We start from the raw sequence: 113481 nt of genomic DNA, 5'->3' as shown, positions 1-113481 counted from the left end.
CATCGAGGCGGATGCCGTGATCGCGGCGGCCGGTGCTTGGTCGCCGCAGCTGCTGGAACCGCTCGGCGTCCAGGTGCGGGTCGTGCCGCAGCGCGGGCAGATCACGCACCTGCGGTTGCCGGGCGTGGAGACGGCGAACTGGCCGGTCGTGCTGCCGCGCTCGCGGCACTACCTCCTGGCTTTCGACGACTCGCGCGTGGTGGTCGGCGCGACGCGCGAGGACGACGCGGGCTTCGACCACCGGGTGACCGCCGCTGGTCTGGCGGAGGTGCTCGGCGAAGCGCTGTCGGTGGCTCCGGGCCTGGCCGGTGCCACGCACGTGGAGACCCGCATCGGATTCCGCCCGATGGGTCCCGACATCCGCCCCCTGCTCGGCGCGGTCCCGCAGGTCCCCGGGCTGGTGGTGGCCAACGGGCTGGGTGCCTCGGGGCTGACGATGGGCCCGTACGCCGGTGCGGTCGCGGCCCGGTTGGCCCGCCAGGCCGACCCGGGCATCGACCTGGCTCCCTACGACCCGCTGCGCTGACGCCGCGCCGGGGCGGCCCCTGCCGCCCCGCCACACCCACCGGTGCCAGCGCGGAGGTGCCCCGTGGAGGTGCTGCTCGTCGAGCAGGTTGCCGTGGTCGGCCTCCTCCGTCCCGGGTTCCGTGAGTTCCACTGAAGTCGAGTGTGTGACTTCCGTTGGCAACGCGCGGTTCCAGGCTGGGAAGACGTCCAGTGTGGAGCGTCGTTCGTCGTCCTGGTCGAGTGGGGGTCAGTGCGGGCCGGTGGCGCCGTACTCGTGGTCACCTCGGATCAGCTCGCCGGTGGTGAAGCGGTGGCTGGTGAAGGCGGTGAGGGCGGGGCGCTTCGGGGCGCCGGTGAGGATCCAGCGGGCGAGTTCCGCGCCGATCGCCGGGGCCTTGCCGAACCCGGCGCCGCTCCAGCCCGCCGCCAGGTGCAGGCCCGGCAGCTCCGAGGGCCCGAGGACCGGACGGCCGTCCGGGGTGATGTCCAGCGCGCAGGTGCGTCCCAGCCGGTACGGGGCCTGGGCCATCGCCGGGATCCGGCGGCCGAGCCGGGCCAGGCCTTCGGCCGCGAAGTCCGCATCGGGCTCGCCGAAGTCGCCATCCGGGGTGTCCAGCCACTCGCGCTCCGGCGCGTGGCGGCCGACCAGCGTGCAGCGGTCCGCCGTCGGGCGCAGGTAGATGTCGTTGGCCACGTCGGTCATCGTCAGGTGGGTCGGCAGGTCGTAGGGCCGCTCGTAGAGCATCACCTGGATGCGCGCGGGCCGGATCGGCAGTTCGAGCCCCGCGGTCGCGGCCAGCCGCGGTGTCCAGGCGCCGGTCGCGAGCACGACGACGTCGGCCCGCCGCACCCCGTCCTCGGTGCGGACCCCCGCGACCCGTCCGGATTCCACCAGCAGCTCCGGCACCCGCACCCGCTCGAACCGCGCACCGCAGCGCTGCGCGGCCTGCTGGAGGCTGAGGGTGGTGGCCGCGGGATCCGCGTAGCCGCTGCGCTCCTCGTAGGACACCACGCTGATCGCCTCGGTCGAGACGGCGGGCTCCAACTCGCCCAGCTGCTCCGGGGTCAGCAGCTCGTCGGGCATCCCGCGTGCCCGCAGCATGGCGACGTTGGCCCGGACCGCTTCGGCGTCGGCCGCATCGGCGAGGTAGGCGAACCCGGTCCGCGTGAAGCCGCAGGCCCCACCGATCCGCGTCGCCCACGGCTCGAAGTACTCGGTCAGGCTCTCCCAGGCCAGGTCGGCTTCCACCGCGGTCGCGTGGTGGTCGCGGATGATCGCCCCGGAACGGGGGGTCTGCCCGCCGAACCCCCGCTCCGGGTCCAGCAGCACCACGTCCGCGCCGCTCTCGGCGAGGTGGAAGGCGGTGCTGGAACCCACCACACCGGCACCGACGACGATGACATCAACCATTGCGCGTCCCTTCGGCATCCGCTCCGGGCAAGCTGGCCCGCAGCTCCTGCGTGGCATAACCGCTGCCCACCGCCCAGTAGTAGGCGACCAGGCCGAGCGCCGCGGCGACGGCGCTGTCCCACGGGAACGGCAGCACTGGCGTTGCCGAGGGGCCGTAGGCGCCGTAGTAGGAGACCAGGTACAGCACCACGGTCAGCGCCACAGCCCAGTTCGCGGCCCGGATCTCGCGACGCCCCTCCGGCGTGCTGATCCACCACAGCAGCGCGGTGAACCCGAGGACCTCCGCGGTGGACAGCAGCCAGAACCCGGGGAACGGCAGGCTGTCCGCGCCGAGCGGGCCGATCACCTGGGTGGCGATCCAGACCACGCCGAACACCCCGCCGAGCCACCCCGCGGCAACCAGCGGCACCCGGCCCTGGCGCGGCCCCTGGTAGAGCGCGTAGATCGGCAGCGCCACCAGCACGGTGGCCACCACGCCCTGCAGCACCTCGTAGCCGGACCAGTACAGGATCATGCTGGCCGCGAGGAACCCCAACGGGGACAGCAGCACCGACCCGCGCAGGAAGAACGGCCGCGGCGCACCGGGGGCGATCCGCCGCATCACCCGCAGCTGCGGTGCCGCCGCGAGGTAGGTGATCACCGCCGTGGAGGAGGTGTAGCCGATCAGCTCGTACCAGCCGGGGAAGGGCAGGAAGAACGCGCACCCGGCGACCAGGCAGGCGACCATGCCCAGCCACGGCACCCGGGTCCGCTCGCCGATCCGGGCGAACGCCTTGGGCATGCTGCCGTGCAGCGCCATGCCGTAGAGGGTGCGGGCGGTGTCGCCCAGGTAGATCCAACCGGTTCCGGCCGGCGAGATCGCCGCGTCGACCAGCAGGAACACGCCGAACGCGCCGAGTAGCGCGAGGCCGGTGGACTCCAGCGCCGAGTAGAGCGGCTGGTCGGCCCAGCGGCTGCCCTCCAGCCCGGACCAGTCACCCGGCGCGACGCCCAGCGAACCCCAGTCCAGGGCGCCGATGAAGGCCACCTGCAGCAGCACGAAGATGATCGCGCAGATGGCCACCGAGCCGACCGTGGCGATGAAGATGTCGCGCTGCGGGTTGCGCGACTCGCCGCCGAAGTTGACCCCCTCGCGGAAGCCCTGGAAGGCGAACACGATCCCGGAGACGGCGATCGCGTTGAGCACCGCACCCCAGCCCTGCGGCGCGAAACCGCCCTGCCCGGTGAAGTTCGACCCGTTGAACACGGTGAACAGCAGCACGAACGTCAGCACCGGGACGATCAGCTTCCACCAGCTCACCCACTGGTTGAACCTGCCGAAGAAGCGGACCCCGAAGACGTTGACGCAGAAGAACAGCAGCATCACCACCACCGACACGACGCGACCGGTCCCGGTGAGCGTGGAACCGCCGTCGCCCTGCGTGGTGAGCTCGACCCCGGTCCAGCTGGCCACGTAGCCCGCGGCGTACTGCACGACCGCCAGCGCCTCGATGGCGACCGTGGTGACCCCGCCCAGCAGCATCGACCAGCCCAGCAGGAACCCGAGGTAGCCGCCGTGCGTCAGGTAGGGGTACCGCGCGACGCCGCCGCTGCGCGGCAGCATCGAACCGGTCTCGGCGTAGTTCAGCGCCAGGAACGAGATCAGGACCGCGGCGAGCAGCCACGACACGATCACCGCCGGTCCGGCGACGGCACCGGCGGACAGCACCGCGAACAGCCACCCGGACCCGATGATGGAGCCGATCGAGATGAACAGCAGTTGCTGCACGGACAGGTCGCGCCGGAGCTTCGCGTCGTTGTGCTCGAAATCGTGGACCTCGGCCATGCGCACCCCCGAACTGGTCGCTCCCGGCGCCCCGTGGAAACGCCGGGCGTCGAGCAGTATGCGTCCCCGGATGCGGTGCTTGAACCCCCTTGCCGCAGCGGTTTCCCGCCCTGAGCGAAAGCCGTCCTGGTGGTCCACCCCCGGACTTTTCGGGCAGGAAACGAGTTTTCGGGCGGTTGTTGCGGCCACCTGGCGGGTGAGGCCGCGCTTGGTGGTCCACTCTGGACGGAAGGGGTGAGTTGGGCCGCGCAGCGAAGCGGTGCCCGCCTGCCTGGGCAGGTGGGCACCGCGAGCGCCTCGGGGATCAGGCGGTGAGGGTCTGCTGCAGGGCGGCGAGCCCGTCGGCGTAGATGCCGTGGAACAGAGCGACCACCTCCTCGTCGCCCGCCCCGTCGGGGGTGAAGGTGCCGGACCACTCCACGCGGCTCCGCGAGACCGACACCGCGTGCACTGTGATGGTGGAGCGGTAGCCGGTGACCGGGAACGGGGCCTGCACGATGGAGTAGGTGTAACTGCGCGCGTCGTTGTCGAAGGCTTCGAGGCGTTCGACGATGACGCCGCCCTCCGCGTTGGTCAGGCTGCGGACGCGCCCTCCCTCGCTGAGCTCGCTGGTGGAGATGTAGGGCAACCAGTCGGGCAGCGAGTTGAAGCCGCCGATGAGCTGCCAGACGCGGTCCGCGGGTGCTGGGATGTCGGTGGTCGTGGTCGTGGAAGCCATGGTCGTCCACCTGTGGGTCGGTCAGGCGTTGCGGACCGGGGCGTCCGGCGCGATGAGGCCTTCCGCGCGCAGGTCGGACCAGAAGTCCGCCGGGACGGTTTCGCCGAGCGCGGCGACGTCCTCGGTGATGCGGCTCGGCCGCGTGGCACCGGGGATGACCGCCGCGACGGCGGGGTGGGCGAGGGAGAACTGCAGCGCCGCCGCCTTGGTGCTCACGCCGTGCTGCGCGGCGAGCGCCTTGATGCGCTCCACCTTCTCGACGATCGCCGCGGGGGCCTGCTGGTACTCGAAGTGCTGGCCGCCCGCGAGGATCCCGGAGCTGTACGGGCCGCCGACGACGAGGTCGACGCCCTGGGCCTCGGCGGCGGGCAGCAGGCGCTGCAGGGCGCGCTCGTGGTCCAGCAGCGTGTAGCGACCGGCGAGCAGGAACCCGTCCGGCTTCGGCTCGTCGAGGTCGAGGGTCATCTCCAGCGGCTCGACCTTGTTCACGCCGAGGCCCCAACCCTTGATGACGCCTTCGTCGCGCAGCCGCTGCAGAACGCGGAAGACGCCGGTGCGGGCGGATTCGTAGGCGGCGACCCACTCGTCGCCGTAGAAGTCCTGCGCGACGTCGTGCACCCACACGAAGCGTCGCGGACCGGGGTTGGCCAGTGGATGAGGTACATGTCCACGTGGTCGAGCCCGAGCCGCTCCAGGCTGCGGTCGAAGGCCGCGAGCGTCGCGTCGTGGCCCTGGTCGTCGTTCCACAGCTTGGTGGTGACGAACAGCTCGTCGCGGGCGATGCCGGATTCGGCGATGGCGCGGCCGACCCCGGCCTCGTTGCCGTAGATCGCGGCGGTGTCGATGGAGCGGTAACCGGCCTGCAGCGCGGCGGTGACCGCGGCCGTCGTCTCCGCGTCCGGCACCTGGAAGACGCCGAAGCCGAGCTGGAGGATTTCGACTCCGTTGTTGAGGGTGGTGGTGGGAACCATTGCGGTGTGACTCCTCTTCGGATGTGCGGGGTGTCCGATCAGCGCTGGGCCGCGACTGGCTCGGCGATCTCGGTGGTGGTGCGGGGAGCGGCTGCGTGGCTGCGGCGGTCGAGGAAGGCCGCGAGGAACGACAGCAGCAGGGCGGTCGCGGCGAGGATGGCGCCGACCCAGTTGGGGGCGGTGTAGCCGAAGCCCGCCGCGATCACGACTCCGCCCAGCCAGGCGGCGAGGGCGTTGCCGAGGTTGAAGGCGCCGATGTTGGCGGCTGAGGCCAGGGTCGGGGCGGTGGCGGCCTGGTCGAGGATCCACTTCTGCAGCGGCGGCACGGTGGCGAAGCCCAGGGCGCCGATGAGGGGCAGCGTGATCGCGGCCAGGACCTGGCTGTGCGCGGTGGCGGTGAACAGCAGCAGGGCGCCGGACAGGGCGGCGAGCGTGACGAACAGCATGGGCATCAGCGCCTTGTCGGCGAACTTGCCGCCCAGCAGGTTGCCCAGGAACATGCCGATGCCGAACAGCACGAGCAGCCAGGTCACCCCGCCCTCGGAGTAGCCGGCGACGTCGGTCATCATCGGCGCGATGTAGGTGATGGCCGCGAACACGCCGCCGTAGCCCAGGACGGTCATCGCCATCGCCAGCCACACCTGCACGTTGCGGAACGCGGCGAACTCGGTGCGGATCCGCGCGGCCTCGGGCTTGCCCTGCTCCGGGACGAGCGCGGCGACGCCGAGGAAGCCGACCACGCCGAGCAGCGCGACGATGCCGAAGGTGATCCGCCAGCCGAAGGCCTGCCCGACGTAGGTGCCGCCGGGCACGCCGATGATGTTGGCGACGGTCAGGCCCATGAACATCAGCGAGATGGCCGAGGCCTTCTTGGCCGGTGCCACCAGGCTGGCGGCGACCACCGACCCGATGCCGAAGAACGCGCCGTGCGCGAAGGAGGCGACGACCCGGCCGAGGAGCATCGCGCCGAAGGTCGGGGCCGCGGCGGACAGCGCGTTGCCCACGATGAAGACGCCCATCAGGAACAGCAGCATCTTCTTGCGGGACACCTTGGTGCCCAGGACGGTGAGGATCGGTGCGCCGATGAGGACGCCGAGCGCGTAGCCGGACACCAGCCACCCGGCGGCCGGGATGCTGACGCCGAACTCGCCGGCGACCTGCGGGAGCACCCCCATGATCACGAACTCGGTGGTGCCGATGCCGAAGGCCCCGATGGCCAGGGCCAGGAGCGCGAGGGGCATGTCGAGGCCTTTCCGGTAGGAATGCGTCTGTGACTTACAGGCGTCGACAATAGTTGCACACGCGGCATAACGACAAGAGGGCGTATTGTGATGTACAAGATAGTTGCACACGCACTCTATGAGTGCGAGTCGATACCATCGGTGCGGTAGGTCGACCGGTAGGAGGAGCTCGTGGGAATCGCCGACGATGCCGTCGAGGTGCGCGCCCACGGCTGGCGCACGCTCGCCGCGCTGCACGGGGCACTCGACACGGCGCTGGAGAAGGCCCTCCAGGCGGAGCACGGGCTCTCGGTCGTCGAGTACGCGGTGCTCGACGCGCTCGGCCGCCAGGACGGTTGGCACATGCGCATGCAGCAGTTGGCCCGGGCCACCGCGCTGAGCAGCAGTGCGACGACGCGACTGGTGAACCGGCTCGAGGACCGCGACCTGCTGACGCGCGTGCTCTGCCGCGAGGATCGTCGGGGGATCTACACGGAGTTGACGGGGTTGGGGCGCACCCTGCTGGAGAATGCACGACCCACGCACGACGCGGCGCTGGAAGCGGCGCTCGCCGAGGCGGCGCGGACGCCGGAGCTGGCGCCGCTCGTCGAGGCGCTGAACGGGCTGACCCGGACCCCGGTCCGGCCTGGCTGAGACGGTGCCTGCGGTCGGACCGGGTGTCGACGGAGCGCGAGTTCCACGGGATTCAGGGCCTGGGTTCGATGGGATTCGCCTCCGACCTGGCGGTCAGGGCAGGATCGAGTCGACGTAACCGCCGTCGACGCGCACCGCTCCGCCGGTCGTGGCCGAGGCGAGCGGGGAGGCGAGGTAGACGACCATGTTGGCGATCTCCTCGGGTTCGATGAGCCGCTGCAGGAGCGACTGCGGCCGGTTGGCGCGCATGAACTCGCGCTGCGCCTCCTCCCAGGGCAGCGAGCGGTCGACGAGCTGGTAGACGAAGTCCTCCACCCCTCCGGTGTGGGTCGGACCGGCGATGACCGAGTTGACCGTGACCCCGGTCCCGGCGGCGGCCTTCGCGAAGCCGCGGGAGGCGGCGAGCAGCGCGGTCTTGCTCGTGCCGTAGTGGATCATCTCCTCCGGGATGACCACGGCGGAGTCGCTGGCGATGTTGAGCACCCGCCCCCAGCCCCGCTCGATCATCCCGGGCAGCAGCAGGCGGCTCAGCCGCACCGCGGCGAGGACGTTGACCTCGAAGTAGCGCCGCCAGTCGTCGTCGCTGAGCTCCAGCGCCGGGGTGGCGCCGAAGATCCCGAGGTTGTTGACCAGGACGTCGACCTCACCAGCGAGCTCCACGACCCGGTTCGCGCCGTCCTCGGTGGTCACGTCGGCCGCCACCGCGCGGACCATCGCGTCCGGGACCTCCTGGCGGATCTCGTCGACGGCGCCGGTGGCGGTCCGCTCGGAGCGGCCGTTGACGACGACTTCGGCGCCGGCGGTGGCCAGGCCGCGCGCGATGGCCAGGCCGATTCCCGCCGAGGACGCGGTGACCAGGGCTGTCTTCCCGCTGAGGTCGATGCGCATGCTCCGCCTCTCCGCTCCGGGGTCGCTTCCCCGGCGGATTCTCCCGCATCAGACCGGCGCGGTCGCGGCGAAGTCGCGCAGGAGGGCGCCAGTGATGTCCGGGGCCTCGAACATGGGGGTGTGGCCGATGCCGTCGAGGATCTCGACCCGGGCGCGGGGGACCCGCCGGTAGTCCTGCGCGGAGGCGGGCTGCCACCGCCGGTCCTGGGCGCCGAAGACCACCAGCGTCGGCAGGTCGAGGGCGGCGAGCCGGTCGGGGAGGGGGCGTTCGGCGAGGAAGGCGTCGACCGCCTCGTCGGTCGCGGTGAGGCTGCGGTAGGTCATCCCGCGGACGTCGCTGACGAGCCGCTCGGGGATCGCCACCTCGCGGGTGAACGCGGTGCTCAGCGCGCTGCGGAGCATGCCGTCGGTGCGCAGCCGCCAGAGCAGTTCGCCCACCACCGGGGTGGTCATCAGGTTGGCGGCGGTGCTCTCGCCGAGGAACGCGTCCGCGCGCGGACCAGCGTCGACCAGGGCGACCGCGGCGACCAGGTCGCGGCGCCGCTCGGCCAGCGAGGTGGCGACGGCGCCGCCGGTGGAGTGCCCGACGACGGTGGCGCGGCGCACCCCGAGCCGGTCGAGCACCGCGCCCACCCGGTCCGCTTGCTCGGCGATGCCGTAACCGGTGGTCGGCTTCGCCGAGCTGCCGTGCCCGAGCAGGTCCACCCGAACCACGTGCAGGTCCTGGAGCGCTGGCAGCACCGGTTCCCACCACGCCGTCGAACCGGCCAGGCCGTGCAGCAGGACCACGGCGGGGGTGTCCGGTGGACCGCTGGTGGCGACGTGGACGTCGCCTCCGGGCAGGCGCACGACCTGCCCTCCGGTGGCCCCGGTCGTCTCCCCGCGCACCGCCGCGGTGTTCCACGTCAGCAGGGCGGCGAGTCCTCCGGCGGTCAGCACCGCGATCCAGCGTCGGCGGGTCGTCCTGTTCACCGTTCCTCCGTTCGTCGTCGGGTGGCCACCACCTTCCGGCTCCGGGCCGCAGAGGTCTTGGAGGAATGTCCGCGCCTGGTGCGCGCGGCTCGCTACAGTCGACGCGTGCGGACGGCAGATCCCACCGCTGACTGGGAGGTCTCGCGCCCACCGCGGGTCGCGCTGCCCGGGGTCGACATGGCTGGGTTCCGGATCCGCGGGCCGGTCGGGGTCCGGGCCATCCCTCACCCGGCCGTCACCGTGGCCGTCGAGTTCGGCGACCGCGCGTTCGACATCCACCGCGGGACCAGCAGTGAGCGTGCGGAGAGCTTGGCCGCTGGGCTCGGCTTCGACGCCTTCCGGGTGCGCGCCGAGGGCATCGCTTGCGTGCAGGTCCGGCTGTCCCCGCTCGTCGCGCCTCCCGTGCTCGGACTCCCGCTGTCGGAGTTGCGGAGGGACGTCGTCGCTCTCGACGACCTGTGGGGTCGGGAGGTGCTGCGCCTGCGGGAGCGGTTGAACTCGGCCCGGACCTGGCGCGAGCGCTTCGCGCTGGTCGGTGCGGAGCTGACCGCGCGGTTCCAGGCGGGGCAGGGCGTCGATCCCGAGGTGGCTTGGGCGTGGCAGCAGGTCGTCGCCAGCCGCGGCCGGGTCCGGGTGCGCGAGCTCGCGGACCGGGCCGGGTGGAGCAGGCAGCGCCTGTGGTCGCGGTTCGGGGCGCAGCTCGGCCTGACCCCGAAGCGCGCCGCCATGCTGGTCCGCTTCGACGACGCCGTCCACCGGCTGGTCCGCGGGCACGGCCCCGCGCAGGTGGCGGCGGACAGCGGCTACGCCGACCAGTCCCACCTGCACCACGACGTCCGCGCGTTCACCGGCACCACCCCGTCCGCCGCGGCGGGCGAACCGTGGCTGGCCGTCGACGACACCGCCTGGCCGACGCGCGGCTGAGCGCGGGGTGGTGCGGGAGGGGTGGCGGCGCATAGGGTGGATTGCGCACAAGTGCTCGATATAGTCTGCAAACAATCAGCTTGCGACAAATATGCGCATGCGCGCGGCCGTGCGGGAAGGTGGCTCATGGACGTCAGGACAGGTGTGCTCGGGTGCGGGCTGCGGGTGGGCATCGCCGATCACGCCCACCAACCCGGTGCGGGATCGCGGATCGTCGCGGTGTGCGACCCGGATCCTGAGCGCGCCGCGGCCGCCGCGCAGCGCTACGACGGGGACGTCCGGTGCACGAGCACGCTCGACGAGTTGCTGGCGACCGGGCTGGACGCGGTGTTCGTGGTCAGCCCCGACCACCTCCACGAGGAGCACGCGATCCGCTGCCTGGAGGCCGGGGTCGCCGTCTACCTGGAGAAGCCGCTGGCGATCAGCACGGCGGGCTGCGACCGCGTACTCGCCGCCGCGCAGCGCACCGGCAGCAAGCTCTACGTCGGGCACAACATGCGGCACATGCCGGTGATCCGCACCATGCGGGACCTCATCACCTCGGGCGCGATCGGCGAGGTCAAGTCGATCTGGTGCCGCCACTTCGTCGGGCACGGCGGCGACTTCTACTTCAAGGACTGGCACGCCGACCGGAGCAGGAGCACCGGCCTGCTGCTGCAGAAGGGCGCGCACGACATCGACGTCCTGCACTGGCTGGCCGACGGCTACACCAGGCGCGTCAACGCGATGGGCGCCCTGACCGTCTACGGCGACATCACCGACCGCAACGCCCAGGAGACCTACAAGACAGGCCACGACTGGGCCGAGTACGAGCGGAACTGGCCGCCGCTGAGCCAGACCGGTCTCAACCCGGTGGTCGACGTCGAGGACCTGAACCTGGTCAACCTGCAGCTGGACAACGGCGTGCTGGCCAGCTACCAGCAGTGCCACTACACGCCGGACTACTGGCGCAACTACACCGTCATCGGCACCGAGGGCCGGCTGGAGAACTTCGGCGACGGCGAGGGCGCGGTGGTCAAGGTGTGGAACCGCAGGCACCGCGGCTACGCGCCGGAGGCCGACCGGGTGGTGGAGGTCGAGCGCGCCAGCGGCGGGCACGGTGGCGCCGACCCGCGCATCGTGGCCGAGTTCCTGGAGTTCGTGAGCGCCGGGGTGCCGACCGTCACCTCGCCGATCGCGGCCCGGGAAGCGGTCGCCACCGGCTGCGCGGCGACGGAATCCCTGCGCAACGGCGGAGCACCGGTCGAGGTGGCCGCGCCGGAGGCCGCGCTGCTCGACTACTTCGAGAACTCCAGCCGCTCCTGAGCCGGTGCTGCGCCCGCCCGACCGGCGGGCGCAGCGCTCCCGGTCACACCAGGTCGTCGGTGTCGACACCGAGGCCGGTCAGCAGGGCGGCGGCCAGGCCCTCGGGTTCGGCCAGCAGCTCGGCGAGCAGGACGTCGGTGCTCGCGGGAACGCCGTTCTCCTCGGCCCGCCACCGGGCTTTGGTCAGCACCTTCACCAGCGCACCGTCTTCGGGGAATTCTCCTGCGCGCGGGAGTTCTCCGGCCGCCGGGGCCAGGTCGAGCGCGGCGCTGGCCGCCGCGTGCAGCGTGACTCCGCGGGACCGGAGGAGTTCGGCGGCGTTGCTGCTCCCGGCCAGTTCCGGTGAGAGCCGTTCCCCGGCGGCGGTGAGCTGCTCGTCGAGCGCGAGAACGGCGAGCAGCAGGTGCGCGGTCGTCACCTCGCCGTGCCCGAGCCGGATCGCCTGACGGCGGGCTTCCAGCCGGAGCCCCATGAACACCGGTGCGCCGTTGCCGAAGAGCTTGGCGACCAAGCGCATGGACAGCTGACCGCGCCGTCCGGTGAGCAGCCCCATCTTGCGGAGCGTTCGCGCGGTGTCGGTGCGGGGCGGCTCGCCGGGTTCCCGCGCGCTGGGGTGCACCCGCAGCCGGGCGAGGACGTCGCTGCGGTCCACCCGGCGTTCGCGAAGTGCCTCGTGCGCCCGGTTCTGGGGCGTGTGCAGCAGCCCCATCAGCAAGTGCGCGGTGTTGGCCCGCGGAGTTCCGTGCTCGTCGGCGTAGAGCAGCGCTTGCCGGAGAGCCGCGCGCAACGCACCTGTCGGCGGCGGCACGTCGAAGTCCTTCCGCCGCGCCGCCCATTCCGCTTCGCGCAGCAGGCCGGTCACCGCGAGGTCGTGCACTGGTTCGGCATCGTCGTCGTGCACCCAGTGATCGCCGATGCCCTTGGCCCGGATCACGCCCATCATCGATCCGCTGGCGCGCACCGTGGGAGCGAGGACCTTGCCGGCGGCTGAATCGCCGTCGAGCACCGCGGAGAGCACGTGCTCGGTTCCCACCGCGGGCTGCTCCCGCCGGATGGCTCCGCGGAAGGCCTCGGTCAGCGCTTCGGCGACCTCGCGGGAGACCTCGGTGCACGGCAGCGTCGTTCGGGACATGTCATTCCTCCTGGTCGTCTTCGGGTCAGCGGGTCCTGGCGGCCAGGCCGCGGCGGCGGGAGCGCCGGTCGATCCACCAGGCGTAGAGCAGCGTCGTGGTGGCGATGGGCAGGACGTCCCAGAGCGTGTAGCCGCCGCCGCTCTGGTCGAGGTCCGGGATGCCCTGGGTGGCTTCGAGCACGATGAGGACGACGTTGTTCACCACGTGCAGCGCGATCGAGGCCTCCAGCCCGCCGGTGCGGATGGTCAGCCAGCACATCGCCATCGCGAACAGGAACATCTCGCCGAGCACCCAGGGTTCGGTGTAGTCGTGCAGTCCGGCGAACACCACCGAGCTCAGTACGACGCCCGGCCACGGGGTCCGCGTCCACGACGCGAGGGTCTGCACGAGCCAGCCGCGGCACAGGTACTCCTCCGCGGCGGCCTGGAACGGCACCAGCGCCAGCGCCACCACCAGCACCGTCAGGAAGGTGGGCCAGCCCGGCCACGCCGCGGCATCCCACGGCGCGCCGCGGACGAGATCGACGCCGATCGCCAGCCCGATGCCCAGCAGCGCCCAGCCCAGGCACTCCAGCAGCCACCGCAGGCGCAGCCTGCCGGCCACGCTGGACACCGTGCCCAGCCGCCGCCTGCCCGCCCACCTGGTGGTGAGGGCGATGGCGGGCAGCAGGATCGCGATGGAGGCGAATCCTAAGCCGAATTCCCAGAGCGGGTCTGCGAAGTCCTGGTCCGGGCCGATCTCGGCGCCGAACGCCACCGCGAGCCCGAACACGGCGCCGAAGAGCAGCAGCGAGAACGCGATCGCCAGCACCGGCAGCAGCACCAGCTCCGCCAGCGGCCGCCACCACCGGTGCGCGGTGGTGCGCCCGAGCAGGTGGTGCGGGACGCCGTCCTCCGGCGCGGAGTTCCGGGCGGTGGCCGGTTCGCTCAACAAGTCGATCACCCTCCCGACGTGGTCGTCACATCAGAAGGTAGGGATCGATCACCTGCCGAACACGTGCCGATCGGCCACGACCCGATGGCCGATCGGCCACGAAATCCCGGCCGACCGGCCCCGGCGACGCGAGGAAGCCGAGGCCAACCGCTCGGTCGCCTCTGCGGAGGCTCGCGCTGCGACGCCCAGTGGCGGGCGGGGTGGCGACTTCGAGCTCGCAAGGCCCGAGCAGGGCACCCGATCAGCGCGCCTGCACCGGTTCCCCTCGGTGTCAGTCTTCGAGCTCACCGTAGATCGCCGTCGCCCAGTGCATGCCGCGCGACATGTGCGCGAGGTAGCGGGCGTCGCGCACGGTGAGGGTGAACTCGACGTACGGGTACCCGTCGAGGGTTTCGGGCGCCGCGAAATCATCGTCGGCGTCCCAGAAGGGCGGCATGTTGTGCGGTTCTCCCACTTCGAAGGACTCGATGATCTCGTAGCCCCGGTCGAGGAACGCTTCACCGTCGCGCTCGCCCTGGACGTACCACTCCCGGTTGCTCATCCACCTCATGCGGAACTGCATCCCGTACTTCTCCGCGATGCGCCTGCTCGCCTGCTCGTAGGCGTCCGGGCCTTCGGCGTCGGCTGCTGAGAGCATCGCGCCGTCCTCCGGCTCGATGCGGATCTCGGCTCCCTCGTCGAGTGCCTGGAGTTCTTCGAAGACCTCCTTCATCTCGTGCTCGGTCGCGATCGCGGCCGCCCGCTCGCGCGGCATCGGCAGCCGGTCGTTCCCGAGGTGGTGACCGGTGAAGAAGTACCCGTGCTTCATCCGGTGCCATGCGTCCACGATGATCCGCAGCGGGAAGTCGAGTTCTTCCGGGAAGAACCCCGCGTCGGGGTTGATCATGTGCACCCGGCCGCGCAGTGCGGCGCCGGACTTCTCGTCGATGGAGATCCGGTAGAGATCGGTCACGCTGCTGAACTCCGTCCTGGTCGCTGGGAAGTCAGCTCCTGGGACGCACGAGATCCCGGCCCGGTTGCGTCGATTCCGCGCGGCTGGCAGATCGAGTCTCCACGGCGATGCCGGCCGAGGGCGACCTGGTCGGTTCGGACGGTGTTTCCGGTTCTAGGATTGCCGGGTGATCCGCGTGCTCATTGCCGATGACGAGAACCTCATGCGAGCGGGCATCCGGCTCATCCTCGCCAACGCGCCGGACGTGGAGGTGGTGGCCGAGGTCGGGGACGGCGGCGCCGCTGTCCAGGCGTGCCGGGAGCAGGTCGTCGACGTGGCGCTGCTGGACATCCAGATGCCGGGCCGCGACGGGCTCGGTGCGGTCGAGGACATCGCTCGCGAATCCCCGCACACCAACGTCGTCATGCTCACCGCCTTCGGCGAGGACGGTCACGTGGCGCGGGCGTTGCGCGCCGGGGCCAAGGGATTCCTGCTGAAGGACACCGGGCCGAGCGAGCTGATCCGGGCCGTGCGGCTGGCGGCCGAGGGCGAATCCATCCTCGCCCCGCAGATCACCCGCAGGCTCATCGAGCGCCACCTGCGCTCGGGCACCGATCGCACCTCGGCGGCGCGGCGCAAGACCGACCAGCTCTCCGACGCCGAGCGCGACGTGCTGCGCCTGGTCGGTTCCGGGCTGTCGAACGCCGAGATCGCGCGCGAGCTCTACATCAGCGCGGGCACGGTGAAGGCCCACCTGAGCCGCGTGCTCACCAAGCTGGATTGCGCGAACCGGGTTCAGGCCGCGATCCTGGCCCACGACGCCGGTCTGCTCGCCGACCGGCCGTGATCAGCTGATCGCCAGCGCGACGACCAGCACCGCCAGCCCGATGATGACCGGCAGGACCGCCAGTAGGCCGAGGCAACCGGCCCCGAGCACGCGGGGCCAGGTGAGCGCCTCCGCGGCCAGCGGCTCCGGTGGCAGCTGATCGGGCAGGGCCGAAGGCTCAGCTCGGTCGGTGCCCGCGGGTCGGGTGGGAATCGCCGCCGCGACGAGGAAACCGCCTTCGGGAGTCGGTCCGCTGTGGAAGCTCCCGCCGAGCAGCGTGATCCGCTCGTCGAGCCCCACGAGCCCGCTCCGGGTGCCGGGAAGCCGCCGTCCACCGGCCTGCGCAGGCCCGTTGACCACGCGGACGTGCACCCGATCACTTTCCACGCCGATCTCCACGCCGGTGCGCGCGGACGAGGCGTGCTTGTGGACGTTGGTCAGGCCCTCGCGCACCACGCGGTGCACCGCGCGGCGGGTGCGCGGGTCCGCGCTGTCGAGATCCGCACCGGTCCACCGCAGGTCGACGTCGATGCCCGCGGCCCTGGACTCCGCGACGAGCTCTTCGACGTCGGGCCGGGGCCCGATCCGGTCGTCGGGGCCGAGATCGGACTCCTCGGCGCCACGCAGGACGCCCAGGATCTCGCGGAGCTCGGTCAGCGCGCTGCTGGCCGTGGTGCGCAGGAGTTCGGCCTGACCGCTCAGCTCGGGTGCGTGCTTGGCGGCGCTGAGTTCGAGCGCCCCGGCGTGGACCGAGATCAGGCTCAGCCGGTGCCCGAGCATGTCGTGCATCTCGCCGGCGATGTGCCCGCGTTCCTCCACCCGGGCCTTGGCCGAGGTGAGCAGCTGCGCCCGCTCCAGGTACTCGTTGCGCTCCTGGAGCAGGCGGACCCGCGGGCGGCGGTGTCCCAGGAGCGCCCCGACCGCGGCGGGCAGCACCAGCAGCAGCACTGCGCTCACCGCCCAAGCAGCGACCGCACCACCGAACCCGGCGGTGCCCAGTTCGGACGCGAGCATGAGCGGGAAGGTCGCGATGGCGGTGGCCAGCACGGCGAACCACAGGCGACGCGGCGGTGCGATGTGCCGGGCGGCGGCGAAGATGATGACGGGGACGACCGAAGCCGCCCAGAGGTTGGGCCCGGCCAGGACTGGCGCGGTGGCCACCAGCGTCGCGACCGGCCACCTCCGGCAGGCCGGGACCAGCAACGCGGTCCAGCACGCGATCGCGATCGTCCAACCGGGGAGACCAGGCAGCTCCAGCACCGCCGGAGCCGGGAAGAGGCCGAGGACCAGCACGAGCAGGGCGAGGACCGCTTCGCGGACGAGCAGCCGTCGAGGCGTCGTCCGAAACTGGTCCACGACAGCCGAAACCGCGCTGCTCAACCGTTCGGTGAGCGGGGAAGACGCGACCAACTACCTCACCTCTGGCCTGTTCGGGCGGTCGGCGGTGAGTGTAGACGCCGCGAGGTCCGGTGCTGATCACCCGCGGACCCCGGCCCCGGGGCGCGCCGCCTCACTGGTCGGTCTTCCGCGTGGCCCTGCTCCGGGAGATGGCCTTGATGAGCGGCGGCAGGTACGTCGTCGCCAGCTCGTCCGGGGCCAGCTGGTCCGGCTCGACGAGGCTCTGCGCCAGGGAACCTTCGTGCAGGGCGGTGACGAACCGGGCCAGCGAGTCCAGGTCGGCGGTGGTCCGTCGGCCCAGCCGGTCGAACAGGGTGCCCAGCAGCCGCACGATCTCCGCGCGCAGGCGGCGGTCGTGCTCGGCCAGGGCGCGTGCCGTCTCCGGGTTGCGGATGGCGTGCAGGGTGAACTCCATCGACAGCAGGTACCAGCGCCGCTCGCTGTCGTCGACGGCGCTGGTGCGCGCGATCAGCGTGCTCAGCGGGTCCGGCGCGTCCCGCACCTCCTCGATGGCCCGGGCGAGCCGGTCGACGACCCGTTGGGCGTGCAGCTCGAACAGGCCGAAGAACAGGTCTTCCTTGGTGCGGTAGTGGTAGTAGAACGCCCCGCGGGTGAGGTCGGCCCGGTCGCAGATCTCCTCGATGGAGGCGCCGTAGAAGCCCCGGTCGGCGAACGTCTCGAACGCCGCCGCGAGCAGGCGCTCGGTGGTCTTCGGGCGACGTTTGGTCTGTCCCTTCGGCAACGCGATCCCTCCGCGGGCATTGACAGCGTGACGTGACGCGCTTCACCATACAGCGTCGTATGACATACACCTTTGTATGAAACGCGGCTGCTGGCCCCGCTGCGTCCCCGTCCCGCTGATCCCCCGAGGAGACCTCTGATGGAGACGACCACCGCCGACGTGCACGCCGGGCTCGGCCCGACCCCGCCCGGGTTCCGGGCCGTGCACCCGCCGACCTTCGACTCGGTCGCGGAGGAGCGGTTGCACCGCAAGCAGGAGCTGGCCGCCGCCTTCCGGCTGTTCGGCGAGCTCGGCTTCTCGGAAGGGGTGGCCGGGCACATCACCGCACGCGACCCGGAGCACCCCCAGTGGTTCTGGGTCAACCCCTTCGGCATGAACTTCAGCCAGATCAAAGTCTCCGACCTGGTCCTGGTCGACCACGACGGCAACGTGGTGGAGGGCGAGCGCCCGGTGAACCGCGCGGCGTTCTGCATCCACTCCGAAGTGCACAAGGCCCGTCCGGACGCGGTCGCCGCCGCGCACGCGCACTCCGTGCACGGCAAGGCTTTCGCCACCCTGCGGCGCCACCTGGCACCGCTCACCCAGGACGCCTGCGCGTTCTTCGAGGACCACGGCCTGTACGAGGACTTCCGCGGCGTGGTCAACGACACCGAGGAGGGACGGCGGATCGGCGTCGCGCTCGGCGGGCACAAGGCGGTCGTGCTGGCCAACCACGGGCTGCTGACCGTCGGCCAGACCGTGGCCGAGGCCGCCTGGTGGTTCATCACCATGGAACGGTCCTGCCAGGCGCAGCTGCTGGCCATGGCCGCCGGGCACCCGCACGAGATCGACCGCGAGACCGCGCTGCAGGTGCGCGAGCAGATCGGCAGCCCGCTGTCCGGGTGGTTCCAGTTCCGGCCGATGTGGGATCGGATCACCGAGGAACAACCGGACCTGTTCGACTGAGCGGCGCGGGGGAGGACGACATGAGGTCCGCTTCCGTCCCCGAGCCCGCCCGGCCCGCGACCCCGGACGACTCCTTGCTCAGCAAGGGTGTCGCGCTGGCCCGGCGGCGACTGATCCCGGTGCTGGTCCTGATGTACGTCTTCTCGTACCTGGACCGGCTGAACCTGAGCTACGCCGAACCCTCGATCTCGCGCACGCTGGAGCTGAGCGCGACGGTCTTCGGCGCGGCGGCAGGGGCGTTCTTCCTCGGCTACGCGGTTTTGGAAGTGCCGAGCAACCTCATCCTCTACCGCCTCGGCGCGCGCAAGTGGCTCGCGCGGATCATGATCACCTGGGGTGCGGTGAGCATGCTCTCCGCGCTGGCCTGGGACGCCGCCTCGCTGATCGTCTTCCGCGTGCTGCTCGGCATCGCCGAGGCGGGCTTCATCCCCGGCGTGCTGTTCCTGCTCATGCAGTGGTTCCCGGCGCGGGAACGGGGACGCGCCACCGCGCTGCTGTTCGCCGGGCCGCTGATCGCTGGCGTCGTGGGCGGACCGCTGGCCGGACTCCTGCTCGGGCTCGACGGCGTCGCCGGGTTGCACGGCTGGCAGTGGCTCTTCCTCGTGGAAGGGCTGCCCGCTGTCCTCATCGGACTGTGGGTCGCGCGGTGGCTGCCCAACCACCCGGGCGAGGCCGGGTGGCTCGACGCCAAGACCGCGCAGGCCATGCAGGACGCCATCGCGGCCGAAGCGGCGAGCACCCGGAGCCGGGAGCAGCTCTCCCTCGGCAAGGCGTTGCGGGACCGGCGCGTCCTGCTGCTGGCTGGGATCTACCTGTGCTACCACCTCGTGACCAACGGGGTGACCTTCTGGCTGGCGGCGGTCGTCGGCCAGCTCGGCGAGCTCAGCACGACGGCGTTCAGCACGCTGATGACGATCCCGATCCTGGTGGCCGCGATCGGCCTGGTGGTCTTCGGCCGCTACGCGGGGCGCACCTCGAACAGCCGTGGCCTGCTGCTCGTCGGCCTGCTCATCGGCATCGCCGGGCTCACCGCCGCGGCGGTGCTGCCGCCCTGGCTCAGCCTGGTCGCGGTCGCGGTGGCCTCCTTCGGCTCCAGCGGTCTGCTGCCGGTCTTCTGGGAACTGCCCGCGCGGCTGCTCACCGGGCGGGCAGCGGCTGGCGGGATCGCACTGATCAACAGCATCGGGCAGCTCGGTGGCCTGGTCGGCCCGACGCTGGTCGGCGCCATCAAGGAGAGCAGCGGCTCGCTCGACCAGGCATACCTGCTGCTGGCCGGGGTCCTGGTCGTCGCCGCGCTGCTGACGCTGCTGGTGCGGTTCCCCCGCGACCAGGCCGAGACCTCGCCCTCGCCCTCAACCGAAGTGGAAGCGGAGACCCCATGACCGACCTGTTCGCTGGTCTGGACGACCGGCTCCCGGCCCTGCACGAGCTGTACCGGGACCTGCACGCCCATCCCGAGCTGTCGTTCCAGGAGGTGCGCACGGCCGGGATCGTCGCCTCCCGGCTGCGCGGCCAGGGCTGGGAGGTCACCGAAGGGGTCGGCGGCACCGGCGTGGTCGGCGTGCTGAGCTCCGGAGACGGGCCGGTGGTGCTGCTGCGGGCCGACATGGACGGCCTCCCGGTGCTGGAGGAGACCGGCCTGCCCTACGCCTCCACCCGGACCGCGGTCGACGCGGCGGGCAACGAGGTTCCGGTGATGCACGCGTGCGGCCACGACGTGCACGTCACGTGCCTGCTGGGGGCCACCGCTCAGCTCGCCCGGAACCGGGACGCCTGGCAGGGCACGGTGGTGGCGGTCTTCCAACCCGCGGAGGAGATCGGGGGCGCCCCGGCGGTGGTCCAGGACGGGTTCGCCGAGCGGTTCCCACGCGCCGACGTGTGCCTGGGCCAGCACGTCAGCCCGATCCCGGCGGGCGCGGTCGGAACCCGGCCCGGACCGGTGATGGCCGCGGCCGACACCCTGCGCGTCCGGCTGTTCGGTCGGGGAGGGCACGGTTCCCGGCCGGAATCGACCGTGGACCCGGTGGTGCTCGCGGCGGCGGTCGTGACGCGGCTGCAGTCGGTGGTGGCCCGGGAGGTCGCGGCCGGCAGCTTGGCCGTGGTGACGGTGGGCGCGATCCACGCCGGGACCAAGGCGAACATCATCCCCTCCACCGCCGAGCTGCACATCAGCGTGCGCAGCGAGACCGCGGCGATCCGCGAGCAGTTGCTCGCGGGCGTGCGGCGGATCGTCCACGGCGAGGCGGTCGCCGCCGGAGCCGACCGGGAGCCCGAGGTGGTGGTCACCGAGACCTTCCCGGTGACCGCCAACGACCCGGCGGCGACCGCGACCGTGCTCGGTGCCTTCACCGATACCTTCGGCGCCGGGCCGGTGTTCACCCTGCCGCAGCCGGTCACGGGCAGCGAGGACTTCGCCGCCTTCGGTGCCGCCCTCGGCGCGCCGTCGGTGTACTGGCTCTTCGGCGGCCTCGACCACGCCGCGTTCGACGGCCTCGACCAGGCGGCGCTGCTGGAGAACGGCGTCCCATCGCACATCCCGAGCAACCACTCACCGCTGTTCGCCCCGGCCCCGGACCCGACCATCGAGCTGGGGGTGCGCTACCTGCTCACCGCGGCCGCGCCGTGGCTGGCAGTCCGAAGTGGACGTGCTGGTGACGGGCGGGAGGACTGAAGCCGTGCCCGCAGCAGAGCTGATCTTCACCGGCGGCCCGGTGCTCACCATGGACGAGGCGGCCCCGGACGCCGAAGCCCTCGCCGTCCGGGACGGCGTGATCACCGCCGTGGGGCGGGCCGCGGACGTGCTGGCGCTGCACGGGTCCGGCACCGAGGTCGTCGACCTCGCCGGGCAGGCGCTGCTGCCCGGCTTCGTCGAGGCCCACGGGCACCCCTCGACGATGGCCCTGACCCTCGCCCCGCCCGCGATCGACGTTCGCCCGTTCACCGTGCCCACCGGGGCCGAGGTCCGCGAGCGGATCAGCGCGGCCGTGGCCGCCGCCCCGGGCAGGCCGGTGGGGGCTTACGGCATCGACCTGCTGCTGCAACGGGACCTGCCCGTTCCCACCCGCCAGTGGCTCGACGAGCTGTGCCCCGGTGCTCCGCTCGTGGTGATCTCCAACAGCGGCCACGCCGCCTACGGCAACACCGCAGCCCTGCGCGCGGCGGGGATCACGGCCGCTGCGGCCGACCCGCCGGGCGCCCGGTTCGTCCGCGACGCCGCCGGAGAACCGACCGGCGAGGTCCAGGAGACGGCCGCCCTCCTGGCCCTGCTCAGTGCGCTCGGGGACTTCCGCGACGACGCGCAGGTTTCCGCGGCGATGGACTGGGCGTTCGCCGAGCACGCCCGGGTGGGGATCACCACGGCGACCGACATGGCAACGGATCCGCAGCACGTCCCGGCGTTGCGCGCCGCCGCGGAACGCCCTGGTGCCGGACTGCGGATCCGCTCCTACCTCATCGGCACCCCCGAGCTGGCCGCGGAGCCGGGGCGGCGCTTCCCAGGCCACGCGCCCGCGGGCGAGCTGTTCGGCATCTCCGGCATGAAGCTGTGGGCCGACGGAACCCCGTGGCAGGGCAGCGTCGCCACCAGCTTCCCGTTCCTGGACAACGACGCGACCCTGCGCATCGGCATGGACCACTGCGCGCACGGCCCGATGAACTACGCCCCGGAGCAACTCGCCGACCTGGTCACCGCCTTCGCGGCGCAGGGCTTCCCACTCGCCTGCCACGTGCACGGGGACGTCACCACCGAAGCCGTCCTCGACGCCTACGCCCAGGCCGGGGCCGCCGATCCGGCGCTGCTGCGGGCGATGCGGCCGCGGTTGGAGCACTGCGGAGCCGTCACCGCGGACCAGTACCGCCGGGCCGCCGACCTGGGCGCCACCGTCAGCCTCTTCGTGGACCACATCCGCTGGTGGGGTGATGTTCTGGCCGACGACCTCTTCGGCCCCGAGGTCGCCGACAGGTGGATGTCCGCGCGGTCGGCCTGGGACGCGGGGCACCGGGTGTCCCTGCACAACGACGGTGTCTGCTCGCCCACCGACCCGCTGTCCAGCGTGGCCACCGCGATCACCCGCCGATCGCAACCCAGCGGTCGCGTTCGCGGGGCGTCCCAGCGCCTCACCACCGACGAAGCCCTGCGCGCGGTGACGGTCAACCCCGCGTGGCAGCTGCACATGGAGGACGAGATCGGCATGCTCCGCGAGGGGATGCGCGCCGACCTCGTGGTCCTCACCCGCGACCCGCGCTCGGCACCTGCCGAGGACTTCCGCGACGCGGTGGCGGTGTCGGCCACCTACCTCGGCGGGCAGCGGACCTGGCCGCGCTGAACCTCCCCCGGCGTCTGGTCGGAGGCGCCGCGACGCACCAGAAAGGCCTTGCCATGAGCCAGCCGTTCGGTTCCTACCAGAACGAGATCTACCTCGACGGCCTCTCCGGGGTGGTGCCCCGGTTCCCACTGCTCCACAGCGAGCTGGAGGCCAAGGCGCAGGCGGCGATGCCGCCCTCGGTGTGGTCATACGTCGCCGGGGGTGCTGGCGACGAGCACACGCAGCGGGCCAACACCGCGGCCTTCCAGCGCTGGGGCCTCATCCCCCGGATGCTCGTCGGAGCTGCGGAGCGCGACCTCTCCGTCGACGTGTGCGGAATGGCTTTGCCGAGCCCGTTGTTCATGGTTCCGGTCGGCGTCCTCGGCATCTGCACCCAGGACGGGCACGGGGACCTCGCCGCCGCGCGCGCCGCCGCGCGCACGGGGGTCCCGATGGTCGCCTCGACGCTGTCCGCCGATCCGATGGAGGAGGTGGCAGCGGAATTCGGTGCCACGCCGGGGATCTTTCAGCTGTACACGCCCACTGACCGGGAGCTGGCCGAGAGCCTCGTGCACCGAGCCGAGCGCGCCGGTTTCCAGGCCATCGTGGTCACCCTCGACACCTGGATCACCGGGTGGCGTCCGCGGGACCTGGCGACGGGCAACTTCCCGCAGCTGCGCGGGCACTGCCTGGCCAACTACACCAGCGACCCGGTCTTCCGCGCGCGCCTGGGCCGCGCGCCGGAGGAAGACCCGCGAGCGGCGACCCTGCTCTGGGCGCAGCTCTTCGGCAACCCGCTGACGTGGGACGACCTGCCGTGGTTGCGGTCGCTCACCGAGCTCCCGCTGATCCTGAAGGGGCTTTGCCACCCCGAGGACGTGCGGCGCGCCAAGGACCTGGGCGTGGACGGCATCTACTGCTCCACGCACGGAGGTCGCCAGGCCAACGGTGGCTTGCCCGCGCTCGACGCCCTGCCCGGGGTCGTCGAAGCTGCGGACGGGCTCCCGGTGCTCTTCGACTCCGGCGTCCGCAGCGGCGCCGACGTCATCAAGGCCATCGCACTGGGCGCCACCGCCGTCGGAGTCGGACGCCCCCTGGCCCACGGACTCGCGCTCGGTGGTGTCGACGGAGCCGTTCACGTCCTGCGCTCCCTGCTGGCCGAAGCCGACCTCATCATGGCCGTCGACGGCTACCCGACCCTCGCGGACCTCACGCCGGACGCGCTCCAGCGCGTCACGTGACGACGACCCCGGCCACCTCGACTGCCGATCGCCCGACCTCTGGAGGGGACATGCCCAACGTCACTGGACCACTGTGGGAACACGCTGCCGCGAGACCGGATGCCGTGGCGGTCAAGGCCGGGGCGGAGGTGTGGAGCTATGCGCGGCTCCGCGACGCTTGCGCCGCCTTCGGCGGGGAGCTGCGGGCGCACGGCGTGCGAGCGGGGGACCGGGTGCTGCTGGTGGCGCCCACCGTCCCCGAGTTCGTGGTCGCCTACTTCGGAGCCCAGTCGATCGGCGCCGTGGTCATCACGATGAACACGATGGCCACCGCGTTCGAGATCGACTACGTCGCCGAGGACTCCGGCGCGCGCCTGCTGGTCGTCTGGCACGAAGTGCGGCAGTCCGCGCAACGCGTAGCCGACGAGCGCGGACTGCACCTGCGGGTGCTGGAACCGGGAGCTGCGGCGGGGGAGGGTGCACCGGTGCGGAGCCCGGTGGACCGGGACCGCCAGAGCACGGCGGTCCTGCTCTACACCTCCGGGACCACCGGCCGCCCCAAGGGTGTTGAGCTCACCGTGGCCAACATCCTCGACACCGCGCGGATTTTGGTCGACCACCTGCAGCTCACCGCCGACGACCGCTGCGGCACGGGCCTGCCGCTGTTCCACGTGTTCGGCCAGGCCTCCTGCCTCAACGCGGCACTGGCGGCCGGGTGCTCGATCTCGCTGCTCTCGCCCTTCGAACCGTTGGCCATGCTGGAGATGATCCGGCGCGACCGGCTCACCCTGGTCGCCGGGGTGCCGACGATGTGGAACGCGATGCTGCACGTCGCCGGCGACTTCGGCCCGGACGACTTCGCCGACCTGCGGATGGCCTCCTCCGGCGGCGCGTCCCTGCCCGGTGAGGTGCTCAAGGCGTTCTCCGAGCGGTTCGGCTGCACCATCCTCGAGGGCTACGGGCTGACCGAGTCCACCGCCGCCGCGACGTGCAACTCCCCGGAGCAGCAGCGCGTCGGATCGGTGGGCAAGCCGCTGCCCGCCACCGAGATCGAGGTCCGCGCCCCCGAGGGGGCGGTGCTCCCGGCTGGGGAGGTGGGGGAGGTCCACCTCCGCGGGCCGAGCGTGATGAAGGGGTACTGGAACCGCCCCGAGGCCACGGCCGCCGACCTGGTGGACGGGTGGTTGCGGACCGGTGACCTCGGTCGGCTCGACGAGGACGGCTTCCTGCACGTCGTCGACCGCGCCAAGGACCTCATCATCCGCGGCGGTTACAACGTCTACCCGCGCGAGGTCGAGGAGGTGCTTCACCAGCACCCGGACATCGTCGAGGTCGCCGTCGTCGGCGTGCCCCACGAGCAGTACGGCGAGGAGGTCGCCGCAGTCATCGCCACCCGTCCCGGTGCGGAGATCGCGCCGGAGGAACTCCGCGCGTGGGCGAAGGAGAAGCTGTCCGCGTACAAGGTCCCGCACCTGGTCCGCTTCGTCGACGCGCTGCCCAAGGGCCCCACCGGCAAGGTCCAGAAACGCGCCCTGGACTGGGAAACGCTGACCAGCCGATCGGCCCCGTGAAGCGGTGCCGTCCGGAGGGCGCGGCACGCCGCGCCCTCCGGCGGTCAGGACCGCGCCGCGGTGGGGTCCGCGTGGGCGACCTCCGGGGCGAAGTGGCAGTGCAAGACGTGGCCGCCACCCAGGTCGTGCCCGGCGGGGACGGTGGTCGCGCAGTCCGGGCGGGCCATCCAGCAGCGGGTGTGGAACGGGCAGCCGGGCGGTGGGGAGATCGGCGACGGCGGGTCCCCTTCGAGCACGATGCGCTCCGGTTCCGGTTCGTCGTCGAAGCCCGGGCGCGGGATCGCGGAGAGCAGTGCCCGGGTGTACGGGTGCGCGGGGTGGTCGTACACCGCTGCGCAGTCGCCCTCCTCGACCACGCGACCCAGGTACATGGTGGCGATCCGGTCGCAGAAGTGCCGCACCACGTCGAGGTCGTGCGCGATGAACACCACGGTCAGCGACAGCTCGCGCTGCAGCTCGGCGAGCAGGTTGAGCACCTGCGCGCGCACCGAGACGTCGAGCGCGGAGACCGGTTCGTCGCAGATCAGCACCTCCGGGTTCAGCGCGATGCCGCGGGCGATGCCGATGCGCTGGCGTTGGCCGCCGGAGAACTCGTGCGGGTACCGGTCCAGGTGGTCCGGCCGCAGCCCGACCTGTTCCAGCAGCTGCTCCAACCGCGGGCGCAACCCCGCCTCCGGCACCGCGTCGCGGTGGATGCGGAACGGCTCGGCGAGGATGGAACCGACGGTCTTGCGCGGGTTGAGCGAGGCGTAGGGGTCCTGGAAGACCATCTGGATGTTGCGCCGCATCCGGGTGCGCTCGGCGCCCTTCGCGCCGTGGACGTCGATGCCGCGGTAGCGGACCTGCCCGCTGGTGGGCTTCTCCAGCGCGGTGAGCAGCCGGGTCAGCGTGGACTTGCCGCACCCGGACTCGCCGACGATGCCCAGCGCTTCGCCCTTGCGCAGCCGCAGGCTCACGCCGTCGACGGCCTTGACGGTGTCGGTCGCCAGGCCGAACCGCCCGCCGCCGCGCTTGCGGTAGTGCTTGGTGACGTCCTGCACCTCGAGGATCTGCTCGGTCACGACGAGACCTCCGCCCAGTAGTGGCACCGGGTCTGCCTGCCGTCGTCCAGCAGCAGCAGTTCCGGCTCGACCGATTCGCACTGCTCGCGCGCGATGCCGCAGCGCGGGTGGAACGCGCAGCCCGCGGGCCGCTCGGCGAGGCTCGGCGGCAACCCGCCGATCGCGGGCAGCGGACCGCCGCGGTGCGAGCGCCGCGGGATGGAGGCGACCAACCCCTGGCTGTAGGGGTGCACCGGCGCGGTGAACAGCTCGCGGATCGGCCCGTGCTCAACGACCCGCCCGGAGTACATCACCAGCGCGCGGTCGGCCATCCGGGACGCCACGCCGAGGTCGTGGGTGATCAGCACCAGCGCCAGCCCGCGCTCGGCCTGCTGCTCGGCGAGCAGGTCCAGGACCTGGGCCTGCACGGTGACGTCCAGCGCGGTGGTCGGCTCATCAGCGATCACCACGTCCGGGTCCAGGGCCAGCGCCATCGCGATGAGGATCCGCTGGCGCATCCCGCCGGAGAACTGGTGCGGGTAGTCCCCGGCGCGGCTGGCCGCCGCCGGGATCCGCACCCGGTCCATCATCTCCACCGCGCGCTGCCAGGCCTGCCGCCGCGTCGCGCCGCGGTGCAGCCGGTACAGCTCGCCGATCTGCTTGGCCACCGGCTGCACCGGGTTCAACGCGGTGAGCGCGTCCTGGAAGATCAGCGACACCCGCGAGCCGGTCACCGCTCGACGCTGCCGGTCGGACAGCGCGAGCAGGTCCTGGCCGTCGAGTGCGACGGTGCCGCCGACGACCTCGGCCGGTGGGGTGTCGAGGATCCCCATGATTGCCTGCGCGGTGACGCTCTTGCCGGAGCCGGATTCGCCGAGCACCGCGAGGGTTTCGCCCGCGGCCACGGAGAAGCTGACGTCCTGGACGGCGTGCAACCGGCCGGCGGGGGTGTGGAAGTCGACGCTGAGGCCGCGCACGTCGAGGACCGCGCGCCGGTCGGCCGGGGCGTTCATGATCGCTTTCCCTTCGGGTCGAGGCTCTCCCGCAGGCTGTCGCCGAGGACGACGAACGCCAGCACGGCGCCGGTCAGGAACAGGGCGGGGTAGAGCAGCAGGTGCGGGCTGGCCTGCCACTGGGCCTGGGCGGTGGACAGCTGCAGACCCCACGAGATCGCGGGCGGCTGGAGTCCGATGCCGAGGAAGGTCAGCGCCGCCTCGGCGGCGATGATGCCGCCGATCTCCAGTGTTTTCAGCACGATCAGCGAGGTCAGCGCGTTCGGCGCGATGTGCGTGCCGATGATGCGCAGGTGGCTGCCGCCGAGCACGCGCGCGGCCTGCACGTACTCCAGGTTGCGGATCTCGAGCACCGAGCCGCGCATGTAGCGCATGCCGCCGGGCCAGCTGAAGACGATCAGCACCAGGCTCACCGTCCAGACCGTGCGCTCCTCGAAGAGGTTGAGCACCACGATCGCGGCGATGATCATCGGCAGCCCGAACACCACGTCGGCGATGCGCGAGACCACGCCGTCGACGACGCCGCCGAAGTAGCCGGCCAGCGCGCCGAGGACCGCGGCGATCGCGAAGGTCGCGACCGTGACGATCAGGCCGATCGCGATAGACGGGCGGGCGCCGTGCACCACGTTGGCGAAGTAGTCGCAGCCCTGCATGTCGAAGCCGAACGGGTGGCCCGGCGCCGGGCCCGCGCCGCTGAGCCGCAGCTCGCAGTGCATCGGGTCGGCGGAGGTGAACAGGCTCGGCCACACCGCCATCAGCACGTAACCGGCGGCGATCAGCGCCGCCACCAAGAACAGCGGTGCGCGCAGCGGTTTCGGCAGCCGCCCGATGAGGGTGAACCGCCTGCGGGGCGCGGCGGGGGCGGGGGAGAGATCGGTTCGGTCAGCCATTGCGCACCCTCGGGTCGATGATTCCGTAGCTGATGTCCACCAGCAGGTTGACCAGCAGGTAGATCAGGATGATGAAGGTCGCCACGCCGACCACGATGGTGCCCTGCTGGGTCTGCACCGCCTGCACCAGCAGGCCGCCGATGCCGGGCAGGTTGAACACGCTCTCGACGATCACGGCACCGCCGAGCATCGCCGCCAGGCTGAGCCCGAGGTAGGTGACCACCGGGATCATCGAGTTGCGCAGCGCGTGCCCCCACACCACGCGGCCGGGCGAGGCGCCCTTGGCCCGCGCGGTCCGGATGAACTCCGAGCCCAACGTGTCGACCAGGCTCGACCTGGTCAGCCGCGCGAGCGGGGCAGCGGCCTCCAGCGCCACCACCAGCGCCGGGAGCAGGAAGCTCTGCGGCCACCCCTCGGCGATCCCGGCGATCGGGAACAACTCCAGCTCCAGCCCGAAGACCAGCTGGGCGAGGAAGGCGATGACGAACCCCGGCAGCGCCACGAACAGCACGGTGAAGGCCAGGGCCAGGTGGTCGCCGGCGCGGCCGCGGTGCAGCGCGCCGAAGATGCCGACCGCGAGGCCGATCAGCAGCTTGAGCACCCATGCGGTCAGCGCGAGCTGCAGCGTCGTCGGCCACCGCTCGGCGATCATGTCCAGCACCGGCCGGTCGAAGAAGTCGGTGCCGAAGTCGCCCCGCAGCAGCCCGCCCATGTACAGCAGGTACTGGGTGATCAGTGGTTCGTCCAGGTGGTACCGCTCGCGCAGCGCCTCCACGGTGGAGGGTGCCAGCGGGCGGTCCCCGGCCAGCGCGGCGATCGGGTCCCCGGGCATCGCGTACACCAGCGCGAAGATCAGGAACGTCACGCCGAACAGCACCGGCAGCATCGCCGCGACGCGGCGGACGAGGTATCCGAGCATGGTCGCGGCCTCACTCCTCGCGGCCGGGGCCGCACTCGAACGCGGTCAGGTAGTACTGGAGGTCGCCGCCGAGCGTGCCCGGCGTGGCGCACGTGGTGTGCGCGGCGTAGATGGCCGGGTAGTACAGCGGGATCCCGGGCATGTCGTCGAGGATCAGGTCCTCGGCGCGCTGCCAGTACCGGGCGGCCTCGAGCTCGTCGCCGCTGCCCAGCGCCTTGGCGATCAGCGCGGTGGCCTCCGGGTTGTCGTACTGCGTGTACTCGTTGCCGTCGCCGCCCTCGCGGAACATGCCCAGGTACTGGTCGGGGCTGGGGTAGATGTCGCCCCACAGGCTCAGCGCGGGACCGGTCAGGGTGCCGCTGTTCTGCGCCTGCGTGAGCTGCGCGGGCAGCACCGGCCGCAGCTTGACCTCGGCGCCCAGCTCCTGCCGCAGCGCGTTGGCGATGGCCAGCGCGATCTGGGACATCTCGGTGCCGCCGCCACCGCCGGTGTTGGAGTACCAGATGACCACCGGTTCGGTGAACCCACCGGCCTCGGCGACGAGCTGGCGCGCCCGGTCCGGGTCGTACCGGCAGTCCGCGCAGGCGTTGGCCCGGTAGGCGGGGCCGGTCGCTTCGACGATCAGGGAGCGCGCTGGGGTCGCCGAGCCGCGCAGCAGGGCACCGGCCATGGCGTCGCGGTCGATCGACAGCGAGATGGCCTTGCGCAGCCGCGGATCGCGCAGCGACTCGATGTACTCGGGGATCAGCATCTGGGTGATCTGCCGCTGCTGCGGGATCGCGAACAGCCCTTCGTCACCGAGCTGGTTGCGGGCGTCGTCGAGCAGCCCGCCGGGCAGGTTGCGCAGCACGTCGAGCAGCCCGCCGGGCAGGTTGCGCAGCACGTCGAGCTGCCCGGCCTGCACGTCGCGGTAGGCGGTGTCCTGCGACTGGTAGATCTTGAAGTGGATCTCCTCGGCCGCGCCCGGCGGCACCTCGCCCTGGTAGTCGTGCCAGCGCTTGATCACGATCCGCTCGTTGCGGTCCCAGCGGACGAACTGGTACGGGCCGTTGCCGATCGGGGCCTGGGAGTAGGCGGTCGGATCGGCCAGGCCCTCGGCCGGGATCGGGCACGCGCTGTAGGAGGCGATGATCTTCGGGAAGTCGTAGTCGGGCTGGTGGAGCGTGACGCGCAGGGTGAGGTCGTCGACCACCTCCAGCCCGCGCAGGGTCGTGGCCGTCGGCGGGTCCTCGTTGAGCTCGGCGTAGCCGTCGATGACGCTGAAGGTGGAGCTCGCCTTGTAGGCGTTGGGCCCGTAGGCGACGGCGTTCCAGGTGTCGGCGTAGGTCCGCGCGGTGATCGGCTCGCCGTTGTGGAACGTCCGGCCGGGTCGGAGCTTGATCGTCCACACCTGGCCGTCGGTGGTGTCGACGCGCTCGGCACCGCGCATCCGGATGTCGCCCGCGTCGGCGATGCCCAGCCCGGTCAGCGGCTCGCACAGTCCCATGTAGACCTGGCTGCCCGAGTTCTGCTGCGAGTTCAGCTCGTCCGGGTCCGGGTACTGCGCGACCCGCAGCACCCGCCCGGCGTCGGTGTCGTGCGCACCGCACCCCGCCAGCAGCACCAGGCACATCCCGGCAGCGAGCACCAGCCGCCTCCGGAGCTTCTGCGCCATCTGTCGTTCTCCCTCGATCCAACATTGCGCATGTGTGCTCGTTAATCGCTTTTATCGAGCAACTTCATGCAAGTTGGCTCATTATTAACGCGCCGCGTGGCGCCTGTCACTACCTCGCCGCGCATTGGTCGGACGAAGATGCCGGCCCGTGACTTCGCGTGCATGTCGTGTCACTCACGGCTTTTCCCTGGTGGTGGGATCGCGGTGACGCGGCGGGCGAGATGAAGATCGCGTGATCGATGTTGATTGGAGTGAACCTTGTTGAATCACTTTCGTGCATCTACGCTGAGGTCCCGTGGCGGCCGCGGCGGTCGCCACGCGGAGAACGACGGGTCTGGGAGGACTTGATGGCGTCTGGCGGATACCTCGTGGACGGCGAGATCGACAGCCAGCCGGAGTGCTGGTCGCGCGCATCGGAGCTGGCCCGGGAGGTGGCCGGGGTGCTGCCCGCCCGCGGCGAGCGGGTCGCCGTGGCCGGGTGCGGCACGTCGTGGTTCATGGCCATGGCCTACGCGGCCCTGCGGGAGGCTGCCGGGCACGGCGAGACGGACGCCTTCCCCGCCTCCGAGGTGCCGACCGGCCGGTCCTACGACCGCGTGCTGGTGATCACCCGCTCCGGCACCACCACCGAGGTCGTCGAACTCCTCCGGCAGTTGCGCGGAACCGCGCCCGCGGTGGCGATCACCGCGGTTCCGGACGCGCCCATCGCGGAGGTCTGCGACGAGCTGGTCGCCCTGGAGTTCGCCGACGAGCAGTCCGTGGTGCAGACCCGGTTCGCGACGACCGCGCTGGCGCTGCTGCGCGTCTCGCTCGGGGAGGACCTGACCGGGGCGGTCGCGGACGCCCGCGCGGTGCTGGAGGCCGACCTCGGTGCGCTACCGGCGGCCGAGCAGATCACCTTCCTGGGCAGCGGCTGGACGGTCGGCCTGGCCCACGAGGCGGCGCTGAAGGTGCGGGAAGCCGCTGGCCTGTGGTCCGAGGCCTACCCGGCCATGGAGTACCGGCACGGCCCGATCAGCATCGCCGAACCAGGCCGCGCCACCTGGATGTTCGGTGAGCCGCCGACCGGGTTGGCCGACGAGGTGGCGGCGGCCGGGGCGGACTTCCTCGCCAGCGGGCAGCGCGACCCGATGGCGCACCTGGTGCTGGCGCAGCGGGTCGCGGTGGCCGCGGCGGTGCAGCGCGAGCTGGACCCGGACCGCCCGCGCAACCTGACCCGGTCGATCATCCTGGACCAGGTGTGACCGAGTGCCTGCCCGGTCCCGTGGTCGGTGTCGACGTCGGCGGGACCGGGACGAAGGCGGTCCTGGTGGACACCTTCGGCGCGGTGCTGGCGCACCGTCGCAGCGCTACACCGCTGCGGGCGCCGGACACCGCCCAGCGGGTGTTGGACCTGACGTGCTCGCTGGTCGATGAGCTCGCCGTGCACGCCGCGCCGGTCGCCGTCGGTCTCGTGGTGCCCGGGATCGTCGACGAATCCCGTGGTACCGCGGTGTTCTCGGCGAACCTGGGGTGGTCGGACGTGCCGTTCGCCGCGCTCCTCGGGGCGCGGCTCGGGCTGCCGGTCGCCTTCGGGCACGACGTCCGGGCCGGGGCGCTGGCCGAACACCGCTCCGGCGCGGCGCGGGGAGCGGCGGAGGCGGTGTTCCTGCCGGTTGGCACGGGTGTTTCGGCGGCGCACGTGCACGGCGGCGGGGTGCACTCCGGCGGCGGGTACGCGGGCGAGGTCGGGCAGGTGCTCGTCGAGGTCCGCGGTCAGCGGGTCCGCCTGGAGGCCGTCGCCTCCGCGGCTGCGATCAGCCAGCGCTACCGGGAGTGGACCGGGAACCCGGTCTCGGGAGCGGCGGAGGTCGCGAGGCTCGTCGAGGACGGGGACCCGGCCGCCACCGAGGTCTGGGACGACGCCGTCGATGCGCTCGGGCAGGCGTTGATCTGGCTCACCGCGGTGCTGGCGCCGGAGGTCGTCGTAGTCGGCGGTGGTCTGTCGCAGGCCGGACCGCTGCTGTTCGGCCCGCTCGCGCGCCGGTTGGCCGCGGACTGGACCCTCGCGAGCGCGCCGCGGGTCGTGCCTGCCGCGCTCGGTGATCGCGCGGGCAGCCTGGGGGCGGCGCTGCTCGCCGCCGACCTGCTGGAAAACGCGAATTCGGTCATCAACCGCACGGAAGAGAGGTAGTGGTCATGCCCCTGGTCGGCACGGGCAGCGTTGTCGAAGCCGCCGTCCGCGAGAGCCTCGGGGTCGGGGCGTTCAACGTCATCGGCCTCGAGCACGCGGACGCCCTGGTGGCCGGAGCCGAGCGCGCTGGCGCTCCGGTGGTGCTGCAGATCAGCGAGAACTGCGCGCGCTACCACGGTGCGCTGGAACCGATCGCGTGCGCGACGTTGGCCCGCGCCCGCAAGGCCGAGGTGCCGGTGGCCGTGCACCTGGACCACGCCGAGTCCGAAGATCTGGTGGACGAGGCGATCGAGCTCGGGTTCGGCTCGGTGATGTTCGACGCGTCCAAGCAGGACTACGAGGAGAACGTGGCCCGCACCCGGGCCGTCGCGGCCCGCTGCCACGACGCCGGGCTGTGGGTCGAAGCCGAACTCGGGGAGGTCGGCGGCAAGGACGGAGTCCACGCCCCGGGCGCGCGCACCGATCCGGGCGAGGCCGTCGAGTTCGTGGCCGCCACCGGGGTGGACGCGCTGGCGGTGGCGGTCGGCACCTCGCACGCGATGCTGACGCGCGATGCCGCGCTCGACTTCGACCTGATCCGGCGGTTGGACGACGCGCTCGACGTCCCGCTGGTGCTGCACGGCTCCTCCGGTGTGTCCGATGTGGACCTGGGTGACGCGATCCGCAGCGGCATGACGAAGATCAACATCTCCACGCACCTGAACAAGGCGTTCACCGAGCCGGTGCGGGAAGCCCTGGCGGGCAACCCGGAGCTGGTCGACCCGCGCAAGTACCTCAGCGCCGGGAAGCAGGCCCTCGCGGCGGAGACCGCCCGGCTGCTCGGAGTGCTGCGGCCGTGATCATCACCGTCACCCCGAACCCGGCGCTGGACGTCAGTTACCGGGTCGCGCACCTCGAACCCGGGACCTCGCACCGCGTCCGCAGCGTCCACGAGCGGGCCGGGGGCAAGGGCCTCAACGTCAGCCGGGTGTTGCACGACCAGGGCCTGCGCACGCTCGTGACCGCGCCGGTCGGCGGCACCCGCGGCGACGCGGTCCGCGACGACCTGGCCGCGGCGGGGATCGAGCACCTCCTGCTGCCGGTGCCCGGCCCGACCCGCCGGACCGTCGCGGTGATCGCCGAGGCGGACCTGGTGGGCGAGGCGACGTTGTTCAACGAACCCGGCAGCCACCTGACGGCAGCGGACTGGCAGCGGTTCCGGGACCTCGTCGGCACCCGGTTGCCCGAGGCCTCGGTGCTGGTGTGCTCGGGGAGCCTGCCCCCGGGGTGCACTGTGGACAGCTGCGCGGAACTGGTTCGCGACGCCCACGTCCGGTCGGTGCCCGTCATCGTCGACGCCACCGGCCCAGCGCTGCTCGCCGCCGCGGCAGCCGGGGCGGACGTGGTCAAGCCCAACGCCGCGGAACTGCGCGAGACAACAGGGCAGGAAGACCCGGTCGCCGGAGCTCGGCAGCTGCGCGACCGCGGCGCGGCGGCGGTGGTGGTCTCCCTCGGTCCGGATGGTGTGCTCGCCTTTACCGAACAAGGGCTCTGGCGGGCGAAACCGCCGTACGCGGTCAGCGGCAACCCGACGGGCGCTGGTGACGCGGCGGTGGCAGCCCTCGCCGCAGGCATCTCGCGCCGCCAACCCTGGCCCGAGCGGCTGCGCACGGCCGTCGCGTGGTCCGCGGCCGCGGCTGCGGCGCCGGTCGCGGGAACACTCGACCACCACGTGCTCCGCGACATCGCCGACCGCATCGCGGTGGAACCGCTGGCCAGCTGACGTCGGGAGGGAACACTGATGGACCGGCACGCGCGACTGTCCGCCCTGCTCGACCTGCTCGGGAGACGCGGCAAGGTCACCGTGGAGGAGCTCGCCACCGAGCTCGGCGCTTCCACGGCCACGGTGCGCCGCGACCTCGACCACCTCGCCGAGCAGCAGCTGCTGACCCGCACCCGTGGTGGTGCCGTCGCGCAGAACATCGCCTACGACCTGCCGCTGCGCTACAAGGCCGCCCGCAACGCCCACGAGAAGGGGCGCATCGCCCGGGCCGCCGCGGCGATGGTCGCGCCCGGCGCGGTGGTCGGTATCAACGGCGGCACGACGACTACCGAGATCGCGCGCAGCCTGGTGGCCCGCGCCGACCTCGCCGACTCCGGTGACCGCGCCTCGCTGACCATCGTCACCAACGCCCTGAACATCGCCAACGAGCTCGTGGTGCGGCCGCAGGTGAAGATCGTGGTGACCGGCGGCGTGGCGCGGCCGCAGTCCTTCGAGCTCACCGGGCCGCTCGGCACCCACCTGCTGGCGGAGATCACCCTCGACGTGGTGTTCCTCGGCGTGGATGCCGTCGATCCGACCCGCGGCGCCTTCGCGCACAACGAAGGCGAGGCGTGCACCAACCGCCTCATGACCGAACGCGCCGACCGCGTGGTGGTCGTCTCCGACAGCTCCAAGCTCGGCCGCACCGCCTTCGCCCACATCTGCCCGACGACCTCGATCGACATGCTGCTGACCGACTCCGGCGCCGCCGCCGAGGTGGTGGCGCGCTTCGACGCCGGAGGCGTCCCGGTCAGAGCGGTGTGACCGCAGCTCAGGCGAGCAGCGCGCGGGCGTCGGCCCACATCCGCTCGACGATCTCGCCCGCCGGAGCTGTCGTGGCCAGCGCCGCGCCTTGGCCCGCCCAGTAGTTGACCCGGTCGACCCCCGGCGCACCGCCCTTGCGCCACTGGCCCACCAGCCGCCGTTGCACCGGGTAGGGCGCGGGTGCTGGAGCACCGTCGTTCGCCCAGGCCGTGACGAACGGGGTGGGCACCGCGCGTCCGAGGCGGCCGCTGTACGCGCGGGTGGGGACCGTGCGCTCCGGCGGCAGGCCGTCCAGCGCGGCGGACCAGTCGGCGTTGATGCCAGCTTCGGGGGAGCGCAGTAGCGCGGTGCCCACCTGGACCGCGCTCGCGCCGAGTGCCAGCGCCGCGGCCACCCCGCGGCCGTCAGCGATGCCGCCGGCCGCGATCACCGGCACCCGCAGGTGGTCCACCAGGTGCGGGAGCAGGGCGAACAGGCCGACATTGGTCTGCTCGGCGGTCTGCGGGTCGAAGCTGCCGCGGTGCCCACCGGCCTCCATCCCCTGGGCGACGACCGCGTCCGCACCGGCTTCCTGGGCGGACAGGGCGTCGGCGAGGGTGGTCGCGCAGGCGAACCACGCGATGCCCGCCCGGTGCAGGCGTTCGACGTAGTCGGGGGCGAACAGGCCCATGATGGAGGAGATCACCGCCGGTCGGGCGGCCAGCATGGCCTCGCACTGCTCGGCGAAGACCGGGCTCGGCGCGCCCGCCTCACCTGGCGTGCCGAAACCGGCCAGGAACCGCTCCGCGGCCTGCTGCCGCTCCGGCGCGTCGACCGGTTCGTCCGGGATCCAGGTGTTGAGCTGGCACGGGCCGCTCGTCCCGGCGCGGAACCGCGCCACCCAGCTGGCGATGCGGTCGGGCTGGTCCAGCACCACGCCGTTGGCGCCCATCCCACCGGCCTCGGCCACCGCGATCGCCAGCTCGGGCGGGCAGGCACCGGCCATGGGTGCCTCCAGGATCGGCACGCGCAGGCCGAACCTCGCGCAGAAGTCCTCAACCCGTTGCTGCGTCCGCTGTCCGGCCACCACTGCTCTCCTCATCCGTCGTCCCGAGTGCCCAGTGCAAGGAGGACGCTAGGCTGCGTGGGACATCGTGTCCAACGATGAGTGGCGAACGCAGCCATCGCCGCTCGCGAAACCATGAGGTCAGGGGCGAGTCGGGTGGAGTTGTCGGACCTGCGGATCTTCCTCGCCGTGGCGCGCACCGGCGGGATCACGCGCGCGGCGGCGGACCTGCACACCGTGCAGTCCAGCATCAGCGCGCGGATCGCCGGGCTGGAGCGGGAACTCGGCGCGACCCTGCTGCGCAGGCACGCGCGAGGGGTCGCGCTGACCGCGGCGGGGGAGCAACTCCTCGGCTACGCCCGGCAGATCACCTCGCTCGCCGACGAGGCCAGCCGCGTCGTGCGCGACGAGGCGCCCCGCGGCCCGCTGCGGATCGGCGCGATGGAGACCACGGCGGGGTTCCGGTTGCCGCCCGTGCTGGAGTCCTACACCGCGGCCTGGCCGGAGGTGGACCTGTCGGTGCTGACCGGGCCCACCGAATCGCTGGTGGCGCTGGTCGAGGACCACTCCCTGGACGGAGCGCTGGTCGCTGGTCCGGTCGACGAGCGGAGCCTGCACGAGGAGGAGGTCGGCACCGAGGAGCTGGCGGTCGTCACCGCCTCGCGGCACCGCGACCTCGACGACGCGATGCGCGGGCCCACCGGCGCCCGCCTGCTCGTGTTCCGCGCGGGGTGCGCCTACCGGCGCAACCTGGAAGCGGTCGTCCGGGCGCGCGGTGCGGAGCCGAAGGTGCTCGACTACGGCAGCGTCGAAGGCATCCTCGGGTGCGTCGCCGCCGGGCTCGGGATCACGATGCTGCCCCGGGAATTGGTCGAGCGGTCGGCGTTGCGCCCCCGGCTGCGCCTGCACCGGCCCCCGCCTGCGGAGGCGACGGCGACGACGGTGTTCGTGCGCCACCGCGACGCGCACGTCACCACGGCGCTGACCGAGTTCCACCGGCACCTCCGCGGAACGTGGGGCGGTGCGGCGGGGTTCCCGCGGGCCGCGTCATGACGGCGCGGTGTGCGCCGTCGAGCCGCGGATGACAAGTTCGCTGGGGAACTGCTGCTTGCGCGGTGGTAGCGAGCGGTCAGCCACGCGCTCCAGCAGCAGGTGCGCGGCCGCGCGGGCCATCTCCGCGATCGGTTGACGGACCGTGGTGATGTCGTAGGAGTCCCACGCGGTCATCGCGATGTCGTCGTAGCCGACCACCCACACGTCCTCGGGGACGCGGCGCCCTGCGGACACCGCGCCGTCAACCGCGCCGAGCGCGGTCAGGTCGTTGGCGCAGAAGACCGCGGTGGGCGGGTCGTCGCGGGTGAGGAGCTCGCGCATCGCCGCGCGGGCCAGGTCGTGGGCGAACCCGCCCTGGGCGGTGAGCTCGGCGGCCAGCGGTCGGCCGAGCTCGGCCAGCCGCTCGCGGAACCCGCGCTCGCGATGCCGGGCGGTGCTGGTCAGCTCCGGTCCCCGCAGGAAGCCGATCCGGGTGTGCCCGGTGGCGACCAGGTAGTCGGCCACCGCCCGGCCCCCGGCGAGGTTGTCGGTGGTGACCTGGTCGCACTCCAGCGAGTCCAGGCCGCGGTGCAGCAGCACGATCGGATCGCCCCGCCGCAGCGAGTCGGCGAGCTGCTCGGACGCCTCGGTGACGGTGGTGAAGATCAGCCCGTCCACCGTGCCCTCGTCCAGCGCGCGCAGGGCGCTGGTGTCACCGGGGTCCGGGGCGTTCCAGAGCACCATGCGCTGCCCCGCCTCGTCCAGCGCCCGGCCGACCGCTTCCAGCAGCTGCGGGTAGAAGGGGTTGGTGATGTCGGCGACCACGACGCCGACGGTCGAGGTGCGCCGGGTCCGCATGGTCCGCGCCGCGGCGTGCGGCCGGTACCCGACCTGCTCCATCGCGGCCAGCACGCGCTGCCGGGTCGCGGCGGCGACCTTGTCGCTGCCCTGCAGGACCCGGGAGACCGTCATCTGCGAAACACCGGCCAGCTGCGCCACGTCCCGGCTGGTGACCACCGAGCACCTCCGAGGTCTGCATCGAGGAAGTTAAGAGTGCGGGTTTACGTAAACACCCTAGCCGCCTACGGTGCGATGTGTACGTAAACATCCGAAGGGATCACGCCATGGTTCGCGCCCTCAAGGCCCCGGCCACCACCTCGGCGGCCACCACGACCTCGCTGCCCGACGTGCAGGAGAAGGTCGCGGCGATCATCGCCGACATCCGCACCCGCGGTGACCAGGCGGTGCGCGAGTACTCGGGCAGGTTCGACGGCTGGCAGCCCGAGTCGTTCCGGCTCTCGGCCGAGCAGATCGAGCAGATCGTCGCCCGCGTGCCCCAGCAGGTACTCGCCGACATCGAGTTCGTCCAGCGGCAGGTCCGCGGCTTCGCCGAGCGCCAGCTGGCGTCGATGCAGGAGTTCGAGGTGGAGACCCTGCCCGGTGTCCACCTGGGGCAGAAGCACATCCCGGTCTCGGCCGCGGGCGCCTACGTGCCGGGCGGGCGCTACCCGCTGCTGGCCTCGGCGCACATGACGATCCTGACCGCCAAGACCGCCGGGGTGCCGCGGGTGGTGGCCTGCACCCCGCCGATCCGCGGCGAGGTCCCGGACGCCACCGTGGCGGCCATGCACCTGGCCGGTGCCGACGAGATCTACCTGCTCGGCGGCGTGCAGGCGGTGGTGAGCATGGCGCTGGGCACCGAGACCATCGCACCGGTGGACATGCTGGCCGGTCCGGGCAACGCCTTCGTCGCGGAGGCCAAGCGCCAGCTGTTCGGCGAGATCGGCATCGACCTGTTCGCCGGTCCCACCGAGGTGCTGGTGGTCGCCGACGCGGCCGCCGACCCGTTCGTGGTGGCAGTGGACCTGCTGAGCCAGGCCGAGCACGGACCGGATTCCCCGGCGGTGCTGATCACCACCTCGGAGGAGCTCGGGCGCTCGGTCATCGAGCACGTCGACCGGCTGCTGCCGGAGATGCCCACCCGCGACAACGCCGAACCAGCCTGGCGCGACAACGGCGAGGTGCACGTGGTCGAGGACCTCGACGCGGCCTACGCGCTGGCCGACACCTACGCCAGCGAGCACGTCCAGGTCCTCACCGCGCAGCCCCGCGAAGCGCTGGCGAAGATGCGAAACTACGGCGCGCTGTTCCTCGGCGAGGGCACCTGCGTGTCCTACGGGGACAAGGTCATCGGCACCAACCACGTGCTGCCCACCCGGGGCGCGGCCCGCTACACCGGTGGGCTCTGGGTCGGCAAGTACCTCAAGACCGTGACGTACCAGGAGGTCACCGACCCGGCGGCCAGCGCGGAGCTCGGCGAGGTGTGCGGCCGGGCGGCCCGCGTGGAGCTGTTCGAGGGGCACGCCCGCTCCGGTGACGTTCGGGCCGCCAAGTTCGGCGGTGCGCAGCTGTCCTGGTCCCCCGACGAGTTCGCCCGATCCTGACCAGCCGCACCGAAAGGCGCACCGTCATGTCCTCCAACGCAATGACGCGTGCCGGGGCCCCCTCGGCGTCGAGAACGCTGACGTCGAGCACCATCGGCAGCGTCATCGAGTGGTACGACTTCACCATCTACGGCACCGCCGCGGCGCTGATCTTCAACCAGCTGTTCTTCAGCGGCATCAGCCCCGCGGCGGGCACGTTGGCGGCGTTCGGGACCTTCGCGGCCGGGTTCATCGCCCGCCCGGTCGGTGGTTTCGTGGCCGGGCACCACGGCGACCGGATCGGCCGCAAGGCGACGCTGGTGATGACCCTGGCGCTGATGGGCGGGGCCACCACGCTCATCGGGCTGCTGCCCACCTACCAGCAGATCGGCATCGCCGCACCCGCGCTGCTGGTGCTGCTGCGGCTGGTGCAGGGCTTCGCCGTCGGCGGGGAGTGGGGCGGTGCGGTGCTGATGGCCGTCGAGCACGCGCCCGACGGCAAGCGCGGCCACTACGGCGCCTGGCCGCAGACCGGCGTGTCGGCCGGGCTGCTGCTGGGCACCGGGGTGTTCAGCGTCGTCTCGCTGCTGCCGGAACCGCAGCTGCTCAGCTGGGGCTGGCGGATCCCGTTCCTGGTGAGCATCCTGCTCGCGCTGGTCGGGTTGTACATCCGGTTCCGGATCACCGAGTCGGAGTCCTTCGCGGCCGCGGTGGAGTCCGGTGGTCCGTCGCGCCGCCCGCTGGTCGAGGTGCTGCGCACCCACCCGAAGCAGATCCTGATCGCGATCGGGGTCCGCTTCGCCGAGGGCGGGAACTACTACGTGTTCACCGTCTTCATCCTCAGCTACCTCACCCAGCAGCTGGACCTGCCGCGCCAGGCCGGGCTGACCGGGGTGATGCTGGCGGCCGCGCTGAACATCGCCGCGCTGCCGCTGTGGGGTTCGCTGTCGGACCGCCTCGGCCGCCGACCGGTGTTCATCGGCGGTGCGCTGTTCATGGCCGCCTACGCCTGGCCGTTCTTCTGGCTGGTGGACACCCGGTCGCCGGTGCTCATCGCGCTGGCCCTGGCCATCGCGCTCGCGGTACCGCACGGTGCAGTGTTCGCGCCCATCGCGGCGTTCTACACCGAGCTGTTCGAACCGCACGTGCGCTACAGCGGCCTGTCCATCGGCTACCAGATCGGCAGCGTGCTGCTGGGTGGTTTCACCCCGCTGCTGGCGACGTCACTGATCCTGTGGTCCGACGGGGCGTCGTGGAGCGTGGCGGCGCTGGTCGCGGCTGGGGCACTCATCGCAGCGGCGGCGATGTTCGCCGCACCGGAGACGTTCCGGCGCAGCCTGCACGCGACCCGGAGGCCTGCGGAAGATCCCGTCGACGCGTGATCCGGGGAGCCGTCCGCCCGCTGGGCGGGCGGCTCCGCTGCGTCAGGGATTCGCCGGCGTGGTCCGGGATTCGTGGCGCAGCGGGGAGGACCAAGCCGCGACCACCCCGAGCAGGAGGGCGAGGACTCCGGTGGCGATGCCGACCTGGGGGCTGGCTCCGGACATCGTGACCGCTCCGGCCAGGGCCGCCCCGGTCGGCATCCCGATGCCCCAGGACACCATGCGGCAGGTCGTGTTGATCCTGCTCTGGAGGTCGTCGGGGGTGATCCGCTGGCGGTGGGTGATCGCGTTGATGACCACGGTGGAGTGGGCCGTTCCCCAGGCGGTGGCGGAGAGGGCGGCGGCGATCCAGTGCGTGCTGAGCAGCACGGCGCAGCCGCACAGCAGGGAAGTGGGCAGCGCGCCGAGGGCGAGGCGGGCCCCGCCGTAGCGGTTGTTCAGGCGCGGGACCAGGCGGGACGCCAGGAGGCCGCCGATTCCCCAGCCGCTGAACAGCACCGCGATGCGCCAGTCGCCGGACGGCGCGACGCCGAGGACCCGGTCGGCCCAGGGCACGAGCATGGCCACGTAGGCGCCGCTGGCCACCGAGTGGGTCGTCCCCACGAGGGTCAGGACGCGGACCGTGCGGTGGCGGGCCAGGAAGGCCAGGCCGGTCCTGATGTCGGTGCGGATCGAGGTGGCGGCCCGGCGCTCGGCGGTGTCCTTCGCCGTCGACAGTGGACGGACGATCGAGCGCACCAGCAGGCCGGAGGCCAGCGCGGTGGTGGCGTTGACCGCGATCAGCGGGGCGGGTGCGGCGATCGCGACGAGCAGGCCGGTCAGCGGGGGGATGAGCAGTTCGGCGAGCGTGGTCGCCGCGTAGACCTGGGAGTAGGCGGTGGTCAGGCGCTGCTTGCCGACGAGGGTGGGCAGGGCGCCGAAGTTGGCCGCGTCGAAGACCACGAACAGGGTCTGCACGCCGAAGCCGACGACGAGCACGTGCGGCGCGGTGAGCACGCCGAGCGCCCACGCCGCCGGGATGGTGGCGAGCAGGGCAGCGCTGGTGAAGTCGGCGACCAGCATGAGGCGGCGGCGGTCGGCGCGGTCGGCCACCGCGCCCGCGACCAGGCCGAACAGCAGGTAGGGCAGCGCTTCGGCGACCGCGATCGCCGAGGTCCACGCGGGTGAGCCGGTCAGCTGGTAGACGAGCACGGGCAGCGCCACCGTCGCGACGAGGCTGCCCGTCACGGATGTCGCCCGCGCGGCCAGGTAGCGCCGGAAGTCCTGGTCGGTGTCGGCCTCGTCGACCGCGGTGTTGAGCATGTGAGTCCTCCTCGTCGCAGTGTAAATGGTAATCATTTTCGATAGCGCAAGACCCTCGCCCGGTGGGATGCGTCACGGGGGACCGGTCGATCAACGTATTGAAAATGATTGTCAATTCTTGTTCACTGTGCCGTGTCGATCGGGAGGAGGTGAACGAGATGGACGACGTCTTCCAGCGCGTGGAGGTCGAGCGGGAGCTCCCGCACAACTCGGCCAGTCACAGCAACGCCCTCGTCGAGAACCCCTTCGGGGACGACGAGTGATCGCTGGCCGGTGCCGGTGCCCGAGGGCCCCGGCACCGGCCCCTTCCCGGAAAGGCAGGACCGATGCCACAGCGCGACACCGCGCCACCCCGCCTCCGGCCCGGCTGCTCGGTGTTCACCATCGAAGGCCGCGGAACCGCGCTGCGGGACACCGACGGGCTGATGTTCGACATCGCGCTGCCCGAGGAGGCCATCCGCGGCGCCCTGACCGGTGCGGACGGCGCAGGACCCGAGGTCCTGGCGGCATTCCGCAATGCCGGGCACCTCGGTGCGCGCGCGACGTGGCCGGAGGACCGGGCGCGTGTCGTCGTCCTCGCCGACGAGAGCGCGCAGCTGTGCGCTGCGTTGCACGCGGCGGGGGCGGAACCTGTTGCCGCACCAGCGGATTCGACCGCACCGGACATCTTGGAACGCCGCCCGGCTGCGGTGTGCGCGTGGTCCGACGGGCCTGCTCCGCGCTCGTGGTTGGAGCTCGATGCGCTCGTCGACCACGGCGTGGCGTGGCAGCGGGCGAGCCGCGAAGGGCGGCACGTGCTCGTCGAACCGGTGGCCGGGGACGTGCGGCATTCCGACGTCGTCGCTCGCCGACTGGCCGCCGCGGGCTCGGGCCACCACCACCTCGCGGAGTTCTGGGCGCAGCACGGCGCCGGACGAGCACTGCACGGTGACGAAGGCGCCGACGCGGCGGACCTCGCACTCGTCGTGGCGCTGCTGGTGGCCGACCTACGCGCGTGGGCACTCGGTTCGCGCGCGGGCGAAAGCGCCTTCGCCGAACCACTGCCGCCCAGCAGGCGACTGCGCGTCGTCGGCCTCGACACCGGCGCGATCAGCGACCACCCGGTCCTGCCGGTCCCCGCCAGCGCGCCGTGACCAGCGAGCACGTCGTCACCGCGGACGGGTGCGCGCTGGCCGTGACCGCGGTGGTTGCCGACGGGCCGGGACCGGTCGTCCTCCTGCGCACGCCCTACGGGCGGCACCGCCTGCTCGCCGAGGCACGGGGTTGGGCGGCGCGCGGTTTCACCTGCGTGGTCGGTGACGTGCGCGGACGTTTCGGGTCGACCGGGGAGTTCCGGCCGTACGCGCACGAAGAGGTCGACGGCGCGGTGCTGGCCGACTGGATCGCGGAGCGGTTCGGCGGCCCGCTGCTCGTCGCGGGCGCGTCGTACGGCGCGCACTGCGCGGTGGCAACCGCCCTCGCCCGGCCGGAAACCGTGCGCGGAGTGCTGGTCAGCGTGCCCGCACTGGGGCTGGGTGAGACGGCGCGGGAACCCGGCGGCGCCGCGCGGCTCGCGTGTCGGCTGGGGTGGTGGACCGAGCACGGCGGCACCGCGCAACCACGGGAACCACGCGAGTACGACCTGTCCGGGCTTCCCGTCGCCGCGCTCATCGAACGGGCACTGGGCGCGACACCGCAGGGCTGGGACGAGCTCTGGTCGGCACCCCGCCGTGATGAGCGGTTGTGGGGCCGGGTCCGCGAGCTGCGCATGCCGTTGCTGGCCGTCGGCGGCCTGCGCGACCCGTTCGCCTCGCACACCGTCGACCTCGCCGAAACCTGGGGCGGCCCGGCAAGACTGGTCCTCGGCCCGTGGGGTCACGACCTGGACGCGAGTGACCCCGGAGCGGCTCTCGGCGGCAAGCGCATCGGTTCCCTCTACGTGCAGTGGGCGAATGCGGTCCTCGGCGGTGGAATTCGCGGGGACGCTGGCGTGATCGCCGTCGACCCGCACGGCAGCTGGCGGCGCTTGACCCCCAGCCGCACCCGGTTCCCTGGATTGGTTTCGGACGCTGCCTTCCTCGCCGACCCGGCCAAACCGTTCCGCTCGGACATCGGGTTCGGCGAGTGCGAGGACCGCGCGCTGGTGCGCACCGACCCGCTCGACGCAGGGGAGGTCGCAGGTCAGGTGACCGTGACGCTCGACGTCGAGGCTGACGCCGTCGACGCGGACTGGGTCGTGCGCCTGGCCCTGGACACCGGCGATCGCATCGTGCCGCTGGCGCACGCGATCCGCCGCTGCCCGCACGAACCGGCACGGCGCCGGGAGGTCGCGATCACGACACCGCCCATCGGCGCGCGGGTTCCCGCAGGCGCGCGCCTGGTCGTCGAGGTCGCCGGGCACCACTGGCCCGCGCACGCCCGGAACCCGCACACCGGGGTCGACCCGGTCCTCGCGACGGAACTGCTGACCAGCGCGCGCCACGTGCACGCCGCGCACCTCGACGTGCCGTGGCAACCGCCCGGGGCCGACGCGGTCCCGCCCTCCGACCTGATCCACCCGCCCGACCAGGAGGTCACCCGATGCCCGCCACTCCGACGATGCCGGTGGAGTCGTTGATCGACCCCGTCACCGGGATCGTGCGCCGACTCGTCGACGTCGCTCCGGTGGACGGTGCCCCGCCCCGCTACACGGGCGTCACCGCCGAAGTCGCCGACGCGCGCCGACTCGGCGCGTGGCCCGCCGACCGCGTCAGCCTCGGCACCACCTTCGGATCTCCCGGAGGCGCCCGCACTGCCGCGCTCGGCGAGGCGGTGGAGCGCTACTGCGGCAATCGCGTCGCGCCGGACCTCCGGTCGGCGACCGCGGCAGAACTGCGCGGGGAGCGGATGTTCGGGCCCGATGACCTGCCGTTCTTCGCGCCGTGGCAGTACGCCGCGCCGCGCTGGCCGTACCAGCGGTTCACCGACGACCTGGCGGTGAAGTGGGTGCGGGGCACCGAGGACGGCGAGCCGTGCTGGCTCCCGGCGTCGTGGGTGCACCTGAACTACCACAGCGGCGAGCGGCGCCAGGAGCCCCGCCTGCACCACCTCAACTACGCGGGCATCGCGACCGGCACCGACGAGCAGGACGCGTTCCGGCGCGGGCTGCTGGAGCTGCTCGAACGCGACGCGCTGGAACTGTGGTGGCACCTGGGCGGTCCCACGCGCGGCATCGCCATCGACTCGGTGCCCGGCCTGGCGGGCGAGCTGGCGGGCTCGCGGTTGGAGGTGCACCTGGTCGAGCTGCCGACGGAGCACCCCGTGGCCTGCGTGGCGGCCGTGGTGGTGGACCCGGTGACCGGGATCGTCGGCGGCGGTGGCGCGGCCCGGTTCGACCCCGCGGAGGCGTGCACCAAGGCGGTGCTGGAAGCCGTGCACACGTGGGTGTTCACGCTCGGGCTGGTCGACCCCGGTGGCTGGGTGTTCGATGCGATCCGGGCGGGCATCCTTGCCGAGGGCCTCTACCTGCCGTTCCGGGAGGACCGGCGCTACCTGGACGACTGCGGCACCCACTTCGGCCGGGTCCGGGACCTGGGAGCGCAGGTCCAGGTGTGGCTCGACGAGCGCGTGCAGGAGCGGCTGCTGCCCCGGTTCACCCGGCCCGGCGAGGTCATCGGGGCGGACGAACTGCCGCTCGGCGATGTGGAGTCGTTGCGGGCGAGCCTGCGCGAGGCGGGGTGCCGGATCGCACACGCCGACCTGACGACCGCCGACGTGGCGCACACGCCGCTGCGGGTCGTGCGGGTGTGCGCAACCGGATTGGTGCCGAACGCGCCCGCGGCGTTCCGGTACTGGGGGCTGCCGAGGTGGCGCGAGGTCGTGGCGGAGCGCGGTTGGGCTCCGGGCGCCGACCCGCTCAGCGGTCCGGCCGGTCTCGTCGTCGAACCCCCGCCTTTCCTGTGAGCGTCCGGAAATCGCTGCACCAGGCGTGGCATGGGGAGCCGCCTGGGGAGACCGATCACGCCCTGCGGCCAGCGGAGTGCCGCAGCTGGCCGGGCCCGGAGTTCGTCCTGGGCCGGTGGCCGCGCGGCGGGCTCGGGGCGCTGCTGGACCTAGCGTTGGCCTCGTCGCCGCGGCGCGCCGGGGGAGTGCGGCTGCGCCGCGTGCCTTCGGCGGGCGGGCGGTACCCGGTCGAGGCCCACGTGGTGCACCGCGGTACTGCCTGGCGGTACGACCCGGTGCGCCACTCCCTGGTCGCGCCCACCACGTCCGCGCTGTCCACATCGGACTTACGGGTGGTGCTGTCGGTGAACCCGTACCGGACGTGGTGGCGGTACGGGCCGCGGTCGCTGCCGGTGCTGCTGCTCGACCTCGGGCACGCGGTGGGCGCCCTGCTGGCCGCAGCCGCAGCGCTCGACCACCCGGCGCGCGCCACGACAGGACTGGGCGCGGATGTGCTGGCGGAGTGGGCGGGACTTCCTCGCGCTGGAGCCGCTTGGCCAGGATGCGCACCAGAGTTCCCGCTGGCCGTGGTGGAGATCGACGCGGCCCTCCCGGTTCCGCTGGCGACTCCGGACGAGCACGCGCCAGAACCGGATTTCGCCGCCGCTCCGGGCAAGTCCTGGAACCAGCTCATCGCGGCGTTGACCGAGCTGGGGACCGGGACCCGGGAGCGGGTTTGGCAGTGGGGCGCGCCCGCACCGGCAGTGCCCGACCTGCTGGCGCGGACGACCGCGCCGTGGGAGGCCGTCACGTCGGGCAGCGCTGGACCAGCGGAGCTGCTGAGAGCAGCAGCGCCGCTGTCGGTCGGGCAGGTCGCGATGCTGCGGCCCGCGCGCAGCGAGCTGGTCGCCGACCTCGCGCCCCGCTCGTGCGGGCAACCGCAACTCGCGAGGGCCGGTGCGCTGCTGCTGGCCACTGGAACGGTCGACCCCGACCCCGCGACGGCGTTCGACGAACACCTCGGAGCGGGCTTGGCGGTGCACGCGGCGTGGCTGGCCGCCACCGAGCTGGGGCTGGCGGCACGACCGGTCGGCTGCTGGATCGACACGGTCCTGCGCGCCGCGGCGGGCCCGGCCCGGTTGCTCCACGCGCTCGCGGTCGGCGGCGCCTGAACGACTTCCGGAGCAGAGGACGGAGAACAGCATGATCATCCCAGGCTTGGCGTCGGTGACCTTCCGGCAGCTCGACCCGGCACAGGTGGTGTCGGTGGCGGTCGACTGCGGGCTGGAAGTGGTGGAGTGGGGCGGGGACGTGCACGTGCCCGTCGGTGCCACCGGCACTGCGCGCACCGTTGCCGCGCTGTGCGCCGACCACGGCATCGGGATCGGCAGCTACGGCTCGTACCACAAGGCCGGTCGCACCCCGAAATCCGAATTCGACGAGGTCGTGCGCACGGCCGTCGCGCTGGGCGCACCGCGGGTCCGGGTGTGGGCGGGCGTGGTCGGTTCCGCGGAGGCGGACGTCGACGAACGCGCCCGCGTGGTGGCTGACCTGCGGCGGTGCGCGGACGCCTGCGAGGCGGCCGGAATGCGGCTCACCGTCGAGCACCACGTGCAATCGCTGACCGACGACATCGACTCGACGCTCCGCCTGCGCGAGGAGGTCGGCCACGACGCGCTGGTCCCGCACTGGCAACCGCGCGAGCTCCCGGTGGCGGCCGGGTGCGTGCGGGAAGTGCGCGCGCTGCTGCCGGACCTGACCTCGGTGCACGCGTTCTCCTGGGGCGCGGACGGGTTCACCGAGCGGCTCGCGCTGGCTGACCGGCTCGACCTCTGGGACGCGGTCCTGCGGGAGCTCGCCGCCGATGGCGAGCGGCGCGAGGTGCTCCTGGAGTTCGTGCCCGGCGACAGCGTCGAGGCGTGCCGTCGTGACGCGGCGGTGCTGCGCGAGCGCATCGCGGCCGTGGACAACTGAACATGAAAATGGTTATCGTAATGGCACTCACGACTCGTTCCAGGAGGTCGCCAGTGCGCGCTGAGCGCAGCACCGCCCGAACGCTCCCCGCAGTTCTGCTGGCCGCAGCCCTCGGCCTCGCCGGTTGCTCGACCGCCCCCGAAGAGCAGTCCGCCGACGCCGCTCCCGCACCGGCCCCGGTGATCGAGCGCACCGCCCAGCCGCTGGAAGCGTCGCTGACCATCACCGACCCGCACGGTCACCAGCTCAGCCTGCCGAAACCGCCAGAACGGATCGTGTGCCTGAGCGGGTTGTGCGACGACATGCTCGTCGAACTCGGCATGGCACCCGCTGGCACCAGCAGCCCGGACCTCCTCGCACATCCCGCGCTGATGGGGCAGCGGGGCAGCGCAGTCCCCGTCGTGCAGGGCAGTTTCGGCTCCGAGGACGTCGAGAGCATCGCGGCGCTCGAGCCCGACCTCGTGATCGGCCTGGCCGGGGTGCACGACGCGCTGCGCCCGGCGATCGAGGGCTTCGCGCCGCTGTGGCTCACCGAGCCGGTCAACTGGCAGGAATCGGTCGCCTACCTGCGCAACCTCGGATCGCTGACCGGGCGCACCGAGCAGGCCGTGGCCGCCGAGGCGGCCTTCCGCGGAAAGCTCGCCGACGCCGTGCGCGCCACCCGCGAGAGCGGGCAGGCGAACCGCGAAGTGGTGCTGATGTACGGCAGCGCCGAGTCGATCGGCGTGGACACCAGCGACTCCCTCAAGGGCGACCTGCTCGCCCAGCTCTACACCTACCCCTTCCCGGCCAAGGGCACCGACGCCGAGACCGCCAGCAACTACAGCGTCGAGGAACTGCTGGCCGAGCAACCGGACGTCGTGCTGGCGTACTCGCTGCTGTTCTCGCCCGAGGACCGCACGCTCAGCGCGCAGCTCGCCGACAACCCGGTGTGGCAGCAGATCCCGGCGGTGCAGGAGCAGCAGGTGCACGAGGTGCACGCCGAGCTGTTCGGGTCCGGGCGCGGCACCCGGAGCCTGGCCGCGATCATCGACGAGACCGAGAAGCTGGTGCCCGCGTCCCGATGAGCGAACCTTCCCGGCGCGGCGACCGGCTCCTCGCGGTGGCCGTGGGTGTCCTCGCCGTGGTGCTGGTCGCCGCGTCGCTGATGCTCGGTGAGCCGTTCGTGGGGGTGAACCGGCTCCCGCACGCCCTGACCGCGGACGGCGGGGTGGAGCACACCGTGGTGGTGCTGCTGCGCGCACCGCGCCTCCTCCTGGCCGTGTTCGCCGGGGCGCTGCTCGGCATCGCCGGTCTGCTCCTGCAGGAGTCCCTGCGAAACCCGTTGGCAGTGCCGGAGTTGCTCGGCGTGTCAAGCGGAGCGGCGGCTGCGGTGGCGGGGTGCGTGGCCTGGGGCGTGTCGGTCCCCGGCGCACCGCTCGTGCCCGCACTGCTGGGGTCCGCGGTCGGCGGAACCCTCACCATGCTGGCCGTGCGCGGGGTGGCCGACCGGGCGGCGGTGCTGCTCATCGGCGCGGCCGTCAGCGCCGGGCTGCACGCGGTGATGCTGACCGCGCTGTCCCTGTCGGACTCCCGCGACCAGGGTGTGCTGGTGCGCTACCTGCTGGGTTCGCTGACCGGGACCACCTGGGACACCCTCGCGGCGCTGATCCCCGGCCTGCTGGTCGGACTGCCGTTGGCGGTGCTGGTGGTCCCGGCCCTCGGGGTGCTGCGGCTCGGCGACGACACCGCCGCCGCCCTGGGCGCCTCCCCGGTCCGGGCGCGGGCTGCGGCCCTGGCGGTCGGTTGCGTGCTCACCGCGGTGGTGGTCGGGCCATGCGGGCCGGTGGCCTGGGTCGGTTTCCTCGCGCCACAGCTGAGCCGCTGGTTGCGCCCGCGCGGCACGCACCAGTCCTGGTTGGTGTGGTCGGCGGTGCTGGGCGCGCTGCTGGTGATCGCCGCGGACCTGCTCGCGCGAACCGTGCTCCACCCGGTGGAACTGCCGGTGGGCGGGCTGACGGCGGTGGTCGCGATCGTGGCGGGCACGCTGCTGCTGGTGCGCCGCAGGATGTCGGTGGTGGCCCGGTGATCCGGCGGATTCCCCGCTCACTGCGGCTGATCCTGCTGCTGGCAGCCGTGGTGGTCCTGGCCCTGGCGCACCTGGCGACGGGTTCGACGGCTTCGGCGGCGGAGACCTGGGCCGCGGTGCTCGGTGGTGCGGACCCGCTGACCGCGCAGATCGTCCGCGAGCTGCGGATGCCGCGCGTGCTCGTCGGTGCTGGAGCGGGCATGTGCCTGGGGATGGCGGGTGTCGTGCTGCAGTCGGTGCTGCGCAACCCGCTGGCCTCGCCGGACGTCACCGGAGTCGGCTCGGGCGCGGTGCTCGGCGCGGTCGCCGCGACGCTGGTCGGCGGCGACTTCACCGCGCCGACGCGGCTGGTCCTGGTGGCGGTGGTGGGCGGCACGCTGGGCGGCGGCGCGCTGTGGTTGGTCGCGCTCCGGGCGGGCAGCGACCCGGTGCGGTTGGTCGTGGTCGGCGTGGTGGTGTCGGCGGCGCTCGGCGGCGGCAGCATGGTGCTGCTCACCGCCCGCCCCCAGCTGACCGGCTCGATGACGCAGTGGTTGGTCGGCTCGCTCAACGGGCGGACCTGGGCGCACTGGTCGGCCCTGTGGCCGTGGCTGCTGGTGGCCGCGGTGGCGGGACTGCTGGTGGCCGCGGTCCTCCAGGTACTGTCGGTCGACGACGACCACGGACGCGCTGTGGGGCTCGCGGTTTCGCCGTGGCGCAGCGCGGTCCTGCTCGTCGCGGTGGTGCTGACGGCCGTTGCGATCGCGTCCGTCGGTGCGATGGCGTTCGTGGGACTGCTCGCCCCGCACGCCGCGCGTGCCCTGTTCGGCGCCGACCTCCGCTACGCCCTGCCCGCAGCCGGACTGCTCGGTGCGGCAACGGTGTGCGGCGCGGACGTCCTGGCACAGACCGTCACCTCGTGGGTGGCAGACCCCGCGCGGGCCGGTGTCCCGACCGGAGCGGTGACCGCGGTGCTCGGCGCGGTGGTGCTGATCCGCGTCGCCAGGCGAACCTCGACCACCGGAGGAACGGGATGAGTGCGCTGCAGGCCAACGGGGTCACCGTCCGCTTCGGCGACCGGGTGGTCCTCGACGGGGTGGACCTCGGCGTCTCCGACGGCGAATGGGTGGCGCTCGTCGGTCGTAACGGCTGCGGGAAGACGACGCTGCTGCGCGCCCTCGGCGGACTGCGCCCCCCGGACGCGGGTGAAGTGCTCGTGCGCGGCCGCGCGTTGCGCTCGTTGACCCGCCGCCAGATCGCCCGCGAGGTCGCGGTGCTGCCGCAGTCGATGCCGTCCGTGCCCGGCCTCACCGTCCGGCAGCTGGTCCGGCAAGGCCGGTACGCGGTGCGCGGCCCGCTGGGCATGCTCGCCGGCGGCGACGACGCGCAGGTGCGCGAGGCGATGGCGGTCACGGGCGTCGCGGACTGCGCCGACGAGCTGGTCGACCGGCTGTCCGGCGGCGAACGCCAGCGCGTGCGCCTGGCGCTCGCGCTGGCGCAGGACACCTCGATCCTCCTGCTCGACGAGCCGACCACCTACCTGGACATCGGCCACCAGCTGGAAGTCCTCGAACTGGTCCGCCGCCTGCAGCGCGACCGCGGCCTGAGCGTGGTGACCGTCCTCCACGACCTCGAACAAGCAGCCCGCTACGCGGACCGCGTCGTGGCCCTCCGCAACGGCGAGGTCCACGCCGACGGCCCCACGGCCGAGGTGGTCGACGAGGACCTCCTGACCGAGGTCTTCGGCGTGTCAGGCCGGGTCTGGCAGGACGACCTGACCGGTCGCCCCCTCTGCACCTACGACGCAGTGCACCCCACCACCCATCGCGGTCCAAGCAAGTTCCACTGAGGTGATCCCAGCGGAATCACCCCGACGCACCACCGGCGTGTCGGCCACGCGACACGCACGATGTCCGCAGTTTCAATTGAAACTGCGCCCGTTCCCCACTCACGTTCGAGGTTTCAATTGAAACTGCGGACTCGTCACCCCCCCACTACAGTTTCAGTTGAAACTGTGGGTGTCTCGTGCCGCCAGGGGAGGCGGGGTGGGTGTGGGTTGGAGTGGGGTCGTGCCTCGGCCGGTGAGGCGGGGTGGGGGGTCGACCTCATCGGGGCCGCACTCCGCCATTCCGCGAAAATTTGCCTCTGCCATTCCGCGGAAGTTCGCGTGGTCCTCGGTGGAGGGGGCGGCGGGTGGCAGCATCAGGGCATGACGCGGGCGTACACCTTGGTCCAGTTGCGGTACTTCTGCGCGGTCGCCGAGTTGGAGAACATGACCGCCGCGGCCGCTTCGCTCAACGTCACCCAGTCCACGTTGTCCTCCGCGGTCGCCCAGCTCGAACAGGTCATGGGCACTCCGCTGTTCACCAGGCTGCCGCGGCGCGGGCTGCGGCTCACCCCTGCCGGCCGGCGCCTGCACGCGCGGAGCCTGTTGCTGCTGGAGGAGGCCGACCAGCTACCGGGGCTGGTGCGGGAGGAGGGCCCGACGCTGGCCGGGGACCTGACCGTCGGGGTGTTCGGCCCGCTCGCGCCGTTCCGGGCGTCGCTGATCTTCGAGGAGTTCGAGCGCGAGCACCCCGGCGTCAACCTGTCGTTCCTGGAAGGCGACCAGGAGTTCCTGCGGCGGGCGCTGCGCGACGGCAAGTGCGAGCTGGCGCTGATGTACGACCTCGGGCTCGGCGGGGAGCTGCCACGCCGGGTGCTGCGGCGGATCCCGCCGCACGTCATCGTCGCCCCGGACCACCCGCTGGCCGCTACCCCGGAGCAGCCGGTGAGCCTGCGCGAACTGGCCGCTGAGCCGCTGGTCCTGCTCGACCTGCCGCACAGCCGGGAGTACTACCTCAGCCTGTTCAAGCTCCTCGGCGCGGTTCCGCGGATCCGCCACCGCGCCAGCGGCTACGAGACGGTTCGGGCGTTCGTCGCCCGCGGGCACGGGTACTCGGTTCTCAACCAGCGGCTGCCGCACGACCTCACCTACGCGGGCAGCCCGGTCGTGCCGCTGCCCGTCGCCGAGGAGCTGCCGCCGATCGAGGTGCTGCTCGTGCGGCCCGCCGGTACCCGGCCCACCCTCAAGTCGCGCGCCTTCGAGGAGATCTGCCTGCGGGTGTACGGCGTGGCCCCGGTGGTTTCCATCGACTGAGTCGATGGCGCAGTTCCGGTCGAATCTGTTGGACAGATCACGTCCGGCTCCCCAGCATGGTCACACCCGCCACCACCCGTTGGGAGCAGCCACCATGAGGACGAGCGCGCACACCCGGGACAGGGCACCCACCAGGACGACGGGCGTGCAGAAGCGCGTCCTCGCCGGTGGGAGCGTCGGCCAGTTCATCGAGTTCTACGACTTCACCCTCTACGGCCTGTCCGCGGTCACCCTCGCCGCGTTGTTCTTCCCGGGCGAGAGCCAGCTGGCCAGCATGCTCTCCACGTTCGCCACCTTCGGCGTCGCCTTCTTCGTCCGCCCGCTCGGGGGCCTGTTCTTCGGCGCGCTCGGTGACCGCATCGGTCGGCGCAAGGTCCTCTACACCACCCTGCTCGCCATCGGCGCGGCGACCACGCTGATCGGTTTGCTGCCCACCTACGCCACGGTCGGCGCCGCAGCTCCCGCGCTTTTGGTGCTGTGCCGCCTCGCGCAGGGGTTCTCCGCGGGTGGCGAGTCCGTGGGCGCCCCGGCCTTCGTGTTCGAGCACGCCCCGCTGGACCGGCGTGGCTTATGGCTCGGCATCACCCTGGCGGCCACGGCCCTGCCGTCCGTGGTCGGCGGGACCCTGATCTTCGTGCTCTCGCACGTGCTGAGCCCCGAGGTCTTCCTGTCCTACGGCTGGCGCATCCCGTTCCTGCTGGCCCTGCCGCTGGCGTTCATCGGCCTGTGGATCCGCAGCCGCACCGAGGAGAGCCCGGCGTTCCAGCAGGTGCTCCGGAAGGCGGAGCACCAGGAGCACTCACCGGTGCGGGAAGCGTTCCGGGAGAACAAGGTGCGCATGCTGCAGGTGGTCTTCGTGATGGGCCTGACGGCGGTGGGCTTCTACTTCCTCAGCGGCTACTTCGTGTCCTACCTGCAGGATTCCGGCCTGAGCCGGGAGGAGTCGCTGCTGGCCAACGCGGCGGCGATGCTGCTGTACGCGGTGCTGCTGCCGGTCGGTGGCCTGGTCGGGGACCGCGTCGGCCGCAAGCCCATGCTGATCGCCGGCTCGCTGGCCCTGGCGGTGCTGGCCGTGCCGTCGTTCAGCCTGGTCACGAGCGGCTCGCTCGGCTTGGCGCTGCTCGGGCAGTCGTTGTTCGTGCTGTGCCTGATCACCTACGGGGGCGGGTGCTACGCCTTCTTCGTGGAGATCTTCACGACGCGGACGCGGTTCACCTCGGCCGCCGTGAGCTACAACGTCGCCTACGCGCTGTTCGGCGGTACTGCGCCGTTCGTCGGGACCTACCTGGTCGGCAGCACCGGGTTGGACTCGGCTCCCGGCTGGTACATGGCCGGTGGCGCGTTGATCGTTCTCGTCCTGCTGGTCGCCACCAGGGTCCCGGAGACCCGGCGGCGCGTCGATGGGGAGGTTGCCCTGTGAGCTCCGAGGCATTCCTGACCGATTTCCACCAGGTGGCTGCGATCGGCGCCACGCCTGCTGGCGGCGTGGAGCGCCAGGCGGCCACCCCGGAGGACAAGGAGCTGCGGGACTGGTTCGCCGCCTTCGCGGCGGCGCGCGGCTGGCCGGTGCGGATTGACTCCATCGGCAACATGTTCGCGCTCGTGGAGTGGCGGCCGGGCGCGGACTTCGTGCTGGTCGGGTCGCACCTGGACAGCCAGCCGCTCGGCGGCCGGTTCGACGGCGCCTACGGCGTGGTCGCCGCCCTGCACGCGGCCGACCGGCTCGCCGCACGGGTGGCCCGGGATGATCCGCCGGAGCACAACCTCGCGGTGGTCAACTGGTTCAACGAGGAGGGCAGCCGGTTCGCGCCGTCGATCATGGGCAGCTCGGTGTTCGCCGGGCTGCTGGACGAGCAGGAGATGCTGCAGGTCACCGACCTCAGCGGCGTCACCGTCGCCGAAGCCCTGGACTCCATCGGCTACCGGGGCGCCGACGAGCGGCCGACACCGGTCGCCTACGCCGAGATCCACATCGAGCAGGGTCCGGTGCTGGAGCGCGAGGGCATCGCGCTCGGCGCGGTGGACCGCAGCTGGTACACGCAGAAGCTCGACGTGGAGGTGCTGGGGGAGCAGTCGCACACCGGCGCGACCGCGATGGCCGACCGCCGCGACGCGCTGGTCGCCGCGTCCAAGGTCGTGGTGCTCGTGCACGACGTGACCGCCGAGTTCGAACCAGAGTCGATCGTGTCCTCGGTCGGGCACCTGACCCTGGAACCGAACTCGCCGATCGTGGTGCCCCGCCGCGTCCACCTGGTCGCCGACATCCGGGCCAACGCACCGGAGATCGTCCAGCAGGCCCGCGCGCTGCTGCTGGAGCGGATCGCGGCGGTGGCGCGCGAGCACGACCTGACCATCGACGTCCGCGACTTCGACGTCCGGCCGGTGCAGTGCTTCCCGGAGCAGGGCTTGGAGCTCTCCGAGAAGGTCGCCGCCGACCTGGGCGTGGGTATCCGCCGGATCAACACCATGGCCGGGCACGACTCGGTGGCGATGAACCGCATCGTTCCGGCCCTGATGCTGTTCGTCCCCTCGATCGACGGGGTCAGCCACTGCGAGCGCGAGTTCACCAGCGACGAGCAGATGGTCGTCGGCGTCGACGCACTCACCGAGGCGACTTGGGAGCTGCTCCAGGGCGGGCTCGACGAGGAGGCGGCGAAGTGACCCACGGCGAGCTCGCCCACCTCGACGCGGTAGCCGCGCTGCGGGCCTTCCGCAGCCTGGAGCTGTCCCCGGTGGAACTCCTGGACGCCGTCGCGGACCAGGCCGACCGGGTCAACGGCGACCGGGAGACCGGCATCAACGCGTTCACCGAGACCTTCCTCGACGAGGCGCGGGCCGAAGCGCAACGCGCGGCCACGACGTACCTGCGCGCGGCTCGGAACGACGAGCCCACGGCTCCGCTGCTCGGGGTCCCGGTGGCGACGAAGGAGAAGCACAACCTCGCGGGGAAGCGGATCGAGCAGGGCTTGGCCGCCCACGCCGGGCGGGTGGCCGCGGCGGACCACCCGGTGGTGGAGCGCATCCGGCGGGCGGGCGGGATCATCCACGCCCGGACGACCACACCGGAGTTCAGCTGCGCCACGGTCACGCACAGCCCGATGTGGGGCGTGACCCGCAACCCGTGGAACCTGGCGACGACGCCGGGCGGTTCCTCCGGCGGATCCGGGGCCGCCCTGGCCGCGGGCATGACGACGCTGGCCACGGCGTCCGACATTGCTGGCTCCACGCGCGTGCCCGCGGCGTTCACCGGGACCGTGGGCTACAAAGCGCCATACGGCCGGGTACCGGGGCTCCCGCCGCTCAGCGCCGACTGGTACCGCGGCGACGGGCCGATGGCCCGCACCGTGGCGGACACCGCGCTGCTCGCCTCGGTCATGTCGGGGCAGCACCCGACCGACCACACGTCGTGGGGTCCGCAGGGCGTGCCGATCGGGTTGCCGGAGGACCCGGTGGCCGCGCTGCGCGGCACGAGGGTCGGGCTTTCGGTGCGGCTGGGTGACTTCTCGGTCGACCCCGGAGTGGAAGCGGCCACAGTGGACATGGCGACCCGCCTGGAGCAGGCCGGTGCCGTGGTCGTCCCGCTGGACCTGCCGTGGACCTGCGACCAGGTGCTGCGCACCATCCTCGCCCACTTCGGCCACATCCTGGCACCGGCCATGGAGCGGGAATCCGGCGGTGTGGACACCCTCGCCACCTACGCCCAGCGCTTCATCGCCGACGCCCGTCGAGCGGCGGAGCGGACCACCCTGCTCGACTCGCTGGCCCTCGACGCCGCGATGCAGCGGGAACTGGCCGAGGCGATGGCCGAAATCGACGTCCTGCTCTGCCCGACCAACGCGGTCACGGCCCTGGACGCCGACGGCGACTACCTCGACGGCATCGACATCGCCGACAGGCACCACGACCACTACTGGCTGTCCCACCTGACGAGCCCGTTCAACGTCGCCAACCGCTGCCCGGTCCTGTCCGTCCCCGGCGGCAGGGCGGAGAACGGGGTCCCGATCGGCGTCCAGGTCGTGGGCCACCCCCACCAGGAGCAACGGGTGTTCCACGTCGCCGCCGCGGCAGAAGCCCTCACCCCCGAGCTCCCGTGGCCGACGCTCACCCCACCGGTCGAGCGACGGTGACCCGGCTCCGCCAACACCCCGCGTCACCTCCGCCGCAGCGCACCTCGCTGCGAACCGCGATTCCGGTGGGAACCAGAAGTTTGGTTCCCGCCGGAATCGCGTGACCCTGGAGGTGCCGACCGCCTCCGAGGAGCTGGTCCCGGGGAACTCCGGCTGGTCAGAGCAGCTTGCCGACGGCGCCGTAGCCGTTGGCCGGGGCTTCGGCGGTGGGCTCGGGCCAGTGGTTGATCGGGGTGAGGCCGGGTTCGACCAGCTCGCAGCCGTCGAGGAGCGCGGCGATCCCGGCGCGGTCGCGCAGGACCAGCGGCGTCGACGTGCTGCGGTAGATGGTCTGCCCGCGGTGCGCCTCGCTGTCGGTCATCGTGATGGTGGCCGCGTGCGACAGCGCCAGGTAGCTGCCCGGGGCGCAGGCCTCGCGGTAGGTGCGCAGGATGCGGGCCGGGTCGTCGGACTCGGGCACGAAGTGCAGGATGGCCACCGCCAGCACCGCCATCGGTCGGGAGAAGTCCAGCAGCCCGGAAACCCCTGGTGCGGACAGGACTTCGCCCGGGTTGCGGATGTCGGCCTGGGTGACGCTGACGCGTGGCTGGTCGGCCAGCAGCGCGCGGGCGTGCGCGACGGCGACCGGTTCGTGGTCGACGTAGGCGACCCGGGCGGCCGGGTTCTGCTGCTGGGCGATCTCGTGGACGTTGCCGACGGTCGGCACCCCGGAACCCAGGTCGAGGAACTGGTCGACGCCCTGCCCGCACAGGTACCGCACCACCCGGCCGAGGAACCAGCGGTTCATCCGCGCGAACCGGCCGATCTCCGGGGTGACCGCCAGCGCCTTCTCGGCGGCCTCCCGGTCGGCGGCGAAGTTGGTCGCCCCGCCGAGGTAGTAGTCGTACATCCGCGCCACGTTCGGCGAGGAGGCGTCCACCGGCACCTCGGGTGTCGGCTGCGGGTCGTCGTGCTCCATCCTCGATCCTCCCTGGAACCGGGTCCGCGACACCCTAACTCCCGGACGGCCGCGGTCCGGTGGTCTTCGGGGATCAGCTCCGGTGCGGGTACTCCATCGGGACGCCGTCCGGGGACAGCGGTGGGGCGGGCAGGTCGGCGCTGGAGGTGAGCGGGGCGGCACCCTGGAGCGCCCGCCCGGCTGGCTCCTTGATCAGCAGCGTGCTCAGCAGCCCGACCACCCCGGCTCCGACGAGGTAGTAGCCGGGCCAGTCGAGGTTGCCGGTCGTGGTCACCGCGATCCCGATGATCGTGGGCGCGGTGCCCGCGAACGCCGAGACGAACACGTTGAAGATGATGGACAGGCTGCCGTAGCGGACGAAGGTGGGGAACAGCGCGGGCAGCGTCGACGGGGTCACCGCCGCGAAGCACAGCAGCGCGAACCCCATGATCAGCAGTCCCAGGACCTGGCCGGGCAGTCCCGCGCGCAGCAGCTGCACCGCGGGCAGGCCGAGCGCGATCAGCGCGGCGCTGCCGGTGAGCAGGATCGGCTTGCGGCCGATCCGGTCGCTGAGCCTGCCGACGAACGTGATCGCGCACAGCATCGCGAGCATGACCAGCACCTGCAGCGAGGTGGACAGCGCGCCGCTGGCGCCGCCCTGGCCGTGGCCCGGCAGGGTCCGCGTCAGGTAGGTCGGCACGTAGTTGGTCAGCACGTAGTTGGTGGTGTTCCAGGCGACGACGAGGCCGCCGGCGATCAGCGCCGCCGAGCGGCACCGGGTCAGCAGGATCTGGAACACGCGCCGCAGCGCCATGCTCGCCATCGCCGGGGAGCGCTCCATCAGCTGCCGGAACGCGGGGGTCTCCTCCAGCCGCAGCCGCAGGTAGATCCCGACCACGCCGAGGGGGAGGGCGAGCACGAAGGGCAGTCGCCACCCCCAGGCCAGCATGTCGCCCTCGGGCAGCACCGCGACGAGGACCGCGGCGGCACCGGCGCCGAGCGCGTAGCCGACGAGCGTGCCGAATTCCAGCCAGCTGCCCAGGAATCCGCGCCGCCGGTCCGGCGCGTACTCGGCGATGAGGGTCAGCGCCCCGGTGTACTCGCCGCCCGCGGCGAAGCCCTGCAGCAGCCGGATCAGCAGCACGAGCACCGGGGCTGCGAGGCCGATCGCGCCGTAGCTGGGGACGACCCCGAGCAGTGCGGTCGCGATCGACATCAGCAGGATGGTGGCGGCCAGCACCCGGGTGCGGCCGATCCGGTCGCCCAGCGGTCCGAAGACCACCCCGCCGAGCGGGCGCACCACGAACGCGGCGGCGAAGGTGCCCAGGGTGAGCACCGCCGCCCACTCCCCGGCGTCGGGGAAGAACACCTGGTCCAGGGCGATCGCGGCGAGGTAGGAGTAGAGGCCGAAGTCGTACCAGGCCGCGATGTTGCCCAGCGTCGCCGCCGTCGTGGCGCGGCGGATCGTCTGCGCGTCCTCGATGGCCAGCTCGCCACCTGCGCCGCGGGGCACGGGCGGCCCGGTCACCCGGCCGCGCCGATCCGTCCGGTGCGCGACCGGACCGGTCCGAGGAGCTGGCGCATGATCACCCCTGATCTGCACAACTGATATATCTGTTCACGCTAACGAGGCCGCCAGGGGTGGTCAAGGGTTCGGTGGCCCGGCGAGGTGGCGCAGCCGCTCGTGGATCTCCTCGGCGGCGCGGGCGAGGACCCCTGCCACATAGGGGAAATCGGCCGCCTGGAGGTGCTCGGCGTCGGCCGCCGCGCTCAGCGTCCCGGCCAGCCGTCCGCCCGGGCCCCGCACCGGGACCGCGACCGACCGGAGCTCGCGCTCGAACTCCCCGCTCGCCGTGGCCCACCCGCGGTCGCGCACCCGGTTGAGGTCGGCCGTCAGTGCGCCGCGCGTGGTGATGGTGTTGTCGGTGTACCGCGCCAGTGGCTGCCGCAGGACCTCCTCGAGCTCCTCGAAGCCGAAGCTGGCCAGCAGCACCTTCCCGCTCGCCGTCGCGTGCAGCGGGACGCGGAGGCCGATCCAGTTGCGCTCGGTGCTCGGCTCCTGCACCACGGCGGTCGCCCCGCCGCTCTCGAGGACGCTCACACTCACCGTGCCCCGCAGCTCGGACGCCAGCCGGACGCAGATCGGGTGGCTTTCCCGCGCGATGTCCAGCTGCGCGGTGGTCGCCCCGGCGAGCCGGACGATGCCGAACCCGAGCTGGAACTTCCCGCGGGACCCGGCCTGCTCGACGAACCGGAACTTCTCCAGCGCGGTCATCAGCCGGGAGGCCGTGGACTTGTGGACCCCCAGCTCGCCGGCCAGCTCGGTGACCCTGGACGGGCCGCGCTGGGCCAGCAGCACGAGCATCGACAGCGCCCGGTCCACGGCCTGGGTGGGGGTCCGGGGCTCGGCGGCTGCGGCCTTGCCGTTGTTGTGCATGCTGCAACTCCGAATTCGCGGTGACTGATCTCGCTCCTGCCGATTGACGGGATGCGGTGCGTGCCGGATGCTCTGTTGCGAATCACACGTCGTGTTCCGCAATCAGCAACAGGAGCAACGATGATCTTAGTTGGCGCGGTGGCCGACATCCCGGTCGGAGAGTCTGTACGCGTGCAGGGCAGCGTGGCAATCGCGGTGTTCAACGTGGCGGGCACCTTCTACGCGATCGACGACACCTGCACGCACCAAGATGCTTCGCTGTCGGACGGCTGGCTCGAAGGTTGTGCGGTCGAGTGCCCCTTGCACGCCGCATGTTTCGACCTGCGCACCGGCAAGCCCAGCGGGCCGCCCGCCCGGAAACCGGTCCGCACGCACCAGGTCGTGGTCACCGACGGGCAGGTCCACGTGCTCGAGACGGTGGAGGTCGGGGCCGATGTCGCCGGAGCACTCGCGGAAGAGGTCAGATGATGCGCACGATCGCCGTGGTCGGGGCCTCCCTCGCGGGTCTGACCGCCACCCGCGCCCTGCGCGACCAGGGCTTCGAGGGGCGGATCGTGGTGGTGGGCGAGGAGTCCCACGCGCCCTACGACCGCCCGCCGCTGTCCAAGGAGTTCCTGGCCGGGACCTACTCGGTCGACGACCTGCAGCTGTCCACGCCGGAGGACGACGCGCTGGAAGCGGAGTGGCGGCTCGGCCGCACCGCGACGGCCCTGGACACCGGGGACCGGGCGGTGGTCCTCGACGACGGTGAGCGGATCACCGCCGACGGCGTGGTGCTGGCCACCGGCGCCCGGGCGCGGAGCCTCCCAGGCGGTCTGCCGGGCGGTGTGCACACCCTCCGCACGTTCGACGACGCGGTGGCGCTGCGCGCCGAGCTGGTCGCCGGGGCTCGCCTGGTGGTGATCGGGGCCGGGTTCATCGGGTCCGAAATCGCCTCCACCGCAGCAGGTCTGGGCGTGGAGGTCGACGTCGTCGAAGCCGCGCAGGTCCCGCTGATGAAGCCGCTCGGCGCGGAGATGGGTGCCGTGTGCGCCAGCTTGCACGCCACCAAGGGCGTCCGGCTGCACACCGGTGCCACGCTTGCCGAGCTCGTCGGCGGCGAGCGGGTGGCGGCCGTGCGCCTGAGCGACGGCCGCGAACTCCCCGCCGACGTCGTGGTGGTCGGCATCGGAGCCGAGCCGTGCGTGGAGTGGTTGCGGGGCTCGGGCGTGGACCTCGACGACGGCGTGGTCACCGATGCGCTGGGCGCCACCAACGTCCCCGGGGTCTTCGCCGTCGGCGACTGCGCCAACTCCCACCGGAACTACCTCGGTTCGGCCCGGCGCCTGGAGCATTGGACCAACGCCGTGCAGCAGCCGGTCGCCGCGGCGTCGGCGCTGCTCGGCCAGACCTACGCGCCACCAGCGCACCACGAGGTGCCCTACTTCTGGTCGGACCAGTACGGCCACAAGATCCAGTTCGCCGGCCACCGCACCGCGGACTCGCGGATCGAGGTGCTCGAGGGCAGCCTCGAGGCGCTCGACTTCGTCGCGGTCTACCACGATCCGGACGGCAACCCGGAAGCCGTGCTCGCCATCGACCGCCCCCGCCCGTTCGGGCGGTGGCGCCGCCAGCTGGCCGGGTCCGTGCCCGCGCTCCGCTGACCCCAGCTCCCCCCCCGCTCGCGCGGGCAACCGTCCCGCGCCGACCTCCCACCAACCGCACCGCAGGAAAGGACTGCCCGTGAGTTCCGTCGAAGTCCACGGCCAGCAGCAGCCGGAACCCGCATCCAGCCTGATCCCGACCTTGCCCGGTTCGCACTACACCGACGAAGCGGTCTTCGAGCTCGAGAAGTCCCGCATCTTCCAGCGGAACTGGTTCGCCGCGGCCCGCAGCAGCGACCTGCCGACGGCGGGCAACTTCCGCAACGTCGACGTCGGCGGGGAGAGCGTGCTGATCGTGCGCGGCCGCGACGGCGCGCTGCGCGCTTTCCTCAACGTTTGCCGGCACCGCGGCGCTCGCCTGTGCGTTGAGGAGTCCGGCTCGGTCCGACGCTCCCTGCAGTGCCCGTACCACGCGTGGACCTACGGCCTGGACGGCAAGCTCGTCGCGGCGCCGAACCTGAACTCGATGCAGGACGTGGACCGCGACGAGTACGGGCTGATCGGCGTGCACCTGCGCGAGTGGCTGGGCACGGTGTGGGTGTGCCTGGCCGACGAACCGCCGTCCTTCGCCGACTCCGTGCAGGGCGCGGTCACCGTCCGGCTCGGCGACCCCACCGCGATCGACGGGTGGGGGATCGACGAGCTGGTGGTCGGCAAGCGGATCACCTACGACGTCAAGGCGAACTGGAAGCTCATCGTCGAGAACTTCATGGAGTGCTACCACTGCGCGACCATCCATCCCGAGCTCACCGAGGTGCTGCCGGAGTTCGCCGACGGCTACGCGGCGCAGTACTTCGTGGGCCACGGCGCGGAGTTCGGCGAGGAGGTGGAGGGCTTCACCGTCGACGGCCAGGGCGGGTTCGGCACGCTCGAGGGCGTCGACGAGGACCACGACCGGCGCTACTACGCGATCACCATCAACCCGCAGGTGTTCATCAACCTGGTGCCGGACCACGTGATCTTCCACCGGATGTACCCGGTCGCGGTGGATCGCACCATCGTGGAGTGCGACTGGCTCTACACCCAGGAGGTCATCGACAGCGGCGTGGACCTGTCCCGCTCGGTCGAGCTGTTCCACCGGGTCAACCAGCAGGACTTCGACGCGTGCGAGCGCTGCCAGCCGGCGATGTCCTCGCGGGCGTACGCGGCCGGTGGCGTGCTCGTGCCGAGCGAGCACCACATCGGTGAGTTCCGGGACTGGGTGAGCGCCGCGATCTCGGGCTGAACCGGCCGCGGATCCGGGGCGGGAATCGGCACCCACTGCGCCCTGGGCTGATATACCACCGATATGCCAAGCTGCGGGTACCGCAGTACCAGTCCGGTGCCAGCCCCGGATCCGCGGTTCCTCCCCAGTGGTCCGGTTCCCGGTCCGCTCCCTCTCCGCCTCCCTCCGACGAGCAGCACGAAGGAGAACACCGCATGTCGCAAGAAGTCCGCGGAGTCGTCTCGACCGCGCAGGGCAAGCCCGTCTCCGTCGAGACGATCGTGGTCCCGGACCCGGGGCCCGGTGAGGCCGTGGTGCGGGTGCAGGCCTGCGGGGTCTGCCACACCGACCTGCACTACCGGGAGGGTGGGATCAACGACGAGTACCCCTTCCTGCTGGGGCACGAGGCCGCCGGGGTCGTGGAGTCGGTCGGCGAGGGCGTCGGCAACGTCGCGCCCGGCGATTACGTGGTGCTCAACTGGCGCGCGGTCTGCGGCCAGTGCCGGGCCTGCCGCAAGGGCAAGCCGCAGTACTGCTTCGACACCCACAACGCGGCACAGAAGATGACCTTGGCCTCCACCGGGCAGGAGTTGAGCCCGGCGCTGGGCATCGGCGCGTTCGCGGAGAAGACCCTGGTGCACGCCGGGCAGTGCACCAAGGTCGACCCGCGGGTCGAGCCGCAGGTGGCGGGGCTGCTGGGTTGCGGGGTGATGGCCGGGATCGGGGCCGCGATCAACACCGGGGGAGTCGGTCGGGGCGACTCGGTCGCGGTGATCGGCTGCGGCGGCGTCGGTGATGCCGCCATCGCCGGGGCCCTGCTCGCCGGGGCGAGCACCATCGTGGCGGTGGACCGCGACCCGCGGAAGCTGGACAAGGCCCGCGAGTTCGGCGCCACCCACGTCGTCGACGCCCGGGAGGCCGACGTCGTCGCGGAGATCCGCGGTTGCACCGGCGGGTTCGGTGCTGACGTGGTGATCGACGCGGTGGGGCGACCGGAGACGTGGAAGCAGGCGTTCGAGGCCCGCGACCTCGCCGGGACGCTGGTGCTGGTCGGCGTGCCGACGCCGGACATGGTGGCGCCGGAGCTGCCGCTGATCGAGTACTTCGGCCGCGGCGGCGCGCTGAAGTCGTCGTGGTACGGCGACTGCCTGCCCTCCCGCGACTTCCCGGCGCTGGTCGACCTGCACCTGCAGGGCCGGTTGCCGCTGGAGGAGTTCGTGACCGAGGAGATCGCCCTGGACGAGGTCGAGGCGGCCTTCGACAAGATGCACCGCGGTGACGTCCTGCGCTCGGTGGTGGTCCTGTGAGCCCGGTCGAGCACCTGGTCACCTCCGGGACCTTCTCCCTGGACGGGGGGACCTGGGAGGTCGACAACAACGTCTGGGTCGTCGGGGACGAACGCGAGGTCGTGCTCATCGACCCGGCGCACGACGCCGACGCGGTCGCGGCGCGGGTGGCCGATCGTCGGGTGGTGGCGATCGTGTGCACCCACGCCCACGACGACCACGTCAACCAGGCCCCGGAGCTGTCCCGCCGGTTCGGGGCGCCCATCCTGCTCAACCCGGACGAGGCGCCGCTGTGGGGGCTGACCCACCCGGACCACCGACCGGATGCGGAGCTGCGGGACGGGCAGGTGCTGACCGTGGCGGGCACCGGGCTGCGGGTCCTGGCGACGCCAGGGCACTCGCCGGGCTCGACCTGCCTGCACGCGCCCGACCTGGGGGTCGTGTTCACCGGGGACACCCTGTTCCAGGGCGGGCCCGGCGCCACCGGCCGGTCCTACTCCAGCTTCGACACCATCATCGCCTCGATCAGCGGCACGCTGCTCGCGCTGCCCGGCGAGACGACCGTCCACACCGGACACGGTGACTCGACCACCATCGGCGCCGAGGCGCCGCACCTGGCGGAGTGGGTCGCCCGGGGGCACTGAACCCCCGCCGTCGGAGGTAGTTCTCCGCAGGGGCGTCGGCCGCAGGCATGACGGCCCCCGCAGGACGCAACTGATATATCAATCGACCAACAGGAGGTCGGCCGGATGTCCGTAACGGTTGATCAACAAGCGCCGAGCGCGCTCGGACTGCCGCTGGCGGAAGCGGACCCCGAGGTCCACGCGGCCCTCAGGCGGGAGATCGCCCGGCAGCGTGGCACGCTGGAGATGATCGCGAGCGAGAACTTCGCGCCGCTGAGCGTGATGCAGGCACAGGGCTCGGTGCTGACCAACAAGTACGCCGAGGGCTACCCGGGCCGCCGCTACTACGGCGGTTGCGAGAACGTCGACGAGATCGAGCAGTTGGCGATCGACCGGGCCAAGGCGCTGTTCGGGGCCGACTACGCCAACGTGCAGCCGCACTCCGGCGCCCAGGCCAACTCGGCGGTCATGTCCGCCCTGCTGGAACCCGGCGACACCTTCCTCGGACTGGACCTCGCGCACGGCGGGCACCTGACGCACGGCATGCGCCTGACCTTCTCCGGCAAGTACTTCGACGCCGTCGCCTACCACGTGCGCGAGGACGACCACCTCGTCGACATGGCCGAGGTCGAGCGGTTGGCGCGGGAACGCCGCCCGAAGCTGATCATCGCGGGCTGGTCGGCCTACCCGCGGCACCTGGACTTCGCGGAGTTCCGGCGGATCGCCGACGAGGTCGGCGCCTACCTCGTAGTCGACATGGCGCACTTCGCCGGGCTCGTCGCGGCCGGGCTGCACCCGTCACCGGTCCCGCATGCGCACGTGGTCACCTCGACCACGCACAAGACCCTCGGCGGGCCGCGCGGCGGGGTCGTGCTCGCCCAGGGCGACCTGGCGAAGAAGCTCAACTCCAGCGTCTTCCCCGGCTTGCAGGGCGGCCCGCTGGAGCACGTGATCGCGGGCAAGGCGGTGGCGTTCAAGCTCGCCGGGGAGGAGGCCTTCCGCGACCGGCAGGCGCGGACCCTCGCCGGGGCGCGGATCCTCGCCGACCGGCTGCTGGTCGAGCCGAACGTCGGCGTGATCTCCGGCGGCACCGACGTCCACCTGGTGCTGGTCGACCTGCGCAACTCCGAGATGGACGGCAAGCAGGCCGAGGACCGGTTGCACCGGGTCGGCATCACGGTCAACCGCAACGCCGTCCCGTTCGACCCGCGCCCGCCGATGACCTCCTCCGGGGTGCGCATCGGCACCCCGGCGCTGGCCGCCCGCGGCTTCGACGAGGAGGAGTTCACCGAGGTCGCCGACATCATCGCGCTGGCGCTGCGCCCAGAAACCCCGGAGATCGGCCTCGACGCGCTCGCCGAGCGCGTCGCGGACCTCGCCGAGAGCCGTCCCCTCTACCCGGAGCTGCAGGCATGAGCACGACGACCACGCCCCCCGGTGCGGACCTGCCCGAGCACCCCGACTTCCTGTGGCGCAACCCCGAGCCGAAGAAGACCTACGACGTGGTCATCGTCGGTGGTGGCGGGCACGGCCTGGCCACCGCGCACTACCTGGCCAAGAACCACGGCATCACCAACGTCGCGGTGCTGGAGAAGGGGTGGCTCGCGGGCGGCAACATGGCCCGCAACACCACGCTGATCCGGTCCAACTACCTGTGGGACGAGTCCGCGGCCATCTACGAGCACGCCCTGAAGCTGTGGGAGGGGCTGGAGGACGACCTCGGGTACCCGATCCTGTTCTCCCAGCGCGGCGTGCTCAACCTCGCCCACACCGAGCAGGACGTCCGCGACTCGATCCGCCGGGTGGAGGCCAACAAGCTCAACGGCATCGACGCGGAGTGGCTGACCCCGGACGAGGTCAAGCGGGTCTGCCCGATCGTCAACACCTCCGACGACATCCGCTACCCGGTGCAGGGCGCCACCTACCAGCCCCGGGCCGGGATCGCCAAGCACGACTACGTCGCGTGGGGCTTCGCCCGCCGTGCCGACGAAGCTGGCATCGACCTGGTCCAGGACTGCGAGGTCACCGGTTTCGACGTCGACGGCGACCGGGTGACCCGGGTGCGCACCACCCGCGGTGACATCGCCTGCGGCACCGTCGCGCTGTGCGCGGCCGGGCACACCTCGGTGCTGCTGGACAAGCTCGGCGTGCGCACCCCGCTGCAGTCGCACCCGCTGCAGGCGCTGGTCTCCGAGCTGCTGGAGCCGGTGCACCCGACGATCGTGATGTCCAACGCCGTGCACGTCTACGTCTCGCAGGCGCACAAGGGCGAACTGGTGATGGGCGCCGGGGTGGACTCCTACAACGGCTACGGCCAGCGCGGGGCGTTCCACATCATCGAACGGCAGATGGCCGCCGCCGTCGAGTTGTTCCCGGTGTTCGCCCGGGCGCACCTGCTGCGCAGCTGGGCCGGGGTCGTCGACGTCACCCCGGACGCGAGCCCGATCGTCGGGCACACCCCGTACGCCAACGTCTACGTCAACTCCGGTTGGGGCACCGGCGGTTTCAAGTCCACGCCGGGGATCGGCTGGTGCTACGCGCACACCATCGCGCACGGCGAGCCGCACCCCTACGTCGCCCCGTTCGCCCTGGACCGCTTCACGACCGGCGCGCTCGTGGACGAGCACGGTGCCGCCGCCGTCGCCCACTGAAACGCGAGGACTGCCATGCAACTCATCCACTGCCCGTGGTGCGGCCCCCGCGAGGAGGTCGAGTTCCACTACGGCGGCCAAGCCGACGTCGCCTACCCGGACAACCCCGCTGACCTCTCGGACCAGGAGTGGGCCGAGTTCGTGTTCTACCGCGACAACAACAAGGGACCGTTCCCGGAGCGCTGGAGCCACAGCGCGGGCTGCCGCCGCTGGTTCAACGCCATCCGCGACACCCGCACCTACGAGTTCCTGGCCACCTACGAGGTCGGCGAACCCGTCCCCGAGACGGCGCCGGACCAGCCACCGGACACCGCGGGACGCGGGATCGGTCCGGGCGCAACGACCACTGCGATCCGCGGAGAGGCGGGACTGGCATGAACAGGGTTGACGGGTTCGGGCGGGTGGACCGGAGCCGGTCGCTGACCTTCACCTTCGACGGCCGCACCTACACCGGGCACCCCGGGGACACGCTGGCCTCGGCCCTGCTGGCCAACGGTGTCCACCACATCGGCACCAGCGTCAAGCTGGGGCGACCGCGCGGCATCGGTGGGGCGTGGGTCGAGGACCCGACCGGCCTGGTGCAGGTCGAGGAGCCGTTCCCGGAGCCGATGCTGCAGGCCGCCACCATCGAGCTGACCGACGGGCTGGTGGCCCGCGGGGTCGGCGGCCAGGGGCGGCTGGCCGAGGTCCCCGACCCGGCGCGCTACGACCGCAAGCACACCCACGTCGACACCCTGGTGATCGGGGCGGGACCGGCCGGGTTGCTGGCCGCGCGCAGCGCCGCCCGGGCCGGGGAGAGCGTCCTGCTGGTCGACGACCGGCCGACCCCGGGCGGCAGCCTGACCGGTACCGAGCGGATCGGCGGCCTGCCAGCGCTGGAGTTCGCGGCGGAGGTCGTGGCCGAGCTGGCGGCCAACCCGGAGGTGCGGCACCTGCAGCGCACCACCGCGTTCGGCCAGTACGACGACGGGTTCGTGCTCGCGCTGGAGCGCCGCACCGACCACCTCGGTGCCGCCGCGCCCGCGCACCGCAGCCGCCAGCGGGTGCACCGGATCCGCGCGGTGCGGATCGTCGTCGCGACCGGCGCGCACGAGCGGCCCATCGTGTTCGCCGACAACGACCGCCCAGGCATCATGCTCGCCTCCTCGGCGCGGGACTACCTGCACCGCTACGGCGTGCTCGCGGGCCGCGAGGTCGTCGTCTTCACCAGCGACGACTCCGCCTACGCCGCGGCCGTGGACCTCGCCGACGCGGGCGCGGCGGTGACCGTCCTCGATGCGCGGGACAACCCGCCTGCGGAATGGGGGGATCGGGCAGCAGCAAGGGGAATCCAGGCCCGTCCCTCCACTGTGGTTTTCGGGACCGAAGGGGAGGGCCACGTCCGCGCGGTGACCGCGCGCAACGCCGCCGGGGAGGAGGAGCGGATCTCCGCGGACCTGCTGCTGGTCTCGGGCGGCTGGAACCCCGCCGCGCACCTGTTCAGCCACATCAGGGGCGCGCTGACCTACGACTCCTCGCTCGGCGCCTTCCGCCCGGCCGGGAACCTGCCCGGCGTCACCGTGATCGGAGCCGCCAACGGCATCTTCGACCTGGCCGACGTGGTGCGCGACGGAGCCGGGGGCGAGGCGCCGGCGGTCGAGGCGGAACCGGCCCGCACGCCGACGAAGGTGCTCTGGCGCACCGTCGGGGACCCGGACCGGCAGTTCGTCGACATCCAGCGCGACGCCACGGTGGCCGACATCCGCCGCGCCGTCGGGGCCGGGATGCGCTCGGTCGAGCACGTCAAGCGCTACACCACCATCGGCACCGCGCACGACCAGGGCAAGACCTCGGGCGTGATCGCCTCGGGCATCACCGCGGAACTGCTCGGCCGCCCGATCGAGGAACTGGGCACCACCACGTTCCGCCCGCCCTACACGCCGGTCGCGTTCGCCGCGCTGGCCGGTCGGGAGCGCGGCGCCCTGTTCGATCCCGAGCGGATCACCGCTGTGCACCCCTGGCACGTCGAGGCCGGAGCGGTGTTCGAGGACGTCGGGCAGTGGAAGCGCCCCCGCTACTACCCGCGGCCCGGTGAGGACATGGAGACCGCCGTGCTGCGGGAGTGCGCCGCGGTGCGCTCCTCGGTGGGCATCCTCGACGGGTCCACGCTGGGCAAGATCGACGTCCAGGGGCCGGACGCCGCGGAGTTCCTCGACCGGCTCTACACGAACATGATGAGCACGCTCAAGGTCGGCCGTGTCCGCTACGGCGTCATGTGCGGCAACGACGGGATGGTCCTCGACGACGGCACGGTGCTGCGGATCGACGAGCACCGCTTCCTGGTCACCACCACGACCGGCGGCGCCGCCGCGGTCCTGGACTGGATGGAGGAGTGGCTGCAGACCGAGTGGCCCGGGTTGCGCGTCCACCTGACCTCGGTCACCGAGCACTGGGCGGTCTTCCCGGTGGTCGGGCCGTGCTCGCGGGAGGTGCTGGCTCGGGTCTTCCCGGACCTGGACGTGTCCAACGAGGGCTTCCCGTTCATGTCCTGGAAGGACACCGCGCTCGACGGGATCCCGGTGCGCGTCGCGCGGATCTCCTTCTCCGGCGAGCTGGCCTACGAGGTCAACATCAACGCGCACCACGGGCTGGCGCTGTGGAAGCGGCTGCTGGCGGTGGGGGAGCGCCACGGCATCACGCCCTACGGCACCGAGACCATGCACGTCCTGCGCGCGGAGAAGGGCTACCCGATCATCGGGCAGGACACCGACGGCACCGTCACCCCGCACGACCTGGGCATGACCTGGGTGGTGTCGAAGAAGAAGGCCGACTTCACCGGCAAGCGGTCGTTCTCCCGGCCGGAGAACCAGAACCCGATGCGCAAGCAGTTCGTGTCGCTGCTGCCCACCGACGGGACCACCAAGCTGCGCGAAGGCTCCCAGGTCGTGGAGCTCCGCGCCGACGGCACCCTGCCCGAGCCCCCGGTCCCGATGCTGGGCCACGTCACGTCCAGCTACCGCAGCGCCGAGCTCGGGCGGCCGTTCGCCCTGGCGCTGGTGAAGAACGGCCGCGCCCGCATCGGCGACCTCGTGCACGTGCCGGTGGACGGCGAACTCGTCGAGGTCGAGATCGGCGACACCGTGCTGGTGGACCCGGAAGGAGCACGCCGCGATGGCTGAAACTTCGCACGCGACGCACCCGCTGGAGGCCTGGCGCGCGGCGCTGGCCGAGCTGACCTGGGCGGTCGACGGCCTGGTGGTCAAGCCCGAGGAACCAGTCGCCGCAGCGGATGTGCGGATCGACCCCACCGGCCCCGGGGCCGAGGCCGTGGAGCGCGCGCTGGGCGCGCCGCTGCCCGTCGAGCCCAACACCTGGACCGCCACCCCTGCGGGCCAGGCCATCTGGCTCGGCCCGGACGAGTGGCTGGTGACCAGCGGGATCTCCCGCCCGCACGAGCTGGAGGACGCGCTCGGCAAGGTCGTGGCCGAGCACGGCGGCGCGGCCGTGGACGTCTCCGCGCAGCGCACCGCGATCCGGTTGAGCGGGGAGCTCGCCCGCGAACTGCTCTCCTTCGGCTGCTCGATCGACCTGCGCCCAGCGGTGTTCCCCCGCGGGTCGTGCGCGCAGACCACCATCGGGCAGGCGGGCGTGCTGATCGCCGCCCTCGGCGACGGCGACGACTTCCGGCTGCTGGTCCGGCCGTCGTTCGCCGGTCACCTCGCGGACTGGTTGCTCGACGCGGCCCAGGAGTTCCGCTGAACCAGCCCCGGTCGGCCGCGGTCGTGGGCGCGGCCGACCACCCCGACTCCCCGCAGGCACCTCCCAGCGGTCACCGCGGACCGTCCAGTTAGGAGAGACGTCATGAGCACCACCCCACGCGTCGTCGTCATCGGAGCCGGGATCGTCGGTGCCAACCTGGCCGACGAGCTCACCCAGCGCGGGTGGACCGACATCACCGTGCTCGACCAGGGGCCGCTGCCCCTGACCGGTGGCTCGACCTCGCACGCACCCGGTCTCGTCTACCAGACCAACGGGTCGCGGACGATGACCAGGTTCGCCACCTACACCGTGGAGAAGTTCAAGTCCCTCGACGTCGACGGCGCCTGGTGCTTCAACCAGGTCGGCGGCCTCGAGGTCGCGACCACCCCGGAGCGGCTCGCCGACCTGCACCGCAAGCAGGGCTGGGCCACCTCGTGGGGCGTGCCGGGCGAGGTCGTCAGCCCGCAGCGGTGCGCCGAGCTACACCCGCTGGTCGACCCCGAGCGGGTGCTCGGCGGCTTCCACACCCCCACCGACGGCCTGGCCAAGGCACCCCGCGTCGTCACCGCGCTCATGCGCCGCGCGCAGGCCCGCGGCGTGGTGTTCCGCGGCTCCACCCGGGTGGTGGAGGTCCTCCAGCAGGGCGGCCGCGTCACCGGGGTCCGGCTGGACGACGGCAGCGAGGTCCCAGCTGATGTCGTGGTCTCCTGCGCCGGGTTCTGGGGCAAGGCCCTCGGCGAGCTGGTCGGCATGGCGGTGCCGCTGCTGCCGCTGGCCCACCAGTACGTGCGCACCGGGCAGGTCGCGGACCTGGTCGGCCGCAACGACGAGCTGGTCGAGGCCCGGTCGCCGATCCTGCGCCACCAGGACCGCGACCTGTACTTCCGCGAGCACAACGACTGCCTGGGCATCGGCAGCTACGCCCACCGCCCGATGCCGGTGCGGCTCTCCGAGCTGCCCGAGGTGAGTGGCACCTCCGAGGCGGCAATGCCGTCGGTGCTGCCCTTCACCGAGGAGGACTTCGCGCCGTCGTGGGAGCACAGCAAGGCGCTGCTCCCGGCACTACGGGACGCCAAGATCGACACCGGGTTCAACGGCATCATGTCCTTCACCCCCGACGGTGGTCCGCTGGTCGGCGAATCCCCGGACCTGGCCGGTTTCTGGGTCGCCGAGGCGGTGTGGGTGACGCACTCCGCGGGTGTGGCCCGCGCCGTCGCGCAACTGCTCACCGAGGGCCGCAGCGAGCTCGAACTGCACGGCTGCGACGTCAACCGGTTCGACGAGGTCGAGACCACCGACGCCTACGTCGAGGAGACCTCGCAGCGCAACTTCGTTGAGGTCTACGACGTCCTGCACCCGCTGCAGCCAAAGCTGTCCCCGCGGGACGTGCGGGTCAGCCCGTTCCACGCGCGGCAGAAGGAACTGGGGGCGTTCTTCCTCGAATCGCACGCCTGGGAGCGGCCGCACTGGTACGAGGCCAACGGGCGGTTGGTGAAGGAGCTGCCGCCGGAGTGGCAGCCGCCGTCGCGTGACGCGTGGTCGGCGATGTTCCACTCACCGATCGCCGCGGTCGAGGCGTGGAAGACCCGCACCGCGGTCGCGATGTACGACATGACCTCGCTCAAGCGGATCGAGGTCAGCGGCCCCGGGGCGGTCGAGTTCCTGCAGCGGCTGACCACCGGCAAGATGGACAAGTCCGTCGGCTCGGTGACCTACGCGCTGGTGCTGGACGGGGCCGGGGGCATCCGCTCGGACGTCACCGTCGCCCGGCTCGGCGAGGACCTGTTCCAGGTCGGAGCCAACGGCAACCTCGACCTGGACCACTTCCGGCGCGAGGCGCCCGACGACGGCAGCGTGCAGCTGCGCGACATCACCGGCGGGACCTGCTGCATCGGCGTGTGGGGGCCGCTGGCCCGTGACCTCGTGCAGCCGCTGACCCGCGACGACTTCTCCCACGAGGCGCTGAAGTACTTCCGCCTCAAGCACGCCCAGATCGCGGGCATCCCTGTCGTGGCGATGCGGCTGTCCTATGTGGGCGAGCTCGGCTGGGAGATCTATACCAGCGCCGAGCACGGCCAGCGGCTCTGGGACGCGCTGTGGGAGGTCGGGCAACCGCTGGGCGTCATCGCCGCCGGGCGGGCCGCGTTCAACAGCCTCCGGCTGGAGAAGGGCTACCGGTCGTGGGGCGCGGACATGACCACCGAGCACAACCCGCACGAGGCCGGTCTCGGGTTCGCGGTGAACAAGAAGAAGACCGGCTACGTCGGGTACGAGGCGCTCGCCCGGCTGGACCCGGAGTCGATCACCCGGCGGTTGGCCTGCCTGACCGTCGACGACGGCCGCAGCGTGGTGCTGGGCCACGAACCGGTGTTCCTCGACGGCGAGCCCGCCGGGTACGTCACCTCGGCGGCGTTCGGGCACACGATCGGCAAGCCGATCGCCTACGCCTGGCTGCCCGCGTCGGCGGTGGAGGGCACCTCGGTGGAGATCCAGTACTTCGACCGGAAGGTGCGCGCCACCGTCACCGCCGAACCGCTGGTCGACCCGGAGATGCACCGCATCCGCCGCTGACGTCCCCGAACCGGGGTGCGCGGTTCCTGTGACTGCGCCCGCGCACCCCACCCACACCTGCGGGCCCCGCCCGCCGAGCAGGAAGACCGATGCCATGCGCTTGGACACCCTCGAGACGTTCCTGGGCTCTCTCGCAGCTCGGCTCCCCGCCCCGGGCGGTGGGGCGAGCGCGGCGCTGCACGCAGCCCAGGCTGCCGCCCTGACCGGGATGGTCGCCCGGTACAGCGACGGCGAGAAGTACGCCGAGCACGCCGCGACCGTCAACGCGGTGCGTGAGGCTGCGGACGAGTTGCGCGAGCGGGCGTTGAGGCTGGCCGAGGACGACGCCGCGGCCTTCGGTGCGGTGAGTGACGCCTACGGCCTGCCCCGGTCCACAGAGGACGAGAAAGCAGCGCGTTCGCGGGCGATCGCGGCCGCGCTGGTCGACGCGGGCCGGGTGCCCGCGGAGGTGGTGGCGGTCGCCGGTCAGGTGGTCGGCCTGGCCGAGCAGCTGCTCCCGATCGGCAACCGCAACGTGATCAGCGATGTCGCCGCCGCTGCCGACGCCGCCCGCGCGGCAGCGACCACGGCGCGGGTCAACGTCGAGGTGAACCTGGCCGGGATCAGCGAACCCGGAGAACGTGCCGAACTGGCCGCCGCCCTCACCGGCGTCGACGGCATCACCGCCCGCGCGGACGAGGTCAGCGCGGCGGTGCGGGAGGTGATCGCGCGATGACCCTCGCCTCCGCCGAGAGGACCACGGCCGTGCTCAGCGGTACTGCGCTCGCCAAGGACATCCGGGCTCGGGTCAGCACCACCGCGGCGGAGCTCCCCGCGGCCGGGACCGAACCCCGCCTGGCGGTCGTCGTGGCCACCGACGACGAGTCCACCGCCTGGTACGTGCGCTCGATCGCGAAAGCCGCGGCTGGGACCGGGATCCGCTGCGACGTGGTGGACCTGGGTGCCAGCGCGACGCCGGAGCGCATCCGCGGTGAGCTCGGCACCCTGAGCGAGGACCCGGCGGTCCACGGGATCGTGCTGCAGACCCCGCTGCCCGGTGCGGCCAGCCTGGAGGACCTGGCCACCGCGATCACCCCGGAGAAGGACGTGGACGGCGCCAACCCCGTGTCGCTGGGACGGCTCAGCGCCGGGCTGCCCGCGTTCGCCCCGGCGACCGCCGCCGCGGTGGCGGAACTGCTGGAGCACCACGAGATCCTGCTCTCCGGGCGCCGAGCGGTGGTGGTGGGCCGGTCGAACGTGGTGGGCAGACCAGCGGCGCAGCTGCTGCTGCGGCGCGACGCGACGGTGACCGTGTGCCACCGCTACACCCGCGACCTGGCCGCGCACACGCGGCAGGCGGAGGTCCTGGTGGTGGCGGTGGGCAAGGTCGGATTGATCGGCGCCGAGCACGTCAGCCCCGGTGCGGTGGTGATCGACGTCGGCACCAACCCCACCGAGGACGGCGGGCTGGTCGGCGACGTGGACGCCGACGCCGTGACCGGCCTGGCGGCGGGGCTGACCCCGGTGCCCGGCGGTGTCGGACCGGTGACCACGGCGCTGCTGCTTCGGCACACCGTCGAATCGGCGTGGCGGAGCACCGCGTGACCGGGCCGCTCACCACGACCGCGACTCCTCCGACCGCGCACCTGCTGCGGATGCTGCGCGGTCCGCGCAAGCTCGTGTGCGGGATCCTCAACGCCACACCGGATTCCTTCTCCGACGGCGGTGCCCACCGGGACCGCGGTGCGGCCGTCGACCACGGGCTCCGCCTGGTGGAGGAGGGCGCGGACATCCTCGACGTGGGCGGCGAGTCCACCCGTCCGGGAGCCCACCCGCCGAGCGTTGCCGAGGAGCTGGACCGGGTCGTGCCGGTCATTGAGGAGCTGGCCCGGCGCACTGGTGTTCCGCTGTCCGTGGACACCTCGCGCCCGGAAGTGATGGCCGCCGCGGTGGCCGCGGGCGCGACGCTGATCAACGACGTGCGCGCGTTGCGCTACCCGGGAGCGGTCGAGGCAGCAGCCGAGCTCGGTGTGCCGGTCTGCCTGTCGCACATGCTCCGGCCGCCGCACCTGATGCAGCGGGACCCCAGCTACGTCGACGTGCTCGCCGAGGTCGCGGAGTTCCTGCGGCAGCGGGTCGAGGACTGCGCGAGCGCCGGGATCCCGCGCGACCACGTGGTGGTGGACCCTGGTTTCGGCTTCGGCAAGACCCTGGAGCACAACCTGGTCCTGCTGCGGTCGCTGCGCGCGTTCACCGAACTCGGCGTGCCGGTGATGGCCGGGTTGTCGCGCAAGGCGGTGCTGGGGCAGATCACCGGCCGACCGGTGCAGCAGCGGGAGGCCGCATCGGTCACCGCGGCCGTCCTGGCGGCGCAGCGCGGCGCGAAGGTCCTGCGGGTCCACGACGTCGCAGCCACCGTCGACGCGCTCAAGGTGCTCGATGCCACCGAGGGCTGAGCGGGAGCGGTCCGGGCGGTCAGATGATCGCCCGGATCGCCTTCTCGAAACCGGTGACGTGGTCGCGGGCGATCTTCTCGGCCTTGCGGGGCTCGCCCCCGGCCACCGCCTGCAGCAGCCCGACGTGCTCCTCGACGTGCTGGTCGAAGTGCGTGATGCGGTCCAGGAAGACGCAGAAGATGCGGGTGGCGAGGTTGTTGTAGCGCACCAGGGTGTCTTCCAGGTGGGGGTTGCCGCCCGCCCGGTAGACCGAGCGGTGCACCCGCAGGTCCCACTGCATCAGCTCGTGGCGGGACAGCGCCAGCACGTCCATGTCCTGGATGGTGTCGGCGAGCTCGGCGAGCTTGGTGCGCATGACCTTCGGGGCGTGTTCGGCGGCCCGGCGGGCGGCCAGCGGTTCGAGCTGCACCCGGATCTCGGAGATGTAGGCGAGGTCGGTGATGTCGACCCCGGTCGCGAAGGTGCCGCGCCGCGGGTAGGAGATCACCAACCGGTCGACCTCGAGGCGCTTGAGCGCTTCGCGGACGGGGGTGCGGCCGATGCCGAGGGACTCGCTCAGTGCCACGTCGTCGATCGGCGCCAGCGGCGGGATGTCCAGCATGATCAGCTGGTCCTGGATCGCGGCGTAGGCGCGTTCGGCCAGCGAGGTCGGCGGCGGCTCGAGCTGTTGCGGGGCTGTGGTCACGATCCTCATCTTAGGGCCCGAGATCTGGTGCGGGGCCTACCTGAACTCATTTCGCACAACTCTTGCACGGAACTGGTATATCAACCCACCATCAGGAGGGGCGATGTCGCGACCCGGGAGACGCAGATGACCACCTCCGCGTTCGACCTGTTCAAGGTCGGGATCGGACCGTCGAGCTCGCACACGGTCGGCCCGATGCGAGCCGCTCACCTCTTCGTCACCCGGCTCCGCGAGTCGGGCTCCCTCGAGCGCACCGCGCACGTGCGGTGCGAGCTGTTCGGCTCGCTCGGCGCCACCGGGCACGGCCACGGCAGCGTCAAGGCGGTGGTGCTCGGCCTGGCTGGGGAGCAGCCCCACCTGGTCGACCCGGTGGCCGCCGACCCGGCCGTGGCCGCGGTGCGGGCCGACCGCCGCATCACCCTCGGCGGCAAGCACGAGATCGAGTTCTCCGCCGAGGACGACGTGGTCCTGCACCGCCGGGAGCGGCTGGACTTCCACAGCAACGGCATGGTGTTCGAGGCCCGCGACGCGACCGGCGCCGTGCTCGACCGCCGCGAGTACTACTCGGTCGGCGGTGGGTTCGTGCTCGACGAGGACGAGGCGGGCCGACCGGTGCTGGTCGAGGACCGCACCCCGGTCCGCTACCCGTTCACCACCGGCGACGAGCTGCTGGCCTGGACCCGCGAGACCGGGCTGCGGATCAGCGACATCATGCTCGCCAACGAGTTGTCCTGGCGCGGGCGGGACGAGATCCACGCCGGGCTGCTGCACATCTGGGCGGTGATGCGCGAATGCGTGGAGCGGGGCACGCGCACCGGCGGCACGCTGCCCGGCGGGCTTGAGGTCCGCCGCCGCGCGGCGGCGCTGCGGGCGCAGCTGGAGGCCAAGGCCGATGACGCCGACCCGCTGCGCGCGATGGAATGGGTGATGCTGTTCGCCCTCGCGGTGAACGAGGAGAACGCAGCGGGCGGGCGGGTGGTCACCGCCCCGACCAACGGCGCCGCCGGGATCGTGCCGGCGGTCCTGCACTACTGCCGGAAGTTCCTGCCCGGGTTCACCGACGACGACGCGGTGCGGTTCCTGCTGACCGCGGGCGCCATCGGCCTGCTGTTCAAGGAGAACGCGTCCATCTCCGGTGCCGAGGTGGGCTGCCAGGGCGAGGTCGGGTCGGCGTGCTCGATGGCCGCTGGCGGGCTCGCCGAGGTCCTCGGCGGCACCCCGGAGCAGGTGGAGAACGCCGCCGAGATCGGCATCGAGCACAACCTGGGCCTGACCTGCGACCCCGTTGGCGGGTTGGTGCAGATCCCCTGCATCGAGCGCAACGCGGTGGCCTCGGTCAAGGCCATCACCGCGGCCCGGATGGCGGTGCGCGGCGACGGGGCGCACCACGTGTCCCTGGACAAGGCCATCAAGACCATGCGCGAGACCGGCGCGGACATGAAGGACAAGTACAAGGAGACCGCCCGCGGAGGGCTGGCTCTCAACATCGTGGAGTGCTGAGGAGACCGGCGTGAGCGACACCTTCACCCTGACCTTGAGCTGCCCGAACCGCACGGGGATCGTGCGCGCGGTGAGCGGGTTCCTGTTCGAGCGCGGCTGCGACATCGGCGAGCACCGCCAGTTCGACGACTCGGTGCGCAACCGCCTCTTCATGCGCACCCAGGTCGCCGCGCCGGAGGGCGTCGACCTGGCGCAGCTGGCGCGCGAGTTCGAACCGGTGGCCACCGACTTCCAGATGACCTACGAGTTCAGCCCGGGCACCGGCGCGCGCGTCCTGGTCATGGTCTCCAAGCTCGGCCACTGCCTGAACGACCTGATCTACCGGTGGCGGGCGGGCAGCCTCGGCGGCGACATCGTCGCGGTGGTCTCCAACCACGAGGACCTGCGCCCGATGGCCGAGACCGCCGGGCTGCCGTTCGTGCACGTCCCGGTCACCCCGGACACCAAGGAGGCCGCGGAGGCCCGGCTGCTGGCGCTGGTCGACGAGTACGAGGTGGACCTGGTGGTGCTCGCCCGGTACATGCAGATCCTCTCCGACGAGACCAGCAAGGCGCTCTACGGCCGCGCGATCAACATCCACCACTCGTTCCTGCCCGGCTTCAAGGGCGCCAAGCCCTACCACCAGGCCTACGAGCGCGGGGTGAAGCTGGTCGGCGCCACCGCGCACTACGTGACCTCGGACCTGGACGAGGGCCCGATCATCGAGCAGGAGGTCATCCGCATCGACCACACCCACGACCCCCGGGCGCTGCAGACCGTGGGCCGCGACGCGGAAGCCCTGGCGCTGTCCCGCGCGGTGCGGTGGCACTGCGAGCGCCGAGTGCTCCTCAACGGGCACAGCACGGTCGTCTTCCCCTGACAGGTCCGAGGTCGCTCGGTGGCACCTTTCGCCGACTCAGTCGGTGGAAGTTGCCCTGCACCTCCGGAGCTTCGTGATGTGTTGCTCGAAGGCCCCGTGCTCGCGGCCAGGGCGGGGCTTCGTGCCCAGTGGGCACCACGTAGCGGCCTCACGAGTGGGTCCGGCAGCAGACCTCCGACTCCTGACGCCGGTCACCGCGCGCCGAGGTCGACGCGGGTGGCGAGGCGGGAGATGTGGTCGACGACCGCCTCGGTCGGGGCGTCGGGCAGGCCGAACAGGACCTCGGTCACCCCGCAGGCCGCCCAGGTCTCCAGGGTGCCGGGGTCCGGTTTGCCCGCCAGCGCGACGACCTCGGGTTCACCGCCCCGTCCGGCTTGCCTCCAGAGCTCCCGCAGCCGCCGCACCCGGTGCTCGACACCGCTCTCGCCGGGTGTGGTGATCCAGCCGTCGGCGTGCCGCACCACCCAGGCCAGGTTGCGCTCGGTGCCGCCCGCGCCGAGCAGCACCGGGATGTGCCCGGCGCGCACCGGTTTCGGCCAGGCCCAGCTCGGGCCGAAGGTGACGAACTCGCCCTCGTGGCTGGCTTCCTCCTGCGTCCACAGCGCCCGCATGGCGTCGAGGTACTCGCGCAGGGCGGTCCGCCGCCGCCCACCCGGGATGCCGTGGTCGGCCAACTCGTCGGTGTTCCACCCGAAGCCGGTGCCCAGCGCGACGCGGCCGCCGGAGAGGTGGTCGAGCGTCGCGATCGTCTTCGCGAGCGTGATCGGGTCGTGCTCGGTGGGCAGCGCGACGGCGGTGGACAGGGTGATCCGTTGCGTGACCGAAGCCGCCGTGGCCAGCGCGACCCACGGGTCGAGCGTGCGCAGGTAGCGGTCGTCGGGCAGCTCGCGGGTGCCCGTGCCCGGGTGGGCGGCCTCCCGGCGGACCGGGATGTGGGTGTGCTCGGGGACGGCGAAGGAGTGGAACCCCGCCTCTTCCGCGGCCCGCGCCACCTCGGCGGGCGTGGCCCCGCGATCGCTGGTGAACAGCACGACGCCGCATCGCATCGGCACCCCTCCTCCGCTTCGAGCCCACCCCGATTAGAACACGTTCCACTTCTCGTGGCAGGCGTCCGAATGGTCCACCCGGGCTGCTGCGTTCGGTAGTGCGTGGACGGCTCGCGCGGGCAGCGTCGTGCTCGACAAGCACGCCCTCGCGCAGTCGTCGTCCTCTGTGGATAGATCTGGTGAGTGGTCAGTCCGCCCGCCGTGCTGGAAGGCTTCGCCGACGTCGTCGAACCGCTCCGGACCGGCAAGGACGAGCACCTCTCCGACGGCGTGCGGTGCACCCTCGGCCGGGAGCCCCGGACCTTCGCCGAGTTCGCCGAGGCCACCGCTGCGGTCGGAGGCTGGTCGGCCTGACTGGACCGTCGCCGGGGTCCGGGTGGGCACGTCCGCCTGCTGCCCGTGATCCCCGCCGGGGCCGGTGGCCCTCAGGTGGTCCGGTGCGCGTCGAGCCAGGCCACGATCTCGTCGAGCACCGCTTCCTTCTCGGGTTCGTTGTGGGATTCGTGGTGCAGGCCGTCGTGGATGCGGAAGGTGAGGTCCGCCGACCCGGCGTGGTCGCGCACCAGCTCGCTGGCGGTCGGCGGCATCAGCCGGTCCGCGCCACCGTGCAGGACCAGCAGCGGCATGGTCAGCGACGGCAGGCGCTGCGGCATGGCTTCGGCGGTCCGCATGATCTCCACGGCCGTGCGCGCCCGCATCTTGCCGTGGTGGTTGAGCGGGTCGGCGCGGAAGGCCCGGACCACCTCGGGGTCGCGGCTGATGGTGCCCGGGTCGATGGTCCGGATGCCCAGGTCGGGCAGCAGCTTGGCCAGCAGCGGTGCGAGCGCCCGCTCGGGCGTGGACACCGGGCCGGGGTCGAGCGCCGGGGCGGAGATCACCGCCCCGGCGATCCGCTCCAGCGGTGCCCCGGTGAGGTACTGCAGCGAGATCAGCCCGCCCATGCTGTGCCCGTGGACGAACAGCGGTACGTCCTCGTGGCGCTGCGCGGCCAACCGCGCCACGAGGTCGACCCCGGCGACGGCGGCCGCCATGCTCCCGATGTTGCCCCGCTTGCCCGCCGACCGGCCGTGCCCGGGGTGATCCACGGCGTACACCGCGTAGCCCGCCGCGGTGTAGCGCTCCGCGACGTGCCAGTACCGACCGCTGTGCTCGTGCACGCCGTGGACCAGCACGACCACCCCGGCGGGCCGCTCGACGGTCCAGCTCTGCCAGTACTGCCCATTGGACGAGGTTCCTTCGGAGTGCTCTGCCGTCGGCAGCGCGTCGTCGTGGGGAGTGGTCATCGAGCACCTTCCTGGCCGTGTGTGCGAGCTCGCGCGCCAGCCTCGTCGGCTGATCGCGCGAAGGCAACTCCCCAGTGCCGAGGATTGCGGCCGCCCACTCGCACTGCGCCCCGGGCCCCCGAGGAGCGCAAGTTCCACTGAGGTGGTCTCACCGGAACCCCCCTCGGGAGGGTCACCCGACGGTACAGTTTCAGTTGAAACTGTGCCGTCAGGCACCTGCCGCAGCCGCTTCCGCTGACATCCCAGCACCGATCGCAGACGTTGGTGGCGGGCACCTTCGCCGATTGAGTCGGTGAAAGGTGCACTCCGCCCCGGGTGAGAAAACGATGTGGTGGGGCGTCGCCAGGGTGGGGGATGAGTGCAGTTTCAATTGAATCTGCGGGGTTCCGGCGTGTCGGGTGCCCGACGCGCCGGTGGCGCGTCGGGGTGTTCCACTGAGATCGACTCAATGGAATCTGAGGGGGCCTCCATCGGGTTTGGAGGTTTGGTCTCAAGGGGAATCGCACCTCGGCCTGTTGGCGGCTGGGGTGCGGCAGGCCCTGGTGCTGCTCGCGCGCGGGTGTTCTGACCGTTGTAGCGCTTCGTGCATGGATCGTCCGCTGGGTTCACCCCTTCCATCGATGAGCAAGTCCCCAAACCCGCGTTCCTGCTGCGCAGAAGATGAACACGGAGTGTTGCTCCAGTGTTTTGCAGGGTGACGCCCGGTGGGCTGTGACGGTGTTGTGACGGGGCGGTGACGGTGGTCTGGCGTACTCGCCGTCAGCGGTTCACGCCGCTGTCGGAATCCCATGACGCGAACTAGGGGGAACCATGTTCGAACACCTGTCGATCGAGCTGCTGCCGGAGCGCAAGGCCCTCGGTGGCGGCTGGTGGGGCGGCTTCGGCGACAGCTTCCAGAGCCTGGACGTCTGGCAGGACGTCGACGTCGACGTGTGGAACGGCTCCTTCGCCGGGGACGTCAACGTGACGGCGTTCAACAACGCCAGCATCGACCAGAACGGCTTCTGATCGGCAATCCCAGTTCCTGGCCGCCCACCGCTGCTGCGCGTGGTGGGCGGCCAGGTCCGCGTCGATCAGGGTGGTGGCGGGGACCAAGCGGTGTGGAAGGCCGCCCAGATCAGCGCCGGTTTCGGCCCGCCGGTGCGCTTGCGCGCGCTGCCGCGTCGCGCTGCGGGTGACCCGTCCCGACGGCAGCACCTTCGACGTCGAGCAGGACAAGCCGCTGCCCGCCGAGGTGGTGCCGCGGACCCAGCCGGGCATGGTGGTGCGCGTGCGGTACCTGCCGCGCGACGAGAGCGAGGTCCTGCTGGTGTCCCGGGCGAACTCCTGACCCGATCACGTTGTGGGCGCGTGCTTTTCGGCAGCGACCCTCCGCTGCGGACTCCCGGTTGGCGGAAAGCGCCCTCCGGTGGCGCCCGGTGTTGTTACCGTGACGCGCATGTTGATCAACGAGTCCCGCGCCCGATTACGCGTGCGCGCAGTCCGGAGGTGACCGCATGAGCTCGGCCGGATGCCCCACGCTCGACAACCTCGACGACGTGGCCACCGCGTTCCTCTTCGAAGTCGTCGACCTCGGGATGGAGTACGCGAAGCTCGAGGACGGCTTCGTTCCGCTCGCGACCATCCTGGGCGTGGACGGGCAGAAGCACATCTGGAAGCTCGTCGGCGACGAGGACGGGGCGTTCACGCAGGAGCAAGGCGTGGCCCTCGGTCGCGAGAGGCTCCAGGAACTCGACGAGGACGCCCACTGCGCAACGCTGGTCTACGACGGCTACTTCACCGGAGACGGCGAGCGGACCGAAGCGGTGTTCGTCGAGGCATACCAGCTGGGCCGCCCGGCAGGGGTGCTCATGTGCCAGCGCTACCAGCGGCGCCGCGGCGACGTCCAGCTCATCGGCAACCCGATGCTGCTCGACGACGAGGTACCACCACTGGTGCCGCCGGACCGGCAGCCGGTCGAGTACCCCCACCTCGGCCCGGAGGCCAAGCAGTTCGCGCTGAGCGTGCTCGCGGTCGGGCTCGAGGACGTCGAACCGGAGGCGTGCATCCTCCTCCCGTTCGCCGCGGTCGAGGCCGCGGACGGCGCGCGCGACTTGTGGCGCCTGGTCGACGACGAGCAGGACCCCACGGTGGGCGGTGGGCTGGACCTCGGCCGACAGCAGCTGGCCTCGGTCGACCCGACCACCCGCTGCGTCGCGCTGGTCTGGGGCGGCGACATCCCGGACGACGAGGACCAGGAGGGCGCCATCTTCGTCGAGGCCTACGAGCTGGGCCGCCCGGCGGGCGTGCGCCTGGTCCAGCCGTACCGCCGGATCGACCACGACCGGGTCGCCATGCTGGGCGACCCGCAGGCCGTGGAGGAGGCCGAACCCCTGGTCCCGCCGGTCGAACCGACCCGCTCGGCCGCCTTCGCACGCCTCCAGGAGATCGCCGCGCGCAAGCGCGGCTGACAGGTTCCGGGTGGTCGTCGAACCACGACGACCACCCGGGTCACCGCCCCTGGCGGCGGGCCTGCCGCAGCTCCCGGCTGAACGCCCAGGCGTCGGCAACCGGACCCAGGTGCCCGAGCTTGTCCGGGTTGAGCACGCCGCGGATGACCTGCACCCGGTCGTCCAGCACGTCGAGGACCAGGGCGTGGAGCACCTCGCCGTGGCGGTCGCGGAACACGGCACCGGGCTGGCCGTTGATCTCGCGCTGCTGGAAGGTCACCTCGATCCCGAACGCCGGTTGGAAGGCCGAGCCCAGCAGCCGGGCCACCCTCTCCGCGCCCACGACCGCCCTGGCCAGCTGCGGGGCCTTGCCGCCGCCGTCACCGACCAGCTGCACGTCGGCGGCCAGCAGGTCCTGGAGCCCGGCCACGTCGCCGTGCTCCATCGCGTCGAAGAAGCGGGTCGCCAGCTCCTGCCGCCGGTGGCGGTCCGCGGCGAACCGCGGCCGACCGGCCCGCATGTGCTGGCGTGCCCGGACCAGCAGCTGGCGGCACGCCACCTCCGACCGGCCGACCGCCGCCGCGACGTCGTCGAAGCCGAAGGCGAACACCTCCCGCAGCACGAACACCGCCCGCTCCAGCGGACTGAGCCGTTCCAGCAGCAGGAGCGCCGCCATCGACACCGAATCGGCCAGTTCGGCCGACCGGTCCGGGTCCTGGTACAGGTCCTCCAGCAGCGGCTCGGGGAACCACGGCCCGACGTAGGCCTCCCGCCGCACCCGCGCCGAGCGCAGCACGTCGATCGAGACGCGGGTGACCACGGCGGACAGGTATGCCTTGGTCGACTCGGGCCGCGCCGTCGAGCGGTCGAACCGTAGCCACGTCTCCTGCACGGCGTCCTCGGCCTCGCCGACGCTGCCCAGGATCCGGTAGGCGATCGAGAACAGCAGTGGCCGCAGCTCCTCGAACTCCTCGACCTCGTCCACTCCGACTCCGTCCTCCCGCCAGTTCCGTCCCAGATCATCCTCCGACCGGAGGCTCCCGCCCCAGCGCGACTCCAACGGGGATCAGGCATCCGATTCCCGTTGGGGTCGCGTCGCCGGGGGCAGCCGTCGGTCGGTGTGTCCTCAGTGGAACTGGCCGGGTTCGTAGTTGCCCGCCGGTTGCCGGGTGATGATGTTGAGCCGGTTCACCATGTTCATGAAGGAGATCATGACCACCAACGCGGCCAGCTCCTCCTCGTCGTAGTGCTGGGCAGCGCGCTCCCACACCTCGTAGCCGACGCCCTCGGGCACCGTGGCGACCCGGGTGCCGGCTTCGGCCAGTTCCAGCGCCGCTCGCTCGGCCTCGGTGAAGACCGTGGCCTCCCGCCACGCCGCGACCAGGTTCAGCCGCACCGCGCTCTCCCCGGCGTGCGCGGCGTCCTTGGTGTGCATGTCGATGCAGGGGGCGCAGCCGTTGAGCTGGCTCACCCGCAGCGCCACCAGCTCCATCGTCGTGGACGGCAGCGGCGACTCCTTGAGCGCCCGGCCCGCTGCCATGACGTGCTTGATGATCGTGGCCCCGGTCGTGCTGGTGAGGTAGTCGAGTCGTGCGTCCATCGTGCGCTCCTCCGTGGCGTTCGGTGCCTTCACCTCCCGAGACGAGATGCCCCGGCGCCCTGTGACATCGACGCGTGTGACCCGGATCTCGCCCGCGCGGCCCAACTCTCCCTCGGAGAATTCTTGCAGGGAAGAGAAGTGTCGAGTAGCGTCTTCCGTGAAAGAGATCGACGGGTCGCCCGTCCTTGTGAACAGGAGAGATGGCCGTGAGCAACGTCAAGGTCAGCATCATCTACTACTCGTCGACGGGTACCGGTACGGAGATCGCGAACGTGCTGGCCGCGGAGGCCGAGGCGGTGGGCGCGGAGGTGCGCCTGCGGCGGGTGGCCGAGCTGGCGCCGGAAGCCGCGATCGACAGCAACCCGGCGTGGCGGGCGAACGTGGAGGCGACGCGCTCGGTGCCGGAGGCCACTGCCGACGACGTGGTGTGGGCCGACGCGGTGCTGTTCGGGTCCCCGACCCGGTTCGGCAACATCTCCTCCCAGCTCAAGCAGTTCATCGACACGCTGGGTGGGCAGTGGGCCCAGGGCCTGCTGGCCGACAAGGTCTACAGCGGCTTCACCTCGACCTCGACCACGCACGGCGGCCAGGAGTCGACGCTGCTGGCGCTGTACAACACCTTCCACCACTTCGGCGGCATCGTGGTGGCGCCCGGCTACACCGACGGCGCGAAGTTCGCCGACGGCAACCCGTACGGCACCAGCCACGTGGACGCGCAGGGCGCGAACAAGGTCGACGACACCACCCGGGCGGCCGCGGCCGTGCAGGCCCGCCGCGTGGTGAACGTGGCCCAGGCGCTGAAGAACGGCCGCGCCTGACCGACCCCGGCTGGGCATCCCGGACGCGGATGCCCAGCCACCCCACCGGGCTGAACCGCAGGAGGCGGTCATGACGATCAGCACCACGGGCCTGCACCACGTCACCGCCATCGGTGGCAACCCGCAGCGCAACGCCGACTTCTACCTGCGCACCCTGGGGTTGCGCCTGGTCAAGACCACGGTGAACTTCGACGACCCGGGCACCTACCACCTGTACTACGGCGACGCCGAGGGCAGGCCGGGAACGCTGATGACCTTCTTCCCGTGGGACGGCGTCCCGGACGGCCGCCGCGGCACCGGCCAGGCCACCAGGACCGCGTTCTCCGTCCCGGCGAACTCCATCGGTTGGTGGCAGCAGCACCTCGCGGCGGCGGGGGTGGAGACCAGCCGCACCACCACCTCCGACGAGGAGGACGAGCTCAGCTTCCAGGACCCCGACGGCCTGGGGCTGGCGCTGGTGGCGCACCCGCAGGGCGACCCGCGCGCCCCGTGGGAGACCCCGTTGGTGCCGGGCGAGCACGCGATCCGCGGCCTGCACTCGGTGACCATGACCGTGGCGCAGGAGGACGCGACCGCCGCGACGCTCGTGGACGACCTCGGGCTGCGGTTCCGGCACCAGGACGGCAACCGGCTGCGCTTCGCCGCCGGTGACGGCGGCCCCGGAGCCCTGGTCGACGTGCAGGTCAGCCCGGACGCCCCGCCCGGGCTGGTGGCTGGCGGCACGGTGCACCACATCGCCTGGCGGGTGCCGGACGACGCCACCCAGCTGGCGTGGCGCGAGGAACTCGTGGGCAAGGGCTACGACGTGACGTCCATCCTGGACCGCCAGTACTTCTGCTCGATCTACTTCCGCGAGCCCGGGGGCGTGCTGCAGGAGATCGCCACCGACGAACCCGGGTTCGGCGTCGACGAGCCGCTGCTGGAACTGGGCCGCTCCCTGAAGCTCCCGCCGTGGCTGGAACCCGAGCGCGAGGAGATCGAGGAGTCCCTGCCGGAGCTGGAACTGCCGGACGAGAACAACCCCGGCGGGGCGAGCGGAACCCGGTGAGGCGCGGAGACCCTGCGAGAGGAGCCCCCGCGCCCGGTCACATCCTCTCCGCACCCGCCCTGATCGCCTCGCGGATGCGGTAGTAGGTGCCGCAGCGGCAGACGTTGCGGATCTCGTCCAGCAGCGCGTCGTCCACCTCGCGGCCTTCCCGGCGGGCCTGGTTCACCTTGGCCACGGCCGCCATGATCTGCCCCGGCTGGCAGTAGCCGCACTGCGCGACGTCGTGCTCCAACCACGCCTCCTGCATCGGGTGCAGCTCCGCACCGACCGTCCCGGGCAGGCCTTCGATCGTGGTCACCTCGTCCTCGGGGGAGAGCTCGCCCACGGGGACCGCGCAGGGGTTGAACGCCTTGCCGTTGATGTGCGACGTGCACGCCTTGCAGACGTTGATGCCGCAGCCGTACTTGGGGCCGCGGATGCCGAGCAGGTCGCGCAGCACCCAGAGCAGGCGTTCGCCGTCGTCAGCTTCGACCGTCACCGTCTCGCCGTTGACCTTGAAGGTGTGGGTGGGCATCAGCAGGGACCTCCTGGGATCGAGAACCGTTGCAGCGCAACCAGTTCAGTAGGTGTGGCGCAGGCCGTCGGTCGGCGACGCGGGCACCGGGGGGATGAAGGACTTCGGCTCGAAGTGCAGCGGGTCGTGGTGGTTGACCGGGAAGTGCTGCGGCAGCTTCCCGACCGCCCGCGCGTAGGCGCAGGCCGTCGCGGCGAATGCGGAGGCGACGCCGGCCTCGCCCACCCCGCCGGGCGGGTTGTCGCTCGGCAGCACGAGGACCCGCATCTCGCGCGGGGTGTTCCACTGCCGCGTGTAGGCCGAGTTGTCCCAGCTGGCTTCGAGGAAGTGGCCGTCGACAAGGTGGCTGGAGTTGGTCAGCGCCAGCGCGATCCCGTCGCAGATGCCGCCCTGCATCTGCGCTTCCACGCCCCGGGGGTTGATGACCAGCCCGGGGTCGATGGCGAAGGTGACCTTCGTGACCAGCGGACCGGTCACCGCGTCGCGCACCTCGCGGTTGACCGCCTCCGGTCGGCAGTCGATCTCCACCAGGCAGGCCGAAGCGCCCTTGTACTCCTCGTGGATCGCGATGCCCTGCGCCATGCCGGCCGGCATCGGCCTGCCCCACCCACCGGCCTCGGCGACCTCCCGCAGCACCCGCTTGACCCGCTCCTTGCGCAGGTAGGCCATCCGGAACTCGTAGGGGTCCTTGCCCAGCTTCCTGGCGAGCTGGTCGACGACCAGCTCGTTGGCGGCACGGACGTCGGGGGAGTAGACGTTGCGGACCGCGCTGGTCGGGAACCGGTCGTGGGCGCCGGTCTCCACCAGCTTCTGGTTGATGACGCCGAAGTCGTAGGGCATGAACTGGGTGGTCTCGAAGATCGTCTCGGCCAGGCTGAGGTTACCCGCGACCGGCAGCTCGCCAGCGGCGGCGGTGACGGCCTCGCCGAGGCCGTGGGTGAAGTCGACGGCCACCCCGGTGTGCCGGTGCTCGAAGCTGAGGACCTGGTCGCCCAGGTGCGCGACGCGGACCCGGGCCGTCACCATCGGGTGGGAGCGGCCGTGGCGGGGTTCGTCGGCGCGGTGCCACATCAACCGGACCGGTGCCTGGCACGCGCGGGAGACCAGCGCTGCTTCCAGCGCGCCGTCGAAGAACAACTTGCGCCCGAAGGAACCGCCGCCCTCGACCACGTTGAACGTCACCCTGCCGCTCGGCAGGCCCAGCACCGCGGCGATCTCCTGCTTGGCCGCGATGGGCGACTTCGCCGAGGCCCAGATCGTGGCGCGGTCCCCGCGCACGTCGGCGACGGCGCAGTTCGGTTCCAACGGGGAACCGCTGCGGAAGTGGAAGGTGAAGTCGAAGTCCAGCGTCTCGGCCAGCGCGGGCAGGTGCGGCACCACCATCGGCAGCTCGGCGGACTTGAGCTCGGCGCGGATCGAGTCGTCGGACGCGCCCTCGGCCGTGCCGGGCCGCCACTGCACCCGCAGCGCGCGGATGGCGTCGATGCACTGGCCGAAGGTGCGCGCCCGGACGGCCACGCCGCTGGGCACGACCTCCACGTGCGTGACCCCGTTCATCGCCTTGACCTCGGCGGCGTTCAGCACGGAATCGACGCGGCCACCGATCGTCGGCGGGCGGCAGATCATCGCGGGCAGCGCGCCCTCGACCTCCAGGTCCATCGCGAACTGCTTCTGCCCGGTCACCGCGGCGTAGGCGTCCTTGCGGTTCTGCGGGGTTCCGACGACGCGGAACTCCGACGTGGGCTTGAGCTCGACCTCGCGCGCGGTGGTCCGCCGCACCGCGGCCTTCGGCACGAGCTCGCCGTAGGGCAGCCTGCCGGTGCTGCCGATGACCTCCCCGGCCTTGGCGGTGAGGTTGCCGACGGTGTCGCCGAGCAGCACGGCCGCGGCCTCCAGCAGCGCCTGCTTGGCGAGCGCGGCGGCGACCCGGACCGGGGTGTGCATCGCGAAGATGGTGTTCGAGCCGCCGGTGAGCTGGTTGAACAGCAGCTCGGGCCGCGCGGGCGCCAGCGTGACCCGCACGTCCTCCAACGGCAGTTCCAGCTCCTCGGCGATGATCATCGCGATGGAGGTGGTGATGCCCTGGCCCACTTCGGCGCGGGGCAGTTCGAAGGACGCCGTGCCGTCCTCGTGCACTTCGACCTCGATCAGCTGCGAGGTGGGTTGCGCGGCCGTGGTGAGCACGTCGTTGAGGTCGTACAGGTCAGCGGGCACCGGTGCGGTCACCGCGCCCGCCTGCCCCGGTGAACCGAGCAGTCCCACGTTCGCGGCGGCGACCAGACCGGTACCGCCGATCAGGTAGCCGAGGAACTTCCGCCGCCCCATGCCCTGTGACATGCCGTCTCCCGTCGCGTTGCCGGATGAGGAACCACGCGAGCTGAGGGTGGCGGAACTCCTGGGCGCCAACTGTTCAGTTCTTGGACAACGGGCCGCGGTGACGGCAGCCAGGTCACCGCGCGCGCTGGCCGCCCACCGCGCGCAGCAGCGGTGGGCGGCCAGGGTTCAGGGCGTGGCGTCAGTGAGCGCTCTGGTCGACGTTGACGTTGTTGAACGCCGTCACGTCGACATCGCCGTAGCAGGAGCTGTTGTCGACGTCGACGTCGATGTCCTGGTTGATGTCCAGGTTCTGGTCGATGTCGCCGAAGCCGTTCCACCAGCCGCCGCCGAGGGCCTTGCGCTCCGGCAGCAGCTCGATCGACAGGTGTTCGAACATGGTTCCCCCTAGTTCGCGTTCACGGGATTCAATCAGCGGCGCGAACCGCTGGTGGCGAGTACGCCAGAGCTCCGTCACCGCCACGTCACCCCGCCGTCACGCCTCACCGCCGCGGCCTCCCGAGGCACCCGGACCACGCTCCGTGTTCGGGGTTTGACCAGGGAAGACGGGGGTTCGGGAGGAGCCGTGTCGGCGGATCGGATGAATTCGGGCCCGCGGGTCAGAACCAGCCAGGCAGGGGGAAGATCGCGCAGGTCAGCACCGGCACCATCAGGCCCGTGCTGGCACCAGGCCATCGAGGGTGGCGTCGCGCTCGGCCTCCGGGGTGTTCGACCAGGGCGCCGTTGGTGGAGAACGGGGAGGAGTCCACCACCGTCAAGGAGAGCGCCAGCGCGCCGAGTCCGACGGCCGTCGCGGTCCGCTGGGCGTTCAGGAGTTCGTCCGCGTCGTGGTCGCCGTGCCACCTGCGGACCCGTCCGGTTGCGCGGTGGTGGGCGAGCGCTTCGGCCTTCAGCTAAGCCATGTCCACGCTTATCGAGCACTCGCTCTTCCGTGCCTTGCACAACAGGTAGAGGTTGAGGGTCTCGTGCAGCCGCTCGTAACCGAGCGCGGCTGATCGAGCGGTCGGGAACGGCCAAGCAGTTGCGCATCAGCATGTCGCTGGGGGCACGAGCTGCCCTCCACGACTCGGCCAACGGCAAGGCGGTATTCGCGCACACCCGGGAGTCGTTGTCCCCGAAGCACTCCCGCGCCACATCGACAGCACGCTCACCGACCCGGACAGATTCGGGCGCGCGGATACGCGGTCACCCACGGCGAGTGGCACACCGGCGGCTGTCGTCGAGAGCCCAGGGAAACCCGTCGCCAGCGTGAACATCCCGATGGGCCGCCTGAGCGCGGGGTCTGAGGAGTGCTCGGGCGGGCGGTGCGTGAAGTCGCGGAGCTCCTCGCTGCCCGGTTCGGCTACGAGACGGCTCGCTGAGCACTGTGGACGGTTCCTGCCCGGCTCGGCGGGGACTGAGCGGGGTGAACCGCTGCGGCGGTCCCCGCACCGTCGTGTGAAGATCGCCGGGTGCGGTTCCGGCCGCGGGCGGAAGCTCGGTGCGTTCATGCCGAACGAGGCCCCGCCTCGGCGGGAAGGAGAGGTCGATCATGGCTCCGTTGACGACATGGCTTCGCGCGCTCCCCGTGGTCCCCCTGGCGCTCGCGGTGACCGCGGGTCCCGCTGCGGCACAACCCGAGGAAGTCGAGATCCGCACGTTCGCCAGCAAGTGCCTGGACGTCTCCGGCAGCAGCACGGCCGACGACGTGGCGGCCATCCAGTACGCGTGCAACGACCAGCCCAACCAGGGGTTCGCCATCGTCCCGGTGGAGTCGGACCTGGTCGAGATCCGCACCTTCGCGGACAAGTGCCTGGACGTGCGCGGCGCCTCGACCGGCGACCTGGCCCAAGTGGTGCAGTTCACCTGCAACGGGCAGCCCAACCAGCGGTTCGACATCACCACCGCCGGGTTCGGCATCGTCGAGATCCGCACCTTCGCCGGCAAGTGCCTCGACGTGGAGGGCGCCGACCCAGCGGACCTGAAGCGAGTCGTGCAGTTCTCCTGCAACGGGCAGGACAACCAGCGCTTCCGGATCGTCTGACGGCGCCACCCGGGCCCCAGCGGCGGCCCGGGCGTACGGCGGGCCGGTGCCACCCGGGCGCGGCGGTGCCGCGCCGGTCACTCCCGGCGGAGGGCGCGGCGCGGCACCGCTGCCCCCGTCGGTAGCGTGGAGCGCGAAGCTGCTCGACCGGTGAGGACCCCGCCAGTGCCAGACCACGAGAACTCCATGGTGCGCCTGCGCGGCGTGCGGGTGCACAACCTGCGCGAGGTCGACGTCGACTTCCCGCGCGACGCGCTGGTCGCCGTCACCGGCGTCTCGGGGTCGGGCAAGTCGTCGCTGGCGTTCGGCACCGTCTACGCCGAGGCGCAGGCCCGCTACCTCGAATCGGTCGCCCCGTACGCCCGGCGGCTCATCGACCAGGCCGGTGCACCCGAGGCCAGGGAGATCACCGGCCTGCCGCCCGCCGTGGCGTTCCAGCAGGCCCGCGGCGCGGTCCAAGCCCGCTCCACGGTGGGCACCGTCACCGCCCTGTCGAACTCCCTGCGCCTGCTGTTCTCCCGCGCCGGTACCTACCCGGAGGGTGCGGAGCGGCTGGACTCCGATGCGTTCTCGCCGAACACCCCGGCGGGGGCGTGCCCGAGCTGCCACGGGCTCGGGCGGGTCCACGAGGTCAGCGAGGACTCGCTGGTGCCCGACCCCGGGTTGTCCATCCGGGAGAAGGCGATCGCCGCGTGGCCCGGCGCCTGGCAGGGCAAGAACTACCGGGACATCCTGGCCACCCTCGGCTACGACGTGGACCGGCCCTGGCGCGAGCTGCCGCGGGCCGAGCGCGAGTGGATCCTGTTCACCGACGAGCAGCCCGTGGTCACCGTGCACCCGCAGCGCGAGGCGGGCCGCATCCAGCGGCCCTACCAGGGCACCTACCAGAGTGCTCGCCGGTACGTGCTGCACACCCTGGCCACCACCCAGAGCACGACATTGCGCAAGCGGGCGCTGCAGTACGTCGAAGTGCTGCCCTGCCCGGCCTGCGGTGGATCGCGGCTGCGACCCGAGGCGCTGGCGGTGACCTTCGCCGGGGCCAACGTCGCCGAGCTCGCCGCGCTCCCGCTCACCGTGCTCGCAGCCAAGCTGCGCAGCGAGCGGGACGACGAGGTCGCGCGGGTCATCGTCGCGGACCTCCTGGCCCGCATCGAGGCGCTGGTCGAACTCGGCCTGGGCTACCTGGCGGTGGACCGCGCGACGCCGACGCTCTCGGCGGGGGAGCTGCAACGGCTGCGGCTGGCGGCGACGCTGCGCTCCACGCTCTTCGGCGTGGTCTACGTGCTCGACGAGCCCTCAGCCGGGCTGCACCCCGACGACACCCAGGCCCTGTTGCGCGTGCTGGACCGGATCCGGGAGGGCGGGAACTCGCTGCTGGTCGTCGAGCACGAACCGGAGGTGATCCGCCACGCCGACTGGTTGATCGACGTCGGCCCCGGCGCGGGCGAGCACGGCGGGCGCGTGCTGCACAGCGGGCCGCTGGACGGGCTGGCGGCTGCGGCGGACTCGGTCACCCGCGCGCACCTGCTCGACCCGCCGGTCCCGGTCAGCCGCCACCGCGCGCCGCGCGGTCGGATCGAGCTGCGCGGAGTGAGCCTGCACAACCTGGTCGAGACCGATGTGGACTTCCCGCTCGGCGTCTTCACCGCGGTGACCGGGGTTTCCGGTTCCGGCAAGACAACGCTGGTCACCGGTGTGCTGGCGGCCGCGGTCCGCGACCACCTCGGGGCGTCCAGCGCGCGCCCGGACGACGAGGAGGAACCGGGGGAGGTGTCCGCGCGGCACGTCCGCGAGATCGTCGGGCTGGATGCGGTCAAGCGGCTGGTCGAGGTCGACCAGCGGCCGATCGGCCGCACCCCGCGGTCGAACCTGGCCACCTACACCGGGTTGTTCGACGGCGTGCGCAAGCTGTTCGCCGCCACCGGGCAGGCCCGCGACCGCGGGTACTCCGCGGGCCGGTTCTCGTTCAACGTCGACGGCGGGCGGTGCGAGACCTGCCAGGGCGAAGGCGCGGTGGCCGTCGAGCTGCTGTTCCTGCCCAGCAGCTACTCGCCCTGCCCGGCCTGCCACGGCGCCCGGTACAACCCGGAAACCCTCGAGGTCCACTACCGCGGCAGGTCGATCGCCGACGTGCTCGCCATGACCGTGGCGGAGGCCCGCGAGTTCTTCGCCGACGTGCCCGCGGTGGCGCGCAGCCTGGACACCCTCCGCGACGTCGGGCTGTCCTACCTCACCCTCGGCCAACCGGCCACCGAGCTCTCCGGCGGCGAGGCGCAGCGCATCAAGCTGGCCTCGGAGCTGCAGCGGACCCGCCGCGGCCGCACCCTGTTCGTCCTCGACGAACCCACCACGGGCCTGCACCCGGCGGACGTGGAGGTGTTGATGCGCCTGCTGCACGCGCTGGTCGACGCGGGCAACACGGTCGTGGTGATCGAACACGACATGTCCGTGGTCGCGGGCGCGGACCACGTGATCGACCTCGGCCCCGGTGGCGGTGACGAAGGGGGCGCGGTGGTGGCCGCCGGAACCCCGGCGGAAGTGGCCCACGCCAACGTCGGCCGCACCGCGCCGTACCTGCGCGAGGCACTCGGCCAGCGCTGAGCCGTCCGACCGGCGGGCCAATGGGAACCAGACGTGCGACCACTGGAATCGCGCCACCACGGCCCGATCGCGCGCCGCGTGGGACGACTACTTCTTGGCGAAAACCAGGAACAGGAGCACCAGGGCGAGCAGGGCGACGACGACGGCCACGGCGATCTTGACCTTGCTCCACGGGCGTTCACCCTGGATCTCACCGGTGCGGCCGTTGATCAGGATCTGCCAGCTCTTCCCCGCGTACATGTAGGTGGCCACCCAGATCGGCAGCAGCACCAGCTTGAAGGTGATGTTGCCGAAGTGGGTGTTCACCCCTTCCACCCGCTGGACGTCACCGCCGATGTCGCGGCGGCAGTCCTCGTGGATCACCTGCGACATCCGCGACTTGGCCTCGGCGAGCCCCTGCTCGGGCTCCACGTCGTAGCGCAGCGCGTGGTAGCCCGCCAGGTACTGCGGCTGGTACGGCCGGGCTTCGGGGAGTGGCCACGGCCCGAGCGCGTCCACGTGGGCGACCGGCAGCACCAGGCTGGCGGGCACCAGGACGTCGTCGAAGGCGCGGGAGACGTGCCCGCTGACCCCGGTCCAGCGCGTCCGGCGGACGCGCCGAGTGTTGCCGTTGCTGTCGGTCTGGGTGACGTAGTAGTGCACACCCCGCTTGCCGTGGTACTGCGAGGACGTCTCCGAGTCGAACGTCCAGTGCGGCACGTAGGTGCCCTTGGTCGACTCGGCGTTGACGACCTCCCTGAACGAGTTCGGGGCGAACCAGCGCGACGACACCCACTTGCCCAGCGAGGTGCGGATCCCGTTGTGGTCCACCGCGAACGGCAGCACGCCCTCCGGCATGATCTGCCCGGTCGCCTTCGGGTCCAGCACCAGCGGCGACCCGCAGAACTGGCACAGCCCGGCGGTCGCGGTGGTCTCGGTCCGCGCCGAGCAGCGCTGGCAGACCAGCGTGTAGGGGGCGAGCTGACCGACCGGTTTGCGGGCCAGCGAGGCCAGCTCGTCGATCGAGATCTCCCGGATCTGCTGACCGCTGGGCTGGATCTCCTGCCGGAACCCGCAGTACGGGCACTGCAGCACGTTCGTGCCGGGCGCGAACTCGACGCGGGCTCCGCAACCACCGCACGGGTAGGTGGCGGCCGAGGTGCCGCCTCGCGGGTTGCTCATCGGTCCCCCTCGCCGATCAGGCCTGCGGCGGCAGCGGCGGCGGCAGCTGGCCGAACAGCGAGCCCAGCGCCGGGACCTGGCGCGCGGCCGCCCACTCGGCCATGCCCTGCTTCCACACCAGGGTGTCCGGGGTCAGCGTGCCGTTGGCGACCTGCTGGCCGAGCGCGGTGGCGTCGAACGGGCCGAGCTGCTGGCCGCCCACGCCGAGGTACCACTGCTCCTGCGGTGGCAGCGGCGGCGGCCCGGGCGGCGCCGCCGACTGCTGCGGGGCCTGCGGTTGCTGCGCGGCGGCAGCGGCCTGCTGGCCGAGCGCCATGCCCATCCCCATGCCCATGCCCGCCCCGGCGCCGCCGTCGTTGCGAGCAGCCTGCTCCATGGCGTTGGCGGCCTGGAACTGCGCGTACTGGTTGAGGTTGCCCGCGATGCCCATCTGGGTGCGCTTGTCGATCATCGCCTCGACCTCGGGCGGCACCGAGACGTTCTCGACGATGAACCGGGAGAGCTCGATGCCCAGCGGGCGCAGCTCCACGTTGAGCGCCACCGCGATCCGGTCGCCGATCTGCTCCTGGTGGGTGACCAGGTCGAGCATCGGCACCCCGGCGTTGGCCAGCGCGGGGCCGAGCTTGCCGACGATCATCTGCCGGATGTGGTCGGACACCTCGTCGGTGCGGAAGGCCGGGTCGGTGCCGGCGAGTTCGCGCAGCAGCGAGACGGGTTCGACCACCCGCAGCGCGTAGCCGCCGAAGGCGCGCAGCCGGACCATGCCGAACTCCGGGTCTCGCACGATGACCGGGTTCTGCGTGCCCCACTTCAGGTCGGTGAACTGCCGGGTGTTGACGAAGTACACCTCGGCCTTGAACGGCGAGTTGAAGCCGTGCTTCCAGCCCTTGATGGTGGACAGGACCGGCATGTTCTGGGTGTGCAGCTCGTACCTGCCGGGCGGGAACGCGTCGGCGACCTGCCCCTCGTTGACGAAGACGGCGACCTGCGACTCGCGCACGGTGAGCTGGGCGCCCACCTTGATCTCGTTCTCGTACCGCGGGAAGCGCCAGACGATGGTGTCCCGGCTGTCGTCGGTCCAGTCGATGATGTCGACGAACTCGCCGCGGACCTTGTCGAACAAACCCACCAGAACCCCCGCCGACTGCTTGGACTGCGCCGCCGTACGGTAACAAACCACCCACCCGGGGAGTCGCGCGATCAGGCGGACCGGTCGTCGTGCCGCTGATCACAGGCGAGGACGTGCGGGCACTGCGCGACCAGGAGTAGTCGCCTGCCCCCGAGGGGTGATCGGTGCGCCGATCCGCCGTACGTGTTCGCGCCGACCGCCGTCTTGTCCACCGCCGCGCCGGGGGTGATCGTGGTGGCAGCTCGACGCGGAGGTGGTGATCACCATGAGCGGTGGCCAGCAGATCGGACGCGCCGGGTTCCTCCGGCTGGTCGGCCTCGGCATCGCCGCGGTCGGCGTGGGTTCGGCCCGGCCGGTGCGCGCGGCTGCGGCGCCGCGCACCCTCCCGGCCTACAGCGGCAACTTCAGCTCCGCCATCGAACTGGCCGAGCTGGACCTGGCGACCGGGGAGCTGACCAGCACCGGTCGGGTTCCCGGTGTGGACAGTCCCGCGTTCCTGACCCGCAACGCGGACGGGACCAGGATGTACGCGGTCAACGACACCGAGGACGGCCGGGTGACCGCCCTGTCGGTGGAGCCGGACGGCGGGCTGGTGGTGCTGGGCAGCCAGTCCGCGGCGGCGTCGATGCCCACCCACCTCGTGGTGCACCCCGGCGGCGAGCACCTGGTGGTGGCCAACTACGGCAGCGGCAGCACCGCGGTCTACCCGATCCTGGCGGACGGCTCGCTCGGCCCGCAGACCGATCTCGTCCAGTACGAGGGGAGCGGTCCGGTCCCGGGGCGCCAGGAGGGGCCGCACGCGCACATGGTCGCCCCCACCCCCGACGGCCGCCACCTGCTGGTTCCGGACCTCGGCGCGGACCGCATCCACGTGCACGCCCTCGACACCAGCACCGGGAAGCTGGAGCCGGTCGCCGACACCGCGCTGGCCCCCGGCGCGGGACCGCGGCACCTGGTCTTCCACCCGGAGGCGCCCTTCCTGTACGTGGCCAACGAACTCGACTCCACGGTGACGGTCTGCGCCTTCGACGCCGACCGCCCAGAAGTGGTGCCGGGCCAGGTGGTCCCCACCGTCCCGCCGGGTGCCCCGGACAACTTCCCGGCCGAGATCGTGATCTCCCCGGACGGCCGCTTCGTCTACGTCTCGAACCGGGGCCACGACAGCATCGCCCGCTTCGCCGTCGAATCCGGTGGGGAACGCCTCCGCCTGCTGGACGCGGTTCCGTGCGGGGGCAGTTGGCCCCGCCACATCGCGATGACCCCCGATTCCCGCTGGATGCTGGCGAGTAACCAGTACGCCAACACGGTGACGACCTTCCGGGTCGACCCGGGCACCGGAGCCCTCACCCCAACAGGCCAACCCTTCTCAACCCCAAGCCCGGTCTGCCTGCTGCTCGGCACCACGCGCTAGAGCTGCGAGCTGACCTACCGGCTGCGCGGTGGAAGCTACCCAGGTCGGGGCGGGTGCTCCCAGCGGTTTTCGGTCGGTTGGCAACCTGACCCGTGCGGTCGGCGTCTCACCGGGGAAGGTGTTCACCGGTTGAGGGGATGCGATGTCGAGACGGAGCGGAGCGGCGCTGGCCGCGGCGGTGGTCGCCGTCGTCGGTGTGGCGGGCACGGCGTTGGCGGAGGGCAGCTGGACCGCCGAGGAGTTCCCGAGCAGGCCCGACATGGCCTCCTACGTGACCACCGTGTCCAGTGGCGGCGGGCAGACCTGGGCGTTCGGCAGCTACAGCCCGCCCGGTTCGCCGATGTCGATCACCGCGCAGGGCTTCCACCGCGAGGAGGGCGGTAGTTGGGTCGAGGTGGCGATGCCGGACATCGGCGATGTCGTCTCCTCCGCGGTGACCGGGCCGGACGACGCCTGGGTGGTGAGCCGGTTCTCGAAGGTCAGCACGGGCGCGACGCTGCACTGGGACGGCCAGGGCTGGACTGAGGTGCCACTCGAGGTGCCCGACGCCCCGCGCGTCTCGCCCAGCGACGTCGCCGCCGTAGGCCCCGACGTCTGGACCATCGGCCGGGCCTACCGCGACGGCGAGGACCCGATCTCGCGGAGCTTCGCCGTGCGCTGGGTCGACGGTGGTTGGCAGGGGGTTGCGCTGCCGCCAGGGACCGACGAGCAGGACTTCGCCAGCATCGGCGGGGCGGCTCCGGACGACCTCTGGATGGTGGGCACCACGGTCGACCGACCGCAGCAGCTGGTCTCGATGCACTGGGACGGCGCGCAGTGGACCCACGTCCCGCTGCCGCCGCTGGGCACCGGGGAGTCCGACTACCTCACCGTGCACGACGTCGCGGCGTTCCGGCCGGATGACGTCTGGCTCTCGGCGACCCAGACGCCCTACGACACGCCCGAAGCCAGCCAACCGGTCCTGATGCACTGGAACGGCGTGGCGTGGACCCGGCAGGAGCCCCCGGTGCAGGTCAGCAAGCTCGGGGACCTCGTACGGGCCGGGGGAGCGCTGTGGAACCTCAGCCCGGACGCGCTGCTGCGCTACGACGGCACCGGGTGGCAGCAGGTCGACGGGCCACCGGAGGGCGCGCTGCGCCACGGCGCCGAACTCCCGGACGGGCGCCTGGTCGGCACCGGCAGCGGCGGTGAGCCGCTCGAGCCGCAGCCGTTCGCCGTCGTGCAGAACTGAGGTGGCGCGGCGCCGGGGAGTGCTCGGCGCCGCCCCACCGCGAGCATCAGCGGTTGTAGACCGCCACGTAGTCGACCAGCATCGGGTGCCCCGGCTCGGTGGCCGGGGTCGGGGTGGCGAAACCGGCGTCCTTGTCCGGGAACGCCCCGCCCACCGCGACGTTGAGCAGCAGGAAGAAGCCCTCGTGGGAGGTCATGTCCGCCCAGGCCTGCGGGCTGATCTGCGACTCGCCCACCGAGTGGAACTGCTGGCCGTCGACGTACCAGCGCAGCTCCTCGGTGTCGCCGGTGCGGTCCCACTCGAAGCGGTAGGTGTGGAAACCGGCCTGGCAGGTCTGGCCGGGGCAGGGCGAGCTGCCGGCCAGCCCCTCGGTCTCGTTGCAGGAACCACCGGGGCTGACGTCGCAGTGCAGGACCCCGTGCGTCTCGTTCTTGCCGTTGACGTTCTCCATGACGTCGAACTCGCCGATGCCGGGCCAGTTCCAGTAGTTCCCGCGGTAGGGCGAGCCCAGCGCCCAGAACGCGGGCCAGTACCCGAGCGCGGCCTCACCGCTGGTGTTGGGGACCTGCAGGCGTGCCTCGATGCGCAGCACGCCGCCCTCGGCGGCCTTGAAGTCGGCGCGTTGGGTCTCGATCCGCGCTGAGGTCCAGTTGCCCGCGCCGTCGCGTAGCGGGGTGATCCGCAGGTTGCCGTTGCCGTCGTGGGCGAGGTTGGCCGGGTCACCGGTGTAGCTCTGGATCTCGCCGGTGCCCCAGTTGGCCGGGCCGCCCGGGTAGGAGGTGCCGGTGTCGACGATCCAGTCCGGGGAGGGTGGGGTGCCGGCTTCGCCGGTGAAGTCGTCACCGAAGGTCAGCGTCCAGCCCTCCTCTGGAGGCGGGATGTCGGCCGAGGCGTGCGGGGCGGTGATGGCGGCGATGCTCACGCCGAGGGCGAGGGTGCCCGTGGCTATGCGGCGCCGGGTTCGGCTCGTGGTCATGGCGGTCCTCCGCGTGGGTCGAGGGTTGCGCGCACGGAGCGCTCGGGGAGGACACGGCCACCGGGACCGGCATCGTTCACGCAGGTAGCAGGTGTCGCAGTGACGTTCGGCGAGATGGCCCAGCAGCTGTGCTCCGACCACTGTGGAGGGCGGTGCTCCTCCGCTGGTTGCCGAGGTGGATTTGCTGCGTTCACGAGCAGTTGTTCGCTCGCGGGGAACAGGTCGCAGTTCCGGTGGCCGGAGGTCGTGGGGCTGCGTGCGCTGAACCCGGCGTCCACCGGTCGGCCAGCTGGGGCGTTCGGTGGGGCACGGCCGGTTCTGCGAGTGGAGCCGAGCGGGCCGTGCGAACCTGTGGTCCGGTGGTGCGCGGGACGAGCGGGGTGTCGGGTATGCGCAGGACGATCGTGCTGATGGCTGTCGTGGGCGCGGCGGTGCTGGCGGTGGCTGGTTGTGGGGAGGCGGCACCGCGGGCGGCCGAAGTCGACTTCCACGAGTGGAGCTCCGCGCCCGACTTCCGCTCTGGTGCGGCCGAGGGGACCAGCGTCGACGGGGACGACCTCCGGATCGGACGCCCGCTCGGCACCGTCCGGCACCCGGCACCCGGCGGGAGCCCGCGCGACTACGAGTACGCCAGGTGGACTTCACCGCCGCACCCGACCGGTTTCCCCGCCACCCAGCTGGTGACCTCGTGGAACGCCTCGACACCACCAGGCACCTGGGTGCAGGTGGAGGTGCGGGGGCGCACCGCGGGTGGGGTGGACACCGGCTGGTACGTGATGGGCCAGTGGGCGTCGGGCGATGCAGACATCCACCGCACCAGCGTGGACGGGCAGTCCGACGCGCACGGGGCCGTTTCGGTGGACACCTTCACCGCGAACCCCGGTTCGGAGCTGGTCGGCTACCAGCTTCGGGTCATCCTGCACCGGGCGGTCGGCAGCTCCGCGTCGCCGTCGCTGTCGCTGGTCGGCGCGATGGCTTCGGCGATCCCGGACCGGTTCGAGGTCCCCACCTCGGGGCCCGGCGGGGCGTGGGGTGTCGAGCTCCCCGTGCCGCGCTACTCGCAGAACATCCACAGAGGACATTTCCCGCAGTACGGCGGGGGCGGTGAGGCGTGGTGCAGCCCCGCTGCCACGCAGATGGTGGTGGAGCACTGGGGGAAGCACCCGTCAGACGCGGAGCTCTCCTGGATCGACCCGTCCCACCCGGACCGGGTGGTGGACCACGCCGCCAGGCAGACCTTCGACCACGCCTACGACGGCACCGGCAACTGGTCGTTCAACGCGGCCTACGCCGCCACCTACGGGCTGGAAGCGCGCATCACCCGCCTGCGCTCGTTGGTCGAAGTCGAACAGCACATCCTCGCGGGAGTCCCGGTGATCACCTCGCAGTCGTTTCGCGAGGGGGAGCTCGACGGCGCGGGGTACGGCACCGAGGGCCACATCCTGGTCGTCGTCGGGTTCACCGAGGACGGCGACGTCATCGTCAACGACCCGGCCTCCTCCGATGATGCCTCGGTCCGCAACGTCTACCCGCGCGAGCAGTTCGAGACCGTCTGGCTGCGGACCAGGCGGAAGGACGCCGACGGCGAGGTCAAGAGCGGCAGCGGCGGCATCGCCTACCTGATCACCCCGGCTTGAACCCGCAGCCTGGGCCGGTTGGCGCTCAGCGAGGAGTTCCAGCCCAGGCCTGGAGCGCCTCCTGCCGCTCGCCGCGGCGAACGTCGAGGTCGGCGGTGCGCGTGGCCCAGGCGATGTGACCGTCGGGGCGGACGAGGACCTCGGTCACGCCCGCCAGGTCCGGGTGGTCGTCCCACTGCGCGACGGTGGTGGCTCCGACTCGTGAGCCCCAGCCCGTCCCCGGCTCCGGGTCACCCGCGAAGTCCAGGCGCGCGAACCGGCCCTCGTGCAGCAGCTCGTGGACCCGCGTGGCCCTGGACGCGGCGGTGGTCAACCCGATGTCGGGCATGCGCCGTCCCACCATCGGATCGGCGTCGGGACTCGTTGGCGGGTAGCTGGTGCCGAGCGCGGACACCTGGTCGGCGAGCCTGCGGTTGACCGCCTCGATGCGCAGGAGTTCGTCGAGGAGCCCGCGGAGCGCCGCGGCGGGCCGCTGGTACTGCGGGACCAGCGCCAGCTCCGCCAGCAGCGTCTGCACCTCGGTGTTCTCGGTGACCGCCTGGCCGACCGGGTGGCGTTCCTGGTGGTAGCTGTCCAGCAACCCGGGCGGCGCCCAGCCGTGGACCTCGGCAGCCAGCTTCCAGCCCAGGTTGACCGCGTCCTGCAGACCGGTGTTCAACCCCTGGCCCGCTGCGGGGAAGTGGATGTGGGCTGCGTCGCCCGCCAGCAGGACCCGGCCGCGGCGGTAGCTGTCCGCGAGGCGGGTGGCGTTGCCGAACCGGGAGAGCCACCGGGGTTCGGCGACACCGCAGTCGGAGCCGCACATCCGGACCAGCGAGGCGCGGAAATCCGTCAGCGACACCGGCTCGCGGGACGGCACCCGCATGCGCTCCGGATCCACGCACACCAGCCTGGTCAGGCCGTCCTCCAGCGGCGCGACCACGACGCCACCGGCCCGGGCCGCGGCGAGGACCGCCGGGTTGTCGTCGATCACGGCGAAGTCGCCGAGCACACCGGTGAGGGTTTCGCTGGTGCCGGGGAAGCCGATTCCGGCAGCTTCCCGCGTCCGGCTGCGCGCGCCGTCGCACCCCACCGCGAACCGGGCGCGGTGCTCCTCGATGCCCCGGGAGTGCCGCACCTGCGCTGAGATCCCGTCCCCATCCTGGTCCAGGGCGACGACCTCGCACCCGTACCGGATCTCCACGCCCAGCTCGCGGGCCCGTTCCGCGAGCAGCGCCTCGGTCCGGGCTTGGGGGAGGAGGAGCGTGTAGCCGTGCCGGGAGTCCAGCGCGGAGAAGTCCAGGTGGGTGGGGAGTTGGGCGAAGTGCCACCCGGGCGCGGTTCGGCCGAGCACCCGGAACCGGTCGAGCAGCCCGCGCTGGTCCAGCAGCTCGAGGCTGCGCGGGTGCAGCGTGAGCGCCCGCGAGTTCCGCTGCGGTTCGGCGCGGCGCTCCAGGACCCGGGTCCGCACCCCGGCCAGCGCGAGTTCACACGCGAGCATCAGCCCGGTCGGCCCCGCGCCGGTGACGATCACATCGGTGCTCATCGGAGTTGCCCTCCTGTCATTAGTGAACATTGTTCACGTGAACGACGTTCACTATAGTGCGGACCATGAGCTCCCCGGCAAGCCCGGCCCGCGGCAGGCCTCCGCGACTCGACCGCGCGCGCACCCTGCGAACCGCCCTCGACCTGCTCGACCGGTCAGGACTCGACGCGCTCACCATGCGGCGGCTCGCCGATGCGATGGACGTGCAGGCCGGCGCGCTGTACCGCTACTTCGCGACCAAGCAGGACCTGTTGACCGCGATGGCCGAGCGCATGATGGACGGCGTCGCGGATGCCGCCGCGGGGAGCGGCGACTGGAGCGAGCAGCTGGCCGCCTTGGCCCGCGCGATGCGCACCGCCCTGCTCGCCCATCGCGACGGTGCGCGGGTGTTCGCCGGGACGCACTCGACGGGGGAGAACACCCTCGGCTTCGCCGACGCGGTCGTCGGCGTCATGCGCGCGGCGGGTTTCCCCGACGACGACGCGGCGCGGGCGCTCCACACCACGGTCAACTTCACCGTGGGGCACACCCTGGAGGAGCAGGCCGCGCTCCAGCCGGGCAGCAGCAGCCCCGACGTCCTCGCCGGTGCGGTGGCGGCTGGGGCCTACCCCCACCTCGCGGCCAGCCTGCCCGCGCTCACCAGCACGGACTTCACCCGGCACTTCGAGTTCGGCCTGGCGGTGCTCATCGCCGGGCTGCGGGCGCGGAGGTGACGTGTGGCGGAGGTGGACGGGAATCGAACCCGCCTGGCCGAGGTGCTCGGCCACGTCGGTTTTGAAGACCGCGGGGGCCACCAGGCGCCCTCACACCTCCGGCCGAGAGGATAGGGCACCGCGCGCCCAGTTTCGTGACAGAACCATGACATGACCGGGACGGGGTGTGGACACCGCTCGTTGACGCTGGTCGGCGTGGTTGTGGAATCGACGCGCCCGATCCGGGCCGCGCACCGAGGGGGCGGACTGCTCCCCGCTGCGCTGACCTGCCTGCTCGCTCTCGGCGCGCTCTGCGCGCTGTTCGTGTGGACGCCGCCTGGCCAGCTGCTCGACGAGCAGGTCCTGCACCGGGCCGACCCCGGCAGCGCTGCTTACGAGAACGCGCGAGCGCTGCTCGCCGTCGCGGGGGATCCGCTGGTGCTGGCCGGTCTGCTCGCCGCCGTGCTCGTCGTGGGCGCCTTCGGCGGCAGGCTGCGCGCCGCCGTCGCTGGTTCGGTCGCGGTCGGCGCCTCGATCGCGGCGTCCCGGCTGCTCAAGGTCGTGGTGCCCCGACCCGACCTGGAGCTGGTTGGTTCGACGACGCACAACAGCTTCCCCAGTGGGCATGTCGCCGCTGCGGCGGGACTGCTGTTCGCTTTGCTGATCGCGCTGCCGCCGCGTGCGCGGTGGTGGTGCGCGGTGCCCGGTGCCGCGGTGGTGGCGGCGGTCGGGGCGGCGACGGTGATCGCGGGCTGGCACCGGTTCAGCGACGTGGCCGGAGCAGCGCTGCTGGCAGCCGCCTGCGGGTGCGTGGCAGCGTCGGCGGAGCGGCGCTGGAGGCAGGTGTGATACTGACCGGCGTGCCGAAGGTGCTGCTGATCGAGGACGACCCTGGTGTGCGGAAAGGCCTGGAGCTCGCCCTGACCAGGCAGGGGCACCGGGTGGACGCGGTGGGCAGCGGCGAGCTCGGCCTCGAGCGGATCCGCACCGACCGACCGGACGTGGTGGTGCTGGACCTGATGCTGCCGGGCATCGACGGCTTCGAGGTGTGCCGCCGCATCCAGGCCACGGGCACCGTGCCGATCATCATGCTGACCGCTCGCGGCGACGACGTGGACGTGGTGGCCGGGCTGGAGGCGGGCGCGGACGACTACGTGGTCAAGCCGGTGCAGGCCCGGGTGCTGGAGGCGCGGATCCGCGCGGTGCTGCGGCGCGCCGGGCGGGAGCAGGACCCGGCCGAGCAGCACGGCGACCTGGTGATCGACCGGGCGGGCCTGGTGGTGACCAAGCGCGGCTCCGGGGTTGGCCTGACGCCCACCGAGCTGCGGTTGCTGCTGGAGCTGTCCGCCACCCCGGGGCGGGTGCACAGCCGCCAGCAGCTGTTGGAATCGGTGTGGGACCACGGCTACCTCGGCGACTCCCGGCTGGTGGACGCCTGCGTGCAGCGCCTGCGCGCGAAGATCGAGGACGATTCGAGCGCACCCGTGTACGTGCAGACGGTGCGCGGCTTCGGCTACCGGTTCGGACCGTTGTGAGCCGGTTGTGGGGACTGCGCACCCGGTTGCTGCTCGCCTTCGCGCTGCTGAGCGTGGTCACCGCGGCGGCAGTGGCCGGTGCGAGCTATGTGCAGGCGCGCAACCTGGTACTGCAGCAGTCCCAGGACGCCGCGGTGCACGCCATGACGACGCGCCTGGAAACGCTGTACCCGTTGCGGAACCTCGCGCCAGGGCCGGCCGAGCTGGAGGAGATCGCCGATCTTGTGCGGGAGCGGGACGTCTCCGCGGCCGCGTTCTACGGCGGGGCGCACTCGCGCATCGACACCCCGCTGCAGGTCATCCCCGCGCAACTGCGAGAGGAGGTGGCCCGCGGCGAGCTCGTCTGGCAGCGGATCCGGCCGAACGGGATGCCGATGCTGGTCATCGGCGCACCGCTGCTGGTCGTGCAGCCGGACGGCTCGGTGCAGCCGTCCGGGATCGAGGTCTACACCGTGCGCGACCTGCTCGCCGAGCAGGAGAGCATCGACCACCTGGCGATGTGGTCCTGGGGCATCGGCGGGGCGGCGCTGGTGCTGGCGGTCGTGCTCGCGCTGCTGGCCGCCCGCGGTGTCCTGCACCCGGTCCGCGAGCTCAGCGCCGCGGCGCAGCGGTTGGGCGGTGGCGACCTGGGGACCCGCATCTCGGTCCGCGGCAGCGACGAGCTCGCCCAAGTGGCGCGGACCTTCAACGACATGGCGGCGGAGCTGGAGCGGCACGTGGCGCAGTTGCGCGCGATGAAGGCCGAGGCCCAGCGCTTCGTGGCCGACGTGTCGCACGAGCTGCGCACCCCGCTGGCCGCGGTGACACCGGTGACCGACATCCTCGACGAGGACGCCGACCGGCTCCCGGAGGACCTCGGCGCGGCCGCCCGCCTGGTCAGCCAGGAGATCCACAACCTGGGGCGGCTGGTGAACGACCTGATCGAGATCAGCCGGTTCGACTCGGGGACCGCGGCGCTGACCCTGGACGAGGTGGACCTGGCCGAGGTGGTGCGCGCGACGTTGCGGACGCGCGGCTGGACCGACCTGGTCGACGCCGAGCTCCCGGAGGTCACCGCCGTGGTCGACCCGCGGCGGGTGGACGTCGTGGTGGCCAACCTGGTCGGCAACGCGGTGCGGCACGGCGCGGCGCCGGTGTCGGTGCGGTTGGGCGCGGACCCCGAGTGGGCCACCGTCGAGGTCCGGGACAGCGGACCGGGTCTGGACCCCGAGGTGCTGCCGCACGTGTTCTCCCGCTTCTACAAGGCCGACGCCGCCCGGGCGCGTTCCGAGGGCAGCGGACTGGGCCTGGCCATCGCGCGGGAGAACGCGGTCCTGCACCGCGACGGCGAGCGCTGCGGGGACCTGTTCGCGGCCAACGATCCGAACGGCGGGGCGGTGTTCACGCTGCGCCTGCCGCGCCGAGCGGGAGACGGGAGCGGGACCGGATGACGCGAGCGCGGGGCCTTCGGTTGCTGCTCGCCGCTGGGGCGGCGGTCGTACTCGGCGGCTGCGGGGTGCAACCGAGCGGGATCATCCACGGGGTCGCGCCGCCGAGCGGGGTCGCGGACCCGGCCACCACCACGACCCTGTACCTGGTGTCGGGAGGGCGGCTCGCCGCGGTGACGCGCCCGGTCGGGCCGATGTCGCGCGCGGAGGCGCTGGAGCTGCTGGCGCGAGGGCCGACGGGGGAGGAGCGCGCCCGCGGCCTCACCAGCGCGGTCCCGCCGTCGGCCGGTCCGTTCTCGGTGACCACCGACGTCTCCGGGCGCACGGCGATCACCTCGACGGCAGCACCCGGCGAGTTGTCCGCGCTCGCCGTCGACCAGATCGTCTGCACGGCCGCCGCCGACGGCGGCCAGGTGGTCCTGCTCGGGGGTGGCGGCGACCGCGAGCCGCTGATCTGCTCGCTGCGGCGGTGAGTCGCCTCCGGGTGTCCACAGTGGATTTCGGGGTTCGTGCCGGGTTGTTCCGTTGATCACGTGAACCCTGCCGCCGCTGTCCTTAGGTTAGGCTAACCCAAGCGGCGTGGTATTGGCCGCTGGAGGACTCGCGACGGAGGAGGAGCTCGTCGGCATGGCTGGACCCGCGGTACCCCTCGACCTGCCCGCTGTCGACGAACCGCCCGCCCCGGCGTGGCCGGACAGCTCGGCGCAGGTCCTCGGTCCGCTGCCCGCGCCCGCTGATTTGGCTGAGCGGTTCCCGTGCGATGAGCGGCTGCGCGGTCAGGTGGCGGCACACCGGCGAGCGGTCCGGGCGATCGTCGAGGGCGTGGACGACCGGCTGCTGGTGGTGGTCGGGCCGTGCTCCGTGCACGACCCGGAAGCTGGATTGCACTACGCGCACGAGCTGGCGAGGGCTGCCGCCGCGCACCACCAGGACCTCCTGGTGGTGATGCGCGCCTACCTGGAGAAGCCGCGCAGCTCGGTCGGCTGGAAGGGGTTGCTGCACGACCCGCACCTGGACGGCGGGGGCGACCTCGCCGCCGGGCTGGCGACCGGTCGCGGCTTCCTGGTCCGCGCCGCGGCCTCCGGCCTCCCGCTGGCCTACGAGTTCGTGGACCCGTTCCTCGCCCCGTACGTGCTCGACCTGATCTCCTGGGGTGCGCTCGGCGCGCGCACGGTCGCCTCCCAGCCGCACCGCCAGCTCGCCTCGGCGCTGCCGGTGCCGGTCGGGATGAAGAACGCGGTCACCGGGGACGTCGACGTCGCGGTCGCCGCGGTGCGCGCCGCGCGAGCACCGCACACCTTCCCGGGCATGGCGACCAGCGGTGCGCCCTCGGTGGTGGTCGGTGCCGGGAACCCCGCCTGCCACGTCGTGCTCCGCGGGGGCGCCCGGCCCAACTACGACGCCGGGTCCGTCGGCGCGACGCTCGACCAGCTCGCCGCCGCGGGCCTGGACACCGGCGTGGTGGTGGACGCCTCGCACGGCAACAGCGGCAAGGACCACCGCCGCCAGCCGGGCGTGGTCGACGACCTGGCGGTGCAGGTCGCGGCCGGGAACCATGGCCTGCGCGGAGTGATGATCGAGTCCTTCCTGGGGGCGGGCCGCCAGGACATCGGCACCACGCCGCTGCGCTACGGCGTGAGCGTCACCGACGGTTGCCTGGACTGGCCCACGACCGCGGACTGCCTGGACGTCCTGGCTGCGGCCGTACGTCGTCGGCGGAACTCGCCTCCGACGCGATAACGCCTGGTCGGGTTCGCCGCGAGTGGGCGCGTGGGTGCCGGTCTGCCATCCTGAGCGCGACACCGTGGTCGATTTGTCCTGTTCTGCGCAATTTCCGGTGATCGAGGGGGGCGCATGCGCGCGGAGGAACCCGTGGTCGTCGGGGTGGACGGCTCCGAGCAGTCAGCCGCGGCGCTGGGGTGGGCTGTCGCGGAAGCCGAGCTCCGCGGGGCAGCGGTGCGCATCGTCCTCATCGACGACAGAGCCGCGGAAGTGGTTGACGGCGTCCTCGACCAGGTCCGCGGCACGAGCCCGGCGACGGAGATCAGCGCGGAGCTCGCCCGCGACCGCCCGGCGGCCGAGCTGATCCAGTGCTCCGAGCGCGCTCAGCTCCTGGTGCTGGGCGCGCGCGGCCGCGGGATGCTGCTGGGTTCGGTCAGCACCAAGGTCGCCATGCACGCCCACTGCCCGGTCGTGGTCGTCCGCGAACACCGCCGGAGTGGTCCGGTGCTGGTGGGCGTGGACGACACCCCGCACGGCCAGCACGTCCTCCAGTTCGCCTTCGAAGCGGCGGCCACCCGCCGAGCGCAGCTCGCGGTGATGCGCGTGTGGGAGGCGCCGGGCGCGGAGGGCTCGGTGGTGCTGGCGCCGCCGGAGGAGCTGGCCGAAGCCCGGGCGGAAGCCGAGCGCAGCCTCGGCGTCCAGCTCGCGGGGTGGCGCGAGCAGTTCCCGGAGGTGGCGGTGCGCAGGCACACCCCGCGCGGCCACCCCGTCGCGGCGCTGACCGAACGAGCTCACGAGGCGCAACTGCTCGTCGTGGGGCACCGGAACCGCCGAGGCCTGTTCGCCGCGCTGCTCCTCGGCTCGGTCGCCTCCGGAGTCCTGCACCGGGCGCACTGCCCTGTCGCGGTGATCTGCGCCCACTAGCCCAGATCAGCGGTCGTTCGGGTTGTTCACCAGGTAGCTCAGGAAGCCGGTCGCCAGGGAACCGGCGCGGGCGTCGTCGTAGGTGTAGCCGTACCCGGCCTGCCGGAACGGGTACCGCCCGATGGTGGTGGCCTCCTCCGGGGCGGGCTCGCCGTCGATCCGCACCGGGCGCACGCCCGGGTGGTCGGCGGCGCCGACCACGGCGAAGCCGAACCCGCCCGGGGTCTCCGCGACGCTGCGCAGCGAGTCGCGGCCGACCTGCGGTCCGCAGGCCGCGCCGGTCTCGCAGGCGGCTTCGGGCTCGCCGAGGACCCGGTACCGCAGGATCCGCTGCGCGCTGCTGTCCCCGAGGTCGGCGACGGCGATCGGCACGTCGTTCCCGCCGACCTGGGCCCACGAGGTGATGCGCCCGCCGTAGATGTCCCTGATCTGCTGCCGGGACAGGTCGGTCACCCCGGCCGCCGGGTTGACCACGAAGGTGAACACGGCCGAGGCGAACAGCTTCTCCCGCAGGTGCGGGAGCTCGTGCCCGCGAGGACCGTCCGAGATGGCCAGCAGTTCGGGGTGGGCGCCGTCCTGGCCCCGGTCCGCTTCGGCTTCGGCGACCAGGCGCTGCAGCCCTCCGGCGGATTCGCCGGCCTCGATCCGGATCCGGCTGTCCGGGCACGTCGCCGCGTAGTCCTCGGCGGCCTTGCGCAGGACCGGTGCGTAGACGGCCGACCCGATTACGGTGAGCTCGCCGTCGGCGCACGTCAGGCGGTCCGTGATCCGGTTCGCCAGCACGGCGGCCGGGGCCAGCGGGGCCATCGCCAGCACGCAGACCAGGGTGATGGTGTGCCGCAGGGCCCGCCGCCGGGCGGCCGCCCCGGTCCCCTCGGTCATCTCCGCATCCTCCACCGCTCCGCACCGCGCCGAGCGGTGGACATTATGTCCGGTCCCGGTGGGCGGGACGACGTTCGGGGGAGACGTTCATGATCGCGACAGCGCGGATTCCCCGCGCGGCCCGGCTGGTTCGCGTGGTGGCGGTCGCTGGGCCGGGGAGCACAGCGAGCCCGCCGCGCGGTCGCAGTCGCGCGGCGGGCTCTGCCCCCCGTGTGCGTCACCCGGATCGGCTGGACTGCGCAGGTCCTGGTCGGCGTGCCGATCGGCGCGGCGTCGACTGCGCCAGCTTTCAGGACTGCCCTCGTCCGGCTGGCGTGGAGCCGCTGCTGCCCGGCCACCCGGTGCGGGCCCCGCGTCCGCACCCGGCGGCGAGCCCACTGCGGCCGCTCAGGCCCGCGGCGTGCTCCGACCGCTGCAACCGGCCTCTCCGTCGTCGTGACCCGGGCACATGATCGCCGACGGAGGGGGTGGTCAACTGTTCAACTTCTGAACACCTCAGCGCGGCATGCCGAAGGCCCGCATCCGGCTGTACAGGGTGGTGCGGCTGATCCCCAGGCGCTGCGCGGCGTGCACCTTGTTGCCGCCCGTGGCCCGCAGCGCCTCGGCGATGGCGTCCCGCTCAGCGCGTTCGCGCCCGCTCAGCCGGGCGCCGCGCCCGGTGCTGCGGTAGGCGGCGGGCAGGTCGGTGACGGTGATGTCGCCGGTCGAGCGGTGCCCGGCGGTCGCCCGGAGGACGCCGCGCAGCTCGCGCAGGTTCCCCGGCCACGGCTGCGCGATCAGCGCTTCCAGCGCGCTCGGGGTGATCCGCAGGTCCGCCCCGGGGCGGAGTTCGGCGAGCATCGCGCGCCAGGAACGGGCGCAGCGCCACCGGGACGCGGACCGAACCGTCGGCCTGCTGGTGGTTCTCCAGGATCGCCACGATCCAGCGGGTGGTGGCCAG

103 protein-coding genes, 1 tRNA gene and 2 pseudogenes (1 of these 106 only partly in view) are annotated in these 113481 nt (G+C 72.2%); 67 read left to right on the top strand and 39 right to left on the bottom strand.

What is annotated here, in order from left to right; all coding sequences use genetic code 11:
- Positions 1-526: the final stretch of an NAD(P)/FAD-dependent oxidoreductase gene (locus ABT324_RS12660; protein WP_351175588.1), read on the top strand. 593 nt of this gene lie to the left of the window's left edge; only the last 526 of its 1119 coding nucleotides appear in the window; the start codon falls outside the window, past its left edge; it ends in the stop codon at positions 524-526.
- Positions 527-754: 228 nt separating this feature from the next.
- On the opposite strand, the gene ABT324_RS12655 is transcribed toward ABT324_RS12660, so the two are convergent.
- The 6 genes and pseudogenes from ABT324_RS12655 to ABT324_RS12630 form a co-directional block, all read right to left on the bottom strand.
- Positions 755-1918, bottom strand: coding sequence for an NAD(P)/FAD-dependent oxidoreductase (locus ABT324_RS12655; protein ID WP_351175586.1), 1164 nt, complete (start codon positions 1916-1918; stop codon positions 755-757).
- Positions 1911-3743 carry an APC family permease gene (locus tag ABT324_RS12650; protein WP_351175584.1) on the bottom strand — a complete coding sequence of 611 codons (1833 nt, stop codon included), beginning with the start codon at positions 3741-3743 and terminating at the stop codon, positions 1911-1913. Before ABT324_RS12650 ends, ABT324_RS12655 begins: the two co-directional genes overlap by 8 nt.
- Before the next feature lie 304 nt (positions 3744-4047).
- Complete coding sequence (locus tag ABT324_RS12645; RefSeq protein WP_351175582.1) at positions 4048-4461, bottom strand: SRPBCC family protein; 414 nt, start codon at positions 4459-4461, stop codon at positions 4048-4050.
- Positions 4462-4482: 21 nt separating this feature from the next.
- Complete coding sequence (locus ABT324_RS12640) at positions 4483-5079, bottom strand: aldo/keto reductase (RefSeq protein ID WP_351175580.1); 597 nt, start codon at positions 5077-5079, stop codon at positions 4483-4485.
- A gap of 11 nt (positions 5080-5090) precedes the next feature.
- Positions 5091-5432 (bottom strand): annotated as a pseudogene (locus ABT324_RS12635) (aldo/keto reductase); the annotation flags it as partial.
- A 38-nt stretch (positions 5433-5470) separates the two neighbouring features.
- Positions 5471-6673 carry an MFS transporter gene (locus ABT324_RS12630; RefSeq protein WP_351175578.1) on the bottom strand — a complete coding sequence of 401 codons (1203 nt, stop codon included), beginning with the start codon at positions 6671-6673 and terminating at the stop codon, positions 5471-5473.
- A 171-nt stretch (positions 6674-6844) separates the two neighbouring features.
- On the opposite strand from ABT324_RS12630, the gene ABT324_RS12625 reads away from it, so the two are divergent.
- On the top strand, positions 6845-7306 hold the full coding sequence (locus tag ABT324_RS12625; protein WP_351175576.1) for a MarR family winged helix-turn-helix transcriptional regulator: 462 nt from the start codon (positions 6845-6847) through the stop codon (positions 7304-7306).
- A gap of 93 nt (positions 7307-7399) precedes the next feature.
- Here the strand turns inward: ABT324_RS12625 and ABT324_RS12620 are convergent, their stop codons facing one another.
- The gene (locus tag ABT324_RS12620; RefSeq protein WP_351175574.1) at positions 7400-8194 is read right to left on the bottom strand and encodes an SDR family NAD(P)-dependent oxidoreductase; all 795 of its coding nucleotides are present in this window, start codon (positions 8192-8194) and stop codon (positions 7400-7402) included.
- A 48-nt stretch (positions 8195-8242) separates the two neighbouring features.
- The gene (locus ABT324_RS12615; protein WP_351175572.1) at positions 8243-9166 is read right to left on the bottom strand and encodes an alpha/beta fold hydrolase; all 924 of its coding nucleotides are present in this window, start codon (positions 9164-9166) and stop codon (positions 8243-8245) included.
- Positions 9167-9271: 105 nt separating this feature from the next.
- Between ABT324_RS12615 and ABT324_RS12610 the strand changes: the two genes are divergently transcribed.
- Positions 9272-10090 (top strand): helix-turn-helix domain-containing protein, encoded by an 819-nt coding sequence (locus ABT324_RS12610; RefSeq protein WP_351175570.1) that lies wholly within the window; start codon positions 9272-9274, stop codon positions 10088-10090.
- Between the two features lie 126 nt (positions 10091-10216).
- Positions 10217-11395, top strand: coding sequence for a Gfo/Idh/MocA family protein (locus ABT324_RS12605; protein ID WP_351175568.1), 1179 nt, complete (start codon positions 10217-10219; stop codon positions 11393-11395).
- Between the two features lie 43 nt (positions 11396-11438).
- On the opposite strand, the gene ABT324_RS12600 is transcribed toward ABT324_RS12605, so the two are convergent.
- The 3 genes from ABT324_RS12600 to ABT324_RS12590 form a co-directional block, all read right to left on the bottom strand.
- Positions 11439-12527: a Clp protease N-terminal domain-containing protein gene (locus ABT324_RS12600; RefSeq protein ID WP_351175566.1), complete on the bottom strand. Its 1089-nt coding sequence runs from the start codon at positions 12525-12527 to the stop codon at positions 11439-11441.
- Positions 12528-12552: 25 nt separating this feature from the next.
- Positions 12553-13470 carry a CPBP family intramembrane glutamic endopeptidase gene (locus tag ABT324_RS12595; RefSeq protein ID WP_351175564.1) on the bottom strand — a complete coding sequence of 306 codons (918 nt, stop codon included), beginning with the start codon at positions 13468-13470 and terminating at the stop codon, positions 12553-12555.
- Positions 13471-13732: 262 nt separating this feature from the next.
- On the bottom strand, positions 13733-14413 hold the full coding sequence (locus ABT324_RS12590) for a hypothetical protein (RefSeq protein ID WP_351175562.1): 681 nt from the start codon (positions 14411-14413) through the stop codon (positions 13733-13735).
- A 166-nt stretch (positions 14414-14579) separates the two neighbouring features.
- Between ABT324_RS12590 and ABT324_RS12585 the strand changes: the two genes are divergently transcribed.
- Positions 14580-15239, top strand: coding sequence for a response regulator (locus ABT324_RS12585; protein WP_351175560.1), 660 nt, complete (start codon positions 14580-14582; stop codon positions 15237-15239).
- On the opposite strand, the gene ABT324_RS12580 is transcribed toward ABT324_RS12585, so the two are convergent.
- Complete coding sequence (locus ABT324_RS12580; protein WP_351175558.1) at positions 15240-16574, bottom strand: sensor histidine kinase; 1335 nt, start codon at positions 16572-16574, stop codon at positions 15240-15242.
- A gap of 154 nt (positions 16575-16728) precedes the next feature.
- Positions 16729-17358 (bottom strand): TetR/AcrR family transcriptional regulator, encoded by a 630-nt coding sequence (locus ABT324_RS12575; protein WP_351175556.1) that lies wholly within the window; start codon positions 17356-17358, stop codon positions 16729-16731.
- 138 nt (positions 17359-17496) lie between these two features.
- Between ABT324_RS12575 and ABT324_RS12570 the strand changes: the two genes are divergently transcribed.
- Genes ABT324_RS12570 through ABT324_RS12545 form a run of 6 tightly spaced genes read left to right on the top strand, consistent with a single transcriptional unit; the run spans position 17497 to position 25398 of the window.
- Entirely contained in the window at positions 17497-18303 is an 807-nt protein-coding gene (locus ABT324_RS12570; RefSeq protein ID WP_351175554.1) for a class II aldolase/adducin family protein, read from the top strand.
- 20 nt (positions 18304-18323) lie between these two features.
- Positions 18324-19685, top strand: a complete 1362-nt coding sequence (locus ABT324_RS12565) for an MFS transporter (protein WP_351175552.1) — start codon at positions 18324-18326, stop codon at positions 19683-19685.
- Positions 19682-20974: an amidohydrolase gene (locus tag ABT324_RS12560; protein ID WP_351175550.1), complete on the top strand. Its 1293-nt coding sequence runs from the start codon at positions 19682-19684 to the stop codon at positions 20972-20974. The genes ABT324_RS12565 and ABT324_RS12560 overlap by 4 nt, the downstream gene beginning before the upstream one ends.
- Positions 20975-20978: 4 nt before the next feature.
- Positions 20979-22628, top strand: a complete 1650-nt coding sequence (locus ABT324_RS12555; RefSeq protein ID WP_351175548.1) for an amidohydrolase — start codon at positions 20979-20981, stop codon at positions 22626-22628.
- 53 nt (positions 22629-22681) lie between these two features.
- A complete protein-coding gene (locus ABT324_RS12550; RefSeq protein WP_351175546.1) occupies positions 22682-23848 on the top strand; it encodes an alpha-hydroxy-acid oxidizing protein in 1167 nt (388 codons plus the stop codon).
- 50 nt (positions 23849-23898) lie between these two features.
- Positions 23899-25398 (top strand): class I adenylate-forming enzyme family protein, encoded by a 1500-nt coding sequence (locus ABT324_RS12545; protein WP_351175544.1) that lies wholly within the window; start codon positions 23899-23901, stop codon positions 25396-25398.
- Positions 25399-25442: 44 nt separating this feature from the next.
- On the opposite strand, the gene ABT324_RS12540 is transcribed toward ABT324_RS12545, so the two are convergent.
- Genes ABT324_RS12540 through ABT324_RS12520 form a run of 5 tightly spaced genes read right to left on the bottom strand, consistent with a single transcriptional unit; the run spans position 25443 to position 30914 of the window.
- Entirely contained in the window at positions 25443-26459 is a 1017-nt protein-coding gene (locus ABT324_RS12540) for an ABC transporter ATP-binding protein (protein WP_351175542.1), read from the bottom strand.
- Positions 26456-27451, bottom strand: coding sequence for an ABC transporter ATP-binding protein (locus ABT324_RS12535; protein ID WP_351175540.1), 996 nt, complete (start codon positions 27449-27451; stop codon positions 26456-26458). The genes ABT324_RS12540 and ABT324_RS12535 overlap by 4 nt, the downstream gene beginning before the upstream one ends.
- Positions 27448-28341 carry an ABC transporter permease gene (locus ABT324_RS12530; RefSeq protein ID WP_351175538.1) on the bottom strand — a complete coding sequence of 298 codons (894 nt, stop codon included), beginning with the start codon at positions 28339-28341 and terminating at the stop codon, positions 27448-27450. The genes ABT324_RS12535 and ABT324_RS12530 overlap by 4 nt, the downstream gene beginning before the upstream one ends.
- Positions 28334-29260, bottom strand: a complete 927-nt coding sequence (locus ABT324_RS12525; protein ID WP_351175536.1) for an ABC transporter permease — start codon at positions 29258-29260, stop codon at positions 28334-28336. Before ABT324_RS12525 ends, ABT324_RS12530 begins: the two co-directional genes overlap by 8 nt.
- Positions 29261-29270: 10 nt before the next feature.
- A complete protein-coding gene (locus ABT324_RS12520; protein WP_351175534.1) occupies positions 29271-30914 on the bottom strand; it encodes a peptide ABC transporter substrate-binding protein in 1644 nt (547 codons plus the stop codon).
- A gap of 347 nt (positions 30915-31261) precedes the next feature.
- On the opposite strand from ABT324_RS12520, the gene ABT324_RS12515 reads away from it, so the two are divergent.
- The 5 genes from ABT324_RS12515 to ABT324_RS12495 are packed head-to-tail and all read left to right on the top strand — an operon-like array spanning position 31262 to position 35653.
- On the top strand, positions 31262-32158 hold the full coding sequence (locus ABT324_RS12515; RefSeq protein ID WP_351175532.1) for an SIS domain-containing protein: 897 nt from the start codon (positions 31262-31264) through the stop codon (positions 32156-32158).
- Complete coding sequence (locus tag ABT324_RS12510; protein ID WP_351175530.1) at positions 32155-33087, top strand: ROK family protein; 933 nt, start codon at positions 32155-32157, stop codon at positions 33085-33087. Before ABT324_RS12515 ends, ABT324_RS12510 begins: the two co-directional genes overlap by 4 nt.
- A gap of 5 nt (positions 33088-33092) precedes the next feature.
- The gene (locus ABT324_RS12505) at positions 33093-33926 is read left to right on the top strand and encodes a class II fructose-bisphosphate aldolase (RefSeq protein ID WP_351175528.1); all 834 of its coding nucleotides are present in this window, start codon (positions 33093-33095) and stop codon (positions 33924-33926) included.
- On the top strand, positions 33923-34849 hold the full coding sequence (locus tag ABT324_RS12500) for a 1-phosphofructokinase family hexose kinase (RefSeq protein ID WP_351175526.1): 927 nt from the start codon (positions 33923-33925) through the stop codon (positions 34847-34849). Before ABT324_RS12505 ends, ABT324_RS12500 begins: the two co-directional genes overlap by 4 nt.
- A gap of 18 nt (positions 34850-34867) precedes the next feature.
- On the top strand, positions 34868-35653 hold the full coding sequence (locus ABT324_RS12495; protein WP_351175524.1) for a DeoR/GlpR family DNA-binding transcription regulator: 786 nt from the start codon (positions 34868-34870) through the stop codon (positions 35651-35653).
- Positions 35654-35660: 7 nt separating this feature from the next.
- Here ABT324_RS12495 and ABT324_RS12490 read toward each other — a convergent pair whose 3' ends face one another.
- The gene (locus ABT324_RS12490; RefSeq protein WP_351175522.1) at positions 35661-36719 is read right to left on the bottom strand and encodes an NAD(P)H-dependent flavin oxidoreductase; all 1059 of its coding nucleotides are present in this window, start codon (positions 36717-36719) and stop codon (positions 35661-35663) included.
- A 135-nt stretch (positions 36720-36854) separates the two neighbouring features.
- On the opposite strand from ABT324_RS12490, the gene ABT324_RS12485 reads away from it, so the two are divergent.
- On the top strand, positions 36855-37751 hold the full coding sequence (locus ABT324_RS12485) for a LysR substrate-binding domain-containing protein (protein WP_351175520.1): 897 nt from the start codon (positions 36855-36857) through the stop codon (positions 37749-37751).
- Here ABT324_RS12485 and ABT324_RS12480 read toward each other — a convergent pair.
- Positions 37746-38747 (bottom strand): LacI family DNA-binding transcriptional regulator, encoded by a 1002-nt coding sequence (locus ABT324_RS12480; protein WP_351175518.1) that lies wholly within the window; start codon positions 38745-38747, stop codon positions 37746-37748. The two genes, ABT324_RS12485 and ABT324_RS12480, sit on opposite strands and share 6 nt — an antisense overlap.
- Before the next feature lie 107 nt (positions 38748-38854).
- On the opposite strand from ABT324_RS12480, the gene hisD reads away from it, so the two are divergent.
- Positions 38855-40174 (top strand): histidinol dehydrogenase, encoded by a 1320-nt coding sequence (hisD, locus tag ABT324_RS12475; protein ID WP_351175516.1) that lies wholly within the window; start codon positions 38855-38857, stop codon positions 40172-40174.
- A gap of 26 nt (positions 40175-40200) precedes the next feature.
- Positions 40201-41535 (top strand): MFS transporter, encoded by a 1335-nt coding sequence (locus ABT324_RS12470; RefSeq protein ID WP_351175514.1) that lies wholly within the window; start codon positions 40201-40203, stop codon positions 41533-41535.
- Between the two features lie 42 nt (positions 41536-41577).
- On the opposite strand, the gene ABT324_RS12465 is transcribed toward ABT324_RS12470, so the two are convergent.
- Positions 41578-42837, bottom strand: a complete 1260-nt coding sequence (locus ABT324_RS12465) for an MFS transporter (RefSeq protein WP_351175512.1) — start codon at positions 42835-42837, stop codon at positions 41578-41580.
- Between the two features lie 158 nt (positions 42838-42995).
- Here ABT324_RS12465 and amiA point away from each other — a divergent pair, with 158 nt between their 5' ends.
- From amiA to ABT324_RS12395, 14 genes are all read left to right on the top strand, one after another.
- Positions 42996-43100 carry a streptamidine family RiPP gene (amiA, locus tag ABT324_RS12460; RefSeq protein WP_351175510.1) on the top strand — a complete coding sequence of 35 codons (105 nt, stop codon included), beginning with the start codon at positions 42996-42998 and terminating at the stop codon, positions 43098-43100.
- 63 nt (positions 43101-43163) lie between these two features.
- Positions 43164-43970 (top strand): substrate-binding domain-containing protein, encoded by an 807-nt coding sequence (locus tag ABT324_RS12455; RefSeq protein WP_351175508.1) that lies wholly within the window; start codon positions 43164-43166, stop codon positions 43968-43970.
- A complete protein-coding gene (locus tag ABT324_RS12450) occupies positions 43967-45433 on the top strand; it encodes a CocE/NonD family hydrolase (RefSeq protein WP_351175506.1) in 1467 nt (488 codons plus the stop codon). The genes ABT324_RS12455 and ABT324_RS12450 overlap by 4 nt, the downstream gene beginning before the upstream one ends.
- Positions 45397-46758, top strand: coding sequence for a YcaO-like family protein (locus ABT324_RS12445; protein ID WP_351175504.1), 1362 nt, complete (start codon positions 45397-45399; stop codon positions 46756-46758). The genes ABT324_RS12450 and ABT324_RS12445 overlap by 37 nt, the downstream gene beginning before the upstream one ends.
- The gene (locus tag ABT324_RS12440; protein ID WP_351175502.1) at positions 46755-47909 is read left to right on the top strand and encodes a nitroreductase family protein; all 1155 of its coding nucleotides are present in this window, start codon (positions 46755-46757) and stop codon (positions 47907-47909) included. Before ABT324_RS12445 ends, ABT324_RS12440 begins: the two co-directional genes overlap by 4 nt.
- A 31-nt stretch (positions 47910-47940) precedes the next feature.
- The gene (locus ABT324_RS12435; protein WP_351175500.1) at positions 47941-48711 is read left to right on the top strand and encodes a sugar phosphate isomerase/epimerase family protein; all 771 of its coding nucleotides are present in this window, start codon (positions 47941-47943) and stop codon (positions 48709-48711) included.
- Between the two features lie 53 nt (positions 48712-48764).
- Positions 48765-49778, top strand: a complete 1014-nt coding sequence (locus ABT324_RS12430) for an ABC transporter substrate-binding protein (protein WP_351175498.1) — start codon at positions 48765-48767, stop codon at positions 49776-49778.
- Positions 49775-50779 carry a FecCD family ABC transporter permease gene (locus ABT324_RS12425; protein ID WP_351175496.1) on the top strand — a complete coding sequence of 335 codons (1005 nt, stop codon included), beginning with the start codon at positions 49775-49777 and terminating at the stop codon, positions 50777-50779. The genes ABT324_RS12430 and ABT324_RS12425 overlap by 4 nt, the downstream gene beginning before the upstream one ends.
- On the top strand, positions 50776-51795 hold the full coding sequence (locus tag ABT324_RS12420) for a FecCD family ABC transporter permease (protein WP_351175494.1): 1020 nt from the start codon (positions 50776-50778) through the stop codon (positions 51793-51795). Before ABT324_RS12425 ends, ABT324_RS12420 begins: the two co-directional genes overlap by 4 nt.
- Complete coding sequence (locus tag ABT324_RS12415; RefSeq protein WP_351175492.1) at positions 51792-52607, top strand: ABC transporter ATP-binding protein; 816 nt, start codon at positions 51792-51794, stop codon at positions 52605-52607. The genes ABT324_RS12420 and ABT324_RS12415 overlap by 4 nt, the downstream gene beginning before the upstream one ends.
- Before the next feature lie 360 nt (positions 52608-52967).
- Complete coding sequence (locus tag ABT324_RS12410; protein WP_351175490.1) at positions 52968-53897, top strand: LysR family transcriptional regulator; 930 nt, start codon at positions 52968-52970, stop codon at positions 53895-53897.
- A 145-nt stretch (positions 53898-54042) separates the two neighbouring features.
- On the top strand, positions 54043-55317 hold the full coding sequence (locus tag ABT324_RS12405; protein WP_351175488.1) for an MFS transporter: 1275 nt from the start codon (positions 54043-54045) through the stop codon (positions 55315-55317).
- Positions 55314-56558 carry a M20 family metallo-hydrolase gene (locus tag ABT324_RS12400; protein ID WP_351175486.1) on the top strand — a complete coding sequence of 415 codons (1245 nt, stop codon included), beginning with the start codon at positions 55314-55316 and terminating at the stop codon, positions 56556-56558. Before ABT324_RS12405 ends, ABT324_RS12400 begins: the two co-directional genes overlap by 4 nt.
- Positions 56555-58024, top strand: coding sequence for an amidase (locus ABT324_RS12395; RefSeq protein WP_351175484.1), 1470 nt, complete (start codon positions 56555-56557; stop codon positions 58022-58024). Before ABT324_RS12400 ends, ABT324_RS12395 begins: the two co-directional genes overlap by 4 nt.
- A 157-nt stretch (positions 58025-58181) precedes the next feature.
- Here the strand turns inward: ABT324_RS12395 and ABT324_RS12390 are convergent, their stop codons facing one another.
- The 3 genes from ABT324_RS12390 to ABT324_RS12380 all read right to left on the bottom strand — a co-directional run bounded on the left by ABT324_RS12390 (position 58182) and on the right by ABT324_RS12380 (position 61398).
- Positions 58182-58982, bottom strand: a complete 801-nt coding sequence (locus tag ABT324_RS12390) for an SAM-dependent methyltransferase (protein WP_351175481.1) — start codon at positions 58980-58982, stop codon at positions 58182-58184.
- Between the two features lie 73 nt (positions 58983-59055).
- Positions 59056-60474 carry an MFS transporter gene (locus ABT324_RS12385; RefSeq protein WP_351175479.1) on the bottom strand — a complete coding sequence of 473 codons (1419 nt, stop codon included), beginning with the start codon at positions 60472-60474 and terminating at the stop codon, positions 59056-59058.
- 132 nt (positions 60475-60606) lie between these two features.
- Positions 60607-61398, bottom strand: a complete 792-nt coding sequence (locus tag ABT324_RS12380; RefSeq protein WP_351175477.1) for an IclR family transcriptional regulator — start codon at positions 61396-61398, stop codon at positions 60607-60609.
- A 120-nt stretch (positions 61399-61518) separates the two neighbouring features.
- Here ABT324_RS12380 and ABT324_RS12375 point away from each other — a divergent pair, with 120 nt between their 5' ends.
- From ABT324_RS12375 to folP, 14 genes and pseudogenes are all read left to right on the top strand, one after another.
- Positions 61519-61866, top strand: a complete 348-nt coding sequence (locus ABT324_RS12375; RefSeq protein WP_351175475.1) for a bifunctional 3-phenylpropionate/cinnamic acid dioxygenase ferredoxin subunit — start codon at positions 61519-61521, stop codon at positions 61864-61866.
- Positions 61866-63041, top strand: a complete 1176-nt coding sequence (locus ABT324_RS12370) for an NAD(P)/FAD-dependent oxidoreductase (RefSeq protein WP_351175612.1) — start codon at positions 61866-61868, stop codon at positions 63039-63041. The genes ABT324_RS12375 and ABT324_RS12370 overlap by 1 nt, the downstream gene beginning before the upstream one ends.
- Before the next feature lie 79 nt (positions 63042-63120).
- Positions 63121-64266: an aromatic ring-hydroxylating oxygenase subunit alpha gene (locus ABT324_RS12365; protein ID WP_351175473.1), complete on the top strand. Its 1146-nt coding sequence runs from the start codon at positions 63121-63123 to the stop codon at positions 64264-64266.
- Positions 64267-64460: 194 nt separating this feature from the next.
- A complete protein-coding gene (locus ABT324_RS12360) occupies positions 64461-65552 on the top strand; it encodes an S-(hydroxymethyl)mycothiol dehydrogenase (RefSeq protein ID WP_351175471.1) in 1092 nt (363 codons plus the stop codon).
- Positions 65549-66175, top strand: coding sequence for an MBL fold metallo-hydrolase (locus ABT324_RS12355; RefSeq protein ID WP_351175469.1), 627 nt, complete (start codon positions 65549-65551; stop codon positions 66173-66175). Before ABT324_RS12360 ends, ABT324_RS12355 begins: the two co-directional genes overlap by 4 nt.
- Positions 66176-66280: 105 nt before the next feature.
- A complete protein-coding gene (gene glyA / locus ABT324_RS12350) occupies positions 66281-67570 on the top strand; it encodes a serine hydroxymethyltransferase (protein WP_351175467.1) in 1290 nt (429 codons plus the stop codon).
- Positions 67567-68805, top strand: coding sequence for a sarcosine oxidase subunit beta family protein (locus tag ABT324_RS12345; RefSeq protein ID WP_351175465.1), 1239 nt, complete (start codon positions 67567-67569; stop codon positions 68803-68805). Before glyA ends, ABT324_RS12345 begins: the two co-directional genes overlap by 4 nt.
- A gap of 15 nt (positions 68806-68820) precedes the next feature.
- Positions 68821-69087, top strand: a pseudogene (locus ABT324_RS12340) (sarcosine oxidase subunit delta); the annotation flags it as partial.
- 92 nt (positions 69088-69179) lie between these two features.
- Entirely contained in the window at positions 69180-71963 is a 2784-nt protein-coding gene (locus ABT324_RS12335; RefSeq protein ID WP_351175464.1) for a 2Fe-2S iron-sulfur cluster-binding protein, read from the top strand.
- The gene (locus tag ABT324_RS12330) at positions 71956-72543 is read left to right on the top strand and encodes a sarcosine oxidase subunit gamma (RefSeq protein ID WP_351175462.1); all 588 of its coding nucleotides are present in this window, start codon (positions 71956-71958) and stop codon (positions 72541-72543) included. The genes ABT324_RS12335 and ABT324_RS12330 overlap by 8 nt, the downstream gene beginning before the upstream one ends.
- A 102-nt stretch (positions 72544-72645) precedes the next feature.
- On the top strand, positions 72646-75114 hold the full coding sequence (locus ABT324_RS12325) for a GcvT family protein (protein WP_351175460.1): 2469 nt from the start codon (positions 72646-72648) through the stop codon (positions 75112-75114).
- Between the two features lie 94 nt (positions 75115-75208).
- Positions 75209-75829 (top strand): cyclodeaminase/cyclohydrolase family protein, encoded by a 621-nt coding sequence (locus tag ABT324_RS12320; protein ID WP_351175458.1) that lies wholly within the window; start codon positions 75209-75211, stop codon positions 75827-75829.
- Positions 75826-76698, top strand: coding sequence for a bifunctional 5,10-methylenetetrahydrofolate dehydrogenase/5,10-methenyltetrahydrofolate cyclohydrolase (locus ABT324_RS12315; protein ID WP_351175456.1), 873 nt, complete (start codon positions 75826-75828; stop codon positions 76696-76698). Before ABT324_RS12320 ends, ABT324_RS12315 begins: the two co-directional genes overlap by 4 nt.
- Positions 76695-77549, top strand: coding sequence for a dihydropteroate synthase (folP, locus tag ABT324_RS12310; protein WP_351175454.1), 855 nt, complete (start codon positions 76695-76697; stop codon positions 77547-77549). The genes ABT324_RS12315 and folP overlap by 4 nt, the downstream gene beginning before the upstream one ends.
- Positions 77550-77568: 19 nt before the next feature.
- Here folP and ABT324_RS12305 read toward each other — a convergent pair whose 3' ends face one another.
- Positions 77569-78243, bottom strand: a complete 675-nt coding sequence (locus ABT324_RS12305; RefSeq protein WP_351175452.1) for a GntR family transcriptional regulator — start codon at positions 78241-78243, stop codon at positions 77569-77571.
- Between the two features lie 117 nt (positions 78244-78360).
- Here ABT324_RS12305 and ABT324_RS12300 point away from each other — a divergent pair, with 117 nt between their 5' ends.
- Positions 78361-79734, top strand: a complete 1374-nt coding sequence (locus ABT324_RS12300; protein ID WP_351175450.1) for an L-serine ammonia-lyase — start codon at positions 78361-78363, stop codon at positions 79732-79734.
- A gap of 10 nt (positions 79735-79744) precedes the next feature.
- Positions 79745-80593, top strand: a complete 849-nt coding sequence (purU, locus tag ABT324_RS12295; RefSeq protein WP_351175448.1) for a formyltetrahydrofolate deformylase — start codon at positions 79745-79747, stop codon at positions 80591-80593.
- A gap of 191 nt (positions 80594-80784) precedes the next feature.
- Here purU and ABT324_RS12290 read toward each other — a convergent pair whose 3' ends face one another.
- A complete protein-coding gene (locus ABT324_RS12290; protein ID WP_351175446.1) occupies positions 80785-81639 on the bottom strand; it encodes an LLM class F420-dependent oxidoreductase in 855 nt (284 codons plus the stop codon).
- A gap of 183 nt (positions 81640-81822) precedes the next feature.
- Between ABT324_RS12290 and ABT324_RS12285 the strand changes: the two genes are divergently transcribed.
- Positions 81823-81993 (top strand): hypothetical protein, encoded by a 171-nt coding sequence (locus tag ABT324_RS12285; RefSeq protein WP_351175444.1) that lies wholly within the window; start codon positions 81823-81825, stop codon positions 81991-81993.
- A gap of 71 nt (positions 81994-82064) precedes the next feature.
- On the opposite strand, the gene ABT324_RS12280 is transcribed toward ABT324_RS12285, so the two are convergent.
- Positions 82065-82922 carry an alpha/beta hydrolase gene (locus ABT324_RS12280; RefSeq protein ID WP_351175442.1) on the bottom strand — a complete coding sequence of 286 codons (858 nt, stop codon included), beginning with the start codon at positions 82920-82922 and terminating at the stop codon, positions 82065-82067.
- An 810-nt stretch (positions 82923-83732) separates the two neighbouring features.
- On the opposite strand from ABT324_RS12280, the gene ABT324_RS12275 reads away from it, so the two are divergent.
- From ABT324_RS12275 to ABT324_RS12265, 3 genes are all read left to right on the top strand, one after another.
- Positions 83733-83930: a hypothetical protein gene (locus tag ABT324_RS12275; protein ID WP_351175440.1), complete on the top strand. Its 198-nt coding sequence runs from the start codon at positions 83733-83735 to the stop codon at positions 83928-83930.
- A gap of 166 nt (positions 83931-84096) precedes the next feature.
- A complete protein-coding gene (locus ABT324_RS12270) occupies positions 84097-84252 on the top strand; it encodes a hypothetical protein (RefSeq protein ID WP_351175438.1) in 156 nt (51 codons plus the stop codon).
- Positions 84253-84418: 166 nt separating this feature from the next.
- Complete coding sequence (locus ABT324_RS12265; RefSeq protein ID WP_351175436.1) at positions 84419-85372, top strand: hypothetical protein; 954 nt, start codon at positions 84419-84421, stop codon at positions 85370-85372.
- 40 nt (positions 85373-85412) lie between these two features.
- On the opposite strand, the gene ABT324_RS12260 is transcribed toward ABT324_RS12265, so the two are convergent.
- Together ABT324_RS12260 and ABT324_RS12255 are read right to left on the bottom strand one after the other, a co-directional pair.
- Complete coding sequence (locus ABT324_RS12260; RefSeq protein WP_351175434.1) at positions 85413-86336, bottom strand: RNA polymerase sigma-70 factor; 924 nt, start codon at positions 86334-86336, stop codon at positions 85413-85415.
- Between the two features lie 141 nt (positions 86337-86477).
- Entirely contained in the window at positions 86478-86951 is a 474-nt protein-coding gene (locus ABT324_RS12255; RefSeq protein ID WP_351175432.1) for a carboxymuconolactone decarboxylase family protein, read from the bottom strand.
- Between the two features lie 200 nt (positions 86952-87151).
- Between ABT324_RS12255 and wrbA the strand changes: the two genes are divergently transcribed.
- Both wrbA and ABT324_RS12245 read left to right on the top strand, forming a co-directional pair.
- Complete coding sequence (gene wrbA / locus ABT324_RS12250) at positions 87152-87769, top strand: NAD(P)H:quinone oxidoreductase (RefSeq protein ID WP_351175430.1); 618 nt, start codon at positions 87152-87154, stop codon at positions 87767-87769.
- A 70-nt stretch (positions 87770-87839) separates the two neighbouring features.
- Positions 87840-88817: a ring-cleaving dioxygenase gene (locus ABT324_RS12245; protein ID WP_351175428.1), complete on the top strand. Its 978-nt coding sequence runs from the start codon at positions 87840-87842 to the stop codon at positions 88815-88817.
- Positions 88818-88854: 37 nt separating this feature from the next.
- Here the strand turns inward: ABT324_RS12245 and ABT324_RS12240 are convergent, their stop codons facing one another.
- The 3 genes from ABT324_RS12240 to ABT324_RS12230 form a co-directional block, all read right to left on the bottom strand.
- Positions 88855-89331, bottom strand: coding sequence for a (2Fe-2S)-binding protein (locus ABT324_RS12240; protein ID WP_351175426.1), 477 nt, complete (start codon positions 89329-89331; stop codon positions 88855-88857).
- Between the two features lie 45 nt (positions 89332-89376).
- The gene (locus ABT324_RS12235) at positions 89377-91668 is read right to left on the bottom strand and encodes a molybdopterin cofactor-binding domain-containing protein (protein WP_351175424.1); all 2292 of its coding nucleotides are present in this window, start codon (positions 91666-91668) and stop codon (positions 89377-89379) included.
- A gap of 178 nt (positions 91669-91846) precedes the next feature.
- Complete coding sequence (locus ABT324_RS12230; protein ID WP_351175422.1) at positions 91847-92044, bottom strand: hypothetical protein; 198 nt, start codon at positions 92042-92044, stop codon at positions 91847-91849.
- Positions 92045-93205: 1161 nt separating this feature from the next.
- Between ABT324_RS12230 and ABT324_RS12225 the strand changes: the two genes are divergently transcribed.
- Positions 93206-93688, top strand: a complete 483-nt coding sequence (locus tag ABT324_RS12225) for an RICIN domain-containing protein (protein ID WP_351175420.1) — start codon at positions 93206-93208, stop codon at positions 93686-93688.
- 165 nt (positions 93689-93853) lie between these two features.
- Positions 93854-96289: an excinuclease ABC subunit UvrA gene (gene uvrA / locus ABT324_RS12220; RefSeq protein ID WP_502949731.1), complete on the top strand. Its 2436-nt coding sequence runs from the start codon at positions 93854-93856 to the stop codon at positions 96287-96289.
- Positions 96290-96376: 87 nt separating this feature from the next.
- Here uvrA and ABT324_RS12215 read toward each other — a convergent pair whose 3' ends face one another.
- Entirely contained in the window at positions 96377-97450 is a 1074-nt protein-coding gene (locus ABT324_RS12215) for a TFIIB-type zinc ribbon-containing protein (RefSeq protein ID WP_351175418.1), read from the bottom strand.
- A 16-nt stretch (positions 97451-97466) separates the two neighbouring features.
- Positions 97467-98579, bottom strand: coding sequence for an SPFH domain-containing protein (locus ABT324_RS12210; RefSeq protein ID WP_351175416.1), 1113 nt, complete (start codon positions 98577-98579; stop codon positions 97467-97469).
- A gap of 265 nt (positions 98580-98844) precedes the next feature.
- On the opposite strand from ABT324_RS12210, the gene ABT324_RS12205 reads away from it, so the two are divergent.
- Together ABT324_RS12205 and ABT324_RS12200 are read left to right on the top strand one after the other, a co-directional pair.
- Positions 98845-99990: a lactonase family protein gene (locus tag ABT324_RS12205; RefSeq protein WP_351175414.1), complete on the top strand. Its 1146-nt coding sequence runs from the start codon at positions 98845-98847 to the stop codon at positions 99988-99990.
- 142 nt (positions 99991-100132) lie between these two features.
- Positions 100133-101221, top strand: a complete 1089-nt coding sequence (locus ABT324_RS12200) for a hypothetical protein (RefSeq protein ID WP_351175412.1) — start codon at positions 100133-100135, stop codon at positions 101219-101221.
- 46 nt (positions 101222-101267) lie between these two features.
- Here the strand turns inward: ABT324_RS12200 and ABT324_RS12195 are convergent, their stop codons facing one another.
- Positions 101268-102197, bottom strand: a complete 930-nt coding sequence (locus ABT324_RS12195; RefSeq protein ID WP_351175410.1) for a glycoside hydrolase family 16 protein — start codon at positions 102195-102197, stop codon at positions 101268-101270.
- Between the two features lie 389 nt (positions 102198-102586).
- On the opposite strand from ABT324_RS12195, the gene ABT324_RS12190 reads away from it, so the two are divergent.
- On the top strand, positions 102587-103834 hold the full coding sequence (locus ABT324_RS12190) for a C39 family peptidase (protein ID WP_351175408.1): 1248 nt from the start codon (positions 102587-102589) through the stop codon (positions 103832-103834).
- A 25-nt stretch (positions 103835-103859) separates the two neighbouring features.
- On the opposite strand, the gene ABT324_RS12185 is transcribed toward ABT324_RS12190, so the two are convergent.
- A complete protein-coding gene (locus ABT324_RS12185) occupies positions 103860-105359 on the bottom strand; it encodes a monooxygenase (protein ID WP_351175406.1) in 1500 nt (499 codons plus the stop codon).
- 65 nt (positions 105360-105424) lie between these two features.
- Here ABT324_RS12185 and ABT324_RS12180 point away from each other — a divergent pair, with 65 nt between their 5' ends.
- The gene (locus ABT324_RS12180) at positions 105425-106072 is read left to right on the top strand and encodes a TetR/AcrR family transcriptional regulator (RefSeq protein ID WP_351175404.1); all 648 of its coding nucleotides are present in this window, start codon (positions 105425-105427) and stop codon (positions 106070-106072) included.
- Positions 106073-106076: 4 nt separating this feature from the next.
- On the opposite strand, the gene ABT324_RS12175 is transcribed toward ABT324_RS12180, so the two are convergent.
- Positions 106077-106172 (bottom strand) — tRNA-Sec (locus ABT324_RS12175).
- A 50-nt stretch (positions 106173-106222) separates the two neighbouring features.
- Between ABT324_RS12175 and ABT324_RS12170 the strand changes: the two genes are divergently transcribed.
- The 6 genes from ABT324_RS12170 (at position 106223) to ABT324_RS12145 (ending at position 111659) form a co-directional block, all read left to right on the top strand.
- Positions 106223-106900, top strand: coding sequence for a phosphatase PAP2 family protein (locus ABT324_RS12170; RefSeq protein WP_351175402.1), 678 nt, complete (start codon positions 106223-106225; stop codon positions 106898-106900).
- Positions 106901-106911: 11 nt separating this feature from the next.
- Entirely contained in the window at positions 106912-107586 is a 675-nt protein-coding gene (locus ABT324_RS12165) for a response regulator (RefSeq protein WP_351175400.1), read from the top strand.
- A complete protein-coding gene (locus ABT324_RS12160) occupies positions 107583-109016 on the top strand; it encodes an ATP-binding protein (protein WP_351175398.1) in 1434 nt (477 codons plus the stop codon). Before ABT324_RS12165 ends, ABT324_RS12160 begins: the two co-directional genes overlap by 4 nt.
- Positions 109013-109486 carry a hypothetical protein gene (locus ABT324_RS12155; protein WP_351175396.1) on the top strand — a complete coding sequence of 158 codons (474 nt, stop codon included), beginning with the start codon at positions 109013-109015 and terminating at the stop codon, positions 109484-109486. Before ABT324_RS12160 ends, ABT324_RS12155 begins: the two co-directional genes overlap by 4 nt.
- Positions 109487-109640: 154 nt before the next feature.
- Positions 109641-110753: a 3-deoxy-7-phosphoheptulonate synthase gene (locus ABT324_RS12150; RefSeq protein WP_351175394.1), complete on the top strand. Its 1113-nt coding sequence runs from the start codon at positions 109641-109643 to the stop codon at positions 110751-110753.
- Between the two features lie 114 nt (positions 110754-110867).
- Positions 110868-111659, top strand: a complete 792-nt coding sequence (locus ABT324_RS12145) for a universal stress protein (RefSeq protein WP_351175392.1) — start codon at positions 110868-110870, stop codon at positions 111657-111659.
- A gap of 6 nt (positions 111660-111665) precedes the next feature.
- On the opposite strand, the gene ABT324_RS12140 is transcribed toward ABT324_RS12145, so the two are convergent.
- Positions 111666-112541 carry a PstS family phosphate ABC transporter substrate-binding protein gene (locus ABT324_RS12140; RefSeq protein WP_351175390.1) on the bottom strand — a complete coding sequence of 292 codons (876 nt, stop codon included), beginning with the start codon at positions 112539-112541 and terminating at the stop codon, positions 111666-111668.
- Positions 112542-113036: 495 nt separating this feature from the next.
- Positions 113037-113381: a helix-turn-helix domain-containing protein gene (locus ABT324_RS12135; RefSeq protein WP_351175388.1), complete on the bottom strand. Its 345-nt coding sequence runs from the start codon at positions 113379-113381 to the stop codon at positions 113037-113039.
- Positions 113382-113481: the final 100 nt, after the last annotated feature.

It is taken from the genome of Saccharopolyspora sp. NPDC000359 (assembly GCF_040300525.1).
Lineage (GTDB): Bacteria > Actinomycetota > Actinomycetes > Mycobacteriales > Pseudonocardiaceae > Saccharopolyspora.
Note: the sequence above shows the minus strand (reverse complement) of the source record. Positions and strands in the feature narration are given on the sequence as shown.

Bases quoted from the DNA above. Each gene is read 5' to 3' on its own strand.
- ABT324_RS12655 (WP_351175586.1), bottom strand. From the start codon at position 1,918: ATGGTTGATGTCATCGTCGTCGGTGCCGGTGTGGTGGGTTCCAGCACC.
- ABT324_RS12650 (WP_351175584.1), bottom strand. From the start codon at position 3,743: ATGGCCGAGGTCCACGATTTCGAGCACAACGACGCGAAGCTCCGGCGC.
- ABT324_RS12645 (WP_351175582.1), bottom strand. From the start codon at position 4,461: ATGGCTTCCACGACCACGACCACCGACATCCCAGCACCCGCGGACCGC.
- ABT324_RS12630 (WP_351175578.1), bottom strand. From the start codon at position 6,673: ATGCCCCTCGCGCTCCTGGCCCTGGCCATCGGGGCCTTCGGCATCGGC.
- ABT324_RS12620 (WP_351175574.1), bottom strand. From the start codon at position 8,194: ATGCGCATCGACCTCAGCGGGAAGACAGCCCTGGTCACCGCGTCCTCG.
- ABT324_RS12605 (WP_351175568.1), top strand. From the start codon at position 10,217: ATGGACGTCAGGACAGGTGTGCTCGGGTGCGGGCTGCGGGTGGGCATC.
- ABT324_RS12600 (WP_351175566.1), bottom strand. From the start codon at position 12,527: ATGTCCCGAACGACGCTGCCGTGCACCGAGGTCTCCCGCGAGGTCGCC.
- ABT324_RS12570 (WP_351175554.1), top strand. From the start codon at position 17,497: ATGGAGACGACCACCGCCGACGTGCACGCCGGGCTCGGCCCGACCCCG.
- ABT324_RS12565 (WP_351175552.1), top strand. From the start codon at position 18,324: ATGAGGTCCGCTTCCGTCCCCGAGCCCGCCCGGCCCGCGACCCCGGAC.
- ABT324_RS12560 (WP_351175550.1), top strand. From the start codon at position 19,682: ATGACCGACCTGTTCGCTGGTCTGGACGACCGGCTCCCGGCCCTGCAC.
- ABT324_RS12550 (WP_351175546.1), top strand. From the start codon at position 22,682: ATGAGCCAGCCGTTCGGTTCCTACCAGAACGAGATCTACCTCGACGGC.
- ABT324_RS12545 (WP_351175544.1), top strand. From the start codon at position 23,899: ATGCCCAACGTCACTGGACCACTGTGGGAACACGCTGCCGCGAGACCG.
- ABT324_RS12535 (WP_351175540.1), bottom strand. From the start codon at position 27,451: ATGAACGCCCCGGCCGACCGGCGCGCGGTCCTCGACGTGCGCGGCCTC.
- ABT324_RS12530 (WP_351175538.1), bottom strand. From the start codon at position 28,341: ATGGCTGACCGAACCGATCTCTCCCCCGCCCCCGCCGCGCCCCGCAGG.
- ABT324_RS12525 (WP_351175536.1), bottom strand. From the start codon at position 29,260: ATGCTCGGATACCTCGTCCGCCGCGTCGCGGCGATGCTGCCGGTGCTG.
- ABT324_RS12520 (WP_351175534.1), bottom strand. From the start codon at position 30,914: ATGGCGCAGAAGCTCCGGAGGCGGCTGGTGCTCGCTGCCGGGATGTGC.
- ABT324_RS12515 (WP_351175532.1), top strand. From the start codon at position 31,262: ATGGCGTCTGGCGGATACCTCGTGGACGGCGAGATCGACAGCCAGCCG.
- ABT324_RS12505 (WP_351175528.1), top strand. From the start codon at position 33,093: ATGCCCCTGGTCGGCACGGGCAGCGTTGTCGAAGCCGCCGTCCGCGAG.
- ABT324_RS12495 (WP_351175524.1), top strand. From the start codon at position 34,868: ATGGACCGGCACGCGCGACTGTCCGCCCTGCTCGACCTGCTCGGGAGA.
- hisD (WP_351175516.1), top strand. From the start codon at position 38,855: ATGGTTCGCGCCCTCAAGGCCCCGGCCACCACCTCGGCGGCCACCACG.
- ABT324_RS12470 (WP_351175514.1), top strand. From the start codon at position 40,201: ATGTCCTCCAACGCAATGACGCGTGCCGGGGCCCCCTCGGCGTCGAGA.
- ABT324_RS12465 (WP_351175512.1), bottom strand. From the start codon at position 42,837: ATGCTCAACACCGCGGTCGACGAGGCCGACACCGACCAGGACTTCCGG.
- amiA (WP_351175510.1), top strand. From the start codon at position 42,996: ATGGACGACGTCTTCCAGCGCGTGGAGGTCGAGCGGGAGCTCCCGCAC.
- ABT324_RS12455 (WP_351175508.1), top strand. From the start codon at position 43,164: ATGCCACAGCGCGACACCGCGCCACCCCGCCTCCGGCCCGGCTGCTCG.
- ABT324_RS12445 (WP_351175504.1), top strand. From the start codon at position 45,397: ATGCCCGCCACTCCGACGATGCCGGTGGAGTCGTTGATCGACCCCGTC.
- ABT324_RS12435 (WP_351175500.1), top strand. From the start codon at position 47,941: ATGATCATCCCAGGCTTGGCGTCGGTGACCTTCCGGCAGCTCGACCCG.
- ABT324_RS12425 (WP_351175496.1), top strand. From the start codon at position 49,775: ATGAGCGAACCTTCCCGGCGCGGCGACCGGCTCCTCGCGGTGGCCGTG.
- ABT324_RS12415 (WP_351175492.1), top strand. From the start codon at position 51,792: ATGAGTGCGCTGCAGGCCAACGGGGTCACCGTCCGCTTCGGCGACCGG.
- ABT324_RS12410 (WP_351175490.1), top strand. From the start codon at position 52,968: ATGACGCGGGCGTACACCTTGGTCCAGTTGCGGTACTTCTGCGCGGTC.
- ABT324_RS12390 (WP_351175481.1), bottom strand. From the start codon at position 58,982: ATGGAGCACGACGACCCGCAGCCGACACCCGAGGTGCCGGTGGACGCC.
- ABT324_RS12380 (WP_351175477.1), bottom strand. From the start codon at position 61,398: ATGCACAACAACGGCAAGGCCGCAGCCGCCGAGCCCCGGACCCCCACC.
- ABT324_RS12375 (WP_351175475.1), top strand. From the start codon at position 61,519: ATGATCTTAGTTGGCGCGGTGGCCGACATCCCGGTCGGAGAGTCTGTA.
- ABT324_RS12370 (WP_351175612.1), top strand. From the start codon at position 61,866: ATGCGCACGATCGCCGTGGTCGGGGCCTCCCTCGCGGGTCTGACCGCC.
- ABT324_RS12360 (WP_351175471.1), top strand. From the start codon at position 64,461: ATGTCGCAAGAAGTCCGCGGAGTCGTCTCGACCGCGCAGGGCAAGCCC.
- glyA (WP_351175467.1), top strand. From the start codon at position 66,281: ATGTCCGTAACGGTTGATCAACAAGCGCCGAGCGCGCTCGGACTGCCG.
- ABT324_RS12345 (WP_351175465.1), top strand. From the start codon at position 67,567: ATGAGCACGACGACCACGCCCCCCGGTGCGGACCTGCCCGAGCACCCC.
- ABT324_RS12335 (WP_351175464.1), top strand. From the start codon at position 69,180: ATGAACAGGGTTGACGGGTTCGGGCGGGTGGACCGGAGCCGGTCGCTG.
- ABT324_RS12330 (WP_351175462.1), top strand. From the start codon at position 71,956: ATGGCTGAAACTTCGCACGCGACGCACCCGCTGGAGGCCTGGCGCGCG.
- ABT324_RS12325 (WP_351175460.1), top strand. From the start codon at position 72,646: ATGAGCACCACCCCACGCGTCGTCGTCATCGGAGCCGGGATCGTCGGT.
- ABT324_RS12320 (WP_351175458.1), top strand. From the start codon at position 75,209: ATGCGCTTGGACACCCTCGAGACGTTCCTGGGCTCTCTCGCAGCTCGG.
- ABT324_RS12315 (WP_351175456.1), top strand. From the start codon at position 75,826: ATGACCCTCGCCTCCGCCGAGAGGACCACGGCCGTGCTCAGCGGTACT.
- ABT324_RS12305 (WP_351175452.1), bottom strand. From the start codon at position 78,243: ATGAGGATCGTGACCACAGCCCCGCAACAGCTCGAGCCGCCGCCGACC.
- ABT324_RS12300 (WP_351175450.1), top strand. From the start codon at position 78,361: ATGACCACCTCCGCGTTCGACCTGTTCAAGGTCGGGATCGGACCGTCG.
- ABT324_RS12290 (WP_351175446.1), bottom strand. From the start codon at position 81,639: ATGCGATGCGGCGTCGTGCTGTTCACCAGCGATCGCGGGGCCACGCCC.
- ABT324_RS12280 (WP_351175442.1), bottom strand. From the start codon at position 82,922: ATGACCACTCCCCACGACGACGCGCTGCCGACGGCAGAGCACTCCGAA.
- ABT324_RS12275 (WP_351175440.1), top strand. From the start codon at position 83,733: ATGTTCGAACACCTGTCGATCGAGCTGCTGCCGGAGCGCAAGGCCCTC.
- ABT324_RS12265 (WP_351175436.1), top strand. From the start codon at position 84,419: ATGAGCTCGGCCGGATGCCCCACGCTCGACAACCTCGACGACGTGGCC.
- ABT324_RS12255 (WP_351175432.1), bottom strand. From the start codon at position 86,951: ATGGACGCACGACTCGACTACCTCACCAGCACGACCGGGGCCACGATC.
- wrbA (WP_351175430.1), top strand. From the start codon at position 87,152: ATGGCCGTGAGCAACGTCAAGGTCAGCATCATCTACTACTCGTCGACG.
- ABT324_RS12245 (WP_351175428.1), top strand. From the start codon at position 87,840: ATGACGATCAGCACCACGGGCCTGCACCACGTCACCGCCATCGGTGGC.
- ABT324_RS12240 (WP_351175426.1), bottom strand. From the start codon at position 89,331: ATGCCCACCCACACCTTCAAGGTCAACGGCGAGACGGTGACGGTCGAA.
- ABT324_RS12235 (WP_351175424.1), bottom strand. From the start codon at position 91,668: ATGTCACAGGGCATGGGGCGGCGGAAGTTCCTCGGCTACCTGATCGGC.
- ABT324_RS12230 (WP_351175422.1), bottom strand. From the start codon at position 92,044: ATGTTCGAACACCTGTCGATCGAGCTGCTGCCGGAGCGCAAGGCCCTC.
- ABT324_RS12215 (WP_351175418.1), bottom strand. From the start codon at position 97,450: ATGAGCAACCCGCGAGGCGGCACCTCGGCCGCCACCTACCCGTGCGGT.
- ABT324_RS12205 (WP_351175414.1), top strand. From the start codon at position 98,845: ATGAGCGGTGGCCAGCAGATCGGACGCGCCGGGTTCCTCCGGCTGGTC.
- ABT324_RS12200 (WP_351175412.1), top strand. From the start codon at position 100,133: ATGTCGAGACGGAGCGGAGCGGCGCTGGCCGCGGCGGTGGTCGCCGTC.
- ABT324_RS12195 (WP_351175410.1), bottom strand. From the start codon at position 102,197: ATGACCACGAGCCGAACCCGGCGCCGCATAGCCACGGGCACCCTCGCC.
- ABT324_RS12190 (WP_351175408.1), top strand. From the start codon at position 102,587: ATGCGCAGGACGATCGTGCTGATGGCTGTCGTGGGCGCGGCGGTGCTG.
- ABT324_RS12185 (WP_351175406.1), bottom strand. From the start codon at position 105,359: ATGAGCACCGATGTGATCGTCACCGGCGCGGGGCCGACCGGGCTGATG.
- ABT324_RS12180 (WP_351175404.1), top strand. From the start codon at position 105,425: ATGAGCTCCCCGGCAAGCCCGGCCCGCGGCAGGCCTCCGCGACTCGAC.
- ABT324_RS12170 (WP_351175402.1), top strand. From the start codon at position 106,223: ATGACCGGGACGGGGTGTGGACACCGCTCGTTGACGCTGGTCGGCGTG.
- ABT324_RS12155 (WP_351175396.1), top strand. From the start codon at position 109,013: ATGACGCGAGCGCGGGGCCTTCGGTTGCTGCTCGCCGCTGGGGCGGCG.
- ABT324_RS12150 (WP_351175394.1), top strand. From the start codon at position 109,641: ATGGCTGGACCCGCGGTACCCCTCGACCTGCCCGCTGTCGACGAACCG.
- ABT324_RS12145 (WP_351175392.1), top strand. From the start codon at position 110,868: ATGCGCGCGGAGGAACCCGTGGTCGTCGGGGTGGACGGCTCCGAGCAG.
- ABT324_RS12140 (WP_351175390.1), bottom strand. From the start codon at position 112,541: ATGACCGAGGGGACCGGGGCGGCCGCCCGGCGGCGGGCCCTGCGGCAC.
- ABT324_RS12135 (WP_351175388.1), bottom strand. From the start codon at position 113,381: ATGCTCGCCGAACTCCGCCCCGGGGCGGACCTGCGGATCACCCCGAGC.